We start from the raw sequence: 110,871 nt of genomic DNA on the forward strand, positions 1-110,871 counted from the left end.
CAACACCGAAGATGTTTTTCTTTTCCGCTTCCACCGCCTCGGTCAACTTCCGTCAAACCAAACGCCGTGTCAGCGAAGCCTTCGATTATGACACGGGGATTTCCAACATGTCAACAAAGAAGTTTTTCAACATTGAAGAGCTGTGAACAGCTTTCGAGAAAATCGCACAGCGCTTTTCCTGCCGAGCCGTTGAGTATACGCATTCGTTGGTGTCGTGCAAGCGAATGGATGAAAAAGATGTCCGCCATCCGCCCTTCCTTGGGATCTGGTTGCCATCGACCTGCATCTCTCGGTAAGGCACGCACACTGACGCCCCGTCTGATAATTCGTGCCACATGGCACTCATCACACTCCTCGACGCGCAACTCGCGTTCGGTCACGTTCCGCTGCTCGATCATGCGGATTTCTCTCTTCTCGAATCGGAACGCATCGGACTCATCGGTCGTAACGGCACCGGCAAGTCGTCGATGCTCAAGATCCTTGCGGGCATGGAGAAGGCCGACGACGGCACGCTCCAGTTCCAGCAGAACGTCCGCGTCGCCTATGTCGCGCAGGAGCCGTCGCTGGATCCCGATGCCGATGTGTTCACCGCCGCCAGCGCCGGCCTGGGCCCGGTCATCGCCATTCGCGATCAGTACCTCTCCGGCGCGCCGGGCCTCGATCTCGATGCGCTGCAGTCCCAGATCGAAGCTTACGACGCCTGGAACTGGGAGCAGCGCGTGGAGGAGACGCTGCAGCGCCTGCATCTGGACGGCTCGGTGCGCGTGGGCTCCCTGTCGGGTGGCACGCGCAAGCGGGTGGCTCTGGCGCAGGCGCTCGTCGCGGCGCCCGACGTGCTGCTGCTCGACGAGCCGACCAACCACCTGGATCTGGACTCGATCGAATGGCTCGAACAACTCCTGATCGACTTCAAGGGCAGCGTCGTCACCATCACGCACGACCGCTCCTTCCTCGATCGGGTGGCGACGCGGATCATCGAGCTCGACCGCGGCAAGCTGCGCTCCTACCCAGGCAACTTCGCTCAGTACCTCATACAGAAGGAGGAGCAGCTGGCCCAGGAGGCGGTCATCAACGCCAAGGCCGACAAGCTGCTCGCCCAGGAGGAGATCTGGGTGCGCAAGGGCGTCGAGGCGCGCCGCACGCGCAGCCAGAGCCGGATCGGACGCCTGGAGGCCCTGCGCGACCAGCGCCAGAACCGCCGCAACACGGTCGGCAGCGTCAACATGGACGTCGCCGTGGGCACGGCCACCGGCAAGATCGTCGCCGAGCTGACCGACGCGTCGAAGTCGTTCGGCGAACGCACCATCGTGCGCGACTTCAGTGCGACCATCCTGCGCGGCGACAAGATCGGCCTGATCGGCCCCAACGGCGCGGGCAAGACGACGCTGCTCAAGCTGATCCTGGGCGACCTGGAAGCCGACAGCGGCAAGATCCGACGCGGCGCCAACCTGGAGGTGGCCTATTTCGACCAGATGCGCGAGACGCTCGACCTTGACGCCACCCTGGAGGACTTCATCAGCCCGGGCAGCGAATGGATCGAGATCGGCAAGCAGCGCAAGCACGTCAAGAGCTACCTGAGCGACTTCCTCTTCTCGCCCGCGCGTGCCAACTCGCCGGTGCGCACGCTCAGCGGCGGGGAGCGCAACCGGCTTCTGCTCGCGCGCCTGTTCGCGCGGCCGGCCAACGTGCTGGTGCTCGACGAGCCGACCAACGACCTCGACATCGACACGCTCGAACTGCTGGAAGACCTGCTGCAGAACTACGACGGCACGGTGTTCCTGGTGAGCCATGACCGCACCTTCCTCGACAACGTGGTCACCAGCACGATCGCCTTCGAAGGCGACGGCCACTGGCGCGAGTACGAGGGCAGCGTGCAGGACTGGCTGCTGCAGTCGAAGCGCGCCAAGGAGCTGGCCGGTCAGCGCGCCGCCGCGACGCCGGCACCCGCATCGGCGGGCAAGGTGGCCACGACCGTCGGCACAACTGCGACACCTTCACCCGCGCCCGTGTCGACCGGCGCGGCGAAGAAGAAGCCCAGCTACAAGGAGCAGCGCGAACTCGACGCCCTGCCGACGCAGATCGCCGCCCTGGAGAAGGAACAGAAGCAGATCGCCGACGTGCTCGCGCTCGATGGCGGCGCCGTCTATGCGACCGACGCGACCCGTGCCGCCGCCCTCGCCGCTCGCCACGCGGCGATCGACGACGAACTCCTGGCGGTGCTGGAGCGGTGGGACGTCCTGAGCGCCGGCCGCTGAGACGCTGCGGCGCTCGCCGAGGACGCTGATCGCACAGCGAGCGGATCACCGTTCGGATCGAACCCGGCATCGAGTCACGCCAGGCACGCTGGACGTCGGGATCGCCCCGCGGTGCCTGACGTCCATCGCTGTCGTTCGGCCGATGCCGATGGCGAGTCGTGACGGATTTCACGCTGCAGGGACGCGCGATGCGCGAAGCCGCAGATCCCTGCACGCCGTGCGACACGACCGGCGCCGCGCCTGACATCCTTTCCCACCTTTTCTCCTGACAGCGCCTCATGTCCCCACGTCCTTCCCCGGATCGATCGATGTTTTTCGTGCGCCGCCTGCTGGCCGCACTGGCGGTCGCCACCGCCCTCGCCGGCTGCGCGCAGCTGCCCGCCAACGTCGCGCGGTCCGTGTCGACGGCGCAGGCGCCAGCGGCCGACACGCCGCTCGCCACGTTCGTGCAGACGAAGCGGCAGGCGGCCGGCACGCGTGCCCAATCGGGCTTCCTGCTGCTGGGCACGCCCCAGAGCGGCTACGGCAGCCGGCTGGCATTGGTCGACGAGGCGCGGCGCACGCTCGACCTGCAGTACTACGCGATCCACGCCGACGCCAGTTCCGCACGGCTGCTCGGGGCCGTGCGCGGCGCGGCGCGGCGCGGAGTCCGCGTGCGCATCCTGCTCGACGATTTCCACAGCACGGGCCGCAACGCGCTGGTCATGGGCCTGGCCTTCGAGCCGAACATCGAGATGCGGATGTTCAATCCGCTGGCCGGAGCGCGCGGCTCGGCCCTGGGGCGCCTGTTCAACTCGGTCAGCGATTTCGACCGCGTGCAGCAGCGCATGCACAACAAGCTGTTCATCGCCGACAACACGATGGCCGTGACCGGCGGCCGCAACCTCGGCGACGCCTACTTCGGCATCGCCCAATCGAGCAACTTCATCGACCTGGACGTGCTCGCCGCCGGGCCGGTGGTGCGCGACCTGTCGGCCAGCTTCGACACCTATTGGAACGACGAACGCGCCTACCCCGTGCAGTCCCTGGTCTCGCAGGCGGAACTGCGCGAGATCCGCGAGCGCACGGTGGCCGCCGACGTCGAGCGGCGCGCGGACGCGCCCCGGGTGGCCGCGGGCGACGCCGATGCCGTGCCGGCGAGGCAGGAGCCCTCCGGCGGCGCGCCCAAGCTGCCCGACGGCGAGCCACGCCCGAGCGACGCCGGACCGACCGACGCCCAGTTCGCCGCCGCCTGGGACCAGCAGCCGATGGACCTGGCGAACGCCTCGTTCACCTGGGCGCCGGCCATCGTGCTGGCCGACAAGCCGGCGAAGATCGCCGCCGATCCGGGCAGGGGCGACGGCGGCGCGACGACAGGCCCCGTGACCACGCTGTCCGCCTCGGCGGCTGCCGGTGGAGCCGACACAGCCGACACAGCCGGCACAGCCGGCACGAGCACGAGCTCCAGCACCAGCACCGGTCCGTCGTCGGACGATGTCGGCGAAACCGTCGTCGACGGCCTGCTGCAGCTCATCGGCCAGGCGAAGCGCGACCTGTTGATCATCTCGCCCTATTTCGTGCCCGGCCCCGACATGAAGGCCGCGTTCTCGGCGGCGCGTGCGCGTGGCGTGCGGGTGCGCGTGCTGACCAATTCGCTGGCGTCCAACGACGCGCCGATCGCGCACGTGGGCTATGCGCGTCACCGCGAGGCGCTGCTGGCGATGGGCATCGAGCTCTACGAGATGCGCAGCAAGCAGGCCGGGCTCGGCAGCGTGCTGGGCTCGTCGGGCAGCATCGCCGCTGGGAGCGGGGCCGGCGACGCATCGCGCGCCATGCTGCACTCCAAGGCGCTGGTGCTCGACGGCCGGCTGTTCGTCATCGGCTCGATGAACCTCGACCTGCGCTCGCAGTTGCAGAACACCGAGATCGCGCTGCTGATCCGCAGCACCGACCTGTCGACCCTCGTCACCGACCGTATCGGCACGGTGCTGCGCGAGGGCGCCTGGCACGTCGAGCGCGAACAGGACGGCGGCCTCGTCTGGCGCGCGCCGCAGGGCAGCGGCCTGCCCGACGCGCGCACCGAACCCGACACGAGCGCCGGCCTGCGCCTGCTGCTCAAGGTCTTCGGCCCGCTGGCGCCCGACGAACTGCTGTAGCGCCTCGCCTTGCCAGACATCCCCATCGCAGGGGAGAAAAGAGTCAAGCCACCAGGCGCGTCACGGTGTGGATGAGCAGGCCCACCAGCCCCCCCACCAGCGTGCCGTTGATGCGGATGAACTGGAGGTCGCGTCCGATGTTGCGTTCCAGCTCGCGCGTCATCTCGTCGGCGTTCCACTGGCCGACGCGCTCGACGATGTAGCGGCGGATGTCCTCGCGGTAGCGCTCGATGGCGCGCGGCGCGGCGTCCATAATCTGCTCGTTGATCCAGCGGCGCATCGGCTCGTCCTGCTGCAGGCGTCCGCCCAGGGCACCGGCCATGTCGACGATGCTTCCGCGCACGCTCGAATCGGCGCGCGCGAGGTCGTCGTCGAGCCAGTCGCGCAGCTGGCCCCAGAGGCCGTGGAGGTACTCGCCGAGCGCCGGATGCGCTTGCAGGTCGGCGCGCAGGCGTTCGCCGCGCTCGCGGAAGGCCGGATCGTGCTTGAGCTTGTGGACGAACTCGTCGACGAAGACGTCGAAGCGCTGGCGCAGCGGGTGGCCGGGCTCGTCGGCCAGCTCGCCGATGGTGCGCGCCACGGCGGCGACGATCTTGCGCGTCGCCGCGCGCGCGGCGACCTGGTCGAGGCCGACGTAGCGCAGCGTCCTGACCTCGCGGGCGATGGCCTCGGTGATGCGCGCCTGCACCTCCTCGCCCTCGACGACGTGCGCGACCTGCGCCAGCACGTCGTCGAGCAGCGCCTGGTGGCGGCCGTCGGCCGTGAGCGCGTCGAGCGCCTGGCCGAGCAGGCGCGAGAGGTCGATCTGCGCCAGCCCGGCGGTCGCGGTGCGCGCCAGGAAGGCCCGCACGCGCTCGTCGTCGAAGGCCGCGAGCCCGTGGCGCGCCACCGCCACCGCGTGGTCGCCCAACGTGGCCGCGTGCGCCGGCTCGGCCAGCCAGCGCGCGAGCCGCGCCGCCGGATCGAACTGCGCCAGCTTGGCGAGCACCTGCTGCGTGCTCAGGAAGTTGTCGACGATGAAGCCGGCGAGCTTGGCGCCGATGCGGTCCTTGTTGGCCGGGATGATCGCCGTGTGCGGGATCGGCAGGCCGAGCGGATGGCGGAACAGCGCCGTCACGGCGAACCAGTCGGCGATGGCGCCGACCATCGCCGCCTCGGCGAAGGCGGCCGCGTAGCCCCAGGCCGGGTGGCGCGCCTCCAGCGCGCTCGCCACGCCGTAGAGCAGCGCCGCGGCACCGAGCAGGCCGAGCGCGATGCGCTTCATGGCGGTCAGCGAGCGGGCCTGGGACGCGGCGGCAGTGGAGGATTCGGGCGGTGCGGACATGGGGCCGCATTGTCCGGGAAGCCCCGCCGGCGCGGCCCCGGGCCTAGACTGTCCGCATGAAACTCATCGATTCGATCCTCACCCAGGCCGCGGGCATCGCATCCATCCGTCGCGATCTGCATGCCCATCCCGAACTCTGCTTCCAGGAGGTGCGCACGGCCGACGTGGTCGCGGCGCGGCTGGCCGAGTGGGGCATCCCGGTCCATCGGGGGCTGGCGACGACGGGCGTGATCGGCATCGTGAAGAACGGCACGAGCGAACGCGCCATCGGCCTGCGCGCCGACATGGACGCATTGCCCGTGACCGAGCTCAACACCTTCCCCCACGCCAGCACGCACCCCGGGAAGATGCACGCCTGCGGCCACGACGGCCATACGGCGATGCTGCTGGCCGCGGCCCAGCACCTGGCCCAACACCGCAACTTCGACGGCACGGTCTACCTGATCTTCCAGCCGGCCGAGGAAGGCGGCGGCGGCGCGCGCGAGATGGTCAAGGAAGGCCTGTTCGAGCAATTCCCGATGGACGCGGTCTTCGGCATGCACAACTGGCCCGGCATGAAGGCCGGACAATTCGCCGTCAGCCCCGGCCCGGCGATGGCGTCGAGCAACGAATTCAGGCTCACGGTGCGCGGCAAGGGCGGCCACGCCGCGCTGCCCCACACCGGCATCGATCCGGTGCCGATCGCCTGCGAGATGGTGCAGGCCTTCCAGACCATCCTCACGCGCAGCAAGAAGCCGACCGACGCGGGCGTCGTCTCGGTGACGATGATCCACGCGGGCGAGGCCGTGAACGTCATCCCCGACAAGTGCGAGCTGCGTGGCACGGTGCGCACCTTCTCCCTGGAAGTGCTCGACCTGATCGAGTCGCGCATGGCGACGATCGCCGAGCACGTGGCGGCCGCGCACGGCGCCGAGTGCGACTTCCAGTTCATCCGCAACTACCCGCCGACCATCAACAGCGCCGCCGAGGCGAACTTCGCGCGCCGCGTGATGGCCGGCATCGTGGGCGAGGAGAATGTGCTGCCGCAGGAAGCGGCCATGACGGCCGAGGACTTCTCCTTCATGCTGCTGGAGCGGCCCGGCGCCTACGCCTTCATCGGCAACGGCGACGGCGCCCACCGCGCGCCGCTGCACGGCGGCGGCCCGTGCACGCTGCACAACGCGAGCTACGACTTCAACGACGACCTGATTCCGCTCGGCGCGACCTGCTGGGTGCGGCTGGCCGAGGAGTTCCTCGAACCCGGGGCCGGCGACCCGGCCTGAGTCCGGACCGGCACTGGCAGCGCCGGCGCCTCAGCCCAGCGCCGTGCCGGCGCGCGCCGCGGCGATCACCAGCAGGCCGTCCATGATGAGTCCGTCGACCAGTTCGAACGGGCTGACCATCGACGGCGCCATCTTCCAGCCCGCACCGCCGGTCATGTAGCAGGCCGGCTCGGCACCGCAGTGGCGCATCACATGCTGGCGCATGCGCTCGACCGCGCCGGCGATGGCGTAGGTGCCGCCGCTGGTGAGCGCGTCGCTCGTGTTGGTCGGGAAATCGCAGACCTCGCCCGTGGGCACGTGCAGGCCGGCGGTGCCCGACTCCAGCGCGCGCAGCATGATGCCGTGACCCGGCAGGATCAGTCCGCCCAGGAACCGGCCGTCGCTGTCGATGGCCTCCACCGTGACGGCCGTGCCGATCATCACCACCACCATCGGCCGTGCCGGCCCCTGCGACAGCATGCGATGGCGCGCGCCGATCATCGCCACCCAGCGGTCCGATCCCAGGCGCGTCGGATGGTCGTAGCCGTTGACCAGCCCCGCCTCCGCCGCGCTCGGCACAACCCAGCGCGGCGTGCAGTCGAAGCATTCGTCGATCTGTTCCTCGGCACGGCGGCGCACCGCGTCGCCGGCGACCGCGCAGCCCAGCATGGAGGTCGGCGCCGGGAATTCGGCCAGTTCGGCCCACGGGCCTTCGGCGAGGCGCTCGATGTGGTCGAGGAATTCGGCGCCGTGCGCGAGCAGCGCGGCCTCCGGTCCCGGCAGGTCGTAGAGCGCCCATTTGAGGCGAGTGTTGCCGATGTCGATGGCCAGGAAAGTCATCGCCGGATTATTGCGACGTTGACGATACTTTCGACCTATTCCGACGATCGGCGTGCCACATCCCTCACGTTTCGTCCTGACGCCCACACAGACATACGCGCCCACAACCTACGTCGGTCGCCGCAAGCCGACCTTAGAACTTTCCACACCGACCCGGACCGTTCCAGAGGTCCTTCGGTCCTTACCAACCATCATCGAAGGAGTGAATCATGGGATTGCTGAGTTTCATCAAGGAAGCGGGCGAAAAGCTGTTCGGCGGCTCGTCGGCCCACGCGGCCGAGGCGGCGCCGGGTGCCGCCACCGACCCCAACGCGGCCAACACCGCCGCGGCCAACGCCATCAAGACGTACATCGAGACCCAGAACCTGGGCCTGACCAACCTGCAGGTGGGCTATGTCGCCTCGACCGGCGTGGTCACGCTCTCGGGCAGCGCGCCGTCCCAGGAAGCCAGCGAGAAGGCCAGCCTGGCCGCCGGCAACGTGGCCAACGTGACGAGCGTCGACAACAACCTGGAGGCGCCCGCCGCCGCCGCCGCCCAGTACCACGACGTGGTCAGCGGCGACACGCTGTCGGCCATCTCCAAGAAGTACTACGGCGACGCCAACAAGTACAACGCGATCTTCGAGGCCAACAAGCCCATGCTCACGAGCCCCGACAAGATCTATCCGGGCCAGAAGCTGCGCATCCCGGCGCTCTGAGTCCTCCAGGGAGTTCGCAGCCGGGACACGCCTTCAGGCCTGTTGCGCCCGCGGATCCCCTTCTTTCCGGTCAGCCCTGCATCCAGGGCAGACCGCGGAAGCGCCATCCACCGGTCCGGTTGCGGTGGCCTTCCGCATCGGGGTTCCCTTCGAAGCCTTCGAGGATGTTGTAGGCCTCGATCCCCAGTTCCGTCGCCCGCTTCGCCGCCGCGACCGAACGCACGCCGCTGCGGCACAGCAGCACCGCGCGACCGCCCTCGGGCACCGCCGCCTTCAATTGATCGTCGAACGCCGGATTGACCTCCATGCCCGGCCATTGCTTCCAGGCCACCGGCACCGCGCCCGGCACACGGCCCACCCATTCGCGTTCGGCGTCCGTCCGGACGTCCACCAACACCGCCTTGCCTTCCTCGAACCACCGGTTCGCCTGCTCGGGCGTGACGTCGCCTGCGTAGCCAATGTCCGGAGGCGAAGCGTCGGCGGCCGGCACGGGGGTATGAGCGTTCTGAGGCATGGCTGATTCCTGGTGAAGTCTTAGGAAGCGGATTCTGGCGTCAACCTGGGATGCAAAGCCCCTACCGTTTGAAAACCATCCCAAAAACATCCTCACACCATCCATATGGATGGTGGTACGATGCGGACATGGAAACGAAAACCGCCACGCCCCTTGCACGGATCAAGCCGTCGGACGCCGAGAAGATCACCATCAACCTCGGCTACGTCGACCTCGGGCAGATCGATCTGCTGGTCACCGAGAGCTTCTATTCGAACCGCACCGACTTCATCCGCACCGCCATCCGCAACCAGCTCGCCATCCATGGCGAGGTGGTCAAGCAGGCGGTGGCTCGCAAGATGCTGGTGCTCGGCCTGCAGCAGTTCACCGCCGCCGATCTCGAGGCCGTGCGCCGCGCCGGCGACCTCCTGGAGATCCGCGTGCTGGGGCTCGCCGCCATCGCGGCCGACGTGAGCGCCGAACTCGCCCTGGCGACGATCGGCTCGATCACCGTGCTGGGCGCCCTGCATGCCAGCCCGGCGGTCAAGACCGCGCTGGCTTCGCGCATCCGGTAGGCCCCGGTTTGCTCCACGCACCGCCGCAGCCCGCGCATCGCTCTTTTTCCAGTCCTTTTCCTTGTCCCTGCCCTCGATTCCTTCCTCCACGTCACGACGCCCCACTTCACTTCCGACTCACCGAAAGACCCTCATGAACTCCCTCCTCCAACGCCTGATGACCGATGCCTCCCGGATGACCCAGGACGGCCAGCTGCAGGCCGCGACCGAGGCGATCCAGCGTGCGCTTCGCGCGGCCCACCTCGACGGCCCGGACGTCGCCGCGCCCTCGGCGATGTCGGGCTCGTTCGACCCGATGGCCCAGTTCGAATCGTTCATGCAGCGCGCCACCAGCGCGGCGGGTCCGGCGGGCTTCACGCCCGGCGCCTTTCCGGGCGGTTTTCCGGCCGGCTTCCCGACGGGCTTCGCGACAGGTGCTCCGGAGGCCTCCCCCGCGCCCTCCCCGGTCGTGCTCGACGGCTGCGTGCGCGTGATCGACGAGGAGCGCGCCACGCCCCAGCCTCAGACGACGCCGACCGGGCCGGCCACGTCCCGCGCGGCCGACGGCGCCAGCCCCGAGCGCTGGACCGACGGCAGCTTCACCCACCAGGGGCGCACGCTGGCCTACAAGCTCTTCGTGCCAGCCCGCGCGGCCGACGCCGCACCCGCCTCGATGCCCCTGGTGCTCATGCTCCACGGCTGCACCCAGAACCCGGACGATTTCGCCATGGGCACGCGCATGAACGAACTCGCGCGCCAGGCCGGCGTGGTGGTCGTCTACCCGGCGCAGACGCAGCACGCCAACTCGCAGAAGTGCTGGAACTGGTTCAAGTCGCAGCACCAGCAGCGCGGCCGTGGCGAGCCGGCCCTGCTGGCGGCCCTCGCGCAGTCGATCGTCGCGGCCGAGCAGGTCGATCCGGCACGCGTCTACGCGGCGGGCCTGTCGGCCGGCGGCGCGATGGCCGACATCCTCGGCCAGCTCTACCCGGACGTCTTCGCGGCAGTCGGCGTGCACTCGGGCCTGCCCGCCGGCGCGGCCACCGACCTGGTGTCGGCCCTGGCGGCGATGCGCGGCGCGCCCACGGCGGCACCGGTCGCCGTGCGCGCCGCGGGCGCGCGCCGCGCGCCGGTGGTCGTGTTCCACGGCGATGCCGACGCCACGGTGAATCCGTCCAACGCGATCGGCGTGGTCAAGGCCGCGCTCGACGGTTCCGGCGCGGCGCCGAAGGCCGTCGAGGGCCGCTCGCCCCAGGGCCAGTCGTTCACGCGCACCGAGCATGCCGGCGCCGACGGCCGGATCGCGGTCGAATCCTGGACCCTGCGCGGCGCCGGCCACGCCTGGTCGGGCGGCAGCGCGAGCGGCACCTACACCGATCCGCGCGGCGTCGACGCCAGCGCCGAGATGTTGCGCTTCTTCCTGACGCATTCCCGCGCCCTGTAACCGGCATGGGACAAAGCTTGGCTGCCATCGAATGAAACGAGCGTTCCATCCATTCCTTCTTCCAGGTGACCCATGGCGACGACCTACGACTTCGACCTCTTCGTGATCGGCGGCGGCAGCGGCGGCGTGCGCGCCGCGCGCATGGCGGCCCAGCGCGGCGTGCGCGTGGCGCTGGCCGAGGCGGCCGAGCTCGGCGGCACCTGCGTCAACGTCGGCTGCATCCCCAAGAAGCTCTACAGCTACGCGGCCGGTTATGCCGAGGCCTTCGAGGAGTCGCACGGCTACGGCTGGGACCTCCCGGCGGCGCCGAGTTTCGACTGGGAACGCCTGAAATCCCGGCGCGCGCACGAGATCCAGCGCCTCAACGGCGTCTACAAGGGCCTGCTCGACGCCACCGGCGTGACGCTGATCCGCGGCTGGGCGCAGGTGGCCGACGCGCACACGGTGACCGTGGGCGACCGGCGCCACACCGCGCGCCACATCCTGGTGGCCACGGGCGGCATGCCCTTCGTGCCCGACGTGAAGGGGCGCGACCTCGTGGCGGTGTCGGACGACATGTTCGACCTGCCGACGTTCCCGAAGCGCCTGGTGGTGGTGGGCGGCGGCTACATCGCCTGCGAATTCGCCTCCATCTTCAACGGCCTGGGCACGCAGGTGACCTTGCTGCAGCGCCAAGCGCACATCCTCAGCAGCTTCGACGAGAACGTGCGCGAGTTCCTGGCGCGCGAGATGGGCAAGGCGGGCATCGACATCCGGCTCAACGCGCGGGTGGCGTCTGTGGTGGCGGCGTCGAAGGCCGCCGACGCCGCGCCGTTCGAGGTCGTGCTGGAGAGCGGCGCGCGCATCCCGGCCGACACGGTGCTCTACGCCACCGGGCGCCGTCCCTGCACGCAGGGCCTGGGGCTGGAGGCGGCCGGCGTCGAACTCGACGAGCACGGCGCGGTGGTGGTCGACGCGCACTACCGCAGCTCGGTGCCGTCGATCCACGCGCTGGGGGACGTCTCCACCCGCGTGCAGCTCACGCCCGTGGCGCTGGCCGAGGCCATGGCGCTGGTCGACCGGCTGTTCGGCGACGGCCGGCGCGAGGTCGACTACGAATTCATCCCGACGGCCGTCTTCACCCACCCGAACGTCGGCACCTGCGGTCTGACCGAAGCGGCCGCGCGCAGGAAGTTCGACGACGACGTGACCGTCTTCGCCAGCGAGTTCAAGACCCTGCGCCACACCCTCTCCGGCCGCGACGAGCGCACTTTCCTGAAACTGCTGGTCCACACGTCGAGCGACCGCGTGGTCGGCCTCCACATGGTCGGGCCGGACGCGGGCGAGGTGGTGCAGGGCTTCGCGGTGGCGATGCGCGCGGGCGCGACCAAGGCGCAGTTCGACACCACCATCGGCGTGCATCCGACCGTGGCCGAGGAGTTCGTGACGATGCGCGAATCGCGCTCGGACTGAAAACGCGACGCCGGGCGCCGGCACGCGTCGGGGCGTCGAGACGCGTTGGCACAATGGCCGCATGCCCTACATGCCGCCTTTCGTCGCCCCCGCCCGCTTCAACGACGCCGCCGCAGCGCTCGAGCAGGTCCAGAAGATCTACCAGGAGGCGATCGCCCACCTGCGCGAATCGATGCTGCGCTTCGTCGCTGGCGACACCCTGCCCGGACGCGTGCGGGCCTGCTATCCGTTCGTGCGCGTGCATACGCACACCGTCTCGCTCTCGCGCCCGACTGCGCCCACCACCGCCGGCTTGAGCTACGGCTTCGTCGCCGGTCCGGGCCGCTACGAGACCACGCTCACGCGGCCCGACCTGTTCGGCCGCTACTACCTGGAGCAGTTCCGCCTGCTGCTGGAGAACCACGGCGTCGAGCTGGAGGTCGGCATCGCCAGCCAGCCGATCCCGATCCACTTCTCCTTCGCCGAGAACGACCACATCGAAGGCACCATGAGCGCCGAGCGCCGCGCCCTGATGCGCGACGTGTTCGACCTGCCCGACCTGGCCGCCATGGACGACGGCATCGCCAACGGCACCCACGTGCCGCGCCCTGGCGACGCCGAACCGCTGGCGCTGTTCACCGCCGCGCGCGTGGACTATTCGCTGCACCGCCTGCGCCACTACACCGGCACGGCGCCGGAGTGGTTCCAGAACTTCGTGCTGTTCACCAACTACCAGTTCTACATCGACGAGTTCATCGCGCTCGGCCGCGAGGCCATGGCCGACCCCGACAGTCCCTACGTCGCCTTCATCGAGCCGGGCAACGTGACCCACTACCGCGTCGGCTACGACGGCCCCGAGGGCGGCGTCGCGCCGCCGCGCCTGCCGCAGATGCCGGCCTATCACCTGGTGCGCGCCGACCGCACCGGCATCACGATGGTCAACATCGGCGTCGGTCCGTCCAACGCCAAGACCATCACCGACCACATCGCCGTGCTGCGTCCGCACGCCTGGATGATGCTGGGCCACTGCGCCGGCCTGCGCAACAGCCAGCAGCTCGGCGACTACGTGCTGGCCCACGCCTACGTGCGGGAGGACCACGTGCTCGACGAGGAGCTGCCGCTGTGGGTGCCCATCCCGGCGCTGGCCGAGATCCAGCTGGCGCTGGAGAAAGCGGTGGCCGACGTCACCCGCCTCGACGGCCCCGAGCTCAAGACCATCATGCGCACCGGCACGGTGGCCAGCACCGACAACCGCAACTGGGAGCTGCTGCCGCAGAACGAGCCCCAGCGCCGCTTCAGCCAGAGCCGCGCCGTGGCGCTGGACATGGAGAGCGCCACCATCGCGGCCAACGGCTTCCGCTTCCGGGTGCCCTACGGCACGCTGCTGTGCGTCTCCGACAAGCCATTGCACGGCGAGATCAAGCTGCCCGGCATGGCCAACCACTTCTACCGCGAGCGCGTCGAGCAGCACCTGCGCATCGGCATGCGCGCCATCGAGATCCTGCGCGCCGAGGGTTCCAGCCGCCTGCACAGCCGCAAGCTGCGCAGCTTCGCGGAAGTGGCCTTCCAGTGAGCCGCGGCAGACCGTCAGCTGAATACGTCGGCATTCGTTCCGACAGCCGCAGAGGATGAATGCCGAAGACCTGCAGCGCCTGGTCACGCTGGAGATGCCCTTCGGCAAGTACCAGGGCACGCCGATCGCCGACCTGCCCGGCGCCTACCTGACGTGGTTCGCCCGCAAGGGCTTCCCCAAGGGCGAGATCGGCCGGCTGCTGCAGCTGATGCACGAGATCGACCACAACGGGCTCAAGGGCCTGCTGGAGCCGTTGCGCCAGTCCTGAGCGCGCCGGCAGGAGGACACGGGAATCGAGCGCCCCGAAGCGCCGCACGGTCGATCGGCAGGCGTGGGAAGCGGCTGACGCATCGAAGTGACATCCGCCGAGCATCCGGCGCGAAGACCGTCACGTATCCATCGTTCCAGTCAACTCTCCAAGCAACGAAGGATCTCATCCATGCCAAGCAGCCTCCATTCCAACAAGCCCCTGTTCTCGCTGCGTACGTTGGCCGTCGCCACGGCCGTCTCCGTGCTCGCCCTGTCGGCCCAGGCCCAGACGCAGGCCGCCGACCCGAACGCCGGCAAGCCCAACCCCGTGACCAACGCCATCTCGAAGGCGCTGGGCAAGCTGCGCGCCGACGCCGACATGATGACCCTGCTCGAAGCGCACGCCAGCCTGAACCCCAAGGCGATCGAGAAGCTCGGCGTGCCGGCCGCGCGCGCGCAGCCCACCATCGCCGACGCCGTCAACGTCGTGCTCAAGCAGCAGGGCAAGAGCACCAAGCCGGAAGACCTCGTGCCCGGCGTGACCAGCATGGACACCACCATCCAGGGCGCCGTCGGCAAGCTGCCGGCGCGCATCTACACGCCCGACGGTCCGGGCCCCTTCCCGGTCGTCGTGTACTTCCACGGCGGTGGCTGGGTCATCGCCGACAAGCAGGTCTACGACGGCGGCGCCCGCGGCATCGCCAAGGAAGCCAACGCGGTCGTGATCTCGGTCGACTACCGCCGTGCGCCGGAAGCCAAGTTCCCGGCCGCCTGGGACGACGCCCTGGCCTCGTACAAGTGGGCGCTCGAAAACGCCGCCCAGCACAAGGGCGACCCCAAGCGCGTGGCGCTGGCCGGCGAGAGCGCGGGCGGCAACCTGGCCGTCGCCACAGCCATCGCGGCGCGCGACGCGGGCCTGCAGGCGCCGGTCCACGTGCTGTCGGTCTATCCCGTCGCCCAGAACAGCCTGAACACCGAGTCGTACATCGAGAACGCCATCGCCAAGCCGCTCAACCGCGCCATGGTGAAGTGGTTCGTCGACAAGGTCACGCGCACCCCGGCCGACCTGAAGGACCCGCGCATCCAGCTGATCGACGCCAAGCTGCAGGGTCTGGCGCCGGTGACGATCATCAACGCCCGCATCGACCCGTTGCGCAGCGACGGCGCCAAGCTCGAGGACGCGCTGAAGAACGCCAGCGTGCCGGTCGAGCGTCGCGAGTACGAAGGCGTGACGCACGAGTTCTTCGGTGCTGCCGCCGTCGTGGCCAAGGCCAAGGAAGCGCAGGCCTACGCCGGCCAGCGCCTGAAGGCAGCCTTCGGTTCCTGATGCTCCTGGCCGTTCGCCCGCGAAGGCGGATGGCCCGACGAAAGAAAGCCGGCTTCGCAGTCGGCTTTTTCCATGGGCGACGGTCTGGCACCCGGCGTTCCTGCTCGCCGCCTTCCGCCGAGGTCGTGCAGCGGGCCCGACACGCCGGCCCGGAATCCGTCAGCCGCCCTGCTGCTTCTGCGCCGCGCGCAGCTTGTCCTTCTTGCTCGGGCGCCGGCCCTTGACGCCGCCCGTGCCGCCCAGCCCCGCCGGGGCATCGGTGCGCGCGGCACCGTCGGCCGGGCCGCCGCCGGCGAGCACCCCGGCCGGCTCCGACGGCTCGAAGCCCGCGATCCGCTCGCGCGGCACCACCTGCCCCTGGCGCTTCTCGATCAACCGGAAATGCGCTTCTGTCGAGGCATCGACGAAGCTCACGGCCAGCCCGCGCTCGCCCGCGCGCCCGGTGCGTCCGATGCGATGCACGTGGTCGACCGCCGAGCGCGGCAGGTCGTAGTTCACCACCACCGGCAGCGCGACGACGTCGATGCCGCGCGCCGCCAGGTCGGTCGCCACCACCACCTGCACGCGCGACGCCTTCAGATCGGCCAGCACCTGGCTGCGCTTGCCCTGGCTGAGCACGCCGTGGAACGGCTCGGCCGCGAGGCCGGTCTTGCGCAGCTTGTCGGCCACGATCTCGGCGGCATGCTTGGTCGCGACGAAGACCAGCACGCGCGTCCAGCCCTCGTCGCGCACCAGCCGCGCGAGCAGCTGCGTGCGTCGCGGCGGGTCGACCTCGATGGCGCGCTGCACGATGTCGGGCGCCGTGGCGGGGACGCTCTCCACGTCGATGCGCAACGCATCGCGCAGCACGCGGCCGGAGAGCTTCTCGATGGCGGGCGGAAAGGTCGCCGAGAACAGCAGGGTCTGCCGCCGCCCGGGCACCAGCGCCAGGATGCGCTGCAGTTCCTCGTCGAAGCCCAGGTCGAGCAGACGGTCGGCCTCGTCGAGCACCAGAGTCGACAGGCCGCCGAGGTCGATCGCGTGGTGATCGACCAGGTCGAGCAGCCGGCCGGGCGTGGCGACCATGACGTCGGTGCCGCCGCGCAGCGACATCAGCTGCGGATTGATCGACACCCCGCCGAAGGCCACGGCGACGCGCACGGGCACCGGCAGCGCGCGCGCGATCTCGCGCATCGCCTCGCCGACCTGCGCGGCGAGTTCGCGCGTGGGCACCAGCACCAGGGCCTGCAGCGGCCGTCGACCGGACCCGGGACGGCGTTCCGACAGCCGCTGCAGCAGCGGCAGTGCGAAGGCGGCCGTCTTGCCGGAGCCGGTCTGCGCCGTCGCCAGCACGTCGCGGCCGGCGAGCACGGCGGGGATGGCCTCGCGTTGGACCGCGGTGGGCGTGGCGTAGCCGAGGCCGGCGAGCGCTTGCGCGAGAGAGGGGATGAGACCCAGGCGGGTGAATGGCATGCGACGTTCGCTGACGAAGGTGGAGCCGGGCACCGCGACGTCGCGAGGATGCGAAGACGACGGCACGTCGGCGTGGGAGAAGCGAACCGAGGATAGCCACGGCAGGACCGCAGCCGTCGATTCTTGGGAAAAACCCTGAATCGAAGCGATTTCGGTACGAAAGGTCAAAGCATTTGCCCCAAAACCGCTGGAGTGGACGACAATGCGGAAGTGTTTCGGTGATCTTTCACCCGACACGAATCGGTGATCCGGTAGTTTCGCGCCACAGCGCTCTTCAAGTCAGTTGTGATTCTGGGACTCCATCGCTTTGTTATTTTGGTTTGAATTAGGAGTCCCTCCATGGGCAAGAAACTCTACGTAGGCAACCTGTCCTACTCCATCCGTGACAACGACCTCGAGCAAGCCTTCGGCGAGTTCGGCGCCGTGGCCAGCGCCAAGGTCATGATGGAACGTGAAACCGGCCGCTCCAAGGGCTTCGGTTTCGTCGAAATGGGCACCGACGCTGAAGCGCAGGCTGCCATCGAAGGCCTGAACGGCCACACCCTCGACGGCCGCGCTCTGACGGTCAACGAAGCCCGCCCGATGGAACCCCGTCCGGCCGGCGGCGGCTACGGCGGCGGCGGTGGTCGCAGCGGTGGCGGTGGCGGCTACGGTGGTGGCGGCAACGGCGGTGGCGGTGGCTACGGCGGTGGTGGCGGCGGTTACGGCGGTGGTGGCGGTGGCCGCAGCGGCGGTGGCGGCGGTTACGGCGGCGGCGGCGGTGGCCGCGGCGGCTACTAAGCCCTCGCTTCCCTCGCATCCGATGCGTTTCGCCGGGGCCTCGACAGCCACGGCGGAATGAAAGAAAAGCTCCTTCGGGAGCTTTTTTCGTTTCTGCGTTCGTCGCCCTGGAATGTGCGAGCGCCTTCGACTCCCATGCCGACAGACCGAACGACTCCGCGCGATGGCGGTTTGAATCGTTTCAACCGGTCGTCGAATCGATCGATCAGCCGCGCGGCACGCTCAGCGCACGCCGCAGTTCGACCGCGCACAGCGCCACCGCGGTGTGCGCCTCGTCCAGCATCCGCCCCATCGTGATGAAGCCGTGGATCTGCCGTTCGAAGCAGACGTAGCTCACGCGGTTGCCGGCGTCGGAGAGCCGCCGCGCATAGTCCGCGCCCTCGTCGACCAGCGGATCGTGGCCGGCCGTGATCACGAGTGCCGGCGGCAGACCGGAGAAATCGCTCGCCAGCAATGGCGAGGCGCGCCAGTCGAGGTCGTGCCGCATGTCGTCGATGTAATGGTCGTGGTAGTAGGCGATCGACTCGCGGGTCAGCAGGTAGCCCCGGCCGTTGCGCTCATGCGAAGGATGGCCGCGGCGCATGTCGGTGGCCGGATAGATCAGCAGCTGGAAGGCGATCGGCAGGTCGCCGGCGTCGCGCCCGGCCAGCGCCACCACGGCGGCGAGATTGCCGCCGGCGCTGTCGCCGCCGACGGCCAGGCGGTCCGCGTCGACGCCGAGCGCGGTGGCCTCGCGTCGCACCCAGCGCGTGGCGGCCAGCGCGTCGTCGATGGCGGCGGGAAAGCGGTGTTCCGGCCCCATCCGGTAGTCGACCGAGACGACGGCGCAGCCCGCGCCGTTGGCCAGTTCGCGGCACAGCGTGTCGTGCGTGTCCAGATCGCCGATGGTCCAGCCGCCGCCGTGGAAGTACACCAGCACCGGCGTCACGGCCGCGCCGCTGCCCAGCGGCCGATAGAGGCGCAGAGGGATGGCGCCGTGCGGCCCCTCGGCCTGGAGCTCGCGCACCGCGTCGACCTCGGGCGCGTCGGGCTGGGTGAAATGGCGCCGGTCGCGGTAGACGCTGCGCGCCTCGGCCGGGGTCAGCGTGTGGGTGGCGGGCAGGCCGCGTTCCTCGATCAGGTCGAGCAGGGCACGGGCTTGGGGATGCAGCATGGGTCGTCCTTCGTCGTGGAGAGAAATGCGAGATGCGGAAGCCGGGTGCGTCCGGGTCGTCAGACCCGGCGCGGCTTCACGCGCGAGGCGGCTTCCTTGGCGTTGCGGCGCGCGGTGTCGACATCCGCCGCGTGGGCCAGCGCAACGCCCATGCGGCGCTTCTCGAAGCTCTCGGGCTTGCCGAACAGGCGCACGTCGGTGCCCGGCACCGCCAGCGCCTCGGCCACGCCCTCGAAGACGATGCCGGTGGCGTCGACGCCGCCGTAGATCACGGCGCTCGCGCCGGCGCTCCGAAGTGTGGTGTCCACCGGCAGGCCCAGGATGGCGCGCGCGTGCAGCTCGAACTCGTTCTGACCTTGCGTGGCCATCGTGACCATGCCGGTGTCGTGCGGCCGCGGGCTGACCTCGCTGAACCAGACCGCGTCGCCCTTGACGAACAGCTCGACGCCGAAGAGCCCCTGCCCGCCGAGGTCGTCGGTGACGGCGCGGGCGATCCGGCGCGCCCGCTCCAGCGCGAGCGGCGCCATGGGCTGCGGCTGCCAGCTCTCCACGTAGTCGCCGCCGACCTGCACGTGGCCGATGGGCTCGCAGAACGAAGTCTCGATCGCGCCGGCGGCGTCGCGCGCGCGCACGGTCAGCAGCGTGATCTCGTAGTCGAAGTCGACGAAGCCCTCGACGATGACCCGCCCGTGGCTCACGCGGCCGCCGGCCATGGCGTGGTCCCAGGCGGCCTGGACGTCGCCGGGGCCGTCGATGCGGCTCTGGCCCTTGCCGGAGCTGCTCATCACCGGCTTGACGATGCACGGATAGCCGATGCCGCCCGTGTCGATGGCGGCCTGCAGCTCGGCGAGCGAGTCGCAGAAGACGTAGGGGCTGGTCGGCAGGCCCAGGGTCTCGGCCGCGAGACGGCGGATGCCCTCGCGGTCCATCGTCAGCCGGGCGGCGCGCGCGGTGGGAACGACGCGCACCCGGCCGGCGTCCTCCAGCGCCTGCAGCACGCCGGTGGCGATGGCCTCGATCTCGGGCACCACGAGGTCCGGCCGCTCGGCCTCGATCAGCGCGCGCAGCTGCACCGGGTCGCTCATGGCGATGGTGCGGGCGTGGTGCGCGACCTGCTGGCCGGGGGCGTTCTCGTAGCGGTCGACGGCGAGGGTCTCCACGCCCAGGCGCTGCAGGGCGATCAGTACCTCCTTGCCGAGTTCGCCCGAGCCCAGGAGCATCACGCGGGTGGCATTCGGAGACAGCGGCGTGCCGAGGACGGTGGTCATGGGAAGCGTTCTTTCAGGACGGGGGAAACGGTCACTTTAATTCACGCCGATCCGTGCCGAGACGCCGCCCCGGCACCTCGGCGACCCGGCGTTGCCGGCCTTCGCCGGGCACGGATGGCGGGCGCGAAGGCCTGGACCGCGGCCGGCTTTCGCGACACCGGCGCACGGCGCGCTGCGCCACAATCTTCGCGATGCGCGGTCGGCGGCTCACGCCTTCCGCGCTGCCGGCCTCCCCTTCCCCCTTCCCCCATTCCTTTCCCCCTTCAAGGAGCATTTCCATGAGCATCCAGACCGTCGGCATCATTGGCGCCGGCACCATGGGCAACGGCATCGCCCAGGCCTGCGCGGTCGTCGGCGTGAACGTCGTGATGGTCGACGTCTCGCAGGCGGCCGTCGACAAGGGCCTCGGTGCCGTCGGCGCCAGCCTCGACCGGCTGATCAAGAAGGAGAAGCTGACCGCGCAGCAGAAGGACGCGGCGCTCGCGCTGATCCAGGGCTCGACGAACTACGACGACCTCAAGGGCGCGCAACTCGTCATCGAGGCGGCCACCGAGAACCATGCGCTCAAGGTCAAGATCCTCCAGCAGCTCGACGCCATCCTGCCGCCGGAGGTCATCGTGGCGTCGAACACCTCCTCGATCTCCATCACCCAGCTCGCCGCGGCCACCTCGCGCCCCGACCGCTTCATCGGCATGCACTTCTTCAACCCGGTGCCGATGATGGCGCTGGTGGAGATCATCCGCGGCTACCTCACGAGCGACGCCACGCACGACGCCGTGAAGGCGCTGTCCGGGACCCTGGGCAAGTCGCCCATCACGGTGAAGAACGCGCCCGGTTTCGTGGTCAACCGCATCCTGGTGCCGATGATCAACGAGGCCTTCTTCGTGCTGTCGGAGGGCATCGCCACGGCCGAGGACATCGACGCGGGCATGAAGCTCGGCTGCAACCAGCCCATCGGCCCGCTGGCCTTGGCCGACATGATCGGGCTGGACGTGTGCCTGGCGGTGATGGAGGTCTACCTGCACGAGTTCGGCGACTCCAAATACCGGCCCTGCCCGCTGCTGCGCGAGATGGTCGCGGCCGGCCAGCTCGGGCGCAAGACGAAGCGCGGCGTCTACGCCTATTGAAGCGGGCCCGGGAGACGACCGGCGGGCAGGGCCGAAGGCGAGGCGGGTCCGCCCGGTCGCGCCTTTCGGACGCCTGGAGGACGGCTGCCGAAACCCTGCTTCGCCAAAGGCCATCGCCCAATTCAATTGTGTGCAATCCAATTGGACGCTACATTCATGCCCATGCCTTCCGCGACCGTCACCGACACCCTGCTCAAGCTGGACAACCAGTTGTGCTTCGCGGTCTATTCGACCTCGCTGGCGATGACGCGGCTCTACAAGCCCCTGCTCGACGAGCTCGGCGTCACCTACCCGCAGTACCTCGTCATGCTCGCCCTCTGGGAGCGCGACGGCGCCACGGTGTCCGAGCTGGGCGAGCGGCTCTCGCTGGACTCCGGCACGCTCACGCCGCTGCTCAAGCGGCTGGAGGCGAGCGCCTTCGTCACGCGCCTGCGCGACGCGACCGACGAGCGCCGGGTGCGCATCACCCTGACGCCGGCCGGCCGCAAGCTGCGCCAGCGCGCGATCCACGTGCCCGCCTGCATGCTGGCGGCCAGCGACTGCTCGATCGACGAACTGGTCGGGCTCACGCGGCAGCTGCAGGGCCTGCGCGACCGGCTCAAGCGGGCCGCCTGATCCGGGCCGCACCGACGACGACGCATCCCTTTCCTCCGCCTTCCCGACCGGCAGGCGTTCCATTCACCCCACCCCCTCACCCACTCCAAGGAAGAACCATGGCCCACACCCTCGACAAAGTCCTCTACACCGCCGAAACCACCGCCGTCGGCGGTCGCGAAGGCACCGGCAAGAGCAACGACGGCGCCCTCGACGTCAAGCTGAGCGCCCCGGGTTCCAACAAGCCGGGCACCAACCCCGAGCAGCTGTTCGGCGTCGGCTACGCCGCCTGCTTCATCGGCGCCCTGAAGGCCGTCAGCCCGAAGGTCGGCGTCAAGGTGCCCGACGACGTGTCGATCGACTCCAAGGTCCTGCTCGGCCCGATCAAGGGCGGCGCCGCCTACGGCATCGCCGTCAAGCTGGCCGTGAGCCTGCCGGGCCTGGACGACGCGCAGAAGAAGCAGCTGGTCGACGCCGCCCACGAGGTGTGCCCGTACTCGAACGCCACGCGCGGCAACATCGACGTCGACCTGTCGATCGTCTGATCGGCCGGCACGCCCCGCGCGTGCCCGGGCATGAAACAGGGCGCGACGGGAGGAGGGATGGCGACAATGGTCCGCATGACCTCCTCCTCCAGCGCGCCGCCCGACACCCATCCCTACGAGCGCCTCACTCCCGACGTGGTGCTCGATGCATTGGCCACCTTGGGCCTGCACGGCGACGGTCGCCTGACCGCGCTCAACTCCTATGAAAACCGCGTCTACCAGGTCTTCCTGGAAGACGCGCATCCGCATCCGGCGGTGGTCGTCAAGTTCTACCGGCCCGGCCGCTGGAGCGATGCCGAGATCCTGGAAGAGCACGATTTCGCCCTCGAACTCGCCGCCGCCGAAGTGCCGGCGGTGCCGCCCCTGGAACTGGACGGCCGGACGCTGCACCACCACGACGGCTTCGCCTTCAGCGTGAGCCCCTACCGCGGCGGTCGCGGCCCGGAGCTGGAGGATTTCGAGGTGCTCGAATGGGTCGGTCGCTTCCTGGCCCGCATCCACGCCATCGGCGCCGCGCGGCCGTTCGCGCAGCGCCCGATGCTCGACCTGCAGACCTTCGGCATCGCCTCGCGCGACTGGCTGCTGTCCAACGACAAGATCCCGCTCGACGTCCAGCGCGACTGGGAGGCGGCCTGCAACGCCGCCCTCGATCGCATCGCCGCGACACCGCTCGATCCCGCCATGTCGCGCGACTCGCCCCTGCGGCACCTGCGCCTGCACGGCGACGTGCATCCCGGCAACATCCTGTGGACGCCCACCGACCGGCCGCTTGGCGGTCCGCACTTCGTCGACCTCGACGACGCGCGCACCGGCTTCGCGGTGCAGGACCTGTGGATGCTGTTGTCGGGCGAGCGCGCCCAGCGCACCGCGCAGCTGAGCGGCCTGCTCGAAGGCTACGAGCAGTTCCGCGAATTCGACCGCCGCGAGCTGGCGCTCGTCGAGCCGCTGCGCACCCTGCGCCTGATCCACTACAGCGCCTGGCTGGCACGCCGCTTCGAGGACCCGATCTTCCCCATCAACTTCCCGTGGTTCGGATCGAGCGACTACTGGAAGGGACAGATCCTGGTGCTGCAGGACCAGTGCGAGCGGATGGAGGAAGAGCCGCTGTATGCGTGAGCGTCAGCTCGTCGGGACGGCAGGCGCGGAACGCGGCATCCTGTCGTGTCGGCCGGGCGCCCCGGGATCCCCCGAATAGCTGAAACGCTCTCCCGCCCAGAAACAGAACAAGGCGAGCGCCAGCGTGCCGAGGACGACATGCCGCAGGAAACGGCGCTCGGCAGGCCGCTTTCGCACGATGAGCCAGCACACGAGGTTGACGATCTGAGCGCCGACGATGGTCGGCATTGCATAGGCCACATGGCCCATGGACGGACCCACATTGCGGTCCTTGTACTCAGCAAACCAGATCATGAAGATGGCGAAGCGAACGCACATGCCGATGACCAGCAGGCTGTTGGCGAGGATCACGATGCGCATGAATCGGGCCATCGGCGCAGTCCCTGATCGACGAGTTCGCTCGCCAGGGACTTCCAGCACAAAGCGCTGTCTCTCACGACATGCGCGTAATAGGAATGACCTTCACCCCACCTGCGATCATGTTGGCGCTTCGGTTCGGGTGCAGCGAGGATCAGTTCGTGCCGCGACAAACCGGCGTGGATCGGATCGCCGAACTGCCGCAGATCCTTACCCTGCCGGGACGGATCAGTAGGGACTGTCGGACTGCGCCGGCCCGCCGGACGGGCGCGCGGGCGGCGGACGAGGGCTCGTCGGGTACGCCGAGGACGGCACCACGACCCCCTGCTCCACCCCGCGGTTCGACAGGGACGGCGGCGGCGCCGACGACGACCGCGGCGCGTTCGGGTCGTACAGCACGGTGCCCGTGCCCACGCCGGCGCCCAGCCGCGCGCCGCCCCCGATGCCCGTGGAAGCCCCGACACCGGCACCGCCGTAGACCTGCCCACCGCCGTTGACGCCGACCCCCACGCCCAGCGGCCCGATCCCGGTGCCCAGACCGATGCTCGGCCCGCCCGAGCCCACGCCCACGCCCAGCGAGACGCCCGGCACCAGCGGGATGCCGATGCCCACGCCCGCCGCGCAGCCGGCGAGACCCGCCGCGACGGCCAGGGCCGCGACACGCAGTGCGCGCAGGCCGAGGGTGCGCATGATGATCAGACGAGCAGCGCGTTCACGCGCCGCACGTAGGCCGCCGGATCGGCCGGCAGGCCACCTTCGGCCAGCAGCGCCTGGTCGAACAGGATGTTCGCCAGGTCGTCGAAGTGGCCGGTCTCGCCTTCGAGCTTGCGCACCAGCGGATGCTCCGCATTGACCTCCAGCACCGGCTTCAGGTCGGGCGCGGGCTGGCCGGCCTGGCGCAGCATGCGGGCGAGCTGGGTGCTCATGCCACCGTCCTTGACCACCAGGCAGGCCGGCGAGTCGACCAGGCGCGTGGTCACGCGCACGTCCTCGGCCTTGTCCTTGAGGGCCGCCTTGAGGCGCTCCAGCACGGGCTTGAAGCTCTCGGCCGCGTCTTCCGCCGCTTTCTTCTCGGCCTCGTCCTGCAAGCCACCCAGGTCGACCGCGCCCTTGGCCACGCTCTGCAGCGGCGTGCCGTCGAACTCGTGGAGGTAGTTCAGCGCCCACTCGTCGACGCGGTCGGTCATCAGCAGCACCTCGATGCCCTTCTTGCGGAAGAGTTCGAGCTGCGGGCTGTTCTTGGCGGCGGCCAGCGTGTCGGCGGTGATGTAGTAGATGGCCTCCTGGCCCTCCTTCATGCGCGCCTTGTAGTCGGCGAAGCTCACCGCGACGGCGTCGCTGGTGGTGGAGGCGAAGCGCAGCAGCTTGGCGATGCGCGCGCTGTTGGCCATGTCCTCGCCCAGGCCTTCCTTGAGGACGGCGCCGAACTCGGCGTAGAAGGTCGCGTACTTGCCGGCATTGGCGTCGCCGGCGAACTCGGCGGCCGTCTCGGCGGCGGGCACGGCCTCCTTCTTGTCGGCCACGTCCGTGACGCCGTCGATCGGCTCGGTCGGCTCCGGCGCGGGCACGGATTCACCCGAGCCGACGTCGATCTTGGCGGCGGCGCTCTCCACGGCGGCCTTCTGCTTCTTCGCCAGGTCCTCCAGCATCGACAGCACGCGCTTGGTGCTGCCCTCGCGGATGGCCTTGACGTCGCGGCTCTCCTGCAGCAGTTCGCGGCTGACGTTGAGCGGCAGGTCGGCCGAGTCGATCACGCCCTTGACGAAGCGCAGGTAGCTGGGCATCAGCGCCTCGGCGTCGTCCATGATGAAGACGCGTTTGACGTAGAGCTTCACGCCGGCGGTCTTGTCGCGGTTGAACAGGTCCATCGGCGCCTTCGACGGGATGAACAGCAGCTGCGTGTACTCGGTGCTGCCCTCGACGCGGTTGTGGCTCCAGGTCAGCGGGTCGGCGTGGTCGTGCGAGACGTTCTTGTAGAACTCGGCGTACTGCTCGTCGGTGATGTCCTTCTTCGGACGCGTCCACAGGGCGCTGGCCTTGTTGACGGGCTCCCACTCGCCGGTCTTGACCATGTCGCCGGGCTGGTCGTTCTCGCCCTCCTTCCACTCCTCCTTCTCCATCAGGATGGGCAGGGAGATGTGGTCGGAGTACTTGCCGATGACGGACTTGAGCTTCCAGGCGTTGAGGTATTCCTCGGCGTCCTCGCGCAGGTGCAGCGTGACGCTGGTGCCGCGCTGGGGACGCTCGATGTCGTCGACCTCGAAGTCGCCCGCGCCGGTGCTGGCCCAGCGCACGCCCTGGTCGGTGGGCAGGCCCGCGCGGCGCGACTCGACCACGATGCGGTCGGCCACGATGAAGCCCGAGTAGAAGCCCACGCCGAACTGGCCGATGAGCTGGGCGTCGGACTTCTGGTCGCCCGAGAGCTTGCTCATGAAGTCCTTGGTGCCGCTCTTGGCGATGGTGCCGAGGTTGTCGATCGCCTCCTGGCGCGACAGGCCGATGCCGTTGTCGGTGAAGGTCAGGGTGCGGGCGGCCTTGTCGAAGGACACGCGCACCTCGAGGTTGGGCGCGTCCTCGTAGAGCGCGGCGTCGTTGATGGCCTCGAAGCGCAGCTTGTCGCAGGCGTCCGACGCGTTCGAGATCAGTTCGCGCAGGAAGATTTCCTTGTTCGAATAGAGCGAGTGCGTGACGAGGTGCAGCAGCTGGGCGACTTCGGCCTGGAAGGGGAGTTTGGTCGATGCGGTGGTGGTCATGGTGTTCGTCTGTTCGTTCGTTCTTCGGAATCGGGGCGGGGACGCCGGGGCCCGGAGGCCCGCCGGCACGGTCGCGGGGCACATGGTGGCGTCCGGACGGTTTTCAATGGTCGTCGATCTTCCTCGACGGCGCGCCGGGAGTGTCCGGCGCGCGCTGCGCCGCCGCCGCCGCCGCATCGCGCAGGTGCCCGGCCAGCAGCACCGCCGCCGGCGAGGGCCGCGCGCCGCGCCGCGTGACGATGCCGAAGCCCTCGTGGCGCGCGCCGATCGCCAGCGGCAGGCGGCAGGCGATGCCGTGGCGCTCGCAGAAGTCCATCGTGCCCGACGACATCAGCGCCACCAGTTGCGGGTCCTCCTGCAGCATCAGCATGGTCGCGAAGGTCGAGGCCGTCTCGCTCGGATAGGCCGGCAGGGGCAGCCCGGCCTCGCGGAACTCGCGCTCGAGCAGGTGGCGCAGCGGCATGTGGGCCGGATAGCACAGCCACCGGTAGCCCGCGAGCTGCGCGAGCGTGACGGCGGCCGCGCCGGCCAGCGGATGGCGCGGCCCGACGGCGATGGCCACCTGCTCGTCCATCAGCGGCTCGTAGTCGAAGCGCTCGGGCCGGGCGGCGACGGTGGTGCGGCAGACCGCGAGGTCGAGCCGGCCCTCGTCGACCAGGGTCAGCAGCTCGATGCTGGTGGCCTCGCGCACCTCGACCGACAGCGCCGGCTGCTGCGCGCGCAGCCGCCCCAGCGCGCCCACCAGCACCGGGTGCAGCGCCCCGGCGATGGCGCCCACCGCCAGCCGCCCACCGGTGCCGCGCAGCACGCCGTCGATCTCCTCGCGCAGGTGCGCCAGGTCGGCGTCGATCAGCCGGGCGTAGCGCACCACGCAGCGCCCCAGCTCGTTGGCGTGCACGCCCTGCGGCGAGCGGGTGAACAGCTCGGCGCCGAAGGTGGTCTCGATCTCGCGCAGGGCCTTGGTCAGGCCCGGCTGCGTCATGCCCGTGCGCTCGGCGGCGCGGTGCAGCGAGCCGTGGTCGTCGAGCGCCACCAGCAGCGACAGCTGGCGGAAGCGCAGGCGCGAGGCGATGGAAGACGAGCTCGGCAGCATGGCGACAGGGGCGATGGGGACGAAGGGAAGGTTCAGGGGATACCCGGAGAGTCCGGGAAGTTATCGGCGGATCAGCAGTTCTCACTATGCAGCAACCCGCGACGGCTCCCACAATGCCGCCGCGACCCGGCGCCGCCCGGCATCCGACCCCAGAGACACCCTTCAGGAGACACACCCATGAAATTGCTGCGCTACGGCCCCGCGGGCCAGGAGAAACCGGGCCTGCTCGACGCCGACGGCACCCTGCGCGACCTGTCGGCCCACGTCGCCGACATCGACGGTGCGGCGCTGTCGGCCGAGTCGCTGGCCACCCTGCGCGCGCTCGACCCCGCCACGCTGCCCGCCGTCGAGGGCGCGCCGCGCCTGGGCGCCTGCGTCGGGCGCATCGGCAAGTTCATCTGCATCGGCCTGAACTACGCCGACCACGCCGCCGAATCGGGCCTGGCCGTGCCGGCCGAGCCGGTGGTGTTCAACAAGTGGCTCTCGGCCGTGGTCGGCCCCAACGACGACGTGCGCATCCCGCGCGGCTCGAAGAAGACCGACTGGGAGGTCGAGCTGGGCGTGGTGATCGGCAAGGCCGCCAGCTACATCGAGGAGGCCGACGCCCTGGACCACGTGGCGGGCTACTGCGTCATCAACGACGTGAGCGAGCGCGAATACCAGATCGAGCGCGGCGGCACCTGGGACAAGGGCAAGGGCTGCGACACCTTCGGCCCCCTCGGCCCCTGGCTGGTGACCGCCGACGAGGTGCCCGACCCGCAGGCGCTGCGCCTGTGGCTGGAGGTCGACGGCCACCGCTACCAGGACGGCAACACCCGCACGATGGTCTTCGGCGTGGCGCACCTGGTGGCCTACCTCAGCCGGTTCATGACGCTGCATCCGGGCGACGTGATCTCCACCGGCACGCCGCCGGGCGTGGGCATGGGCTGCAAGCCCGAACCCGTCTACCTGCGCCCCGGGCAGACCATGCGACTGGGCATCGACGGCCTGGGCGAACAATGCCAGCGCACGGTCGCGGCCTGAGGACACCGAAACCATGATCAAGTACGACTTCGAGGGCCGCGTGGCGGTCGTCACCGGCGGTGCCCAGGGCATCGGTTTCGCGGTGGTCCGCCGGCTCCTGGCCGGCGGCGCCCGCGTCGCCATCTGGGACGCCAACACCGGGGCCCTGGACGCGGCCCGCGCCGAGCTGGCCAGCGACGCCGTGCAGACCGTGCGCGTCGACATCACCTCGCTCGCCGAGGTCGAGGCCGCCGTGCGGGAGACCGAGGGCGCGAGCGGCCCGATCGCCATGCTGGTCCACAGCGCCGGCATCGCGGGCGCCAACGCGCCGGTGGCCGACTATTCGCAGGCCGAATGGCAGAAGGTGCTCGACGTCAACCTCACCGGCGCCTTCCACGTCAACCGCGCGGTGGTCGCGGGCATGGTGGCGCGCGACTACGGGCGCATCGTCAACGTGGCCTCGATCGCCGGCAAGGAAGGCAACCCCAATGCCGCCGCCTACAGCGCCTCCAAGGCCGGCGTCATCGCGCTGACCAAGAGCCTGGGCAAGGAGACGGCCGGGCGCAACGTGGCCGTCAACGCCATCACGCCGGCGGCGGCGCGCACCAAGATCTTCGAGCAGATGTCGCAGCAGCACATCGACTACATGCTCTCGAAGATCCCGCGCGGGCGCTTCGTCGAGGTCGACGAGATCGCGGCGATGGTGACCTGGCTGGTGTCCGAGGAGAACTCGTTCACCACCGGCGCCGTGTTCGATCTCTCCGGCGGCCGGGCCACGTACTAGCTCGCCCCAGGCTTCGCGCACTTCGTGTCGCTTCGCCAACCCCCTGCCGGGGGTGCCATCGACGACCCGACATCACAACGACAACGAGACATCTTCAGGAGACCTTCCCATGCATCCCAACCGCCGCCACGTCATCGCCGCCGCCTGCGCCTTCGCGCTCGCGGGCACCTCGCTCGCCAGCAGTGCGTCCGACTACCCCAACCGGCCGATCGAGATCATCGTGCCGGTGGCGGCGGGGGGCGGCACCGACATGGTGGGGCGCGCCTTCGCCGAGGCGGCGAAGAAGTACCTGCCGCAGCAGCCGATGATCGTCAACAACAAGCCCGGGGCGAGCGGCGCCATCGGCATGGGCGAGCTGGTCGCGGCCAAGCCCGACGGCTACAAGATCGGCATCATCATCGTGGAGCTGACGATCATCCCCAACCTGGGCATCGCCAAGTTCACCGCCGCCGACCTGCGCCCCGTGGCGCGCCTCAACGCCGACCCCTCCGCCATCACCGTGCGCGCCGACGCGCCGTGGAAGACCGTCGAGGAGTTCATGGCCGATTCCAAGGCGCGCAAGGAGCCCGTCTCCATCGGCAACGCGGGCATCGGCTCGATCTGGCACATGGCCGCCGCCGCGTTCTCCGACAAGACCGGCATCGCCTACAACCACGTGCCCTTCCTGGGCGCGGCGCCGGCCGTGGTGGCGCTGCTCGGCGGCCACGTCGACGCGGTCACCGTGAGCCCCGGCGAGGTGGCGCAGCACGTGGCGGCCGGCAAGCTGCGCACGCTCGCCGTCATGGCCGACCAGCGCGTGACCGGCCCGATCTTCGAGAAGGTGCCGACGCTCAAGGAGCGCGGCGTCGACCTGTCGGTGGCCGTGTGGCGCGGCCTGGCGGTGCCCAAGGCGACGCCGCAGGACGTCGTCGACACCCTGTCCGACGTGGCGAGGAAGGCGGCCGACGACGCCTTCTTCCGCGAGGCGCTGGCCAAGGCGAACCTGGGCTGGGCGTACGCCGACGCGCCGACCTTCCAGGCCGTGATCGACAAGGACCGCGCGTTCTACAAGGCGCTGATCCCCAAGCTGGACATGGCGGCCAAGTAGGGCTCCTCCGGGTGCCGACGTCCGGTCCGCGCACGGCGCCGCCGGCCGGGGTGGCGGGACGGTGCCGCTCCCCTCAGAAGCGCTCGTTCGCCCCCAGGTAGCGCCACTGCCCGGCCGGCAGGGCGCCCAGCACCACGCGGCCGATGCGGATGCGCTTCAGGCCCACCACCTTCAGCCCGACCTGCTCGCACATGCGGCGGATCTGGCGCTTCTTGCCCTCGGTGAGCACGAAGCGCAGCTGCTCGGGGTTCTGCCAGTCGACCCGGGCCGGCTTGAGCGGCTGGCCGTCCAGGCTCAGGCCGTGGCGCAGGCGCGCGAGCATAGCCGGCGGGAAGACTGCCTGCACGTTGGTCGTGACGGGATCGTCGTCGTCGATGCGCACCAGCTGCCCCGTGGGCGCCGGCCGGCCCGGGCCGTGATAGGCCACCCGCACCAGGTACTCCTTCTCGATGCCCGAGTCCTCGCCGATGAGCTGGCGCGCCACGCGGCCGTCCTGCGTCAGCACCAGCAGGCCGACCGAGTCGATGTCGAGCCGGCCGGCCGGCGCCAGGCCGCGCAGCTGCGGCGGCGAGAAACGGTGCGTGCTGGTGTCCTCGCGCCAGTGCGTGCGCGGGTTGACGAGCATCACGGCGGGTTCGTGGCCGTCTTCGGCCTGCCCGCTCACGTAGCCCATCGGCTTGTGCAGGAGGATGGTGACCTGGGTCGCCTGTTGACCCTGCGCCGCCTTGTCGATCTCGACGCGGTCGGCCGGCGTGACCTTGACGCCCATCGGTGCCACCTCGCCGTTGACTTTCACCCAGCCGCGATCGATCCAGTCGTCGGCCTCGCGGCGCGAGCACAGGCCGAGTTCGGCCATGCGCTTGTTGAGCCGCACCGGCGCGTTCGGCGACGACGGCGTCGATGCTGCGGCCGGACGGGGGCCGCCGGATCGGGGCGCGGCCGGCGATGCGGCGAAGGCGTCGTCGGGACGCGGGCGGGAGAAGCGGGGCGGCGGCTGGGTCATCGTGGGTCGATTGTCCCCTCGCGGGACCTCCACGGATCGGGCGTCGCCCGGCCGATCAGGCCTGCTGCCGCTGGACCTGCGCGGTGCGCGGAGCGGACGACCAGGGGCCGGACGCCGGATCGGCCGCAGCCGTGTCGCCGCACAGGTACTGGCGCACCGCCGGAGCGGCGTCGCCCGCCGCGCTGACGGCGGAACGCAGCCGGGCTTCGCTGACGTGGAGAGCCTGCGTCCAGTACCGGACCTCCTTCGGCTCCTCCAGGTTGATGCGGCCTTGGTCGCGAGGGGCGTGGATGAACGAAACGTCGGTCATGGCGGGTCTCCGATGGTGCGATGCGCGCGGCCGAATCTGGAGAAACCACATGTACCCGGAAGCCAGTCGTGGCCGATGGGCCGTGCAGGACCGGTCCTGCAATGGTGTGACGTTTTTCAGACTTGCCTTGAAGAAGTCAGGCCCGATCAGCTTCGATGCCAGGCATTCAACCACCCGGATCGATTCGACTTGGAACTCTCAGACGAATCGAAATGGGCGATATGATTTCGACCTGCATCGCCTCCCCCTCATTGAAATTGGCCTGAATCCAACGCTGCAAAGCTACTCCCCCCATGATCCGGGGATTGTTGCCACGATTGCAGCGCCTGTTGATTGTGCCAAGAATGGTAGGCATCTCTTCGCTCAGATCGATTTCGACTTTTTCACTGTCTGAGCCGAAAAGCTTCTGGGCTCTTGCAGGAACATTGAAGAACCCCTGATTGCGGTATGTAGGACCGATAACAATGTCAAAATTCGGCGGAGTTTTTTGTACCGCTTCCGCTGTCGCAAGGGCATCATTTGCCTCGAGCAATGCTGACTCTTTTCTACCTCCATTCCACAGAGGATCCAATTGACGGATGATATCGTCTTCGAGAGCAGCAGCCAGATTTAGATGAAAGACACCGTAATGCATGAGACCGCTGTCCGGTAATGCAAGAATATCGACTGCCTGACCTGCCTGCATGACAGCCCGTATTTTTTCGTTGACGCGCATGTTGGTAATCTGTGCTGGCACTGGTCTTGAATATCCACTCATTCTCCTTGCCAATGTTTGTACGGTCTTTCCAACATACATGACAGCACCATCGCACACGAATGCATAAAGGATATTTATTTGTCTCGCATGCTTGATTATTTCCGGTTGAATGCGATCGACGCCTTCTTCCCATCTCCAATGACCGGCAACCTCAAATCCGATTTTTAATAGACGATCCATTTTGGCCTCATTGATTTTTCTGACGAAGCACGAGCGATCTTAAAGACATCAGATGAATTTCAGCGAGTCAAACTGCTGACGAAGGCACGCACTGCGCAGCTTCATTGCGATTCAGATCAAGGCAGCGAACACACGCTCACCACCGCCCGGCACGGCTCGGTGGGCAGGTGGGCGTCGCACTGGGCGACGGCGGCCTTCGTGGCGGCGGACTTGTCGGCGCCGACGGCGGCGCCCCATTCGCCGAAGTTGCCCGTCGCCAGCGCGCCGCAGCTGCGTTCGAACCAGACGCGCACCTCGCACGCGCCGTCGGCCGGCATTCCCACGGGTGGCGACGACGATCCCGGCGCGCGCGCGGTGCCGGGCGTCGCCGGGGGTCCGGCCGGGCGTTCGCACTGGGCGCGCGCCGCCTGCTCGGCGGCAGCGCGCGAGGGCTGGTTGAACGCGTAGCCGTAGCCGCCCGGCCGGGCGGCGATCGCGCCCCAGAGGGCGTCCGCGTGGCGCGGTGCGGACGCGGCGGTCGATGTGGTCACCGACGTGGACGTCGGCATCGCCGCCGACGTGCCGGCCGATGCGGCCGCCGGCGAGCCGGTCGACGGTGCGGCGAAGCTCGCCACCGCGACGGCGCCCAGCAGGAGGGCCGTCGCCGCGGCACGGGCGGTGGACCGGCGCGACAGGGGGTTTTCTGACGGCGACGCCATGTCGGCGGAGGGCGCGGAGGGCGCGGCGGATTCGTTCATCTCGAAGAAGCAAGGGTTCAGGCAGGCGACGTTCAGGGAAAGGCGACACCCGGCCCGTCGGCCGCCCGCCACGGCGCATGGCGGCGCATGACGGTGGCGAAGGCCTCGGAATCCTGCCAGGCGGCCAGCGTGGCGCGCAGCCGGGGCCAGGGCCGGGTCGCGAACCAGGCGGGATCGACGCCGGCGAACTGCCGCACGAAGGGCAGGATGGCGGCGTCGGCCAGTGTGGCGTGGTCGCCGGCCAGGTGCGGATGGCGCGCGAGTCGGTCTTCGAGCCGCAGCAGGAATACGGCGCCCCGGTCCCGGTGGACGTGCGCCACCGTGCGGGCGTCGCCGTCGCCGTCGCCGTCGCCGGCATCCGCAGCCGTGGATTCGTCCACCTCGCGATCCGGCGTCGCCGGGTATCGGTCGGGATACTTGTAGCGGTCGAGATCGGCCTTGAAGCCGGCGTCGCAGTCGGCGACGAGCGCCAGCAGGTCGGCCAGCGTGCCGGCGCCGGGGGTCAGCCAGCCGAGCGGGTCGTGGCGGCGCAGGGTCCACCGCATGATGTCCAGGCTGTGGACGATCACCCGGTCCCCGGCGGCGGCGACCGCGACACCCCCGGACGCGCCGGGCAGCACCAGTACCGGCACGGTCGCCGTGGGGGAGACGGCCAGCAGCTCGGGCGGCTTGTCGCGCAGCACCACCTCGCGCAGCTCGCAGCGCTGGCCGCTCGCGAGCAGCGCCAGCCGCGCCCGCATCGCATAGGGACAGCGGCGGAACGAATAGAGGACCGGCAGCGGTTCGGACATGCGCTCGGACCGCCTCAGTCCGGCACGAACTTCGACTGGAACTTCGCCTCGTCGGCGGCGTCCTCGAATGTCGCGAGCTGGCCGGCCTTGTTGTCGGCCAGGCGATGCGCGGCGAACAGGCTGTAGCGGCCCTTGAGGTGATAGCTCTCCATGTCGATGAGCATGTACGGATGAGGCACGAAGACCTGGTGCTCGAAGACGACGCGGTGGACGTTGCGCGGCGACGGGAAGAGCTTGTAGTCGGGCGTGGTGAGGGCTTGGGCGAGGGCCATGGGGATGGGATTCCGGGTGGGATGGAAGGTGCGGGAGAAGGCGGGAGGCGGCGCGGTGCAGCGGGCAGGCGGAGCGGTGGAGGGACGGGTGGACGGTCGACGCGCGTTCAGACCGTGGCCCGGTCGGCCGCGAGTCCCGCGACGGCCGAGCTGCGCAGCGCCGCCGGGTCGAGCACGCGCAGGCCGCCGTACTCGACGCGGATCGTGCCGGCCGCCTGCAGCCGCAGCAGCGCCTGGTTCACGCGCTGGCGCGACAGGCCCACGAGGTAGGCCAGCTCCTGCTGCGTGATGCGCAGCAGGTCGCCCACACCGGGGAACAGCACCGGGTTGAACAGCGCGGCCAGGTTGCGCGCCACGCGCACGTCGGGGTCGTTGAGGCGGTCGGCCTCGCGCGCGGCGATGAACTGCGCCAGGCGCTCGTTGAGCTGGTCCATGACGAAGCGGTTGAAGCCGATCGAGTGGTCGAGCAGCCAGTGGAATTCCTCGGTCGGCAAGCCGGCGACGACGCTGCGCCGCAGGGCCTGGATGTTGTAGCGGTAGGGCTCGCGCTTGAGCACCGTGCCCTCGCCGAACCAGCCGCCCGGGGGCAGGCCGCTGTAGGTCATGGAGGTGCCGTCGGCGTTGTCCTTGCTCATCTTGAGCAGCCCCTGGACGACGCCGAACCAGTAGGTGGGCGCGCGGCCGACCCGGCAGACCAGGTCGCCGGGCTCGGCCTCGCCGACGACCACCACCGCCTCGGCGCGGCGGCGCTCGGGCGGCTGCAGGGCGTCGAGCCAGGGGATGTTGCGCAGCTCCTCGGACGTGGCGGGACGCACGCGGTCGCGGATCGACAGAGGGCGCGGGGCGGAAGTCATGGCTTGCAGGAAGCGCGGGCGGGGCGTGGATGGATCGCGTCCGGCGGGCAGCACGTGGACGATGCGCATCCGCGGGGCCGGGAAAGTCCGGGGAGTGGTGTCCCTAGGATTGTCGTTGGAACGACAGATGGGCGTCAAAGCCGGTCCTACAGTCATCGCACCGTGACCCCCGACACCGACCGCCCTCCTCCCCGCCGCGCCGCCGCCGCCATCGGCGACGCGCTGCCGCCGGCCCTGCGCGAGGCCACCTTCCCGCGCCTGCTGCAGGGCCACGCCGCCACGCGCCCCGACGCGCCGGCCGTGCGCGAGAAGGACCTGGGCATCTGGCAGACCTGGACCTGGCGCGACGCGGCGCGGGAGGTGCGCGAGATCGCCTGCGGGCTGGCGAGCCTGGGTTTCGCGGCCGGCGACCACCTGGCCATCGTCGGCGCCAACCGGCCGCGCCTGTATTTCGCCGTGCTGGCGGCGCAGAGCCTGGGCGGCGTGCCGGTGCCGCTCTACCAGGACGCGGTGGCCGCCGAGATGGTCTTCATGCTCGACGACGCGCGCATCGGCTTCGTGATCGCCGAGGACCAGGAACAGGTCGACAAGCTGCTCGAATGCCGCGAGCTGCAGCGCGCGCAGTCCGACGGCGCCTCCGCCATCCGCCACATCGTCTACGACGACCCGCGCGGCCTGCGCCACTACGACGCGCCGGGCCTGCAGGGCTGCGACGCGCTGCGCGAGCTCGGCCGGGCCTGGGACGCGGCGCACCCGGGCGCCTTCGACGCGGCCGTCGCGGCGGGCCGGCCGGAGGACGTCGGCGTGATCCTCTACACCTCCGGCACCACCGGGCGGCCCAAGGGCGTGTGCCAGACGCACGCGAGCTTCGTCGCCTCGGCCCACGGCGGCGTGGCGACCGACCGGCTCGGCCCGGGCGACGACATCATGAGCTACCTGCCGATGGCCTGGGTCGGCGACCACCTGTTCTCGGTGGCGCAGTGGCTGGTGGGCGGCTTCACGCTCAACTGCCCGGAGTCGGCCGCGACGGTGATGAACGACATGCGCGAGATCGGGCCGAGCTACTACTTCGGCCCGCCGCGCACCTTCGAGGGCCTGCTGACGGCCGTGTCGATCCGCATGGAGGACGCGGCCCGCCCGAAGCGCTGGATGTACGCGCGCTGCATGGCGCTGGCGCGCCGCGTGGGCGCGGACATCCTCAATGGCGCGCCGGTGGGCGCGCTCGACCGGCTCGCCTACCGCATCGGCGACCTGCTGGTTTACGGACCGCTGCGCAACGTGCTGGGCATGAGCCGCATCCGCGTGGCCTACACGGCGGGCGCGGCGATCGGGCCGGACTTGTTCCGCTTCTACCGCTCCATCGGCGTCAACCTCAAGCAGTTCTACGGCCAGACCGAGACCTGCGCGTACGTCTGCCTGCAGCGCGACGGCCAGGTCCGGCTGCAGACGGTGGGCACCGCCGCGCCGGGCATCGAGCTGAAGATCGCCGCCGACGGCGAGGTGCTGGTGCGCGGCGTGTCGGTGCTTCAGGGCTATCACAACCGGCCCGACGCGACCGCCGAGGTGCTCGACGCCGAGGGCTACTTCCACACCGGCGACGCCGGCGTGCTCGACGCCGAGGGCCACCTGCGCATCATCGACCGCGCCAAGGACGTCGGGCGCATGGCCGGCGGCGCGATGTTCGCGCCCAACTACATCGAGAACAAGCTGAAGTTCTTCCCGCAGATCAAGGAGGCGGTGTGCTTCGGCGACGCGCGCGACGAGGTCTGCGCCTTCGTCAACATCGACTTCGAGGCCGTGGGCAACTGGGCCGAGCGGCGCGGCCTGGCCTACGGCGGCTACGTCGACCTGGCCGGCAAGCCCGAGGTGCTGGCGCTGGTGGCCGAGTGCATCGGCCAGGTCAACGCCGACCTCGCCGCCGAGCCCGGCATGGCCGACACGCAGATCGCGCGCTTCGTCGTGCTGCACAAGGAACTCGACCCCGACGACGACGAGCTCACCCGCACGCGCAAGGTGCGCCGCGGCTTCATCGCGCAGAAGTACGCGGTGCTGGTCGACGCCCTCTACGGCGGGCGCACCGAGCAGTTCGTCGAGACGCAGGTGAAGTTCGAGGACGGCCGCACGGGCACGGTCAGCGCGACGCTGGGCGTGGTCGAGGCGAAGCGTTTCCCGGCCGCGGCGGAGGTGGCGGCATGAGCGCGCGCCGCACCGGCGACGTCATCCTCGACGTGCGCAACATCTCGCTGGGCTTCGGCGGCGTCAAGGCGCTAACCGACATCAGCTTCGACGTGCGCGAGCACGAGGTGCGCGCCATCATCGGCCCCAACGGCGCCGGCAAGAGCTCGATGCTCAACTGCATCAACGGCGTCTACGCGCCCCAGCAGGGCGCGATCACCTTCCGCGGCCAGACCTTCAGGCACATGAACTCGCGTCAGGTCGCGGAGATGGGCGTGGCGCGCACCTTCCAGAACCTGGCCCTGTTCAAGGGCATGAGCGTGCTCGACAACCTGATGGCCGGGCGCAACCTGAAGATGAGGAGCGGCATCCTGGCGCAGGCTTTCCGCAACCCCTTCGGCTGGGGCGGCGCCGAGCGCGAGGAGATCGCGCAGCGCGAGGTGGTCGAGCGCATCATCGATTTCCTGGAGATCCAGCCGCAGCGCAAGACGCCCGTGGGCCAGCTGCCCTACGGCCTGCAGAAGCGCGTGGACCTCGGCCGCGCCCTGGCGATGGAGCCGCAGGTGCTGCTGCTCGACGAGCCCATGGCCGGCATGAACGTCGAGGAGAAGCAGGACATGAGCCGCTTCATCCTGGACGTCAACGACGAGTTCGGCACCACCATCGTGCTCATCGAGCACGACATGGGCGTGGTGATGGACATCTCCGACCGCATCGTCGTGCTCGACTACGGCAAGAAGATCGGCGACGGCACGCCCGACGAGGTGCGCAACAACGAGGACGTGATCCGGGCCTACCTCGGGGCGGAACACTGAATGGCCACCCACGCACGCGTCCTGTCTTGCACCCTCTCCCTCCGGGAGAGGGTGGGGGTGAGGGCCGACGGCCTCATCGACCGCCACGGCATCGCCAGGGCCGCCGGCCCCCACCCCTGCCCTCCCCCGATGGGGGAGGGAGAAAGACAGAGACGCTGACCATGGGCTTCTTCCTCGAAACCGTCTTCGGCGGCCTCATGGCCGGGATGCTCTACGCGCTGGTGGCGCTGGGCTTCGTGCTGATCTTCAAGGCCTCGGGCGTCTTCAACTTCGCGCAGGGGGCGATGGTGCTGTTCGCGGCGCTGGCGATGGCGCGGTTCTCCGAATGGATCCCGCGCTGGCTGGGCTTCGACAGCCTGCTGCTGGCCAACCTGCTGGCCTTCGTCGCGGCCGGCGCGTGCATGGTGGCGGTGGCGTGGCTGGTCGAGCGCCTCGCGTTGCGCCACCTGGTCAACCAGGAGGGGATCACGCTGCTGATGGCGACGCTGGGCATCGCCCACGTGCTCGACGGCGCCGGGCAGCTGCTCTTCGGCAGCGCGACCTACAAGATCGACGTCGGCATGCCCAAGGACCCGTTCATCGTGCTGGAGGACACCTTCCCGGGCGGCCTGCTGCTGAGCAAGGAGGACCTCTACGCCGCCGTCGCCGCCGGGGCGCTGGTCGCCCTGCTGACCCTGTTCTTCCAGAAGACGCGCACCGGCCGGGCCCTGCGCGCGGTGGCCGACGACCACCAGGCGGCGCAGTCGATCGGCATCCCGCTCGGGCGCATCTGGGTCGTGGTGTGGTCGGTCGGCGGGCTGGTGGCGCTGGTCGCGGGCGTGATCTGGGGCAGCAAGCTGGGCGTGCAGTTCTCGATCTCGCTGGTCGCGCTCAAGGCCTTCCCGGTGGTGATCCTGGGCGGCCTGACGTCGGTGCCCGGCGCCATCCTGGGCGGCCTGATCATCGGCGTGGGCGAGAAGCTCTCGGAGATCTACCTGGGGCCCTTCCTCGGCGGCGGCATCGAGAACTGGTTCGCCTACGCGCTGGCGCTGGCCGTGCTGCTCATCAGGCCCCAAGGCCTGTTCGGCGACAAGATCATCGACCGGGTCTGACGGAGCCGACACCATGTTCTATCGCGAAAACGGTCAGTTCAAGAGCAGCTACCGCGCCGACCTCGGGCTGTTCCCGGTCGCGCAGGACCGCTGGGCGATGGCGGCGCTGGCGGTGGTCGCCTTCGTCGCGGTGCCGCTGCTGGCGAGCGACTACGCCTTCCGCGCGGTGCTCATCCCGTTCCTGATCCTGTCGCTGGCGGCCATCGGGCTGAACATCCTGGTGGGCTACTGCGGGCAGATCTCGCTGGGCACGGGCGCCTTCATGGCCATCGGCGCCTATGCGGCCTACAACCTGCAGGTGCGCGTCGAGGGCATGCCGCTGCTGCTGTCGATCCTCGGCGGCGGGCTGGCGGCGACGGTGCTGGGCGTGCTGTTCGGCATCCCGAGCCTGCGCATCCGCGGCCTCTACCTGGCCGTGGCGACATTGGCGGCGCAGTTCTTCACCGACTGGTTCACCAACCGCGTGAAGTGGGTGACCAACGATTCGTCCTCGGGCTCGGTGAGCGTGAATTCGCTGCAGATCCTGGGCTACACCTTCGCCTCGCCGGCCGAGCGCTACCTGCTGTGCCTGGCGCTGGTGGTGATCTTCGGCCTGCTGGCCAAGAACCTGGTGCGCGGGGCCATCGGCCGCGAGTGGATGGCGATCCGCGACATGGACGTCGCCGCCGCCGTGATCGGCATCCGCCCGGTCTACGCCAAGCTCACGGCCTTCGCGGTCAGCAGCTTCATCGTCGGCATCGCCGGGGCGCTGTGGGGTTTCGTGCACCTGGGCGCCTGGGAGCCGGCGGCCTTCGGCATCGACAAGTCGCTGCAGCTGCTGTTCATGATCATCATCGGCGGGCTGGGCTCGATCGCCGGCGCGTTCTTCGGCGCCGCCTTCATCGTGCTGCTGCCGCTGCTGCTCAACCACGTGCCGCACTGGCTGGGCCTGCCGCTGTCGACCGCCACCGCGTCGCACCTGGAGCACATGATCTTCGGCGCGCTGATCGTGTTCTTCCTGATCGTCGAGCCGCACGGCCTGGCCAAGCTGTGGTCGACCGCGCGCCAGAAGCTGCGCCTCTGGCCCTTCCCGCACTAGACATGGCTCGCCCCCAGTCTTCGCGCACTTCGTGTCGCTGCGCCAACCCCCTGCCGGGGGCAACACTGGCGGACTGGCGGAGCCAGTTCCGCGGTGTTCCCGGCAAAGGCGATCACGTCGTCGACCTGCCATTGACTTTCTGTTTTCCGTGATCCGATCAACCGAAGGAGACAAGAGAATGAAATTCCAGATGCAATGCGCCGCCATGGCGATGGCCGTGGCTTCCGTCGTCGGGGGCGCGTCGGTCGCGACGGCCCAGACGGCCGAGCAGTTCGTGCCGCTGCTGGTCTACCGCACCGGCCAGTTCGCGCCGCTGGGCATTCCGTGGGCCGACGGCAAGCAGGACTACCTCAAGCTGGTGAACGCGCGCGACGGCGGCGTCAACGGCGTCAAGCTGACCTACGAGGAATGCGAGACGGCCTACGACGCGGCCAAGGGCGTGGAGTGCTACGAGCGCCTCAAGGGCAAGGGCTCGGGCGCCTCGGGCTTCGACACGCAGTCCACCGGCATCACCTTCGCCGTGACCGACAAGGCCTTCGTCGACAAGGTGGTGGTGGAGACGCCCGGCTACGGCCTGTCGCAGTCGGTCGACGGCACGGTGTTCGAGTGGAACTTCCCGCTGCTGGGCACCTACTGGACCGCCGCCGACGTGATGATCCAGGACATCGCGAAGAAGGAGAAGGGCAGCCTCAAGGGCAAGAAGATCGCGCTGGTCTATCACGACTCGCCCTACGGCAAGGAGCCGATCCCGCTGCTGCAGAAGCGCGCGGCGGCCGACGGCTTCGAGCTGTCGCTGTTTCCCGTCACGCCCCCGGGCGTCGAGCAGAAGTCGACCTGGCTGCAGATCCGCCAGCAGAAGCCCGACTACGTGCTGTTCTGGTCGGCCGGCGTGATGACGCCCGCGGGCATCCGCGAGGCGCAGGCCAGCGGCTATCCGCGCGAGAAGCTCTACGCGATCTGGTGGGCCGGCTCGGACCACGACGTCAAGGACATCGGCGCCGGCGCCAAGGGCTACAACGCCATCACCATCCACAACAGCGCCGCCAAGGACCGGGTCCACGACGACCTGCGGAAGTTCGTCTACGACAAGGGCCAGGGCACCGGCGCGCCGACCGGCATCGGCTCGCTCGCGCACACGCGCGGGATGATGATCTCGATGCTGCAGGTCGAGGCCATCCGCGCCGCGCAGGACAAGTACGGCAAGGGCAAGGCGCTCACGCCCGAGCAGGTGCGCTGGGGCTTCGAGAACCTCGACCTGAGCGCCGACAAGCTCAAGGCGCTGGGCTTCGGCGAGGTCATGCGGCCGGTGAAGACCTCCTGCGCCAACCACATGGGCGACGACTGGGCGCGCATCGTGCAGTGGGACGGCGGCAAGTGGGAGGTGAAGTCGGACTGGTACCAGTCGGACAAGAAGTTCATCGATCCGCTGGTCAAGGAGTACGCGGCGAAGTACGCGAAGGACAAGAACATCAAGACGAGAAATTGTTGAACTCCCCCCGTCTTCGCGCACTTCGTGTCGCTTCGCCAACCCCCCTCGCCGGGGGCAACACCAGCGGCCCGGCGAAGCCGGTGCCGCGGTGTTTCCCGAAGGCGAGTGACAGCCACCGTTTCATGAATACGTCCAAAATCCTTCTCGACGTCAACGGCATCGAGGTCATCTACAACCACGTGATCCTGGTGCTCAAGGGCGTGTCGCTGTCGGTGCCCGAGGGCGGCATCGTGGCGCTGCTGGGCGGCAATGGCGCGGGCAAGACGACCACGCTGCGCGCGATCAGCAACCTGCTCGCGGGCGAGCGCGGCGCGGTCACCAAGGGAACGATCGAGCTGCGCGGCGAACGCATCGAGGCGCTCACGCCCTCGGCGCTGGTGCGGCGCGGGCTGGTGCAGGTGATGGAGGGCCGCCACTGCTTCGCTCACCTGAGCATCGAGGACAACCTCATGACCGGCGCCTACACCCGCACCGACGGCAAGGCCGCCATCGCCCGCACGCTGGAGAAGGTCTACGCCTATTTCCCGCGCCTGAAGACGCGGCGCACCTCGCAGGCCGCCTACACCTCCGGCGGCGAGCAGCAGATGTGCGCCATCGGCCGCGCCCTGATGGCCGAGCCGACGATGGTGCTGCTCGACGAGCCCTCGATGGGCCTGGCGCCGCAGATCGTCGAGGAGGTCTTCGCCATCGTGAAGGACCTCAACGAGAAGGAGCGCGTCACCTTCCTGCTCGCCGAGCAGAACACCGCCATGGCGCTGCGCTTCGCCGACCACGGCTACATCCTGGAGAGCGGCCGCGTGGTGCTCGACGGCCCGGCCGCCGGCCTGCGCGAGAACGAGGACGTCAAGGAGTTCTACCTCGGCATGGGCGGCGCCGACCGCAAGAGCTTCCGCGACGTCAAGAGCTACAAGCGCAGGAAGCGGTGGCTGGCATGAGCGATTTCTACGACGCCCTCGAGACGCGCGATCCCGCCGCGCGCGAGGCCGCCCTGCTCGACGCCCTGCCCGCGCAGCTGGCGCATGCGCGGTCGGCCACGTCGGCCTTCGCGGAGATCCTGGCCGGCGTCGACGCCGCCGCCGTCACCACGCGCGCGGCGCTCGCCGCCGTGCCGGTCACGCGCAAGTCCGACCTGCTGGCGCGGCAGCAGCGGCTGCGCGCGAGCGACCCCTTCGGCGGCTTCGCCGCCGTCGCGCGCGGCCCGTCGATGCCGCGCGTGTTCGCCAGTCCCGGCACGATCTACGAGCCCGAGGGCGCCGGTCGCGACCCCTGGCGCACCGCCCGCGCGCTGCACGCGGCGGGCTTCCGCGCCGGCGACCTGATCCACAACGGCTTCAGCTACCACCTCACGCCCGCCGGCTCGATCATGGAGAGCGGCGCCCACGCCCTGGGCTGCAGCGTCTTTCCCGGCGGCACCGGTCAGACCGAGCAGCAGCTTGAGGCCATGGCCGACCTCCATCCGGCCGGCTACATGGGCACGCCGAGCCTGCTGCGCATCCTGATCGAGAAGGCCGCCGCCGCGCACCTCGCGCTGTCGGGCCTGACCAAGGCGCTGGTGTCGGGCGAGGCCTTCCCGCCGAGCCTGCGCGACTGGCTCGCCGGGCACGGCGTGACGGCCCTGCAGTGCTACGCCACGGCCGACCTGGGCCTCGTCGCCTACGAGACCCTCGCGCGCGAGGGCTTGGTGCTCGACGAGGGCGTGCTGCTGGAGATCGTGCGCCCTGGCACCGGCGACCCGGTGCCCGACGGCGAGGTCGGCGAGGTCGTCGTCACCACCTTCGGCCGCGCCTATCCGCTGGTGCGCTTCGGCACCGGCGACCTGTCGGCCGTGCTGCCCGGCCCCTGCCCCACGGGACGGACCAACACACGCATCCGCGGCTGGCTCGGTCGCGCCGACCAGACCACCAAGGTGCGCGGCATGTTCGTGCACCCGGGCCAGGTCGCCGCCGTGCTGCGGCGCTTCCCGGAACTGGTGACGGCCCGGGCACGCCTAGTGGTCGAGGGCGAGATGGCCGACGACCGCATGACGCTGAAGGTCGAGGCGATGGACGATCCGGCATTGGCCGGGCGCATCGCCGACGCCGTGCGCGACGTCACGCGCCTGCGCTGCGCGGTCGAATGCGTCGCGCCGGGCAGCCTGCCCAACGACGGCCGGGTGATCGAGGACGCGCGCAGCTACCAGTGAAACGGCCCTCGCGCCCTGCGTGACGGAGCACCGGGCGCTTCGCCTGCCGGCCGATCCTCAGATCGCGCCGATGTCGCCCGTCACCGGCAGCACGATGCCGGTGATGTAGCTGGCGCAGGCCGGCGAGGCCAGGAACACGTAGGCCGGGGACAGCTCCTCCGGCTGCGCGACGCGCTTGAACGCGGTCTCGCGACCGAACTTCTTCACGTCGGCGGGCTTCTTGTCGGCCGGGTTCAGCGGCGTCCAGACCGGTCCCGGTGCCACGGCGTTCACGCGGATGCCCTGGTCGATCAGGTTGATCGCCAAGGCCTTGGTGAACGCATGGATCGCGCCCTTGGTGGCCGAGTAGTCCAGCAAATTCCTGCTGCCGCTCAGGCCGGTGCGCGAGCCGGTGTTGATGATCGAGCTGCCGCGCTTCAGGTGCGGCACGGCGGCCTGGGCCATGCGGATGTAGCCGCCGACGTTGGTCTGCAGCGTGAGGTCGATGCGCTCGTCGGTCAGGTCCTCGATCGAATCCGCATGCATCTGGAACGCCGCGTTGTTGACCAGGATGTCGAGCTTGCCGAAGGCCTTCACCGTGCGCTCGACGGCCTTCCTGCAGAACGCCGAGCGGCGCACGTCGCCGGGAATCAGCAGGCAGCGCCGGCCTTCGGCCTCGACCGCGGCGCGGGTGTCTTCGGCATCGGCCTTCTCGTTCAGGTAGACGATGGCGACGTCGGCGCCCTCGCGCGCGAACAGCACCGCGACCGCGCGGCCGATGCCCGAATCGCCGCCGGTGACGATGGCGCTCATGCCCTGCAGCTTCTGGCTCCCTTGGTAGCCGGGCGCCGTGAAACGGGGACGCAATGCCATGTCGCGCTCGTCGCCGGGCTTGGTCTGGTGCTCGGGTGGCAGCTCGACCGGCTGGACGCGCGCGCCGGTTTGTACGGCGCGTTTGCTCTTCTTCGCAGGCGCGGCGGCGCGGTCCTTGGCGTCCTGGCGGCGCTGGATGGCGGTCTGCTTCTCGACGAGGGCCTTCGTGTCGCCGTCCTTCGAGGCCGGCGTGATGGGGCGCTTGGAAGCGGTGGAGGAGGATCGGGCCATTCAGGGGCTCCTTGGAGAGATGTCGTCGGCAAGCCGCGCGCTTCTCTGGCCCAGGCGGGCAAGACACGGCGGAAAGAGCACATCACACTAGGCGGAACGAGATCCTCGCCCTGTCGTCCGGGACCGATGAAGGACCGTCGGATCGGATGCCAGACCCCACGGCGCCGGGGGTCTTCATAGGGGCTTATCAGGAGCTTCGCGGATCGGATCGACCTCTAAGATCGCGGCCTTTTGACCTCCGGGAATGCCATGAAGAAACTGTTCGCCCTCGCCGCCATCGCTGCCGCTGCCGCTGCCGTCGGCGCCCATGCCCAGGATTTCCCGGGCAAGGACAAGATCATCACCATCGTCGTGCCCTTCGCTGCCGGCGGCCCCACCGACCGTGTGGCGCGTGATCTGGCCGAGGCGATCCGCAAGCCGCTCGGCGGCATCAGCATCGTGGTCGACAACGCGGCCGGCGCCGGCAGCACGATCGGCAATGCCAAGGTCGCTCGCGCGCGCAACGACGGCTACACGCTGCTGCTCACGCACGTCGGCATGGCCACCACGCCCGTGCTGTTCCGCAAGCTGCCCTACAACTACGAGACGGACTTCGAATACCTCGGCATGATCAACGACGTGCCGATGACGCTCATCGGCAAACCGACGCTCGAAGCGAAGAACATGACCGAGCTGCGCGACTGGATCGGCAAGAACGGCTCCAAGGTGAACCTTGGCAACGCCGGCGTGGGCTCGGCATCGCACCTGTGCGGTCTGCTGTTCCAGAGCGAACTCAAGACCGAGATGACGACGGTGCCGTACAAGGGCACCGCACCGGCCATCGCCGACCTGCTCGGCGGTCAGATCGACCTGCTGTGCGATCAGACCACCAATACCACCAGCCAGATCGAGGGCAAGAAGGTCAAGCCCTACGCGGTCACGACCCTCAAGCGCCTGACGACGCCGGCACTCAAGGACATCCCGACGCTGGACGAGTCGGGCATGAAGAACTTCCAGGTCACCATCTGGCACGGTCTGTACGCGCCCAAGGGAACGCCGCCGGCCGTGCTCAAGACCCTCAACGACGCGCTCAAGGTGGCCCTCAAGGATCCGGAATTCATCAAGAAGGAAGAAGCGCTCGGCGCGGTCGTCGTGACCGACAAGCGCATGGAACCGGCCGAGCACAAGAAGTTCGTGCAGGCCGAGGTCGCCCGCTTCGGTCCGGTGGTGAAGGCCGCCGGCGCCTACGCCGATTGACACGGCGCCCCACGCGGCGGTGCCGGCCTCCAGGCCGGGGGAGACGGGAGACCGTTTCCCCCGGCTTTTGTTCGAGCGCCCGGTTCAGACGCCCCAGACCACGTCCCGCCCTTCGGCATGCGAGCGCTTGAGCATGTCGAGGAACGGCGCGGCGCGTTGGTGCAGGCCCACGTGCTCGCGCTCGGCGACCTCGTCGTGGTCCTCGGCGGCCAGGGCGTCGTGGTTGTGCTTGCCGTTGTCGAGTTCCCGGCGGATGGCGGTCTCGAGCGCGGAAATGGCGGCCGGCATCTGGTCCACCGTGACGATGCCCTGGGCCCCAGGGGTCTTGCCGATCACGTCGAGCAACTGGCGGGCATTGGGTTCGAGCATGACCACGTCGGCGGTCGCCTGGGATTTGAATCGGTAGAGCATGTCTGATGGTTCTTCGAGAAAAGATCGAAAACCGAGCGTACACGCATTGAGCGTCGGTCCATGCAGGCACAGACCGGGTCTTGCTGACCTGCCGCAGAGACAGACATCGACGGAAAAACAACCGCCCTCGCCCATCGGCGTATCGGGCGTCGCGGATGCAGGCGATGCATCGGCTCGAATGGCTCGAGGAACGACCAAAGAAAAAGGGCCCTGTCAAAAACAGGGCCCTTCGATTGGTTGCGCGAGCAAGATTTGAACTTGCGACCTTTGGGTTATGAGCCCAACGAGCTACCAGGCTGCTCCATCGCGCGGCAAGATGGAATTATATCTTATTCTGCAGCGTCTTGCTGATTATTTTCTTCTTCCGACACTTCAGGGCGATCCACCAGTTCGACGAGCGCCATCGGGGCGTTGTCGCCCACGCGGAAACCCATCTTCAGGATGCGGGTGTAGCCACCTGGACGCGCCTGGTAGCGCGGGCCGAGTTCGCCGAAGAGCTTGACGACGCTGTCGCGGCTGCGCAGGCGGTCGAACGCGAGACGCTTGTTCGCGAGCGTCGGGTTCTTGGCCAACGTGATCATCGGTTCGATGACGCGGCGCAGTTCCTTGGCCTTGGGAACGGTGGTCTTGATGACTTCGTGCTCGATGAGCGAGTTCATCATGTTCTGCAGCATCGCGAGACGGTGCGAGCTGGTGCGGTTGAGTTTGCGGAGTCCGTGTCCGTGACGCATGGTGCTTTCCTTTACTTTATAAAAACAGGCAGCCGTGTCAGGTACTGCCCGGTGCACTGCGGCTCCTGCGAGCCGCCGAAAAAATCAACGCTTGTCGAGGCCGGCCGGCGGCCAGCTTTCGAGCTTCATGCCCAGGGTCAGGCCGCGCGAGGCGAGCACTTCCTTGATCTCGTTGAGCGACTTGCGACCCAGGTTGGGGGTCTTGAGCAGCTCGTTCTCGGTACGCTGGATCAGATCGCCGATGTAGTAGATGTTCTCGGCCTTCAGGCAGTTCGCAGAGCGGACCGTGAGTTCGAGTTCGTCGACCGGACGCAGCAGGATCGGATCGAACTGCTGGGCGCTGCGCGGTGCCGGTGCATCGAACGCGGCGAGTTCGCCACCCTCGAGCTGCGCGAACACGGCGAGCTGTTCCACCAGGATCTTGGCCGAGGCACGGACCGCGTCTTCCGCGGTGATGGCGCCGTTGGTCTCGATCTCGATGAGCAGCTTGTCCAGGTCGGTGCGCTGCTCGACGCGGGCGCTCTCGACCGTGTAGCTCACGCGCTTGACCGGCGAGAACGAGGCATCGAGGACGATGCGGCCGATCGACTTGGTCGGTTCGTCCGCATAGCGACGCATCGTGCCCGGCACGTAGCCACGGCCCTTCTCGACCTTGATCTGCATGTCGAGCTTGCCGCCTTGCGACAGGTGCGCGATCACGTGGTCGGGATTGATGATCTCGACGTCGTGCGGCGTCTGGATGTCGGATGCCGTGACGGCGCCTTCACCGTCCTTGCGCAGGCTCAACGTCACTTCGTCGCGGTTGTGGAGCTTGAACACCACGCCCTTGAGGTTCAGCAGGATGTTGACGACGTCTTCCTGGACACCGTCGATCGACGAGTACTCGTGGAGCACGCCGGCGATGGTCACTTCGGTGGCGGAATAACCCACCATCGACGACAGCAGCACGCGACGCAGCGCGTTGCCGAGCGTGTGGCCGTAACCGCGCTCGAACGGTTCCAGCGTCACCTTGGCCTTGTTGGCGGCAAGTTGCTCGACCTGGATGGTCTTGGGTTTCAGCAGGGTGGTTTGCATGCGGACTTCCTCTCAATACCCCCGGTTCGTTACACCGGTAAGGCTGGCGAAGCGCCCGGCGCACGGCTCGCATGCGCCAGGAACGAAACAGAAACAAAAACATGACGCACCGGGAGGTGCGTGCTGCAGCAAATCAACGCGAATACAGTTCGACGATCAGCGATTCGTTGATGTCGGCGCCGAATTCGTCGCGATCCGGGACCTTCTTGAAGGTGCCTTCGCCCTTGTCGGCGTTGACTTCGACCCAGGCCGGAATGCCGACCTGCTGTGCCAGCTGGAGCGCTTCGACGATGCGGTTCTGCTTCTTCGACTTGTCGCGCACGGCGACGACGTCACCGGTCTTGACCAGGTAAGAAGGAATGTTCACCGACTGGCCGTTGACCGTGATGGCCTTGTGCGAGACGAGCTGGCGCGCTTCGGCGCGGGTGGAACCGAAGCCCATGCGGAAGACGACGTTGTCCAGGCGCGATTCCAGCAGGAACAGCAGGTTGGCGCCGGTGTTGCCACGACGACGATCGGCTTCCTCGAAGTAACGACGGAACTGCTTCTCGAGCACGCCGTACATGCGCTTGACCTTCTGCTTCTCGCGCAGCTGCAGGCCGTAGTCGGACGTGCGCTGACCGGAGGTGCGGCCGTGCTGGCCGGGCTTCGAGTCGAACTTGGCCTTGTCCTGGATGGAGCGGCGGGCGCTCTTCAGGAACAGGTCGGTGCCTTCGCGGCGGGAGAGTTTGGCCTTGGGGCCGAGATAGCGTGCCACTTGATCTTCCTTTTATGTCATCTGCCGCGGGAGGGCCGCGGGAGCCATCCGGCGCGTTGCCGATGGCGGTGGGCTTGTTGTTGAAAACAAAATGCGCAGCCGCGATGAAGCGGACTGCGCGTTGCGTCCGACGCCTTAGATGCGGCGGCGCTTCTGCGGGCGGCAACCGTTGTGCGGCACGGGCGTCACGTCGGCGATCGAATTGATCCGGATGCCGAGCGCGGCCAGGGCGCGCACCGACGATTCGCGACCCGGGCCGGGGCCCTTGATCTCGACGTCGAGGTTCTTGATGCCCTGTTCAACAGCGGCACGACCTGCCACTTCCGAAGCGACCTGGGCTGCGAAAGGCGTCGACTTGCGCGAGCCCTTGAAACCCTGGCCACCCGACGACGCCCACGACAGCGCATTGCCCTGACGGTCCGTGATCGTGATGATCGTGTTGTTGAACGAGGCATGCACGTGGGCGATGCCGTCCGCGACGTTCTTGCGAACCTTCTTGCGGACGCGCTGTGCGGCGTTGTTGGCAGGAGCTTTAGCCATGCTGTTTCAATCCTTATTTCTTCAGGGACTGCGCAGCCTTGCGCGGACCCTTGCGGGTGCGGGCGTTGGTGCGCGTGCGCTGGCCGCGCATCGGCAGGCCACGGCGATGACGGAAACCACGATAGCAGCCGATGTCCATCAAGCGCTTGATGTTCATCGTCGTCTCGCGGCGCAGGTCGCCTTCGATCGTGAAGAGAGCGATCTGGTCGCGGATCTTCTCGAGATCGGCGTCCGTCAGATCCTTGATCTTCTTGGAATATTCGATGCCGCTCGCTTCGCAGATCTGACGGGCGCGGGTGCGACCGATGCCGAAGATGGCCGTCAGGCCGATCTCAGCGTGCTTGTGCGGCGGGATGTTGATGCCAGCAATACGTGCCATGTTCGTCCTCTAATACTCTCAATCAACCCTGGCGCTGCTTATGGCGCGGGTCGGTGCAAATCACACGCACCACGCCCTTACGACGGATGACCTTGCAATTACGGCAGATGGGTTTGACCGAAGCCGAAACTCTCATTTCATTCTCCTAAAACTGTTTAATGTGGCCGCCTGTCCGCAGCCTCGGAATCGATACCGACAATCGGTCCTACGATGACTTGAAGTTCGCCTTCTTGAGCAGCGATTCATATTGCTGCGACATCATGTAGTTCTGCACTTGGGCCATGAAATCCATCGTGACGACCACGATGATCAACAAGGACGTTCCACCGAAATAGAACGGCACGTTGTATTTCAGGATCAGGAACTCGGGCAGCAGGCAGACGAAGGTGATGTACACCGCACCCGCCAGCGTCAGCCGGACCAGGATCTTGTCGATGTAGCGCGCGGTCTGGTCACCCGGACGGATGCCCGGAATGAACGCACCGCTCTTCTTCAGGTTGTCCGCCGTCTCCTTGCTGTTAAACACGAGCGCCGTGTAGAAGAAGCAGAAGAAGACGATGGCTGCCGCGTAGAGGAGCACGTAGATCGGTTGTCCCGGCGTCAGGGCACTGGCGATGTCCTTGATCCAGCGCATGCTCTCGCCGGCGCTGAACCAGCCCACCACCGTCGCCGGCAGCAGGATGATCGACGACGCGAAGATCGGCGGGATCACGCCAGCCATGTTCAGCTTCAGCGGCAGGTGCGACGACTGGCCGCCGTACACCTTGTTGCCCACTTGGCGACGCGCATAGTTCACGAGGATCTTGCGCTGGCCACGTTCGACGAACACCACGAAGTACGTCACCAGAACGACCACCGCCACGATGAACATCGCCACGAGCACGTTCATCGCACCCGTGCGGACCAGCTCCAGCAATCCACCGATGGCATTGGGAAGGCCGGCGGCGATGCCCGAGAAGATCAGGATCGAAATGCCGTTGCCCAAGCCACGCTCGGTGATCTGCTCACCCAGCCACATCAGGAAGATGGAACCGGCCGTCAGGCTGATCATCGCGGTGATGCGGAAACCGAAGCCCGGAGCGATCACCAGTCCGGCCGACGACTCCAATGCCACGGCGATGCTGAACGACTGGAACAAGGCCAGACCCAGTGCACCGTAACGCGTGTATTGCGTGATCTTGCGCCGTCCGGACTCGCCTTCCTTCTTCAATTGCTCGAAGGTGGGAAGCACATAGGTCATCAATTGCATGATGATCGATGCGGAGATGTACGGCATGATGCCCAACGCGAACACCGTGAAGCGCGACAGCGCGCCACCGGAGAACATGTTGAACAGGCTCAGGATGCCGCCCTGCTGGCCCTGGAACAACTGAGCGAGCTGGTCCGGATTGATGCCGGGCACGGGAATGTGCGCACCGATCCGATAGACCACGAGCGCGAGCAGCAAGAAGACCAGCCGGCGACGGAGGTCACCGAACTTGCCTGTCTTTGCGAGCGTTGCTGCGTTGGTTGCCACAGAAGCCTTCTTTCAGTCCGGGTTCAGGCGACGCTGCCGCCGGCAGCTTCGATCACGGCCTTGGCGCCGGCGGTGGCGCCGATGCCCGTCAGCTTGACGGCCTTGGTCAGCTCGCCCGTCTTGATGATCTTGACGACCTTGGCCATCTGGCCGACCAGACCGGCCTGCTTCAGCGCCAGCATGTCGACTTCGGCCAGGCCGAGGTTTTCCAGCGACGTCAGCGTGACTTCGGCGTTGTACTTGAGCGTCTGCGACTTGAAACCGCGCTTGGGCAGGCGGCGCTGCAGCGGCATCTGACCGCCTTCGAAGCCGACCTTGTGGAAGCCGCCCGAACGCGACTTCTGACCCTTGTGACCGCGACCGGCGGTCTTGCCCAGACCCGAACCGATGCCGCGGCCGACGCGGCGCTTGGCGTGCTTGGCGCCGGCTGCCGGCTTGATGCCATTGAGTTCCATATGCGTCTTTCCGGTGACTCTTGTCAGAGCACTTTGACCAGGTAACTGATCTTGTTGATCATGCCGCGCACGGCGGGGGTGTCCTGCAGTTCGCTCACGCTGTTGAGCTTGCGCAGACCCAGGCCGCGCACCGTCGCGCGATGCGATTCCTTAGTGCCGATCGGGCTCTTCACGAGCTGCACCTTGAGGGTTTGTTCTTGCGTCGTCATTTCGATGCTTCCGTGTACGTGATCGCCGATCAGGCGAAGATCTCTTCGACGGTGAGGCCGCGCTTGGCAGCGACTTCGGAGGCCGTCGTGGAGTTCTTCAAGCCGTCGAGCGTGGCGCGAACCATGTTGTAGGGATTCGACGAACCATGGCTCTTGGCCACGATGTCGGTGATGCCCATGACTTCGAACACGGCGCGCATCGGGCCGCCGGCGATGATGCCGGTGCCCTTGGGAGCCGGGATCATGACGACCGAAGCGGCGCCATGATGGCCCGTCACGCGATGGTGCAGCGTGCCGTTCTTGATGGAGATCTTCGCCAAGTTGCGGCGGGCCTCTTCCATCGCCTTCTGCACGGCGGCGGGCACCTCCTTGGACTTGCCCTTGCCCATGCCGACGCGGCCGTCGCCGTCGCCGACGACCGTCAGCGCCGCGAAACCGAGGATACGACCACCCTTCACCACCTTGGTGACGCGGTTGATCGCGATCATCTTCTCGCGAAGACCGTCTTCGGGGCCTTCGTTCTGCGTTCTTGCCTGAATCTTTGCCATTTTGTATCTCGTGTCCGGTTAGAACTGCAGGCCGGCTTCGCGAGCCGCTTCGGCCAGGGCCTTGACACGGCCGTGGTAGGCGAAACCTGCGCGGTCGAACGCCACCTTCTCGACGCCGGCGGCCTTGGCCTTCTCGGCGATGCGCTTGCCCACCGCAGTGGCGGCAGCGGCGTTGCCGCCCTTGCCCGAACCACCCAGCGACGTACGCAGTTCGGCTTCGGCCGTCGATGCCGTGGCGATCACCTTGGTGCCGTCGTCGGAGATGACGGTGGCGTAGATGTGCAGGTTGGTACGGTTCACCGTGAGACGGGCCACGCCCTGCGTCGCGATGCGGATGCGGGTCTGACGCGAGCGGCGCAGACGCTGTGCTTTTTTGGTCAACGTTGTCATGGCTGCCCTTACTTCTTCTTGGTCTCTTTGATCACGATCTTCTCGTCCGAATACCGGATGCCCTTGCCCTTGTAGGGCTCGGGCGGACGGACGGCGCGAATCTCGGCGGCGATCTGACCGACACGTTGACGGTCCGCACCCTTGATCACGACTTCGGTCGCGGTCGGCGTGGTCACCGTGATGCCTTGCGGCATGTCGATGTTGACCGGGTGGGAGTAACCCACTTGCAGGTTCAGCTTGGTGCCTTGCGCAGCAGCCTTGTAGCCGACGCCCACGAGGTTGAGCTTCTTCTCGAAGCCCTTCGTGACACCGACCACCATGTTGTTGACCAGCTGGCGCAGGGTACCGCTCATCGCATTCGCTTCACGCGAATCGTTGGCGGGCTCGAAGCTCAGCTTGCCGTCGTTGCTGACGACCTTGACCAGGGCATTGCGGGCCAGGTTGAGCGTGCCGCCCGTACCCTTGACGCTGATCTGGTCGTCCTTGACCGACACATCCACGCCTGCGGGGATGGCGACCGGCATTTTTCCTACTCGGGACATTTCAGTTTCTCCTCGATGTCTCGGTCAGGCGACGTAGCACAGGACTTCGCCGCCGACGCCGTTGGCGCGGGCCTTGCGATCCGTCATCACGCCTTGCGGGGTCGTGACGATAGCGACGCCGAGTCCGTTCTGGACCTGCGGGATCGTCGTGCTGGACTTGTAGACGCGCAGGCCGGGACGGCTCACGCGTTCGATGCGTTCGATGACGGGGCGGCCGGCGTAGTACTTCAGTTCGATGACGAGTTCGGACTTGCCGTCTTCGGTCTTGACCTGGAATCCGTCGATGTAACCTTCGTCCTTCAACACCTGTGCGATCGCGACCTTCACCTTGGAAGACGGGATCGACACCGTGGGCTTCGCCACCATCTGCGCATTGCGGATGCGCGTCAGCAGGTCGGCAATGGGATCACTCATGCTCATGTTGTTTGCTCCTGCCTGGCTTACCAGCTGGCCTTGGTGACACCGGGGATGTCGCCGTTGAAAGCCAGTTCGCGGATCTTGGCGCGGGCCAGACCGAATTGACGGAACGTGCCGCGCGGGCGACCGGTGATCTCGCAGCGGTTGCGCTGACGGGTCGGGTTCGCGTTGCGGGGCAGCTTCTGCAGGCCGAGGCGGGCCTGGGCACGCTCTTCGTCGCTCTTGCTCATGTCGTTGGAAGCGGCCTTGAGCTCGGCGTGCTTGGCGGCGTACTTGGCGACGAGCTTGTCGCGCTTGAGTTCGCGCTGGATCAGGGATTGTTTAGCCACGGTTCGCCTCAGTTCTTGAACGGAAAACGGAAGCCGGCGAGAAGCGCCTTGGCTTCCTCGTCGTTCTTGGCCGTCGTCGTGATGCTGATGTTGAGACCGCGCAGGGCATCGACCTTGTCGTATTCGATCTCGGGGAAAATGATCTGCTCTTTGACGCCGATGTTGTAGTTGCCACGGCCGTCGAAGGCGCGGCCGGAGATGCCGCGGAAGTCGCGCACGCGCGGCAGGGCCACGGTCACGAAGCGATCGAGGAACTCGTACATCTGGACGCCGCGCAGCGTGACCATGCAGCCGATGGGCTGGTTCTCGCGGATCTTGAAACCGGCGATGGCCTTCTTCGACTTGGTGACCACGGGCTTCTGACCGGCGATCTTCGTGAGGTCGGCGACGGCGTTGTCGAGGACCTTCTTGTCGGCGACCGCTTCGCCCACACCCATGTTGAGCGTGATCTTGGTCAGGCGCGGGACCTGCATCGGCGAGGTGTAGCCGAACTTTTCGGTCAGGTCTTTCGCGATCTTCTCGCGGTAGATTTGTTGGAGACGTGCCATGTGAATCTTTCCTTAGGCGGTCTTGATTTCGTCGCCGCTGGACTTGAAGACGCGCACGCGCTTGCCGTCCGTGATCTTGATGCCCACGCGATCGGCCTTGCCGGTCGCGGCATTGAAGATCGCCACGTTCGATTGATGGATCGGCATGGTCTTCTCGACGATGCCACCGGTCGTGCCCTTGAGGGGGTTCGGCTTGGTGTGCTTCTTGACGGTGTTGATGCCGTCGACGATCAGGTGCGAATCGTCCTTGCGCAGCGAGACGGTGCCGCGCTTGCCCTTGTCGCGGCCGGTCAACACGATGACCTGGTCGCCCTTGCGAATCTTGTTCATGACGATGTTGTCCTTACAGAACTTCGGGTGCCAGCGACACGATCTTCATGAACTTCTCGGTGCGCAGTTCGCGCGTGACCGGTCCGAAGATGCGGGTGCCGATCGGCTCCAGCTTGGCGTTGAGCAGGACGGCGGCGTTGCCGTCGAACTTGACGAGCGAACCGTCGGCGCGACGGATGCCCTTGGCGGTGCGGACCACCACTGCGCTGTAGATCTCGCCCTTCTTGACGCGACCCCGCGGAGCGGCTTCCTTGATGCTCACCTTGATGACGTCGCCCACGCTGGCGTAGCGCCGCTTGGAACCGCCGAGCACCTTGATGCACAGGACGGATTTCGCGCCTGTGTTGTCGGCCACTTCGAGCCTGGATTCAGTTTGGATCATTTCGATTGGTTCCCAACTTGTACCGGGCGGCGCCTGCTGGACAGCAAGCGAGAACCCCGATCAGTCTTGGGCCCGTCGTCCGCACCCCGAACCACTCGGGGCGCTTCCGCTGGGCAGAAGCTTCGCCTTTTTGAAGCGAAGCCCGCGATTGTGGCAGACCCTTCTACGCTTGTCAACCTCGGTCTTGGGGCCGACGCCGACGCCGCGGCGGCGAAGCGACAATCGCGCGACGTCCTTTCCGCCTTCGTCGCCCTCCCAGGAGCCCTGTCATGCCGTCCATCCCGTCGTCCGTCTCGTCCGGAACCTCCGTGTCGCCCGCCGCCTCGCTGCCGCCGATCGCCTTCATCGGCGGCGGCAACATGGCCGGCGCGATCCTCGGCGGACTGATCCGCCAGGGCCTGCCCGCCGGGGCGGTCGAGGTCGTCGAGCCGTTCGAGGAAGCCCGGGCGCGGCTGGCCCAGCAGTTCGGCGTCACCGCGCAGGCCGCCGCCGGCGCGGCGCTCGGGCGCTGCGCGCTGGTGGTGTGGGCCGTGAAGCCGCAGACCTTCGCCGAGGCCGCCGCCGCCGTGGGATCGCATGCGCGCGATGCGCTGCACCTGAGCGTGGCGGCGGGCATTCCGTCGGCGAGCATCGCGCGCTGGCTGGGCACCGAGGCCGTCGTGCGCGCCATGCCCAACACGCCGGCGCTGGTCGGCCAGGGCATGACCGGTCTGTTCGCTCGTGCCGGCGTGCCGGACGAGGGACGGGCGCTGGTCGAGCGCGTGCTGCGCCCCACGGGCGAACTGCTGTGGGTCGATGCCGAAGCGGCGCTCGACGCCGTGACGGCGATGTCGGGTTCGGGCCCGGCCTACGTCTTCTATTTCATCGAGGCCATGACCGAGGCCGGCATCGAGATGGGCCTGCCGCCCGAGCAGGCGCAGCGCCTGGCCATCGGCACGTTCACCGGCGCCTCGGCGCTGGCGCGCTCGGCCGACGAGCCGCCCTCGGTGCTGCGCGCGCGCGTGACGTCCAAGGGCGGGACGACCCACGCGGCACTGCAGTCGATGGAGGCGGCCGACGTCAAGGCGCGCTTCAAGACGGCGATCCGCGCCGCCGAACGGCGGGCCGGGGAACTGGCCGACGAGTTCGGCCGCGCCTGAGTCGGTGGGAACGAGGACCGGCGCCACGCCATCCGACGGCGTGGCCGCGTGTCCAGGCCGGCCGGTCCGTCGGGACGACGGTTCCCGTGGTCAGCGCAGCGCGAAGCCGGCCACGACGCCCGCGAAGACCGCGAATCCCAGCCAGTGGTTGAGGCGGAAGGCCTTGAAGCAGCCCTCGCGCGTGCGGTCGCGGATCAGCCGCCAGTGCCAGATCGCCTGGAACGCCGCGACGCCGATCCCGATCAGCAGCGGCACGCCCAGCCCGGCGCGCAGCCCGCAAACGCCCCAGAGCAGCAGGAACGCGGCGTAGCACAGCATCACCGCCGCCACGTCGAAACGGCCGAAGGTGATGGCCGAGGTCTTCATGCCGATCCGCAGGTCGTCGTCGCGGTCGACCATCGCGTACTCGGTGTCGTAGGCCAGCACCCAGGCCAGGTTGCCGACCAAGAGGGCCCAGCCGTACGCCGGCACCCGCGCCAGGGCCTCGCGCATCGGCACGTCCGGCCCGCCCGCGGCGCAGAAGGCCATCGGGATGCCGATCGAGAACGCCACCCCCAGCACCGCCTGCGGCAGCGACACGAACCGCTTGGCGAAGGGATAGGCCAGCGTCACCGCCAGCCCGGCGAAGGACCAGGCGATCACCGCCGCGTTCGTCGTCAGCGCGAGGCCGAAGGCCGCCAGCGCGAGCACGGCGCCCAGTCCCAGCGCCTCGCGGGTGGAGACGGCGCCGCTCGTCACCGGCCGCTGCGCCGTGCGCTTGACGTGCCGGTCGAAGTCGCGGTCGGCGACGTCGTTGACGCAGCACCCGGCGCTGCGCATCAGGATCGTGCCGAGCACGAACACCGCCAGCAGGTGCCAGCCCGGCCACCCGCCCGCCGCGAACCACAGCGCCCCCAGCGTCGGCCACAGCAGCAGCAGCCACCCGGCCGGCCGGTTCCAGCGGATCAGATCGAGGTACAGCGCGACGCGACCGCGGGCCATGGTCGAAGCTCCAAACGAAAAGAGCGGCATTGTGCCGCTCGGTGTGGAAGTCGCACCGGAGGTCATCGGCTGCTCCGCCGGAGCATCGATGCAAGCACCCGACCCACCTTCAGCGACGCGAAGCGAGCCACCCCGCGCCAGGGACACCGTGGAACCGGCTCCGCCGGGCCACCGGTGTCGCCCCCTGCAAGGGGGTTGGCGAAGCGACACGCAGTGCGCGAAGACTGGGGGTGTGCTTACTCCTCCAGAAGCGAGCGCAGCATCCAGGCCGTCTGGTCGTGCACCGTGCAGCGCGCGGTCAGCATGTCGGCCGTCGGGTCGTCGCCGGCCTCCTCCGCCACGGGGATGAACTCGCGCGCGATGCGCGAGACGGTCTCGTGGCCCTTGACCAGGATGCGCACCATCTCCATCGCCTTGGGCGGGCTCTGGGGGACGTCGGGCACGGTGGCGATCTTGCTGAACTCGGCGTACGAGCCGGGCGCGTAGTGGCCCAGGGCGCGGATGCGCTCGGCGATGACGTCGGTCGAGTTCCACAGCTCGGTGTACTGGTCCATGAACATCGCGTGGAGCGAGTTGAAATGCGGACCGGTGACGTTCCAGTGGAAGTTGTGGGTCGTGAGGTAGAGCGTGTAGGTGTCGGCCAGCACGCGGCTGAGGCCCTCGGCGATGGCGGCGCGGTCCTGGCGCTCGATGCCGATGTTGATGATGGGCGAGTTGCGGCCGCCGGACTCCTGCGAGACCGGCACCTCGCCCTTGGTGGGCACGGTGCCTTCGCCGGCGCTGGGCGCCTCGAAGGTCGACTTGATTTTCTTCACGGATTTACCGTTTTCCTTGGCCATGACGAGGAGTCCTTCAGACAGGGGTTGATGAGGTTGAACGGGGAGGATCGGGGATCGGCGCCGCACCACGCGGGCGAGCGATCCCGGGGATCGGACGCTGGATGGTGGCAGCTTCGGCGCGCGATGCGTGTCGGCCAATCACGAAAGCCGCAGCACGCCCGGCAGCTCGCAGGCATAGATCGCGTTGCGCAGGGCCGCGATGGCCTCGTAGCGGGTGAAACTGCGGCGCCAGGCCAGCACGACGCGCCGGGTCGGTGGCGCGCGCCCCTGGCCGTCGTCGACGGGGAGGTAACGCACCATCGCCGGCTCGGCCTCGCCGCGCCCCTTGGCCCGGGGCTTCATGGCCTCGGGCGGCACCGACAGCCGCGGCACCAGCGTCACGCCCATGCCCGAGGCGACCATGTGCTTGATGGTCTCCAGCGACGAGCCCTCGAAGCTCTTGCGGATGCCCTCGGCGTTGCTGGAGAAGCGCGCGAACTCGGGGCACACCTCGAGCACGTGGTCGCGGAAGCAGTGGCCGGTGCCCAGCAGCAGCATGGTCTCGCTCTTGAGCTCGTCGGACGTGATGGACTCGCGCGCCGCCAGCGGATGGTTCGCGGGCACCACGGCGATGAAGGGCTCGTCGTAGAGCGGGGCGAGCGCCAGATTGGTGTCGGGGAAGGGCTCGGCCATGATGGCGCAGTCGATCTCGCCGGCGCGCAGCATCTCCAGCAGCTTGGCGGTGAAGTGCTCCTGCAGCATCAAGGGCATCTGCGGCGTGCGCGCGATGTTCTGGCGCACCAGGTCGGGCAGCAGGTACGGACCGATGGTGTAGATGATCCCGAGGTTCAGGGCGCCCGAGAGCGGGTCCTTGCCGCGCTTGGCGATCTCCTTGATGCTGGCCGCCTGTTCGAGCACGCTCTGGGCCTGCTGCACGATCTGGCCCCCCAGCGGCGTGACCGTGACCTCGGTGGCGCTGCGCTCGAACAGCTTCACCTCCAGCTCGTCCTCCAGCTTCTTGATCGCCACCGACAGCGTCGGCTGCGAGACGTGGCAGGCTTCCGCCGCCTTGCCGAAATGCCGCTCCCGGGCGACCGCGACGATGTATTTGAGTTCGGTGAGGGTCATGTCTCGGCAGAATTATGCGCAGTCCGGGATCGCCCCTTCGCGCTTTCCGTCTCTTCCGTGAACGGCTTCGCCGCCCATCCCGCCATGACCCTGTCCGCCTACCTGCTCTACCTGCCGGCCTGCTTCGCGCTGAACATGGCCTTCGGCCCCAACAACCTGCTGTCCGTCACCAACTGCGCGCGCCACGGCGTGGGCGTCGCGGTGCTGGCGGCGAGCGGCCGCCTGGCGGCCTTCGCGCTGATGATCGCCATCGCCGGGCTGGGCATGGGCGCCGTGCTGGCGGCCTCCGAGATCGCGTTCAACGCCCTCAAGTGGTTGGGCGCGGCCTATCTGGTGTGGATCGGCGTGCGGCTGCTGCGCGCGCCGGCCCCGGCGATGGGGGCCGCCGCCACGGCCGGCGCGGCGCCGCCCTCGCCCCGGACGCTGGCCCGGCAGGAGTTCACCGTGGCCATCGGCAACCCCAAGGCGATCCTGATCTTCACCGCCTTCCTGCCGCAGTTCGTCGCACCCGGGGCCTATGCCGCGAGCTACCTGCTGCTGGGCGCGACCTTCCTCGTGCTGGAGACGGTCGCGATCGCGCTGTACGCGCTGCTCGGCGCGCGCATGCGCACGCTGGCGCGGGGCGGCCGCGCGATGCGCTGGTTCAACCGCGCGAGCGGCGGCACGATGATCGGCTTCGGCCTGCTCCTGGCTTTCGCCCGCCGGCCGGCCTGAGGTTTTCAGGCCTTGAGGTACTGCGCCTTGCCGCCGAGCCAGCGCTCGACGTGGCGCTGCGCCAGCTCGGGGTCGCGGTCGAGCATCCTCGGCGCGAGTTCGCGTGCCCAGTCGAGCAGCAGCGCGTCGTCGTCGAGATCGGCGAAGCGCAGCAGCGGCGCGCCGGACTGCTTGGCGCCGAGGAATTCGCCGGGGCCGCGGATCTCCAGGTCGCGCCGGGCGATCTCGAAGCCGTCGCCGGTCTCGGCCATCGCCTTGAGGCGCGCGCGCGCCGTCTCGCCGACGCGGCCGGCCTCGTTGGGCGCGTAGAGCAGCACGCAGGCCGACGCCGCCGCGCCGCGCCCGACGCGCCCGCGCAGCTGGTGGAGCTGCGACAGGCCGAAGCGCTCGGCATGCTCGATCACCATCAGCGAGGCGTTGGGCACGTCCACGCCGACCTCGATCACGGTGGTGCTCACCAGCACCTGGACCGCGTTGACGGTGAAGCGCGCCATCACCTCCTGCTTCTCGGGCGTGGGCATGCGCGAGTGCAGCAGGCCGACCTCGACGCCCTCCCCCAGCATCCCGGCGAGTTCGTCGCGCGTCTCGGTGGCGTTACGCAGGTCGACGGCCTCGCTCTCCTCGATCAGCGGACAGACCCAGTAGACCTGTCGGCCCTGCGCGAGCTGCGAGCGGATGCGCCCGACGACCTCGTCGCGCCGGTGCTCGGCCACCAGCTTGGTGACGATGGGCGTGCGCCCGGGCGGCAGCTCGTCGAGCGTGGAGACGTCGAGGTCGGCGTAGTAGCTCATCGCCAGGGTGCGCGGGATGGGCGTGGCGCTCATCATCAGCAGGTGCGGCTCCAGCGCGACGGCGGCGGCCCCCGGGGTGGCACCGGGCGCGGGTTCGAGCGCCGCCTTGCCGCGCAAGGCCAGGCGCTGCGCGACGCCGAAGCGGTGCTGCTCGTCGATGATCGCCAGCCCCAGGCGGGCGAAGCGCGTCTTCTCCGAGATGACGGCGTGCGTGCCGATCACCAGGGCCGCCTCGCCGCTCTCGACGGCGGCCGACATGTGGTCGCGCTCCTTCTTCTTCTGGCTGCCGGTGAGCCAGGCCACGCGCCGGCCGCGCGCGGCCAGCAGCGGGTCGAGCCAGCCGACGAGCTTGCCGAAGTGCTGGGCCGCGAGGATCTCGGTGGGCGCCATCAGCGCGCACTGGAAGCCGGCGTCGATGGCGCGCGCCGCCGCCAGCGCCGCCACCACCGTCTTGCCGGAGCCGACGTCGCCCTGCAGCAGGCGGTGCATCGGCACCTCGCGCGCCAGGTCGGCCGTGATCTCCGCGCCGACGCGCCGCTGCGCGCCCGTCAGGCCGAACGGCAGCACGGCCAGCAGCTGCGCATGCAGCGAATCGCCGGCCGCCGACGGCGCCAGTGCCGGCGCGCGCTGCGCGGCCCGCTCGCGCCGGGCCTGCCACTGCGACAGCTGCTGGGCCAGCAGTTCCTCGGCCTTCAGTCGCTGCCAGGCCGGATGGCTGCGGTCCTCCAGCGCGGCGATGGAGACGTCGGGCGCCGGATAGTGCAGGAAGTGCAGGGCCTGACTCAGGTCCCAGGCGTTCTCCAGCGCGGCCCAGGACGGCACGGTCTCGTCGAGCCGCGCGCGCGCCAGACCGGCGCGCACCTCGCGCCGGAGCATCGGCTGGGCGAGGCCGGCGACCGTCGGATAGACCGGCGTGAGCGCCTCGGGCAGCGCGGTGCCGGCGGCCTTGACGGCCGGATGCATCATCTGCCGCCCGAGGAAGCCGCCGCGCACCTCGCCGCGCACCCGCACCCGGGCGCCGACGGCAAGCTGGGCCTGCAGCGACGGGTAGAAGTTGAAGAAGCGCAACTGGCAGGTGTCGCTGCCGTCGTCGACCATCACGATCAGCTGCCGGCGCGGCCGCCAGCTGACCTCGCTGTGGGTCACCACGGCCTCGATCTGGGCCACGTCGCCGTCGTGCACGTCGGCCAGGCGGACGATGCGCGTCTCGTCCTCGTAGCGCATCGGCAGGTAGAGGGCGAAGTCGATGTCGCGCACCAGGCCGAGCTTGCGCAGCGCGCGCTGGGCCGGGCTCGGTCCGGTACCGGGCGGTGTCGGGCGCGCGGCGGGCGCCGGAGCACCTGGCGGAGCGACGGCCGGGCCGGTGGCCGGCGCCGAGGCCCGGGGGGGAGAGGAAGCGGACGCGGGCGGCACGTTCAGCAGAGGTCCTGCAGGGCGCTGCGCGCATCGGGGAAGCGGAAGCGGAAGCCGGTGGCCAGCAGATGCGCCGGCGCGACGCGCTGGCCTTCGAGCAGGATGTCGGCCTGCTCGCCGAGCGCCAGGCGCACCGGCGCGGCCGGCGTCGGCAGCCAGAACGGCCGGTGCAGCACGGCCGCGGCGGTGCGCATGAAATCCTCCTGCGACAGCGCTCCCGGGGCCGTGAAGTTGTAGACCTGCGGCGACGCCGCGCCGCCCGCCGGCACGGCGGCGAGGTTCCACACGTGCGCCATGCCGCGCACGACGTCCCGCACGTGCACCCACGACAGCGTCTGCCGGCCGGTGCCCAGGCGCCCGCCCACGCCCAGGCGCACCGGCAGCAGCAATCTGGGCAGCGAGCCCCCGTGGCCCATGACGAAGCCGAAGCGCGTGAGCGCCACGCGCACGCCCAGCCGGGCGGCGGTGCCGGCGGCGGCCTCCCAGCGCTGGCACAGCCGCGACATGAAGATCGTCTGCGGCGGACTCGCCTCGGTCAGCACCGCCGGATCGTCCTGCCGCTGCACGCCGTAGTAGCCGATGGCCGAGCCGGAGATCAGCAGCCACGGCCGCTTCGGCAGCGTCTCGATCCACGCCACCAGCGTGGTCGTCAGGCCCTCGCGGCTGCGCAGCAGTTCGGCCTTGCGGCGCTCGCTCCAGCGCGGCCCGACGATCGGCGCGCCGGCCAGGTTGACCACCACGTCGACGGCCGGCGCGGCGCCCAGTTCCTCCAGCCGCGCCACGCGGCGCACGGCCGGATCGAAACGCGCGGCGGCGGGGTCGCGCGTCCACACGCTCACCAGGTGGCCGTCGGCGCGCAGTGCGGCGATGAGTTCGCGGCCGATGAAGCCGGTGCCGCCGGTCACCAGCACGTGCTGCGCCCGGGTGCCGAAGCGCGGCGGCGCGTCCGGGTCCTGCGGCGAAAAGGCCGGCGCGGCGGCCGGACGGGGGTCGGAGGGCGGAGGCATGGACCGATTCTGCCGCCATGGGAGAATCCCGAGCGCTTTTCCATCGCTTCCGGCCCTTGCCGGAACCCTCCTTTTCCCGTCCTTCCCATGCCTCCTTGGCACGGGCCCGTCCGGCCCTCAAGCACCATGCGCGCCTTCACGCTCTCCGATTTCGACTTCGCCCTGCCGCCCGACCTGGTGGCGCAGCATCCCGCCGCCGAACGCACGTCGTCCCGCCTGCTCGACGGCACGCGCGACGCGCCGGTCGACCGCGTCTTCCGCGACCTGCCCGACCTGCTGCGCGCGGGCGACCTGCTGGTCTTCAACGACACCCGCGTGGTCAAGGCGCGGCTCTTCGGCGAGAAGCCCACCGGCGGCCGGCTCGAGCTGCTGGTCGAGCGCGTGCTCGCCGACGGCGAGGTCGTCGCCCACATGAAGGTCAGCAAGAAGCCGCCCGTGGGCACCGTGCTGCGCATGGTCGGCGGCTTCACGGCCACGCTGCTCGGGCGCTGGCCGACGGACGACGGCGCCCTGTTCCGCTTCGCCTTCGCGAGCGATGCCGGCGAGGACGCCTACGCGCTCATGGCGCGCTGCGGCCACGTGCCGCTGCCGCCCTACATCGCGCACACCGACTCGGCCGACGACGAGCGCCGCTACCAGACCGTGTTCGCCCGCGTGCCCGGCGCCGTGGCGGCGCCCACCGCCGCCCTGCACTTCGACGAGGCCCTGCTGGCGCGGCTCGAGGCCGGCGGCGTGCGGCGCGCCAGCGTCACGCTGCACGTGGGCGCGGGCACCTTCCAGCCGGTGAAGACCGAGAACATCGCCGAGCACACCATGCACGCCGAGCGCTACGACGTGCCCGAGGCCACGCAGCGCGCCATCGCCGAGTGCCGGGCGCGCGGCGGCCGCGTCGTCGCCGTCGGCACGACCACCGTGCGCACCCTGGAGTCGTGGGCCGCGAGCGGCGAGGCCGCCGGCGACACGCGCATCTTCATCACCCCGGGCTTCGCGTTCCGCCACGTCGACCTGCTGCTGACCAACTTCCACCTGCCCAAGAGCACCTTGATGATGCTGGTCAGCGCCCTGGCGGGGTACGAGCGCGTGATGGCGCTCTACGCCCACGCCATCGCCCACCGCTACCGGTTCTTCAGCTATGGCGATGCCATGCTGCTGGAACGCACCTCCCGAGACGCCACATGCTGAATTTCGACCTCCTCGCCACCGACCCCACGAGCCACGCCCGGCGCGGCACGCTCACGCTCAACCACGGCGTGGTGCAGACGCCGATCTTCATGCCCGTGGGCACCTACGGCACCGTCAAGGGCGTGATGCCGCGCAGCCTCGAGGAGATGGGCGCGCAGATCATCCTGGGCAACACCTTCCACCTCTGGATGCGCCCCGGCCTCGACGTCATGGCGGGCTTCGGCGGGCTGCACGCGTTCGAGAAATGGGACAAGCCCATCCTCACCGACTCGGGCGGCTTCCAAGTCTGGTCGCTCGGGGCGATGCGCAAGATCAGCGAGGAAGGCGTGAAGTTCGCCTCGCCGGTCAACGGCGACAAGCTCTTCCTCACGCCCGAGGTCTCGATGCAGATCCAGACCATCCTCGACAGCGACATCGTCATGCAGTTCGACGAATGCACGCCCTACGACACCGCCGGCCACATCACCACCGAGGCCGAGGCGCGCACGTCGATGGAACTCAGCCTGCGCTGGGCGAAGCGCTGCCGCACGGAGTTCGCGCGCCTCGCGAACCGCAACGCGCTCTTCGGCATCGTGCAGGGCGGCATGTTCGAGGGCCTGCGCGAGGAGTCGCTGGCCGCGCTGGTCGAGATGGACTTCCCCGGCTACGCCATCGGCGGCGTCAGCGTGGGCGAGCCCAAGGACGAGATGCTGCGCATCATGGCCCACACGCCGCACCGGCTGCCGGCGCACAAGCCGCGCTACCTGATGGGCGTGGGCACGCCCGAGGACCTGGTGCAGGGCGTGGCCGACGGCGTCGACATGTTCGACTGCGTGATGCCGACCCGCAACGCGCGCAACGGCACGATGTTCACGCGCTTCGGCGACCTGAAGATGCGCAACGCCCGCCACAAGACCGACCCGCGGCCGGTCGACCCCAGCTGCACCTGCCACGCCTGCGCGGGCACCTCCGGCACGAGCTGGGACGACGGCGGCCGCGAGGGCTTCAGCCGCGCCTACCTGCACCACCTCGACCGCTGCGGCGAGATGCTCGGGCCGATGCTGTGCACCATCCACAACCTGCACTACTACCTCAACCTGATGCGCGAGGTCCGCGAGGCGCTCGACGCCGGGCGCTTCGCCGAGTTCCGGCTGCGCTTCAGACAGGACCGGGCGCGCGGGGTCTGACGCCGGCCGCGGCCTCGTCGTCCTCGCGCGGCACGGCCTGGGCGGCGGTGCCGCAGGCGTGGCAGAACTTCGAGAACGCGCTCTTGCGCGTGCCGCACACGCCGCAGCGGTCGTGCAGGCCGATACCGCAGTGCGGGCAGAAGTCGATCGCCGGGTTCTTCAGGTCGACCGGCCGTTCGCAGCCCGGGCACATGCCCTGGCCCAGCCGCACCAGCGCGGTGTCGTAGCTCAGTTCCTCGCGCCGGACGACGTCGGGCCGGGTCTCGGCCAGCTTCTGGCGCTCCAGGTAGCGGTTGAGCGCCACGATGGCGTAGCGCCCGACCAGCACCGTGACCACGATGCCGACGGCGTAGCGCACGTAGCCGCCGTAGCTCGGCAGGTAGGGCACCAGCTCGACGAAGAAGGCGAACAATGCGAAGAAGACGAAGCCCCAGACGAAGGGCCAGTACGTGCTCCGGCGGTGGCGGGCGAACAGCCAGCCGGCGACGACCAGCAACGGCAGCGTCAGCGCGAGCCGGTAGCCGAACACGCGCAGCTCGGCGCGGCGCTGGGCGTCGTCGAGCTGTTTCTGCGCCGCCTGCTCCAGCACGTCGAGACGTTGCCGGGCGTCCTCCTGCGCCTGCCGGGCGTCGAGCGCGGCTTGGCGCGGCGCGGCGACGCGCTGCTGGGCGGCCTCCTCGGCGTCCTTCAGCGCATCGAGCGCGCGGGTGCGCTCGATCAGCTCCGCGTCCTGCGCGGGCAGCGCGGTGGCGCGCCGCGTCGCGAGCCAGTTGCCGAAGGTCTCGCGCGCGTTGGCGCTGGCCCGCGCGGCGGCGTCGTGGGCGAGCTGCGCCTGTTCCTCCTCGCGCGCCGCGCGGCGCTCGACGGCCTCGGCCCGCTGGATCGCGGCGCGCAGCGGCACGGCGGCGGCGCGATCGACGAAGTCGTCGAGCTGCAGCGTGCGCTCGACCTGCGGCAGGTCGCCCACCACGGTGCCGCCCAGGCCGATCAGGAAACCGGCGAACACCACCGCCACCGCCCACAGGCCGCGGCGGAACCATTTCTCCGACAGTCGCAAGGACTTGCTCATCGGTCGTCACCTCCCCTTTCGAATGTCCGGCCGGCTCGACGTCGTCCGGCTTCAGCCGCCAGGCAGCGCCGGGACGCGTGGCGGTCCCGCGCGGGGCGCGTCGACGCTGCCGCGCGTGCCGCCGCGCTCGGGGCCGAACAGGTCCATGCGCTTGAACGGCCGGTCGATGCCGGCCAGGCGCATCGCGATGCGTTCGAGCAGCTGGTGCGTGGGCGCCGGCGCGTCCGGCCCGAAGAAGGCCAGCGGCACCAGCAGGACCAGCAACAGCGCCGGATGCGCGCGCGGCGGCCGCGTCCGGCGCCAGACGAGGGCCAGGAACACCGTGCTCGCGACGAGGCCGACCAGGAAGCCGGTCGCCACTTCCGAGATCGAATGCGCGCGCAGCGCCAGGCGCGAGATGCCGATGGCGCCGCCCAGCGCCCAGCCGGCCAGCACGGCGACACGGCGCAGCCGCTCTTCGCCCCGGTCCGCGACGGTGCCGCCGACACCGGGCTGCGCGCCCCCTGGCACCGCACCGACCGGCCGCGGATGACGCCGCTGCCAGGCCGTCGCCATCAGCCACAGCGCGACCGGCCACAGCGCGGTGCCGATCGCGGTGTGGCCGCTGAAGCCCGTGAAGTTGAAGCGCGCGCTGCCGATGCCCCACCCCATGAAGGCCAGCTTCGAGGCCATCACCGCCAGCCCGCACGCCCCGAACACCACGCACCACGTCAGCGCCGGCCGGCGCAGGCCGTGGCCCACGCGCAGCAGCACCAGCGCGACGAACACCGCCACCGGCAGCAGCAGGCCGCTGTCGCCCAGCCACGTGAGCATCCGCCAGGCCTCCAGCGGCACCCGACCCCATACACCCTGCAAAGCATTGCCCAAACTCATCCGTCCTTTTCCGTCATGTCGCGAGCAGGCGGCTCACGCGATCGCGCAGCGATTCCGGCCGCACGTCCTGGGCGCGCACGGGCGCACCGACGTGGAGCCCGACGCGGTTGAAGAGGCCGCGCCGGAACGGCCGGGCCATGGCGACGTGCCGGCCGTCGCGCACCTCGATGCGGCTGAAATACGAGCCCCACAGGTCGGTGAGCGCCATCGGCACCACCGGCACGTCCAGGCCGTCGGCGCGCGCCGCGGCCAGGATCTTCATCACGCCGCCCTTGAAAGGCTGCAGCGTGCCGTCGGAGGTGATGGCGCCCTCGGGGAAGATGGCCAGCAGATCGCCCGCGCGCAGCACCTGGGCGGCCTGGACGAAGGCGCGCTCGTAGGCCGCGGCGTCCTCGTGCCGGGAGGCCACCGGGATGGCCTTGGCCAGCCGGAACAGTGCGCCCAGCACCGGCACGTTGAAGATGCGGTGGTCCATGACGAAGCGGATCGGCCGCGGGCTCGCCGCCATCAGCAGCACGGCGTCGACGAAACTCACGTGGTTGCACACCAGCACCGCCGGGCCCTCGGCCGGGATGTGCTGAGCGCCGCGGATGCGGAAGCGGTAGACCCCGCGCGAGGCCACCCACGAGACGAAGCGCAGCAGGTATTCCGGCACCAGCAGGAAGATGTAGAGCGCCACCGCCGCGTTGGCGATGCCGGTGAACAGGAACACCTGCGTGATGCCGAAGCCCGCCGCGAGCAGCGCGCCGGCGATGAGCGCGCTGGCGATCATGAACAGCGCGTTGAGGATGTTGTTGGCCGCGATGACGCGCGCGCGGTGCGTCGGCGGGCTGCGCAGCTGGATCAGCGCGTACATCGGCACGCTGTAGAGCCCGGCGAACAGCGACAGCAGCGACAGGTCGGCCATCACGCGCCAATGCGCCGGCCGGGCGACGAAGTCGAGCAGGCCGAAGGTGCCGTGCGGCGGCAGGCCGCGCGCGGCGAAGTAGAGGTCGATGGCGAACACGCTCATGCCGATGGCGCCCAGCGGCACCAGGCCGATCTCCACCTGCCTGCGGCCCAGGACCTCGCACAGCAGGGCGCCGGTGCCGATGCCCACCGAGAACAGCACCAGCAGCAGCGAGGCGACCCGCTCGTCGCCGTGCAGGACGTCCTTGGCGAAGCTGGGGAACTGGGCGAGGAAGACGGCGCCGAAGAACCACATCCAGGAGATGCCCAGCAGAGAGCGGAACACCACCACGTTGCGCCGCGCGAGCGCCAGGTTGCGCCAGGTCTCGACGAACGGATTCCAGTTGACCACCAGCCCGGGATCGGTCGCCGTCGATCGCGGGATGCGTTGCGCCACCGCGCGGCCGGCCAGCGCCAGCAGCACGCAGGCCGCCGCCACGGCGCCGTGGCCGATCTGCGGCAGCGCCACCAGCAGGCCGCCGGCGACCTGGCCGAGCAGGATGGCGACGAAGGTGCCCATCTCCACCATGCCGTTGCCGCCGGTGAGTTCGCGCGCGTCGAGCACCTGCGGCAGGTAGGCGAACTTGACCGGGCCGAACAATGTCGAGTGCAGCCCCATCAGGAACACGCAGCCCAGCAGCACGGCCGCGTCGGCGCGCAGGAAGCCCCAGGCGGCCAGGGCCATCACGGCGATCTCCAGGTCCTTCACGCGCCGCATCAGGCGGGTCTTGTCGTGCTTGTCGGCGAGCTGGCCGGCGGTGGCCGAGAACAGCAAGAACGGCAGGATGAACACGGCACCGATGGCCAGCCCCGCCATCGCCGGCGGCATCCAGGACAGCCGGAGCTGGTAGGTCACCATCACGGTGAAGGCGAACTTGAACAGGTTGTCGTTGGCCGCGCCGGCGAACTGGGTCCAGAAGAACGGGGCGAAGCGCCGCTCGCGCAGGAGCGCGAACTGGCCGGCGTGCGGCACGGGGTCGACGGACGCCGAGAGGCCCGGCGCCGCATGGGAAGGCACGCGTTCGGAACGGTCGGCGGAAGCCAGGCGGGAGGAGTCGGGCGGCATCATGGCAATGTCGTTCCGGAGCGGGGAAGGCGGAGGGGAAGCGCCGGCAGCGGCGCCGACGGCCGCTGGATTCTGCCGGTCGCCGGAACGCCTCAATCGCCGACGAACACCGTCAGAACGCCCGTGTAGCCATAAATGTGGTGGCGCGCGATCTCGCCGGCGGCGAAGAAGCCCACCAGCGGCACGTCGCCCAGGGCGTGGCGCACGATCTGCATCTCGGCGTTGGGCGCGCCGAAATGCGGCCCGCCGCGCCCGGAGCAGCTCACGTAGACCGCGCCGGCGATGCGCCGCGCCGGGTGGGGCGCCGCCTCGGCCTCGCCGGCGGCGACGGCGCGCGCCGTCGCCAGGGTCTGCTCCTCGGGCTCGAGTTCCTCGCGGATCTCGGCGCAGATGCGCATCAGGTCGGCGCGCGCGGCCTGCGCGCTGCGGCGCACGAAGCTCAGGCGCATGCCGGCCTCCGCGACGTTGGCGATAGCCACGCCGTGGCGGTTCGGGTCCAGGCCGATGATGTGGCGCACCAGCACGTCGGCGCCCAGGTCGCCCGTGCGGCGGATGCCGTCGCTGCCGGCGTCGACCAGGCCCACCAGCGTCGCGCGCACGGCGTCGACCGCCTGCTGCGGCTCGTCGAGGCTGACGCCCAGGTCGGCCAGCAGCACGTCGAGCGCGGGTTCGCCGTCGAGCCCGAGCAGCAGGTTGCCGTCGGCCTCGGTGATGGTGCGCTCGCGCGAGACCGGCTGGCAGCCCTGCGTGACGCGCGAGACCAGCCGCACCCCCTCGCCGAAGACCACGCCCGACAGGCCGCCGGAGAACACCCCGCCGGCCGCGCCGTGGCCGCGGATGTTGCCGTTGCCGCCGACGGCGAACTGCAACGTCCGGCCCCGGCTGGAGGACAGGCCGCCGAACAGGTAGCCGGTGTCGGTGCGCGCGGCCATCTCGCCGACCAGCTCGGCCAGCTCGGGCGTGGCCGGGTCGGCGTGGACCAGCGCGGTGTGCGACTCGAAGCCCGTCATCTCGGAATTGCCCAGCGGCGCGACGCCGGAGAACACGCGGTACTGGTCGCTCGGCAGCGCGCACAGCATCAGGGTCAGGGCCGGCTCGTCGAAGTACTCGGCGTTGTTGGCCGCCACGCCGACGCCGACGGTGCCCGACCAGTCGGTGATCTCGGGCAGCTCGGCGCCCAGGTGGTCGAGGATCTCCTGCGCGTCGGCGGCGTAGTGGTCGGTGATGTAGAGCAGGCCCAGCGTGGGCGCGTGGGCGTAGTCGGCCAGCGCCATCTGCGCGCGCAGCTGCGCGAGGACGAGGCCGGCGGCCATGCGCCATTGCGGATGGGTGGCGTGGCCGGTGGGGAAAAGCTTCATGCGCGGGCGGGTCCGTGGAGGGCGAGGGAGGCGGTGGAAGGAAGGGATCGGCCGGGCGGCGGATGCGGCGTCCGGCGTATCGGCCCCGGGTCAGCCGCGCGACCGGCGCCCGGACGCGGGCGCGGCGGCGGACTTGCGTGGTGCCGTCTTGGCCGCGGGGCTCGCGGATCGGGCGCTCGCCGATGCCGGGGCCGCCTTGGCGCGCGAAGTGCCCGCACCGCTCGCGGAGGCGGTCTTCTTCGCGGCCGGGGACGGGCTTGCGGACGCCGCGGCCTTCGCCGTCTTGGCGGTCCCCGTCGACCCGCCGGACTTCGCGGCTCTCGGGGTCTTCGCCGGGCCGGGAGCGCTCGGCATCTGCGGCATGGCCGGCATCTGGATCTGGGCCGCGTCCCTCATGGCGGACTCGGCGATCTGCTGGAACTGCTGCGTGAGCGAACCCCACCACTGCAGCGGATCGATCACGCCGGCCATCGCGCCTGCTGCGGCGTCCTGCGCGCCGCGCGATTCCTCGGACGGCGCACCGTCGGCGCGGTCGCCGGCCGGGGCCGCGCGAGCATCGACGACGGGCTCGGCGGGTTCGGGCTCGGGCGCCTCCTCCTCGGCCTCGGCGGCGGGCGGCTGCATGGCCTCGGCCATGCGGTTGAAGAACGACGTCATGGGCGTCGCGGGCGCGGGTGCGGGCGCCTCGGGCGGCGGCGCGACCGGCGGCGTCGGCGCCGACGGCATCACGGCGGCGGTGGCCGCGTTGGCATTGCGCGTGAAGGCGTTGGCCAGGTCCTCCATGCGCACGTTCATCCCGCGCAGCGTGGACAGCGTCATCTTCTGCACCTCCAGCGCCTGGATGGTGGCCTTGAGCGCGTGGCCGTTCTGCTCGAGCCAGTACTGCACGGTCTTGAGTTCCTGGATGCGCTTGTCGACCTCCTCGACGCTGAGCGTCGGCGCCACCCAGTTCGACAGGCTCGGCAGGCCGGACACCGGACCCGCGCCCTGGCCCGGCGCGGCGGCGCCGGCCGCGAGGTTCTTCAGGAAATCGAAGCCAGGCACGAACTGGCTGAAGTCGAAGGCGGGGGTGGCGTCGCTCATGGGCATATCTCCATCGGAATTGTGTCGCCAGCTTACTCCAGGGATCGCCGCGCCGAGGATGCGGCGCCCCTGCCGGCGAGGCAGATAATCCGGCGCCATGCACAGCCTCTTCCACCTCGCCATCCACGTCCCCGACCTCGACGTCGCCCGCCGCTTCTACGGCGGCACGCTCGGCTGCGCCGAAGGGCGCAGCACCGACACCTGGGTCGACTTCGACTTCTTCGGCCACCAGATCTCGCTGCACCTGGGAGAGCCCTTCCCGACCGCGCGCACCGGCCGCGTGGACGACGTCATGGTGCCGATGCCGCACTTCGGCGTGGTGCTCGAACTGCCCGACTGGCAGGCCCTGGCCGAGCGCCTGCGCGCGGCCGGCACCGAGTTCCTGCTGGCGCCGCAGGTGCGCTTCGAGGGCCGTCCCGGCGAGCAGTGGACGATGTTCTTCCTCGACCCGTTCGGCAACCCGATCGAGGTCAAGGGCCTGCGCTCCTTCGACGCCGCCTACGCGAAGCAGGACTGAGCGACACGGCGCGGCGGCGCGCCCGCCCGCCCGTCTCCCCTCCCCGTCCCGTTCCTCCCTTTCCCGCCGTGACCTACACCTTCGCCTCGGCGACCATCCTGCTGCTGCTCATCTGCGATCCGCTGGGCAACATCCCGATCTTCGCCAACGCCCTGCGCCACGTGGCGCCCGAGCGGCGCGCGCGGGTGATCCTGCGCGAGGTGTCGATCGCCTTCGGCCTGCTGCTGGCCTTCATGTTCGTGGGCGACCGCTTCCTGCGCGTGATGGGGCTCTCGGGGCTGTCGCTGCAGATCGCCGGCGCGGTGGTGCTGTTCCTGATCGCGCTGCGGATGATCTTCCCGAACCGCGCGGCCTATCAGAACGACGACGAGCGCGAGCCATTGATCGTGCCGCTGGCGATCCCCGCGCTGGCCGGCCCGTCGGCATTGGCGACCGTGATGCTGCTGGTCTCGCAGGCCCCCGAGCGCCGCCTCGAATGGATCGCCGCCCTGAGCGTGACGATGGCCGTCTGCGCCCTGGTGCTGGTGCTCGCCGACCGCATCCAGCGCGTGATCGGCGACCGCGTGGTGCTGGCGCTGGAGCGCCTGATGGGGCTGATCCTGGTGGCGGTGTCGGTGGAGATGATGATCCGGGGGGTCAAGTCGCTCGTGATCGACCTGGGGCGCTGACGGCCCCGCCCGTCAGGCCTCCGGCAGCGGCACCTGGCCCGGGCCGGGCGCCGCGTCCGTGCCCACCACCTCCTGCTCGATCGCCCCGAACACCGAGCGCCCGTCCGGCCCCTTCGCCTCGATGCGGACGGTGTCGCCGAAGCGCATGAATTCGGTCGTCGGCCGGCCGTCGCGCAGGGTCTCGGCGGCGCGGCGCTCGGCGATGCCGGCGTGGCCGCGCGGCCAGTCGGTGCGGCCGTCCTTGCGCACGACGCCGGGGTGGCCGACCGTGCCGCCGCCCACCAGCGTGCCCGCGCGCACGGGACGCGTCGCCGCCAGCTGCGCGACGAGTTCGCCGAAGTGCCGGCGCATGTCCTCGCCGGTGTCGCACTGGCCGACCTTGCGGCCGTTCCAGACCGTCTGCAGCGTCAGGTGCGCGCGGCCGTCGCGCCAGGCGCCGCCCAGTTCGTCGGGCGTGACGGCGACCGGGCCGAAGGCCGTGGCCGGACGGCCCTGCAGTTGCAGCGCCGCGCCCCGGTCGCTCCCGGCGGCCAGCACGCGATGCAGGCGGAGGTCGTTGACCAGCAGGACGAGACGGACGCCCTCGAGCGCCTGGGCGGGCGTCGCGCCGCGCCGCACGTCGCCGGTGACGACCGCGAGCCCGGCGCCGAAATCGATGCCCATGGCCTCGCTCGCGACCTCGATCGGATGGCACGGGCCGAGCAGTTCGCCGGCGCGGGCATGCAGCATCGGCACGGCACCGTCCACGGCGCCTGTGACGTCGCCGGGCGACGGCCAGGCGCGGCCGTCGACCCGCTCGAAGGCGCGTGGCAGCGGCGCCAGGCACTGCGCGGGATCGAAGGCGAAGGCGTGGCGCGCGCGGCCGGCGTCGAGCCGGTCGGCCAGGTCCTGGAGCTGCGGGGCCATGAAGCCCCAGTCGTCGAGCACCTGCTGCAACCGGTGGGCGATGCCGGTGGCGTAGTGCGCGGTGGCGAGGTCGCGCGAGACGACGACCAGCTGGCCGTCGCGCGAGCCGTCCTGGAGGGTGGCGAGTTTCATGCGGGATGGGAAAGGGAAGCGGGAGGCGGCGACCGGGCCGGACGGACCGTGTCGGGCCAGGCGATGTCGTCGAAGCCGACCCGGGTGGCGGAGCGCCGCTGACTAAACTGGCAGCGCCGGGGAACGGGCGGCAGTGTAGCGAGATCGATCGCCATGACCGCGTCCCTCGTCGAACCGCCCATGCCACCGACCGCCCCACCCCCTTCCGACTTGGACCCGCCCGTCGACCCGGCGTCCGCCGCGACATCGGAGCGTGCGCGGCGGCGGGCCTCGTGGGGGGCGCTCGCGGCGCTGACGGCGGCGGTGGGCGCCGCGCACCTGGTGCTGCTCGGCGCGGTGCCGCTCAACGGTGGCACGGCACCGTCGCCGGTGACCGCGCGCTTCGTCGTGCGGACGATCGAGGCGCCACCCGCACCGGATGCGGTGCCGGCAGCGGCGCCCGTGGCCGAAGTGCCGCGTCCGGCCGCCGCTGCGCCGTCGCGCGAGCCGGCGCGCAAGGCGCCGACACCACCGCCCCGGGTCCGGACGCCCGCGCCGGCCGCACCGGCCCCAGCGCCGCCTCCCACGCCGTCCGTCGCCATACCCGCGTCGTCCGCCCCGGCCCCCGAGGCCACACCGTCGCCCGACGCGCCGGTCGCCGTGATCGCGGCCGCTCCCGTGCCTGGAGCGACATCGCCGGACGATGCCGCCCCGATCGCGCCGGACGCCGCCATGCCACCGAGCGCATCGGACGTCCCGGTCGATGCGTCGGCGACCCCGGCAACGACGACAGCGCCCGCGCCGGCCCTCGCGGCACCCACAGGCACGCCCGCCTCGGGCCCGCCGCCGCCCGCCGCGCCCGCCGCCTCGTCCGGGCCGACACCGGAGACCGTGCCGCTGCGCGTGCCGGCCTCCGTGCGCCTGAAGTTCGCGGTCACCGGCCAGCAGGGCGCGGTGCCGCTGCAGGGGGTGTTCGGCGAACTCGCGTGGACGCAGGAGGGCGGCGCCTACGACGCCCACCTCACGCTGCGCTTCCTGTTCAAGACCCTGCGCACGCAGCACAGCAGCGGCGTCATCGGGCCGACGGGCATCGAGCCGCTGCGCTTCTCCGACACCCGCAAGACCGAAATGGCCTCGCACTTCGTGCGCGATCGCGGCGAGGTGGTGTTCAGCAACAACGCGCCGAGCGTCGCACTGCTGCCCGGCGCGCAGGATCGCCTGAGCGTGATGCTGCAGCTCGGCGCCCTGCTCGCGGGCGACCCGGCGCGCTATCCGCAGGACGGCGCCATCGCCGTGCAGACCGTGGGATCGCGCGACGCCGACATCTGGCTCTTCAAGGTCGGTCCCGAGGAGACGCTGGTCCTGCCGATGGGCGAGATCGCGGCGCGCCGGCTGACGCGCAACGCCCGCCAGCCCTTCGACGACACCGTCGAGCTCTGGCTGGCCCCGGCCCTGGGCCACCTGCCGGTACGGATCAAGTTGACACAGCCCAACGGCGACTTCGCCGACATGCAGTTGCGCGAAGCGCCGCCAAGCGCCCTCGCGCGCTGAGGCGCACGGTGAATCTGTGTCGTTTCCTGCGCGATATCCATTGCGCGATGGCACGGCGCCTTGAAACCGGCGCATCGACAGCCACCTACATCGTCATGAACGCCATCGACATCCTCACCGGTCCCGCCATGAACATGCTCTACGACTCCGATTCGTACGTCGTCGTGCATGTGCAGCCCACCGAGGGCGAAGCGCCGATCGCGCCGCACCTGCCGGTGCTCGCGCGCCACGGCTTCGAGATCGTGGACAAGCGCTCCGGCAAGGAGGTCTACCTCGACGGCTCCTGGGCCGAACTGTTCCAGCAGCAGATCGTCGCCTGGCAGCTCAACACACCGACGCAGGAAGAGGTCGAGGACACGCTCGAGGGTTATGCCGAGTTGGCCCAGAACCCGGTGCGGGTCCACTGACCGTCGCCCGGTGCGGTCCGTCGCGCGTCCGGCCGGAGCCGGTCGGCTCCTCGCCCTGGCGATCGCGCTGGGCGGTTGCGCTTCTTCCGGTCCCGCGCCATCCGCCTTCGACGGTACGGGCGACGTCGCGCAGTTCGCACGCAGCCTGCCGGCCCTGCTGCCCACCGACATCCTGCTGATCGGCGAGCAGCACGACGCGCCGCAGCACCACGGGCTCGAACTCGCCGCCGTCGAGTCGTTGGTCGCGCGCTCGCGGCTCGCCGCCCTGGCCGTCGAGATGGCGGAGGAAGGCCATGACACCGCCGGACTCCCGCCCGCCGCGACCGAGGCGCAGGTGCGCGTCGCGCTGCGCTGGGACGAGGCCGCCTGGCCCTGGAGCGACTACGCGGCGACCGTGATGGCCGCCGTCCGCGCGGGCGTGCCGGTCGTCGGCGCCAACCTGCCGCGCTCGCGCATGAAGGACGCCATGGCCGACGTCTCGCTCGACGCGCAGCTGCCCGATGCCGCGCTCCGCGCCCAGCAGGACGCCGTGCGCGACGGCCACTGCGGTCTGCTGCCGGAGGCGCGGATCGTGCCCATGACGCGCATCCAGGTCGCGCGCGACCGCGCCATGGCGCAGGCCGCCGCCAAGGCACGCCGCCCCGGCCGCACGGTGCTGCTGATCGCCGGCGCCGCGCACGTCGACCGGCGCCAGGGCGTGCCGCAGCACCTGCCAGTCGACGTCACGGTGCGCAGCCTGCGCCTGCTCGCCGCGGCGGCCGGCGACGAAGGCGCCGCCGCGTCGACGGACCGCCACGACGCCACCTGGCGGACCCCGCCGCTGCCGGCGAAGGACTACTGCGCCGGGGTCCGGCGGCCGGGCTGACGGCGCCGCGTCTCGGAATCCGGGATCAGGCGAACTTCCGGATGGCGTCGGCCAGCGTGCCCACCAGCGTGTCGATGTGCGACTTCTCGACGATGTAGGGCGGCGCGAGGACGATCACGTCGCCGGCCGGGCGCACCAGGGCGCCGCGATGGAAGCAGTCCACGAAGATGTCGTAGGCGCGCTTGCCCGGTGCCCCGGGAATCGGCGCCAGCTCCACCGCCGCCGCCAGGCCCAGGCTGCGGATGCCGATGACGTTGGGCAGGCCGGTGAGGGCGCCGTGGAAGGCGTCGCCCAGCACCGGGCCCATCTCGCCGGCACGGGCGAACAGCTGTTCCTTCTCGAACAGGTCGAGCGTGGCGACGGCCGCCGCGCACGCCACCGGATGGCCCGAGTAGGTGTAGCCGTGGAAGAACTCCACCACGTGCTCGGGCGCGTCGGTCTTCATCATCGCGTCGTAGAGCTTGTCGCGGCAGATCACGCCGCCCAGCGGGATCACGCCGTTGGTCACGCACTTGGCGAAGTTCAGCATGTCGGGCACGACGCCGTAGAAGTCGGCGGCGAAGTTGGTGCCCATGCGGCCGAAGCCGGTGATGACCTCGTCGAAGATCAGCAGGATGCCGTGCTTGTCGCAGATCTCGCGCAGGCGCTGGAGATAGCCCTGCGGCGGCAGGTACCAGCCGGCCGAGCCGGCGATGGGCTCGACGATGATCGCGGCCACGTTGCTCGGGTCGTGCAGCGGCAGGATGCGGCTCTCCAGCTCGACCAGCGGGTCCTCGGCCCAGACCGGCTCCCGGTTGTGGATGTAGGCGTGATTCACCGGATCGTGGATGAAACGCATGTGGTCCACGCGCGGCAGGAAGGCCGAGCCGAAGGCCTTGCGGTTGCCCGGGATGCCCCCCACCGACATGCCGCCGAAGCCCACGCCGTGGTAGCCGCGCTCGCGGCCGATGAAGACGTTGCGGTGGCCCTCGCCGCGCGCGCGGTGGTAGGCCAGCGCCACCTTCAGCGAGGTGTCCGCGGCCTCGCTGCCGGAGTTGCAGAACAGCACCTTGTTGAGGTCGCCCGGCGCCAGCGCGGCGATGCGCGCGGCGGCCTCGAAGGCGCGGTCGTTGCTGACCTGGAAGGCGGTGGCGTAGTCGAGCGTGTCGAGCTGGGTCTTGATCGCGTCGTTGATCGAGCGCCGGTTGTGGCCCGCGCCCACGCACCACAGGGACGAGATGCCGTCGACGACCGTGCGGCCGTCGTGGGTGGTGAACTCCATGCCGTCGGCGGCGACGAAGACGCGCGGGTCCTTGCGGAAGGCGCGGTTGGGCGTGAAGGGCAACCACTGGTTGTCCAGGTTAAAGTCGTGGGCCATGGCGGCGTTCCTCTGCGGATGATGGGGTCGGGAAGGTCGGGCGAACGGTCATTCTGGCATCCGCGACAATCGGCCGCGCCATGACATCCGCCTACATCCTGACCCTCTCCTGCCCCGACCGCACCGGCATCGTGCACGCCGTCTCGGGCTTCCTGCTCGAACGCGGCGGCAACATCGAGGAGGCCGCGCAGTACAACGACCACGGCACCGGCCTGTTCTTCATGCGCGTGCGCTTCGCCTGCGACGCCCACGACCACGCGCAGCTGAGCGCCCAGATGGCCGAGCTCGGCCGCACCTTCGGCATGGACTGGAAGCTGCACGACGCCGCCCAGCCGATGAAGACGGTGATCCTGGTGAGCCGCGACGGCCATTGCCTGAACGACCTGCTGTTCCGCTGGAAGAGCGGCCTGCTGGCCATCGACGTGCGCGCCATCGTGTCGAACCACCGCGACTTCTACCAGCTCGCCGCCAGCTACAACGTGCCCTTCCACCACATCCCGGTGACGGCGCAGACCAAGCCCCAGGCCGAGGCCAGGCAGCTGGAGATCGTCGAGGCCGAGGGTGCCGAGCTGGTCGTGCTGGCGCGTTACATGCAGGTGCTGAGCAACGACCTGTGCGCGAAGCTGGCCGGCCGCGCCATCAACATCCACCATTCGTTCCTGCCCAGCTTCAAGGGCGCCAAGCCCTACTATCAGGCGCACGACCGCGGCGTGAAGCTGATCGGCGCCACGGCGCACTACGTGACGGCCGACCTCGACGAGGGCCCGATCATCGAGCAGGACGTGGCGCGCGCCGACCACACCGACACGGTCGAGGACCTCACCGCCCGCGGCCGCGACACCGAGAGCCAGGTGCTCGCCCGCGCCGTCAAGTGGCACAGCGAACGCCGCGTGCTGATGAACGGCCACAAGACGGTGATCTTCAAATAACACCACCGATGGCGGAGCGGCGCGCCGGGGCTTAAAGTGCGTCCACCATGAACGCCCCCGCCCTGCCCGATCAGTACGCGCTGCTGCAGCGCTCCGAACGCCAGTCGCAGATCGTCGCCGCCTTGCGATCGCACCTGCCCGCGCATGCGCTGATCTGGCACGAGGAGGACACCACGCCCTACGAGTGCGACGGCCTCACGGCCTACCGCGCGCGGCCGCTGGTGGTCGCCCTGCCCGAGACCGAGGCGCAGGTCGCCGCCGTGCTGGCGACCTGCCACGGCCTGGGCGTGCCGGTGGTGGCGCGCGGTGCCGGCACGGGCCTCTCCGGCGGCGCGATGCCCGACCCGACGGGCGTGACCATGTCGCTGGCCAAGTTCAACAAGATCCTAAAGGTCGACCCCGTCAGCCGCACGGCGGTGGTCCAGTGCGGCGTGCGCAACCTCGCCATCAGCGAGGCGGCGGCGCCCTTCAACCTCTACTACGCGCCCGACCCGTCGAGCCAGATCGCCTGCACCATCGGCGGCAACGTGGCGGAGAACTCCGGCGGCGTGCACTGCCTGAAGTACGGCCTGACGCTGCACAACGTGATGCGCGTGCGCGGCTTCACGGCCGAGGGCGAGCCGATCGAGTTCGGCGGCGAGGCGCTCGACGGCCCCGGGCTCGACCTGCTGGCGCTGGTGGTGGGCAGCGAGGGCATGCTGGCCGTCACGCTGGAGGTCACGGTCAAGCTGGTGCCCAAGCCGCAGCTCGCGCGCTGCATCATGGCCAGCTTCGACGACGTGCGGAAGGCCGGCGACGCGGTCGCCGCCGTGATCGCCGCGGGCATCATTCCGGCCGGCCTGGAGATGATGGACAAGCCCATGACGGCCGCCGTCGAAGACTTCGTGCGCGCCGGCTACGACCTCACCGCCGCGGCCATCCTGCTGTGCGAATCCGACGGCACGCCCGAGGAGGTCGAGGAGGAGATCGGCCGCATGACCGCCGTGCTGCGCGGCTGCGGCGCCACCGCCATCGCGGTCAGCCGGAACGAGGACGAGCGCCTGAAGTTCTGGAGCGGGCGCAAGAACGCGTTTCCCGCCTCGGGCCGCATCAGCCCCGACTACATGTGCCTGGACTCAACCATCCCCCGGAAGCGCCTGGCCGACATCCTGCTGGCCATCCAGCAGATGGAGATCAAGTACGACCTGCGCTGCTGCAACGTCTTCCACGCCGGCGACGGCAACCTGCACCCGCTGGTGCTGTTCGACGCCAACGACCCCGACGAGCTGCATCGCTGCGAACTCTTCGGCGCCGACATCCTGGAGACCAGCGTCGCGATGGGCGGCACCGTCTCGGGCGAGCACGGCGTGGGCGTGGAGAAGCTCAACAGCATGTGCGTGCAGTTCACGGCGGCCGAGAACGAGCTGATGTTCGGCGTCAAGCGCGCCTTCGATCCGGCCGGGATGCTCAACCCCGGCAAGGTGATCCCGACCCTGCAGCGCTGCGCCGAATACGGCCGGCAGGTCTTCCGCGCCGGCGCGCCGCAGCCCTTCGCCGACCTCCCGCGCTTCTGAACCGGCGACGCAGGCGATGAAGGGACTGCGCGGGCTGGCCTGGCTGTTGATCTTCCAGTCGATCGGCGAGCTGCTCTCGCGCGGCTTCTCGTTGCCGCTGCCCGGGCCGGTGCTGGGGCTGGTGCTGCTGCTGGTGGCGCTGCGCTTTCCGGTCGTGCGCGACCCGGTGGGCGAATGCGCGCAGTTTCTGCTCGCGCACCTGTCGCTGCTGTTCATCCCGGTGGGCGTGGGCGTGATGACGCACCTGACGCTGCTGGGCCGGTACGGCGGCCGCATGCTGCTGGTGATCGTGCTGTCGACCTGGATCGGGCTGGGCGTGACGGCGCTGGTGCTCTACGGCACGGCACGCGGCCGCGCCGGCTCCGACGACGGCGCCTGACCCCATGCCGCGCTTCGTCGAACTCTGGGTCTACCTCTCCGCCACGCCGCTGTTCGGCCTGACGGCGACCTTGGTGGTCTACATCGTCGCGCAGGCGCTCTACGCGCGGCTGGGCAACGCGCCGTGGGCCAATCCGGTGATGTGGTCGGTGATCGCCATCGCGGGCGGGCTGCTGGCCACCGGCGTCGACTACCCGACCTACTTCGCCGGAGCGCAGTTCATCCACTTCCTGCTCGGGCCGGCGGTGGTGGCGCTGGCCTGGCCGCTGTGGCTGCGCCGCGCGGAACTGCGCCGGCGCCTGGGGCGGGTGCTGCTGGCCTCGCTGCTGGGCGGGGCGGCGGCGTCGCTCTCGGCATTGGGGCTGGCCTGGGCGCTCGGGCTGCCGCACGACGTGGTGCTGTCGCTCGCGCCCAAGTCGGTGACGGCGCCGGTGGCGATGGGCATCGCCGAGAAGATCGGCGGCATCCCGGCACTGTCGGCCGTGTTCGCGGTGCTCACCGGCATGGTCGGCGCGCTGTCGGGCAAGTACCTGTTCGACCTGCTGCGCATCGGCACCACGCCCGGGGGCTGGGCCGCGCGCGGTTTCGCGCTGGGCACGGCCGCGCACGGCATCGGCGCGGCGCGCGCCCTGCACGTGAACGCCGACGCCGGCGCCTACGCCGGTCTGGCGCTGGGCCTGCAGGTGGTGCTGGCGGCATTGCTGATGCCGCTGGTCTTCCGGCTGTTCTGAGGCTCGACGCGGGCGCCGATCCGACCCGCCGTGTCGCGACCGGCTGTTAGGCTCGCCGCATGACGACACCGCCCTCGCCCCCGCCCGCCGTGACCGCGATGCCCGCCACCCTCGAACTCATCGGCGCGCCGACCGACATCGGCGCCAGCGTGCGCGGCGCCGGCATGGGCCCCGACGCGCTGCGCGTGGCCGACATCGCCGGCACCCTGGCCCGGCTGGGTTTCGGCGTCGTCGACGCGGGCAACCTCGCCGGTCCGGCCACGCCGTGGGCCAAGCCGGCCGCCGGCCTGCGCCACCTCGAGGAGACCGTGGCCTGGAACCGCGCGGTGTACGACGCGGTCGACGCCGCGCTGGGCGCCGGGCATCTGCCGGTCATGATGGGCGGCGACCACTGCCTGGCCGTGGGCTCGATCAGCGCGGTGGCCTGGCACGCGCGCCAGCGCGGCCAGAAGCTGCGCGTGCTCTGGCTCGACGCCCACACCGACGTCAACACCGAGACCACCAGCCCCAGCGGCAACCTGCACGGCATGCCGGTGGCCTGCCTGCTGGGCCACGGCCCGGCCGCGCTCACCGGCTGGAGCGGCCCGCGCGCCGCGCTGGCGCCCGAGGACATCCGCTTCATCGGCATCCGCAGCGTCGACGCCGAGGAGAAGCTGGCCATCCGCCGGCTCGGCCTAACGGTCTTCGACATGCGCCACATCGACGAGCACGGCATGCGCAACACCCTGACCGAGGCCCTGCAGGACATCGACGAGGACACCCACCTGCACGTGAGCTTCGACGTCGACTGCCTCGACCCGGCCGACGCCCCCGGCGTGGGCACCGGCGTGCGCGGCGGGCCGACCTACCGCGAGATGCAGCTATGCATGGAGATGATCGCCGACACCGGGCGGCTGCGCTCGCTCGACGTGGTGGAGGTCAACCCGGCGCTCGACGTGCGCAACCGCACCGGCGAGGTGGCGGTGGAGCTGATCGAGAGCATGCTGGGCAAGTCGACGCTGCAGCGGTGAAGGGGCGCTTCCTACGCCCGGAGTTGACCGGGCGGACAACGCACCCCGTCCATGGCGAGTAGATTCCGGACCATGGCAACCACGACCCTCCCCCTTCCGGAAGAACACGAGGACTCCTCGGCCCAGGCGCTGCGCGTGCTGGTCGTCGAGGACGATCCGGCCGTGCTCGCCGCCACGGTGGACATGCTGCAGGTCCTCGGCCACTGGGCCGCCGGCGTCAAGAGCGCCGAGGTGGCGCGCGACCGCTTCATCGACGGCGCCTTCGACGTGCTCATGACCGACATCGGCCTGCCCGCCCTCTCGGGCATCGACCTGGTGGAGATCCTGCAGGCCCGGCGCAAGCTGCGCGTGATCTTCGCCACCGGCCGGCCGCGCCCCGCCGAACCGATGCCCGGCACGTTCTGGCTGCAGAAGCCCTTCGGCATCGACGAGCTCAGCGACGCGCTCCAGGGCGTCGAGCGCCAGGACACCTGATCCCTCGCCGACGGCCTACGGCGCCACGGGGCCGGTGGGCGCGACCGGCGCGGCGGGCACGGCCGGCGTGGCGATCGGGCCGGCGCCCTCCGATGACGACGGGGCCGAAGGCGAGGCCGCCGAGGTCTCGAGCGGCCGGGTCACGGGCTCGACGGGCGCCGCGACGGGCGCCGTCACCGCCAGGCCCGAGGCCGGCGCCACCACCGGCGCCTCGCGCTGCGGCTCGACGGCCTCGACCGCGTCGGTGCCGACGCCGGCGCCGCGCACCAGGAAGCGGTCGAGCAGCGCGAAGAAGCGGTCGTAGAAGCGCTCGTCGGTCAATGTTTCGCTCGCCAGCTTGACCATCGCGTCGTCGCTCGAGGAGAACGGCAGCGACACCGAGCCCAGCACGCCGACGCCCAGCGTGGCCGAGTTGTTGGTCTTCTTGATGCCGTAGCGGTCCTGCAGGGCGGTGACGAAGGCGATCGAACGCGGTGCCACGCCCTTGCCGCGCGCGCCCGATGCCGACTTCGCCGTGCCGTCTGAGGCGCCCTCGTGCGCGCAGACCACGCGGAACTCGACCTCGACGTGGACTTCGGGCGTGGGCTGGAAGCTCTTGCGCCCGGTCACGAGGTCGGCGTTGGCCGCGCTGATGAGGTAGCCCTGGCTGAGCAGCGCCCGGCGCGCGGCCTCGCAGGTCTGCGCCTCGGTGGCCGGGTAGCTGCGCGCGTGGGTGGTGGTGGAGTCGAACTCCTCCGGGTCGTAGTTCACGCGCTTGGCCGTGGCGCCGCAGCCGGCCAGGACGAGGGCGGCGGCGATGGCGACGGCGGCCCCGCGCCGCGGCATCGGCGAGCGGATCGCGCGCGAGGGAACGAGAGAAGGGCGAAGGGGAAGGAGGAAAGCCATCGACGGTGAATGCGGTCCAGGTGCGACGTTGGGAAGGCCCGGCGGAATCCGGACCTCTCTGCAGAGCCGGCCGCCGCGCCAATGTTCCCATGCACGACGTGCCGCCCGTGCCGTCCCCACCGGCCGCCCGTCCCTTCCGGTGCCGGAAGGGACCCGGCGCCTCAGGGGTAGAGGCCGCGCTCGGCCCGCGCCGTCAGGATGCGTTCGCAGGCGACCGCGTAGGTGGCCGTGCGCAGGCTGATCCTGTGCTTGTCGGCGGTGTCCCAGATCTGGTTGAGGGCGTTCATCATGATGCGGTCGAGCCGCACGTTGATCTCGTCCTCGTCCCAGAAGAAGGACGAGAAGTCCTGCACCCATTCGAAGTAGCTCACCGTCACGCCGCCGGCGTTGCAGATCACGTCGGGCACCACCAGCACGCCGCGCTCGGCGAGGATGTCGTCGGCCGTGGGCACGGTCGGGCCGTTGGCGCCCTCGAGCACCAGGCGCGCCGTCGTGCGCCGGGCACGCTCGGCGGTGAGCTGGCCCTCGAGCGCGGCCGGGATCAGGATGTCGCAGGCGACGTCCCAGAAGTCCTCGTTGTCGATCACCTCGCCGTCGCTGAAGCCGACCACGCCGTCGGTGCGCGACAGCGGGATCAGGGTCTCCAGGTTCAGGCCGTTCTCGTTGACGATGGTGCCGGTGTGGTCCTGCACGGCGACGATCTTCGCACCCGCCTCGGCGAACAGCTCGGCCGCCACCGAGCCGACGTTGCCGAAGCCCTGCACTGCCACCCGCGCGCCGCGCAGGTCGAGCCCCAGGCGGCGCGCCGCCTCGCGGCCGGTGACGAACACGCCGCGCCCGGTGGCCTTCACGCGCCCGAGCGAGCCGCCCAGGTGCAGCGGCTTGCCGGTGACGACGCCGGTGGCGGTGCCGCCGACGTTCATCGAGTAGGTGTCCATCATCCAGGCCATGATCTGGCCGTTGGTGTTGACGTCGGGCGCCGGGATGTCCTGCTGCGGGCCGATGATGATGCCGATCTCGCTGGTGTAGCGGCGCGTGATCTTCTCCAGCTCCTTCTGCGAGAGCTGCTTGGGGTCGACGCGGATGCCGCCCTTGGCGCCGCCGTAGGGCAGGTTCACCGCCGCGCACTTGACGGTCATCCAGGCCGACAGCGCCATCACCTCCTCCAGCGTCACGTCCGGGTGGAAGCGCACGCCGCCCTTGCCGGGACCGCGCGAGAGGTTGTGCTGCACGCGGTAGCCCTCGTAGTGGGCGATGCGGCCGTCGTCCATCTCGATGGGCACGTCGACGATCAGCGCGCGCTTGGGGCGCTTGAGGGTCTCGGCCCAGCGCGCCAGGTTGCCCAGGTAGGGGATCACCCGGTCGACCTGCGACAGGTAGGTGCCCCAGGGGCTGTCGGCGGTGGGGTGGACGAAGGACAGCTTCTCGCTCATGACGGTGTTCCCGTGTTGGTGGTGGGACCGACGATAGTCCCGGGCGCCGACCGGCGCCACCCGTCATGCGCGCCGCGGCGCAGGTTATGCGCTCGCGGCAACGTCCGATCTGGGCGGCCGGCCGCCGAAGAGCGCCGTGCCCACGCGCACCATCGTGCTGCCCGCCGCGATGGCCGCCTCCAGGTCGGCGCTCATGCCCATCGACAGCGTGTCGAGCGCGAGCCCCTCGGCGCGCAGCGACTCGTACACCGCCGTCGCGCGCAGGAAGAGCGCGCGCTGGGCCTCGAAGTCCGGCGCCGGCTCGGGGATCGCCATGATCCCGCGCAGCACGAGCCGGGGCAGCGCCGCCACCGCGCGCGCCAGCGCCGGCGCCTCCGCCACGCCGACGCCCGACTTATTGGCCCCGCCGTCGACGTCGACCTGCAGGCACACCTGCAGGGGCGGCAGGTGCGCCGGGCGCTGCTCGGACAGCCGCTGGGCGATCTTGAGGCGGTCGATGCCGTGGACCCAGTCGAAATGCTCGGCCACGGGGCGCGTCTTGTTGCTCTGCAGCGGGCCGATGCAGTGCCACTCGATGCGCTCGCGCAGGTCGGCCAGCGCCTCGATCTTGGCCACGCCCTCCTGCACGTAGTTCTCGCCGAAGGCCCCGAGGCCGGCTTCGAAAGCCGCGCGCACCGCCGGGGCGTCGAAAGTCTTGGACACTGCCAGCAGGCGCACGCTGTCGTCGGGCCGGCCGGCCCGACGGGTCGCCGTGGCGATGCGAGCGCGCACTTGGTGGAGGTGATCGGCAATCATCGTCATAATCTGTCAACTCGTATCAAAACGTCACAAGGAATCTCGTGGACATCACCCAGCTGCTGGCTTTCAGCGTGAAGAACAAGGCCTCCGACCTGCACCTGTCAGCCGGCCTGCCGCCGATGATCCGGGTCCACGGCGACGTCCGGCGCATCAACGTGGAGCCGCTGGACCACAAGCAGGTGCACGCCATGGTGTACGACATCATGAGCGACACCCACCGCAAGCATTACGAGGAATTCCTGGAGGTCGACTTCTCCTTCGAGATCGACGGCCTGGCGCGCTTCCGCGTCAACGCCTTCAACCAGGGACGCGGCGCGGCGGCGGTGTTCCGCACCATCCCCTCGAAGATCCTGACGCTGGAGCAGCTCGGCGCGCCGCGCATCTTCGCCGACCTCGCCCTGCGCCCGCGCGGGCTGGTGCTGGTGACCGGGCCGACCGGCTCGGGCAAGTCGACCACGCTGGCGGCGATGGTCAACTACCTCAACGAGACCGAGTACGGCCACATCCTGACGGTGGAGGACCCGATCGAGTTCGTCCACGAATCCAAGAAGTGCCTCATCAACCAGCGCGAGGTCGGGCCGATGACGCTGTCCTTCGCCGCCGCGCTGCGCTCGGCCCTGCGCGAGGACCCCGACGCCATCCTGGTGGGCGAGATGCGCGACCTGGAGACCATCCGCCTGGCCATGACGGCGGCCGAGACCGGCCACCTGGTCTTCGGCACCCTGCACACCTCCTCGGCCGCCAAGACCATCGACCGGATCATCGACGTGTTCCCGGGCGAGGAAAAGGACATGATCCGGGCCATGCTGTCCGAATCGCTGCAGGCCGTGATCTCCCAGACGCTGTGCAAGACCAAGGACGGCCAGGGCCGCGTGGCGGCGCACGAGATCATGCTGGGCACCGCCGCCATCCGCAACCTGATCCGCGAGGGCAAGGTCGCGCAGATGTACTCGACGATCCAGACCGGCCAGGGCCAGGGCATGCAGACGCTCGACCAGAACCTCGCCGACCTCGTGCGCCGCGGCCTGATCACCGCGGCCGAGGCGCGCGGCAAGGCCAAGACGCCGGAAAACTTCCCCGGCTGAAGTCCCGCCCACCCCACCACCCCCTGCCCCGACACCCCCGGAGACCCGCATGGAACGCGATCAAGCCAGCCAGTTCATCAACGACCTGCTGCGCCTCATGGTGAGCCGCAAGGGCAGCGACATGTTCATCACCGCCGACTTCCCGCCGGCGATCAAGGTCGACGGCCGCATCGTGAAGGTGTCGGCGCAGTCGCTGGGGGCCAACCACACGCTGGCCCTGACGCGGGCGATCATGAACGACCGCCAGATGGCCGAGTTCGAGCGCACCAAGGAGTGCAACTTCGCCATCTCGCCCACGGGCATCGGGCGCTTCCGCGTCAACGCCTTCGTGCAGCAGGGCCGCGTGGGCATGGTGCTGCGGACCATCCCGGGCACCATCCCGACGGTCGACGACATGGGCATGCCGCAGGTGTTGAAGGACGTCGCGATGACCAAGCGCGGTCTGGTGATCCTGGCCGGCGCCACCGGCTCGGGCAAGTCGACCACGCTGGCGGCGATGGTCGACTGGCGCAACCAGAACTCCTACGGCCACATCGTGACGGTCGAGGACCCGATCGAGTTCGTGCACCCGCACAAGAACTGCGTGGTGACCCAGCGCGAGGTCGGCATCGACACCGACAGCTGGGAGGCGGCGCTGAAGAACACGCTGCGCCAGGCGCCCGACGTGATCCTGATGGGCGAGATCCGCGACCGCGAGACCATGGAGCACGCCGTCGCCTTCGCCGAGACCGGCCACCTGTGCATGGCCACGCTGCACGCCAACAGCGCCAACCAGGCGCTCGACCGCATCATCAACTTCTTCCCCGAGGAACGCCGCACGCAGCTGCTGATGGACCTGTCGCTCAACCTGCGCTCGATGGTCTCGCAGCGCCTGATCCCCACCGAGGACGGCCTGGGCCGGGTGGCGGCGTACGAGGTGCTGCTCAACACGCCGCTGATCTCCGACCTGGTCATGAAGGCCGAGGTCGGCGAGATCAAGGAGATCATGAAGAAGAGCCGCAACCTGGGCATGCAGACCTTCGACCAGGCGCTGTTCGACCTGTTCGAGGCCGAGTCGATCTCGCTCGACGAGGCGATCCGCAACGCCGACTCCGCCAACGACCTGCGCCTGCAGGTCAAGCTCAACAGCCGCCGCGCGCGCTCCAAGGACCTGTGCGCGGGCACCGAGCATTTCTCGATCGTCTAGTGCCGCCGTCGCCGACCCTCTCCCCCGCCTCCGACCGCATCGTGGCGGCCCCGCGCGCCTGCCGCGCCGAATGGGCCGGCGAGGCCGTCGAGCTGCTGCCCGAGCGCGCCCTGTGGTGGCCCGCGCACGGCCTGCTGTTCGTGGCCGACCTGCACATCGGCAAGGCCGCGACGTACCGCGCGCTCGGCCAGCCCGTGCCGGGCGGCACCACGCAGGAGAACCTGGCGCGCCTGGACGCCCTGATCGCGCGCCACGCGCCCGCGGGCATCGTCTTCCTGGGCGACTTCCTGCACGCCGCGCAGGCGCGCACGCCGCAGGTGCTGGCGGCGCTGGACGCCTGGCGGGCGCGCCACGCGGCGCTGGCCCTGACGCTGGTGCGCGGCAACCACGACGACCGCGCGGGCGACCCGCCGGCGTCGCTGGACATCGAGGTGGTCGACGAGCCGCACCGCATCGGCCCCTTCGCCTGCTGCCACCATCCGCAGACGCGCCCGGGCCTGTTCGTGCTGGCCGGCCACGTGCATCCGGTGTGCAGCCTGAACGGCCCGGGCCGCGACCGGTTGCGGCTGCCGTGCTTCGTGCAGGACGGCGACCAAGCCATCCTGCCGGCCTTCGGCGAGTTCACCGGCGGCTGGCACGTGCCGCCGGGCGGCGGGCGGCGCTTCCACGCCGTGGGCGGCGACGCGGTCTGGCGGTTGCCGCCGGGCTGAGAAGGTGAGTCCGGCGGCCCGGCCGTCGTCTACTTCGCTACGTGCCCGTAGCAGGTCTTGAGGGCCGCGTAGTCGTAGAAGGAGCGTGTGCCCGCCGCCCGGGCGCCGTCGCAGGCGGCCTTGAAGTCGGTCTCCTTCTCGTTGTAGAGCATCTTCACCAGCAGCCGGCCGCTGCCGTCGCGGTAGACGTCCCACTGCATGTTGGCCGCCATCGGCGAGACGTACTCGCCGCGCCAGGGATTGCCGTCGTAGCCGAAGGCGGCGGCGCGGGGCACCTGCTGCGTCACGCCCTTGAGGCCCATGCGCACGGCGAAGGGCATCAGGATCTCGGCATGCGCGAAGCGCAGCTTGGCCGCGTGCGAGAGGTCGCCGCGCGCGATGGCGTCGACCTCGCCGAACAGGTCGTCGACCAGCACCTGCGCCATGCGGGAGGTGACGTCGCCCTTCTCCGTCATGCCCGGGCCCTTGTCGTAGAAGTCCGAGCCGTCGTTGAGCGCGGCGAAGAAGCGCGCCTGCGCCGCCGGCACGTAGGGCGTGAAGTCGACGCCCGCCTCGGCCCGCAGGGCCGGCGCGATCGCGTAGAGCTCGTAGAGCAGCGAGCCCGCATCGCCCAACCCCTTGATGGTGGTCTTGCCGTCGCCGCTCAGGGTGGGCGCGAACCGGCCGTCGTCGCTGGCGAAGGAGAGCGTGCCGGTGTTGGCGAAGGCGTAGGTGCCGTCGGCCACCTTGTCGACGAAGGCGGGGGTGAACAGCCGCTCGAGAAGCACGCGGCCGGCGGCCGTGGCCTCGGGGGTGAGCGTGAGACCGCCCTGCCTGGCCAGCACGTCGGCGTCGGCGGCCTTGTAGGCCTGGTAGGCCTGGCTGTCCTGGTAGGTGACCAGGAGCGGATCGCCGGCCTTGGTCACTCCGTCGGTCGCCTTCACCAGCTTGTGGAAGTACAGCAGGAAGCGGTTGGTGCCCGCCGGCTGCGCCACCGCCGCGCCGGTGTCCGGGTACGGCCCGGGCGCGGCGGGCTGGACCACCAGCGGCGCCAGCGCGGGCTGCGCGCGCTGGAGCGACTGCACGAAGAAGCTGCCGCTGTCGACCGCGCGGTCGACGCCCGAGGTCACCGTCACGATCCGGCGCGGCGCGCTGCCGGCGGTGGCCGCCACGCCCTGCCAGTACGCCGGCAGGCGCTGCAGCAGGCGCGCGGCGAGCTGCGTGTGCTCGGCGATGCCGACCTGGGTCTCGTTGCCGTAGCCCGGCGTCGAGATGCCGGGCACGCCGTAGCCCAGCAGGAAGTTGGCCTTCATCAGCTTCAGCACGTCGGGGCCGAGGCGCGCGCCCAGCGGCGTGAGCGCGCCTTCGTCCTGCGCCTTCTTCCACAGGTTGTGGATCGCCAGGTCGTACTTGAGGCTGGAGAGCCCGCGCGAGCCGTGACGCGCCACCAGCTGGGTGAAGACCGGCGCGAAGCCGGCCGGCGCCGCCTCGTAGGTGGCGGGGTCCTGCTGCGCGCGGTAGGGCGCCTTGGTCTGGTAGTGGCGGTCGGTCAGCGCGGCGGCGGCGAGCAGCGCGCGCACGTCGGCGCCGCCGTCCACGGCGGCCAGGACGGTACGGATGCGCTGCAGGCCGTCGTCGGAAGCGGCCTTCAGCGCGGCTTTGGCGGTGGCGTCGGCCTCGGTGTTGAAGTCGCCCAGCAGCTTCGCCGCCGGCACGCCGACCGCGATCGCGACCTTGCGCAGCGCGGCGTCGAAGGCGAGGCCGCCGGCCTCCATCTCCTGCGCCACCGAGGTCGAGTGGAAGCCGACGACGCCCGGCGCCTCCTTCGGCGCGCGCAGCACCAGGCGCTGCGTCACCGCGCGGCTGGCGCGGGTGTCGGCGTCAAGCTCCAGCGCGTCGGTGCCGATCTCCGCGACCAGCGGCGCGCCGGTGCCCTGCAGGGTGAAGCGGCCCTGCGCGTCGGTGCGCGTGGCGGTCTCGCCGGCGTCGCAGCGGGCGTTGGCGTCGATGTCCAGGCAGACCCGGGCATTGACGAAGTAGCTGCCCACCACCCGGCCGCTGGTGGTCGCGGTCGTGATGGACGTGCCGGCGGAGGTCGTGGCGACGGAGGTGCCCGCCGGTGCCGCCGGCGTGGCGGCGGCGGGTGCCGCGTCGTCGGACGATCCGCCGCAACCGGCGAGGACGAGGGTGCCGGCGCACAGCGCGAGGAACGAGCGGGCGCGGACGCCGCCGGGGCGCGACGGGGCGCCGAAGGAAGTTGTCATGGACGGGAGAGCGAAGGAAAAGCGAGGGACGACGGCGGCCCCGGACAGGAGCGCGGACGTGGGACGCGCAGTGTCCCGGCACCGCGTGACAGGCCCGTGAAACGCTCCGGCGCCGTGCCGCGTTCCCGCCCCTCGGACCCTGTGCCCCGCCCCCGCCCGCTCAGGCCTAGACGACCACGGGCGCGTCGGGCAGTTCGTTGCGCTCGGGCTCGCCCTCGGCGCGCGGGAAGTGCGCCACCAGCAGGGCCGACACCTCCTCCAGCGCCTGGGTCAGCCCGTCCTCGAAGCGCCCTTCCCTGAAGGCCGACGCCATGCGCGCGGCCATCGCGGCCCATTCGGCGGCGTCGACGTGGCGGTCGATGCCGCGGTCGGCCACGATCTCGATGGCGTGTTCGGCCAGCAGCAGGTAGACCAGCACGCCGTTGTTGTGCTCGGTGTCCCAGACGCGCAGCTTGCCGAACATCGACAGCGCCCGTTCGCGCACCGGAGCGCCGCGCCACAGGTAGCTCGACGGCAATGCGGCCTCCACGCAGATGCGGACCTCGCCGTGGTGGCGCCGCTCGCTGGCGCCGACGCGGCGTCCGAGCCGCTCCAGCGCGTCGTCGCTCAGCACGCGGCGCACCGCCGCCTCGTCGGTCCAGCGATGGCGCCACAGGCGCGCGAGGCGGGCGAACAATCCGGATCGATCCTGCATCGCTACCACCCTCCCGAGGCGCCGCCGCCGCCGAAATTCCCGCCGCCGCCGGAGCTGAATCCTCCGCCGCCGCCGCCCGACGAGCCGCCCCGCCAGCCACCGCCGCCGAAGCCGCCACCGAGCGCGCCGCCCAGGCCACCGCCCAGCCCGCCGCCGAAGCCACCGCCCCGGCCGCCGCGACCGCCACCACCCCCGCCTCCGAAGCCGCCCAGTCCCCCCAGCAGGGTCACCACCAGCGCCACCACGCCCGCCAGCACGGCGATCAGCAGCGTCGCCGTGACCGCCATGGCGATCGCGCCGGCACCCACCCCCATCACCACCGGTGCCAGCTTGGCGCCGAAGATGCGGCGCGCGACGGGCGCGCCCACCAGCACGCCGAAGAACAGGAAGATCGCCAGGCTCTCCCAGTCGAAACCGAAGCCGCCCTGGGCGCCCCGCGTCGGGCGCGGCGCCTCGACCACCGGCAGCGCCTCGCCATCGATGCGCGCGATCAGCTGGTCGGCCGCGCCGTCGAGCCCGCCGGCGAAGTCGTTCTCGCGGAAGCGCGGCTTCATGACGTCGTCGACGATGCGCGCCGCCGCCAGGTCGGGCACCGCGCCCTCGAGCGTCTTGGCGACCTCGATGCGCATGCGCCGGTCGTCCTTGGCGACGATCACCAGCACGCCGTCGCCCACCGCCCTGCGCCCGATCTTCCATTCGTTGGCGACGCGGTTGGCATAGCCCTCGATGTCCTCGGGCTGGGTCGTGGGCACCATCAGCACGACGATCTGGCTGCCCTTCTTCTGCTCGAAGGCGGCCAGCTTGGCCTCCAGCGCCTGGCGCCGCGCGGCGTCGAGCGTGCCGGTGGTGTCGATCACGCGGGCGCTCAGGGGCGGCACGGGCAGCAGGCCCTGGGCCTGCGCGCTGAACGCCAGCCAGGCCAGACCCATGAACAGCCACATCGCCAGCCGGGCGGCGATGCCGCGCGGCCGCCACGGGGCATTCATGGCGAAACGGCCCGGTCGGCCGCGTCCGGTCCGCGCGAGCAGGAGGAGGCGGTCATTTCTTGTTGAAGTCGACCGCCGGCGGCGTCGAGATCTGCGCTTCGTTCTGCACGCTGAAGTTGGACTTGGCCGGGTAGCCGAAGACCTTCGCGGTCAGGTTGGTCGGGAAGCTGCGGGCGAGCACGTTGTACTCCTGCACCGTCTGGATGTAGCGGTTGCGCGCCACGGTGATGCGGTTCTCAGTGCCCTCGAGCGTCACACGCAGGTCGCGGAAGCCCTGGTTGGCCTGCAGGTTCGGGTAGCGCTCGGACACCACCAGCAGCCGCGACAGCGCGCTCGAGAGCTCGCCCTGGGCCTGCTGGAACTTGGCGAAGGCCTCGGGGTTGTTGAGCGTCTCGGGCGTGACCTGGATCGACGTCGCCTTGGCGCGCGCCTCAACCACGCGGGTCAGCGTGTCCTGCTCGAAGGCGGCCTCGCCCTTGACCGTGGCCACGATGTTGGGCACCAGGTCGGCGCGGCGCTGGTACTGGTTGAGCACCTCGCTCCAGGCCGACTTGCTACTCTCGTCGAGACGCTGGAAGTCGTTGTAGCCGCAGCCGGTCAGCGAGACCAGGGAGAAAGCGGTGAGGAGCGAGAGGAGCCAGCGTTTCATGGTGAGGAGTTTCCCTGGGGTTGCACAGTGACAAAGGGCAGCATAGTCCCCGCGCCGCCGGCATGGAGAGGCAGAATCCGATTTCCGTGCCGGACATGCCCTTGCCTTTCACCCGCCCCGGCGATCCCCCGGACGCCTTTCCCGACCTGCGCTACGCCGCGCCGCGCTGGCTGCCCGGCGGCCACCTGCAGACGATCTGGCCGGCCCTCTTCTCGCGCCGCACCGCCGGCGCGCCGGTCGCCTTCCGGCGCGAACGCTGGAACGCGCCGGACGGCGATTTCATCGACGTGGACTTCCTGGCGCGTGCCGACGACAGTCCCGCCGCCTCTTGCGCCACGAGTACCGCCGCCGCCGATGCCGATGCCGCCGGCGACCCACGGCCGCTGCTGGTGCTGTTCCACGGCCTGGAGGGCTCGTCGGCCAGCCACTACGCGCAGGCGATGGCCGAATGGGCCGCGGCGCGCGGCTGGGACTTCGCGGTGCCGCACTTCCGCGGCTGCAGCGGCGAGATCAACCTGGCGCCGCGCGCCTACCACTCGGGCGACCACGAGGAGATCGGCTGGATCCTGGAACGCTTCGCCGCGCGGCTGCCCCGCCCCGACGGCGGCTCGGCGCCGCCCCTGCGGGCGCTGGGCGTGTCCCTGGGCGGCAACGCGCTGCTGCGCTGGGCCGAGGAGGCCGGCGCCACGGCGCGTCGCACGGTGCGCGCGCTGGCCGCCGTCTCGGCGCCGCTGGACCTGCTGGCCGGCGGCGCGGCGATGGGGCGCGGCTTCAACCGGCAGGTCTACACGCGCATGTTCCTCGCCACCATGAAGCCCAAGGCGCTGGCCAAGCTGGCCCAGCACCCCGGGCTGTTCGACCGCGACCGCCTGCTGGCCGCGCGCGACCTGCGCGACTTCGACAACGTCTTCACCGCGCCCCTGCACGGCTTCCGCGACACCGACGACTACTGGTCGCGGGGCTCGGCCGGGCCGCGCCTGCACGCCATCCGCGTGCCGACGCTGGTGGTCAACGCGGCCAATGACCCCTTCGTGCCGGCGGCGAGCCTGCCGCGCGCGGACGCGGTCGGCCCGTGCGTCACGCTGTGGCAGCCGCGCCAGGGCGGCCACGTCGGCTTTCCGCTGGGCCCGCCGCCGGGCCACGTGAGAGGCCTGCCCGAGCGCGTGGGCGACTGGCTCGCCCGGCAGGGCGCGCCATCGGGCGGCGCGCACAATGGCCGCCATGGATGACATCGTCAAGCAGGCCCTCGCGAAGTGGCCCAACGTCCCGCACTGCCACGGCTGGCTCGGCCTCGACGCGCGCGGCAACTGGTTCCTGCGCGACGACCGCACCCAGGCCGCCGGCCCCTTCCCGGCCGAGAAGGGCTCGATGCTGCGGCACGACAAGCTGATCGACTTCATCCACCGCAACTACGCGCCCGACGACGAGGGCCGGTGGTTCTTCCAGAACGGACCGCAGCGCGTCTACGTCGAGCTGGAGGCCGCGCCCTGGATCTGGCGCGTGGACGAGGACTTCCGGATCGTCTCGCACACCGGCGTGGCGGTGGCGGGGCCGGCGGTGGCCGGCGCGGCCGGCGACGCGGAGAAGGCCGGCGCGATCGGCGCGTCCGGAACGGACGAGGCGCCCGCCCCCGCCGTCACGGTCCTGCTCGACGAGGCCGGCCGGCTCTACGTGGCCACTTCGATCGGCCTGGGGCTGGTGCACAGCCAGGACGTCGGCCTGGCCGCCGACGCCATCGAGCAGGGCCGCTGGCCCGCGCCCGAGGAGGTGAAGGCGGCCGACCTGCCGATGCGCTTCGGCCACGTCCTGAGTCCGGCCGCGCATCACGCCGCCACGCGGGCCTGAAACGACGAAGCCGGCGCGAGGCCGGCTTTCGGGGGTCGGTTCCGGGCGGTCCCGGAGGAAGGAGCGATTGCGCGAAGGTCCCGGGTGACTTCGCCCTACTTCGCCGGGGCAGTGGACGCAGCGGGCGTCGCGGCCGTGGTGGGTACGGACGAAGTCGACGCCGCCGTCGGCGCCGTCCCGGCCGCCGCGGGCACGGGGGCCGCCGCGCCCGGTGCCGCCGCGGCCGCGGCGTCCGGAGCCGCGCCCTGCGCCGGCGCCATGGCGCCGTCGGCCGGGGCGGCACCGGCGGCCGGGCGCTCGGGCACCGCGAACTTGGCGCCGCCCGCGTTGGCCAGGTAGACCACCGCGCGGCCGATCTCCAGGTCCTCGTAGTCGCCGCCGCCCTGGGGCGGCATCGCGCCCTTGCCCTTGAGCGCGTGTTCGAGCAGCGTCGCGTAGCCCTGGCCGATGCGCGGGCTCCAGGCGGCGGCGTCGTTCAGGTGCGGCGCGCCGGGAATGCCGGGGCTGCCGTGGCAGGCGATGCACTGGCCCTTGAAGACGGTCTCGCCGGTGGCCAGGGCGCGGTTGGCGTCGCGGATCTCGATGCTGCCGACGCGCTGGAGGCGCCCGGCGAGTTCGCGGTCGCGCGCGTCCTGCGACACGCCGTAGAGCGCCATGCCGTCGCCCGTGGCCGAGCCGGCGGGCTTGTTGCCGGAAGTCACGTAGGCGACCAGGGCGACGATGACGAGGATGGGAACGATGAACGAGACGCCGACGGCGAGCAGGAGCTGCTTCGGGTTCTTGATCGGGCCGGTGTGGGCTTCTTGTGCGGCCTGGTAGTGCGGTTCTGCGCTCATGGCGTCCTCAAATCAAGCGTGGGGGCTGCTGGGGCTGTGCCGGGACCAGACGCCTGGGCCGGAAGCACCGTCGAATCGACCGGCGATTATAGGGAGCCCCCCGCCGCCTGCGGTCGCGCGAGCGCAGGCGCGGAGACCCTCAACGGCCGGTCCAGCCGCCGCCCAGCGCCTGGTAGAGCGCGACCTGGTTCTGCAGCTCCAGCAGCCGCGCCTGCACCGCCAGTTGCTGCGCCGAGAACAGCGAGCGCTGCGCGTCGAGCAGGTCGAGCGCGCTGGAGATGCCGTTGCGGTAGCGCAGGTCCTGCAGCCGGAAGCGCGCGGCCTCGGCCTCGGACTGCGCCCGCTGCGCGCGCACCTGCTCGCCCAGCGTCTGGCGCCCGGCCAGCGCGTTGGCGACGTCGCGGAAGGCCGACTGGATCGACTTCTCGTACTGCGCCACGGCGATGTCGCGGCCGGCGACGGCCGAGTCGAGCCCGGCCCGGTTGGCGCCGGCGTTGAAGATCGGCAGCACCAGCTGCGGCGCGAAGGTGAAGGCGTTGGTGCCCGACTTGAACAGTCCGGAGAGCTCGTTGCTCACCGTGCCCGCCGTCGCGGTCAGCGAGATGCGCGGGAAGAAGGCCGCGCGCGCCGCGCCGATGTTGGCGTTGGCCGCGATCAGCTGCTGCTCGGCGGCGCGGATGTCGGGGCGCTCGGCGAGCAGGTCCGAGGGCAGGCCCACGGGCAGGTCGGGCAGCGCGCGGGCGTTGTCCAGGCGCCCCAGGCCCTGCGGCGCGGCCAGCGCCGAGGCCGGCACCGGCGCGCCCAGCAGCAGCGCCAGCGCGTTCTCGTCCTGCAGCCGCGTGCGCTGCTGCTGGGCGTACGACGCCCGCGCGGTCTCGGCCAGCGAGTTGGCGAGCTGGAAATCGATCTCCGAGGAGACGCCGTTCTCCAGCCGCAGCTTGGTCAGGCGCACCGAGTCGTCGCGCGTGGCGAGCGTCTGGCGCGTGATCTCCAGCAGCTCGTCGTCGGCCAGCAGCGTGTACCAGCCGGAGGCGACGGCGCCGATCAGGCTGATCTGCGCGCTGCGCCGGGCCTCCTCGGTGGCGAGGTAGCGCGCCAGGGCGGTCTGCTTGAGGCTGTCGAGGCGGCCGAAGAAGTCGATCTCCCAGGCCGAGACGCCCAGGCCGACCTGGAAGCTGTTGTAGAGCTCGCCGTTGAGCACCGACGGCTGGCGCGTGCCTGTCACGATGCCGTTGAGCGCCGGGAACTGGGCCGCGCGGCTGATCTGGAACTGGGCGCGCGCCTGCTCGATGTTGAGCGCGGTGACGCGCAGGTCCCGGTTGTTGGCCAGCGCCGTCGACAGCAGGTCCTGCAGCCGCGGGTCGCCGAAGAAGTCCTGCCACGGCACCGTCGCCGCCGCCGGCCCGGCGGGCTGCGCCGGGTCGCCGGGGAAGGTGGTGGGCACGGGCGCGGCGGGGCGCTCGTAGGTCGGGATCAGCGAGCATCCGGCCAGCGCGAGGCTGGCGGCCAGCGCGCCGAGCGTGGCGCGCAGCGGATCGACGAACGTCATCGGTGACTTATTTGTCATGGTTTTCCTCGATCCCGGCCGCCTCGGCATGGCGGCGGTTGACTTCCTGCTGACGCGCGCTGCCCTTGAAGAGGCCGCGCACGACGACGAAGAACACCGGCACGAAGAACACGGCCAGCACGGTGCCTGTCACCATGCCGCCGAGCACGCCGGTGCCGATGGCGCGCTGGCTGGCCGAGCCCGCGCCCGAGGCGAGCACCAGCGGCAGCACGCCCAGGCCGAAGGCCAGCGAGGTCATGATGATCGGGCGGAAGCGCAGGTGGGCCGCCTCGAGGGCCGCCTGGACGACGCCCTTGCCCTGGGCCTGCAGGTCCTTGGCGAACTCGATGATCAGGATCGCGTTCTTCGCCGAGAGGCCGATGATGGTGATCAGCCCGACCTGGAAGTACACGTCGTTGGAGTAGGAGCGCAGCATCGTCGCCAGCAGCACGCCCAGCACCCCGCAGGGCACCACCAGGATCACCGCCAGCGGGATCGACCAGCTCTCGTAGAGCGCGGCCAGGCACAGGAACACCGCCAGGATGGCGAAGCCGTACAGGATGATGGCCTGCGAGCCGGCGAGCTTCTCCTCGCGCGACTGGCCGGTCCACTCGAAGCCGAAGCCCGCGGGCAGCTGCGAGGCCAGCTTCTCCATCTCGGCCATCGCGGCGCCCGAGCTGGAGCCCGGCGCGGCCGAGCCGGAGATGCGCACCGCGCCGTAGCCGTTGTAGCGCACCGTCTGCTGCGCGCCGGTGATCCAGCGCGTCGACGCGAAGGTCGACAGCGGCACCGGCACGCCCTGCGTGTTCGTGGCGTTGAGCTTGAGCAGGTCCTGCGGCTGCATGCGCGCGGGCGCGTCGGCCTGCACCACCACTCGCTGCAGGCGACCTTGGTTGGGGAAGTCGTTGATGTAGCTCGAACCCAGCGCCGTCGACAGCGTCGTGTTGATGGCGTCGAAGGTCACGCCCAGGGCGCTGGCCTTCTCGCGGTCGATGTCGATGCGCAGCTGCGGCGCGTCCTCCAGACCGTCGGGGCGCACCTGCGCGAGCAGCGGGCTCTTGGACGCCAGCCCCAGGAGCTGGTTGCGCGCGGCGATGAGCGCCTCGTGCCCGGCGCCGGCGCGGTCCTGCAGGCGGAAGGTGAAGCCGCTGGCGTTGCCCAGCTCGGGGATCGGCGGCGGGCTCAGCGGATAGATGAAGGCGTCGCGCACGCCCGAGAGCGCGCCGAAGGCCCGGCCGGCCAGCCCCTCGGCGTTGCTGCCGGGTTCCTTGCGCTCGTCCCAGTCCTTGAGCGTGACGAAGGCGAGGCCCGCGTTCTGGCCCTGGCCGGAGAAGCTGAAGCCCAGCACGCCGACCATGCTCTGCACCTCGGGCTGCTTCAGGATGAAGCCCTCGACCTGCTGCATGACCGACAGCGTGCGCTCCTGCGTCGCGCCCGGGGGCAGCTGCACGTTGACGATGATGTTGCCCTGGTCCTCCTGCGGCAGGAAGGAGGTCGGCAGGCCGCGGAACAGCACCACCACCGCGGCGCAGATCGCCACGTAGATGATCAGCCAGCGCGCGGCGCGCTTGAGCATGCGCGAGACGAAGCTCTCGTAGCCCTTGGCGGTGCGCGTGAAGCGGCGGTTGAACCAGCCGAAGAAGCCGCGCTTCTCGTGGTGGCCCTCGTCCACCGGCTTGAGCAGCGTCGCGCACAGCGCCGGCGTGAGCGACAGCGCCAGGAAGGCCGAGAAGGCGATCGACGACACCATCACGGCGGAGAACTGGCGGTAGATGTTGCCGGTCGAGCCGGCGAAGAACGCGAGCGGCACGAACACCGAGATCAGCACCACGGTCACGCCGATGATGGCGCCCGAGATCTGCTTCATCGCCTTGCGCGTGGCGTCCAGCGGCGAGAGCTTCTCCTCGACCATGATGCGCTCGACGTTCTCCACCACCACGATGGCGTCGTCCACCACGATGCCGATCACCAGCACCATGCCGAACATGGTGAGCACGTTGATCGAGAAGCCGAGCGCCGACAGCACGGCGAAGGTGCCCAGCAGCGCGATGGGCACCACGATGGTCGGGATGACCGTGTAGCGCCAGTTCTGCAGGAACACGAACATCACGATGAACACCAGCGCCACCGCCTCGAACAGCGTCTTGACCACCTCGGTGATGGAGATCTTCACGAAGCGCGAGCTGTCGTACGGGATGTCCCACTTCACGCCCTGCGGGAAGTACTTCGCGAGGTCGGTCATCTTGGCGCGCACGGCCTGGGCCGCCTGCAGCGCGTTGCCCGAGGGCGAGAGCTGGACGCCGATGCCCACGGCCGGCTGGCCGTTCAGGCGCGCCGAGGTCGCATAGGACTGGCCGCCGAGCTCGATGCGCGCGACGTCCTTCAGGCGCACGGTGGAGCCGTCGACGTTGGCGCGCAGCACGATGTTGCCGAACTGCTCGACGCTGCTGAGCTGGCCCGTGACGACCACCGTGGCGGCGATGCTCTGGCCCGTGATGTTGGGCAGGTCGCCGATCGAGCCGGAGGAGACCTGGGCGTTCTGCGCCCGGATGGCCGCGCTGACCTCGGCCGGCGACAGGTTGTAGCCCTGCAGCTTGGTCGGGTCGATCCAGATGCGCATCGCGCTCTCGGTGCCGAAGAGCTGCGCCTGGCCGATGCCGGGCACGCGCTGGAGTTCGGGCAGCACGTTGCGCGAAGCGTAGTCGCCGAGCTTGACGGTGCTGATCGACGGGTCGTCCGAGGACAGGATCGCGAACAGCAGGAAGTTGTTGCGCGACTTGTCCACGCGCACGCCCTGCTGCGTCACCGCCGCGGGCAGGCGCGGGGTGGCGCGCGAGAGCCGGTTCTGCACGTCGACCTGGGCCAGGTCGGGGTTGGTGCCGGTCTCGAAGGTCACCGTGATGGTGCCGGTGCCGTCGGCCTGCGCGACCGACTCGACGTAGATGAGGCCGGGCGAGCCGTTCATCTCGCGCTCGATCACGGACAGCACGCTGTCCTCCAGCGTCTGGGCCGAGGCGCCGGGGTAGGCGGTGTTGATGACGATGGCGGGCGGCGCCACCGGCGGGTACTGCGCGATGGGCAGCTGCGTGATCGCCAGCCCTCCCATCACGATGATGAACAGCGCGATCACCCACGCGAAGATGGGTCGATCGATGAAGAACTTGGCCATGCGGGGGCGCTCCTTACTTGGCGGCCGACGCGGCGGGTGCGGCGGCCGTCGCCGGCGCGGGGGCCGCCGGCGCCGAGGCGGCAGCGGCGGGGGCCGCGGGCGCGGTGACCGGCTTGGTCCACGGCACGGCCTTCACCGGGCTGCCCGGGGGCATCATCTGCAGCTTCTGGAAGCCGTCGACCATCACCTGCTCGCCGGCCTTGAGGCCCTCGAGCACCACCCACTGGTTGTCCTTGGCGGTGCCGACCTTGACGTTGCGCTTGCTCAGCTTGCCGTCGGCGCCGACCACCGTGACGGTGTCGCCCTGCTGGGTGCGCGTGACCGCCTGCTGCGGCAGCGCGATGGCGTTGTCGACCTGGGCCTGCTCGATGCGCACCCGCACGTACAGGCCCGGCAGCAGTTCGCCCCTGGGGTTGGGCACCTCGGCGCGCAGGGTGACCTGGCCGGTGGTCGGATCGACCGTGAGGTCGGTGAACAGCAGCTTGCCCGGCAGGGCGTATTCGCTGCCGCCCTCGAGCACCACGCGCACGCTGGCCGCGCCGGCGCCGTCGGCGCGCTTGAGCTTGCCCTCGGCCATCGCGCGGCGCAGCGCCAATGCGTCGTTGGCCGACTGGGTGAAGTTGACGTAGAGCGGGTTGATCTGCTGGATGACCGCCAGCTGCGTGACGTCGCCCTGCCCCACCAGGGCGCCTTCGGTCACCAGCGAGCGGCCGATGCGTCCGGAGATCGGCGCCGTCACGGTGGCGTAGCCGAGGTTGATCCGCGAGGTCGCGACCGAGGCGCGGCCCACGGCCACGTCGGCCTCGGCCGCCTTCTGCGCGGCCACCGCGTTGGCGTACTCCTGCTTGCTCACCGCGTTGGCCTCGACCAGCGGCTTGTAGCGCTCGGCCAGGGCCTTGGCCTGGGCGGCGTTGGCCTCGGCGCGCGCCAGGCCGGCCTGGGCGCTCTGCGCGGCGGCGGTGTAGGGAGCGGCGTCGATGCGGTAGAGCGCCTGGCCGGCCTTGACGTCGCTGCCCTCGCGGAACAGGCGCTCCTGCAGGATGCCGGCGGCGCGGGCGCGCACCTGGGCGATGCGCGAGGCCTCCAGCCGGCCGGGCAGCTCGGTCACCAGGCCGACGTCGCCGGGCGTGGCGACCACCACGCCGACTTCGGGCGGCGGCGGCGCGGCGCCCGCCGGGGCGGCGGCGGCCTTCTCCTGGCCCTTGCCGCAACCCGCGAGGATGACGGCCGCCATCACGGCGGCGAGAACGGCGCTGCCGGCGACGCGGCGGGAAGCCGGCGAACGGCCACGAGAAGAGACATGCGATTGCGGCATGTGATTCCTTAGAAAACGACGAACTCGGAAGGCCGAAGGTGCGACACGGGGCACCGCCGGAGCGGCACGGTCGCAAAGGCCATGCAAAGGCGGCTAGTTTACATACATTCGTGAATGTATGGGGGTATATTCGGATTCTCACGAATTCATAACCGCCGTAGACACCGACACCGGCAGGAGACCCGCACAGTGGCCCGTTCCACGAAACAGGAAGCGCTCGCGACACGCAACCGGCTGCTCGACGCGGCCGAGGTGCTGTTCCAGGCGCAGGGCGTCTCGCAGACCTCGCTGCAGCAGATCGCCCAGCAGGCCGGCGCGACGCGCGGCGCCATCTACTGGCACTTCAAGGACAAGGCCGACCTCTTCAACGCCATGATGGAGCGCGTCAAGCTCCCGCTGGAGGCCGCCGGCCAGGCCGCCGTCGCCACGCCGGGCGACCCGATCGGCGAGATCGTGCATCGCCTGGTGGCGGCGCTCGACCTCATGACCTCCGACGCGCAGGTCCGGCGCGTGCTGGAGGTGGCGACTCACCAGGTCGAGTACACGTCGGAGATGGCGTCGGTGCGGCAGCGCCACCTGAGCGTGCGCAACGAGTGCATCCACGATTTCCAGAAGGCCTTCCGGCTCGCCGCGCGGCGCGAGCGCGTGCGCCTGCCGGTGCCCGCGAGCGTGGCGGCGCAGGGCCTGCACGCCCTCATCACCGGCGTGATCCAGAACTGGCTGCTCGACCCGACGGCCTTCGACCTGGTGCGCACCGGGCGGCAGGCCTTCGAGGTCTACGTGGCGGGGCTGGGCTTCCGGATCGCCGACGCGGCATCGGCCGGGACGGCGGCCGCCGGCGCGAACGCGGGCACGTCCGGGACCGCCGACGCCGCGTCCGCGGCGGCCATCGCGGCGGTCACGTCCTGAACGCGGCCGGATGGGTGATAATCGCGGGCTGCCGGCGTCCCCGGCACCCCCTCCCTCGCTGTATTTCAACGGATAGAATTCGGCCCTCCGAAGGCTGAGATCCAGGTTCGATTCCTGGCGGCGGGACCAGACACCGTTCCCGGGCAGGCCCGGAACTCCCCCCAGAACCCGCACGCCGCAAGGCATGGCGGGTTTTTTGTCGCCCCGTCCACGCCCCACACCCACCCCCCGTCGCCCGCCATGTCCACCTCCCAGCATCCGTGGGCCACCCCGTGGAAGGCCATCCGGCGCGCCGTCCTGGCCGCCCCCGTCCTGCGCGTCCTGGCGCCGGCCATCCGCAACTACGTCCTCCACCAGAGCGCCAACCAGGCCGGCAGCCTGGCGTTCTCGTCGGTGCTGGCCATGTTCCCGCTGCTGCTCCTGCTGTCGGCCGTGGCGGGCTACGTCGGCAGTCCGGGCGACGTCGCGGCGCTCGTCGCCCGGGTGCTGGCGTACGCGCCGCAGGTGGTGCGCGACGCGATGCAGCCGGTCGTCGACGAGGTGCTGGCGCGGCGCAGCCAGGCCCTGCTCACGATCGGCCTGCTGACCACGCTCTGGACCTCGTCCTCCGGCCTGCAGGCGGTGCGTTCGGCGCTCAATCGCGCCTACGGCATCGAGCGCGGCCTGCCGTTCTGGAAGGCGCGCATCAAGGTGACGCTGTTCACCGTGGTCGTCGGCGTCGGCGTGATGGCGGTCTTCGGCTCGGTCATCGTCCTGCCGCACCTGTGGCGTTTCCTGGAGGTCCACTTCGACCTGGACCGCGACGCCTTCTGGCTGCGCAACAGCGTGCGCTACGGCCTGGCGTTCACCGTGCTCTTCGCGCTCTACGCCCTGATGTACGGCTGGCTGCCCGACGTCCGCCAGCGCCTGTCGACGGTGCTGCCGGGCGCGCTGGTGGGGGCCGCGTTCTGGGTCGGCGCCGCCGCCACGCTGTCGTACACGTTGCGCACCGTCGGCAAGCTGGCCCTGCTCTACGGGAGCTTCGCGGGGGTCGTGGCGACGCTGGTCTTCCTCTACGTCAGCGCCACGACGCTGATCTTCGGCGCCGAGGTCAACGGGGTGCTGCGCGCCGGCGACGGGCGGTCGGACGCCGAGGCGCGCTGACCCGCCATGGCGAAGACATCGGCCGGTGGGCCTGGGCCGACCGGCCGCGTGCCTCGACGAGGCCGGACCGGGGAGGCGGTTTTCTCGATTGGCAGCGTCGCCGTGTCTGCCTAGACTCGTTCCTGCGCCGCCGGGCCTTCCGGTCGCCTTGCCTTCCACCGCCCCCACGCCCCCTCCATCCCTTCGCCACGCCCATGACCACCACCCCCGCCGCCATCCCCCACTTCATCGCCGGCCGCCGCGCCGACGGCGCCTCCGACCGCACGCAGGACGTGACCAACCCCGCCACCGGCGCGGTCACGGGCCGGGTGCACCTGGCAGGCGCGGCCGACGTCGACGCCGCCGTGGCCGCCGCCCAGGCCGCCTTCCCGGCCTGGGCCGACACGCCGCCGATCCGCCGCGCGCGGGTGATGTTCAGGTTCCTCGAACTGCTCAACCGCCACAAGGACGAGCTCGCCCACCTCATCACCGCCGAGCACGGCAAGGTCTTCACCGACGCCCAGGGCGAGGTCAGCCGGGGCATCGACATCGTGGAGTTCGCCTGCGGCATCCCGCAGCTGCTCAAGGGCGACTTCACCGACCAGGTCTCCACCGGCATCGACAACTGGACCCTGCGCCAGCCGCTGGGCGTGGTCGCGGGCATCACGCCGTTCAACTTCCCCGTCATGGTGCCGATGTGGATGTTCCCGGTGGCCATCGCCGCGGGCAACGCCTTCGTCCTCAAGCCCAGCCCGACCGACCCGAGCCCGTCGCTGCGCATCGCCGAACTGCTCAGGGAAGCCGGCCTGCCCGACGGCGTCTTCAGCGTCGTCCAGGGCGACAAGGTCGCCGTCGACGCCCTGCTGGAGCACCCGGACGTCAAGGCGATCAGCTTCGTCGGCTCGACGCCGATCGCCAACTACATCTACGAGACGGGCGCGCGCCACGGCAAGCGCGTGCAGGCCCTCGGCGGCGCCAAGAACCACATGGTGGTGATGCCCGACGCCGACATCGACCAGGCGGTGGACGCGCTCATCGGCGCGGGCTACGGCTCGGCCGGCGAGCGCTGCATGGCGATCTCGGTGGCGGTGCTGGTGGGCGACGCGGCCGACCGGCTGATCCCGAAGCTGGTCGAGCGCGCGAGGACGCTCAAGGTGCTCGACGGCGAGAACCTCGACGCCGAGATGGGCCCGATCGTCACGCGCGCGGCGCACGAGCGCATCACCGGCTACATCGCGCTGGGCGAGCAGGAGGGCGCGCAGCTGCTGGTCGACGGCCGGGGCTTCGACGGCGCGACGGCGGGCAAGGCCAACGGCACCGACACCGCCGGCGGCTTCTGGATGGGCGGCACGCTGTTCGACCACGTCACGCCGGAGATGCGCATCTACAAGGAGGAGATCTTCGGCCCGGTGCTCGGCTGCGTGCGGGTGCCGGACCTGGCGGCGGCGGTCGACCTGATCAACGCGCACGAGTTCGGCAACGGCGTGAGCTGCTTCACGCGCGACGGCCACGTGGCGCGCGAGTTCGGCCGGCGCGTCGAGGTCGGCATGGTGGGCATCAACGTGCCGATCCCGGTGCCCATGGCCTGGCACGGCTTCGGCGGCTGGAAGCGCTCGCTGTTCGGCGACATGCACGCCTACGGCGAGGAGGGCGTGCGCTTCTACACCAAGCAGAAGTCGATCATGCAGCGCTGGCCCGAGAGCATCGGCAAGGGCGCCGAGTTCGTCATGCCGACCGCGAAGTGAGGCGGCGGGTCGCGGCCCGACCGATGGCCGCCGGAGCGGCCCGGCGGGGCTCCCATCCACATCGATCATCGAGGACTTCCGCATGACGACCTACCAGCTCCACTACTGGCCCACGATCCAGGGCCGCGGCGAGTTCGTCCGCCTCGCGCTGGAGGCGGCCGGCGCCGACTACGTCGACGTCGCGCGCCAGCCACCGGACCGGGGCGGCGGCGAGGCGGCGCTCGGCCAGCGATTGCACGACGCGCGCGACCCGCGCCCGCCCTTCGCGCCGCCGTTCCTGGTCGACGGCGACCTCGTCGTCGGCCAGACGGCGGCGATCCTGCTGCACCTCGGCGCGCGCCTGGGCCTGGCGGGCGCCGGCGAGGCCGACGCGCTGTGGACGCACCAGCTCCAGCTGACCGTCGCCGACGCCGTCGCCGAGGCGCACGACACGCACCACCCGATTTCCGTCGGCCTCGCCTACGAGGACCAGCGCGAGCCGGCCCTGCGGCGCGCCGAGGCGTTCCGCGACGAGCGCATCCCGAAGTTCCTCGGCTGGTTCGAGACGGTGCTGCGACGCAACCCGGCCGGCGACACGCACCTGGTGGGCGACGCGCTCACCTATGCCGACCTGTCGCTGTTCCAGCTGGTCGCCGGCCTGCGCCATGCCTTTCCCAAGGCCACGGCCCGCGCCCTGACCGACACGCCGGCGGTGGTCCGGCTGCACGCCGACGTCGCGCGCCGCCAGCGCATCCACGACTACCTCCACAGCCCCCGCCGCATCGCCTTCAACGAGGAGGGCATCTTCCGCCACTACCCCGAGCTCGACGCCTGAGGGCGCCGGGCGGGCTCAGGCGTTCCGGATGGCGAGGGCGGCGTCGTAGAGCGCGTTGCGCGAGGCGCCGGTGATCTCGGCGGCCAGGCGCACGGCGCCCTTCACCGGCAGTCCCTCGGCCAGCAGCAGGCGCAGCACGCGGTCGGACTCGGCGCCGTCGTCGCCGGCCGCGGCGACCGGATGCAGCGCCAAGGCGAACTCGCCGCGCGTGCGGTCGCGCCCGGCGGCGAACCACTCGGACAGCGCGCGAGCCTCGACGGTGGCGATCTCCTCGAACTGCTTGGTGAGCTCGCGCCCGACGGTCACGCGGCGCCCGCCCAGCACCGCCAGGGCGCGCGCCAGGGCCTCGATGCGGTGCGGCGCCTCCAGCAGCACCACGCTGCGCGGCTCCGCCGCCAGGGCCTGCACGGCGATGTCGCGCTCGCCGGCCTTGCTCGGCAGGAAGCCGGCGAAGACGAAGGCGCTGCCCTCGTCGCCCGGCGCGGCCACCAGCCCGGCCGCGCCCAGCAGCGTGGTGACGCTGCTCGCGCCCGGCAGGGGCAGCACGCGGTGGCCGGCCTCGCGCACCGCCGCCACCAGCCGCGCGCCGGGGTCGCTCACGCCGGGCGTGCCGGCGTCGCTCACGTAGGCCACGCGCTGGCCCTGCGCGAGCCGCGCGACCACCGCCTGCGCCGCCTCGGCCTCGTTGTGCTGGTGCACCGCCATCAGCTGCGCGCCGGGGCGGTCGATGCCGTAGGCGCGCAGCAGGCCCTGCGTGTGGCGCGTGTCCTCGCAGGCGACGACGTCGGCCAGCTGCAGCACGTGCAGGGCGCGCAGGGTGATGTCGGCCAGATTGCCGATGGGCGTGGCGACGACGTAGAGGGTGGCCTGCGGATAATGCTGCGCGCCCGCGGCATCGCGCGCGGCCGACAGGGCGGCGCCGAAAGCGGCCGGGGCGAGGGAATTGGACAAGCGGGTTCTCCAGTGCGACGGACACACAGACCAAGGGACGGGACGGGGCGACGGTGACGACGACGACCATCACCACCAGGACGACCAAGCAGCGCGGCGACGCGGCCGAGGACGCGGCGCTGGCGCACCTGGAGGCGGCCGGCCTGCGGCTGGTGACGCGCAATTATCGGACGCCCGGTCGCGGCGGCGGCGAGATCGACCTGATCGTGAGCGACCCGCGCGATCCGCGCGAGTCCACGCTGGTCTTCGTCGAGGTGCGCCAGCGCGCGAGCGACACGCACGGCGGCGCCGGCGGCAGCATCACCCACGGCAAGCGGCGGCGCATCGTGTTCGCCGCCCGCCACTACCTGTCGGGCCTGCGCGCGCCGCCGCCGTGCCGCTTCGACGTCGTGCTGGTCGAGGCCGGCGGCATCGAATGGCTCCAGGGCGCCTTCGACGCCGGCTGAGACGCGGTGGGCGGGGCGCCGAAGCCCTTGCGGCGCGCTGGCGCCGGAAGCCGGGGCCGTATCATCGCCAGCCCATGCTCGAGCAACGAATCCAGCAGCACTTCATCGACAGTGCCGACCTCAAGTACCAGGCCGGCCCGGCGCTGAGCAAACCGATCTCCCAGGCCATGCAGGCGCTGCTGGCCTGCGTGACCAGCGGCGGCAAGATCCTGGCCTGCGGCGCCGGCGTCTCCGGCCTGCTGGCGCAGCAGTTCGCGGCGCAGTTCGTCGGCCGCTTCGAGCGCGAGCGCCCCGGCCTCGCCGCGCTGGCGCTCGCGGGCGGCGACGCCAGCGATCCGGCCGCCGACACGCCCGAGGCCACCGACGCCGGCCACTTCGCGCGCCAGGTGCACGCCCTCGGCCAGGCCGGCGACGTGCTGCTGGCGCTGAGCGCGAGCGGCCAGTCGGCCGGCGTGCTCGCCGCCATCGAGGCCGCCCATGCGCGCGAGATGACCGTCGTCGCGCTGCTGGGCGCCAGCGGCGGGGCCGCCGGCCGCGCGCTGCGCGAGACCGACGTCCAGGTCCGCGTGCCGCACGAGCGCGCCGCCCGCATCCATGAAGTCCACCTCGTCGCGCTGCACTGCCTGTGCGACGGCGTGGACACCCAGCTACTCGGAGAACAGGAAGCCTTCACATGACGACCCCCACCCATCCCCTCGCCGTCCTGCGCCGCTTCGCGCTGGCCCTCACCGCGGGCGCCGCGCTGGCGGCCTCGCTCACGGCCTGCGTGCCGCTGGTGGTCGGCGGCGCGGCCGCCGGCGCCGGCCTGGTCGCGACCGACCGCCGTACCTCGGGCGCGCAGCTCGACGACCAGGGCATCGAGCTGCGCGGCGCCGCCCGCATCCGCGACATCGCCAACGACCAGATGTACGTCAGCATCACCAGCTTCAACCGCCAGGTGCTGCTGACCGGCACGGTGGGCGCCGAGGCCGACCGCCGGCGCGTCGAGGAGATCGCGCGCGGCCTGGACAACGTGCGTGGCGTCGTCA

Annotated in this window: 113 protein-coding genes and 2 tRNA genes (1 of these 115 only partly in view); 54 read left to right on the forward strand and 61 right to left on the reverse strand. The window is 70.3% G+C overall.

All coding sequences use genetic code 11. From position 1 onward, the window contains the following. Positions 1-335: 335 nt before the first annotated feature. Both ABID77_RS18550 and ABID77_RS18555 read left to right on the forward strand, forming a co-directional pair. Positions 336-2,255, forward strand: a complete 1,920-nt coding sequence (locus ABID77_RS18550; protein ID WP_429598952.1) for an ATP-binding cassette domain-containing protein — start codon at positions 336-338, stop codon at positions 2,253-2,255. A 308-nt stretch (positions 2,256-2,563) separates the two neighbouring features. Further along, on the forward strand, positions 2,564-4,390 hold the full coding sequence (locus tag ABID77_RS18555; protein ID WP_429598954.1) for a phospholipase D family protein: 1,827 nt from the start codon (positions 2,564-2,566) through the stop codon (positions 4,388-4,390). A 43-nt stretch (positions 4,391-4,433) separates the two neighbouring features. Here ABID77_RS18555 and ABID77_RS18560 read toward each other — a convergent pair whose 3' ends face one another. Then, on the reverse strand, positions 4,434-5,714 hold the full coding sequence (locus ABID77_RS18560) for a DUF445 domain-containing protein (protein WP_429598956.1): 1,281 nt from the start codon (positions 5,712-5,714) through the stop codon (positions 4,434-4,436). Positions 5,715-5,770: 56 nt separating this feature from the next. Between ABID77_RS18560 and ABID77_RS18565 the strand changes: the two genes are divergently transcribed. Then, positions 5,771-6,976 (forward strand): M20 aminoacylase family protein, encoded by a 1,206-nt coding sequence (locus ABID77_RS18565; protein ID WP_429598959.1) that lies wholly within the window; start codon positions 5,771-5,773, stop codon positions 6,974-6,976. Positions 6,977-7,006: 30 nt separating this feature from the next. Here ABID77_RS18565 and ABID77_RS18570 read toward each other — a convergent pair whose 3' ends face one another. Then, positions 7,007-7,795 carry a type III pantothenate kinase gene (locus ABID77_RS18570; protein ID WP_429598962.1) on the reverse strand — a complete coding sequence of 263 codons (789 nt, stop codon included), beginning with the start codon at positions 7,793-7,795 and terminating at the stop codon, positions 7,007-7,009. A 209-nt stretch (positions 7,796-8,004) separates the two neighbouring features. On the opposite strand from ABID77_RS18570, the gene lysM reads away from it, so the two are divergent. Beyond that, the gene (lysM, locus tag ABID77_RS18575; RefSeq protein WP_429598965.1) at positions 8,005-8,493 is read left to right on the forward strand and encodes a peptidoglycan-binding protein LysM; all 489 of its coding nucleotides are present in this window, start codon (positions 8,005-8,007) and stop codon (positions 8,491-8,493) included. 70 nt (positions 8,494-8,563) lie between these two features. Here the strand turns inward: lysM and ABID77_RS18580 are convergent, their stop codons facing one another. After that, positions 8,564-9,007, reverse strand: a complete 444-nt coding sequence (locus ABID77_RS18580; RefSeq protein ID WP_429598968.1) for a rhodanese-like domain-containing protein — start codon at positions 9,005-9,007, stop codon at positions 8,564-8,566. A gap of 128 nt (positions 9,008-9,135) precedes the next feature. Between ABID77_RS18580 and ABID77_RS18585 the strand changes: the two genes are divergently transcribed. From ABID77_RS18585 to ABID77_RS18610, 6 genes are all read left to right on the forward strand, one after another. Further along, complete coding sequence (locus ABID77_RS18585) at positions 9,136-9,561, forward strand: CopG family transcriptional regulator (protein WP_429598970.1); 426 nt, start codon at positions 9,136-9,138, stop codon at positions 9,559-9,561. A gap of 133 nt (positions 9,562-9,694) precedes the next feature. Next, positions 9,695-10,981 carry an extracellular catalytic domain type 1 short-chain-length polyhydroxyalkanoate depolymerase gene (locus ABID77_RS18590; RefSeq protein ID WP_429598973.1) on the forward strand — a complete coding sequence of 429 codons (1,287 nt, stop codon included), beginning with the start codon at positions 9,695-9,697 and terminating at the stop codon, positions 10,979-10,981. A 72-nt stretch (positions 10,982-11,053) separates the two neighbouring features. Continuing rightward, positions 11,054-12,433, forward strand: coding sequence for a glutathione-disulfide reductase (gene gorA, locus ABID77_RS18595; protein ID WP_429598976.1), 1,380 nt, complete (start codon positions 11,054-11,056; stop codon positions 12,431-12,433). Between the two features lie 61 nt (positions 12,434-12,494). After that, entirely contained in the window at positions 12,495-13,985 is a 1,491-nt protein-coding gene (locus ABID77_RS18600; RefSeq protein ID WP_429598979.1) for an AMP nucleosidase, read from the forward strand. 55 nt (positions 13,986-14,040) lie between these two features. Then, positions 14,041-14,253: a DUF3820 family protein gene (locus ABID77_RS18605; RefSeq protein ID WP_429598982.1), complete on the forward strand. Its 213-nt coding sequence runs from the start codon at positions 14,041-14,043 to the stop codon at positions 14,251-14,253. Between the two features lie 171 nt (positions 14,254-14,424). Continuing rightward, a complete protein-coding gene (locus tag ABID77_RS18610) occupies positions 14,425-15,561 on the forward strand; it encodes an alpha/beta hydrolase (protein WP_429598985.1) in 1,137 nt (378 codons plus the stop codon). 159 nt (positions 15,562-15,720) lie between these two features. Here ABID77_RS18610 and ABID77_RS18615 read toward each other — a convergent pair whose 3' ends face one another. Next, positions 15,721-17,013, reverse strand: a complete 1,293-nt coding sequence (locus ABID77_RS18615; RefSeq protein WP_429598988.1) for a DEAD/DEAH box helicase — start codon at positions 17,011-17,013, stop codon at positions 15,721-15,723. A 339-nt stretch (positions 17,014-17,352) separates the two neighbouring features. Between ABID77_RS18615 and ABID77_RS18620 the strand changes: the two genes are divergently transcribed. Continuing rightward, the gene (locus ABID77_RS18620; RefSeq protein WP_429598991.1) at positions 17,353-17,793 is read left to right on the forward strand and encodes an RNA recognition motif domain-containing protein; all 441 of its coding nucleotides are present in this window, start codon (positions 17,353-17,355) and stop codon (positions 17,791-17,793) included. A 205-nt stretch (positions 17,794-17,998) separates the two neighbouring features. On the opposite strand, the gene ABID77_RS18625 is transcribed toward ABID77_RS18620, so the two are convergent. Both ABID77_RS18625 and purT read right to left on the reverse strand, forming a co-directional pair. Beyond that, the gene (locus ABID77_RS18625) at positions 17,999-18,946 is read right to left on the reverse strand and encodes an alpha/beta hydrolase (RefSeq protein WP_429598994.1); all 948 of its coding nucleotides are present in this window, start codon (positions 18,944-18,946) and stop codon (positions 17,999-18,001) included. A gap of 59 nt (positions 18,947-19,005) precedes the next feature. Continuing rightward, a complete protein-coding gene (purT, locus tag ABID77_RS18630) occupies positions 19,006-20,214 on the reverse strand; it encodes a formate-dependent phosphoribosylglycinamide formyltransferase (RefSeq protein WP_429598997.1) in 1,209 nt (402 codons plus the stop codon). 278 nt (positions 20,215-20,492) lie between these two features. Here purT and ABID77_RS18635 point away from each other — a divergent pair, with 278 nt between their 5' ends. The 4 genes from ABID77_RS18635 to ABID77_RS18650 all read left to right on the forward strand — a co-directional run bounded on the left by ABID77_RS18635 (position 20,493) and on the right by ABID77_RS18650 (position 23,596). Beyond that, positions 20,493-21,341, forward strand: coding sequence for a 3-hydroxybutyryl-CoA dehydrogenase (locus ABID77_RS18635; protein WP_429598999.1), 849 nt, complete (start codon positions 20,493-20,495; stop codon positions 21,339-21,341). A gap of 162 nt (positions 21,342-21,503) precedes the next feature. Further along, a complete protein-coding gene (locus ABID77_RS18640; protein ID WP_429599283.1) occupies positions 21,504-21,956 on the forward strand; it encodes a MarR family winged helix-turn-helix transcriptional regulator in 453 nt (150 codons plus the stop codon). A gap of 98 nt (positions 21,957-22,054) precedes the next feature. After that, complete coding sequence (locus ABID77_RS18645) at positions 22,055-22,480, forward strand: organic hydroperoxide resistance protein (RefSeq protein WP_429599002.1); 426 nt, start codon at positions 22,055-22,057, stop codon at positions 22,478-22,480. 75 nt (positions 22,481-22,555) lie between these two features. After that, positions 22,556-23,596: a serine/threonine protein kinase gene (locus tag ABID77_RS18650; protein WP_429599005.1), complete on the forward strand. Its 1,041-nt coding sequence runs from the start codon at positions 22,556-22,558 to the stop codon at positions 23,594-23,596. Positions 23,597-23,599: 3 nt separating this feature from the next. Here ABID77_RS18650 and ABID77_RS18655 read toward each other — a convergent pair whose 3' ends face one another. From ABID77_RS18655 to ABID77_RS18670, 4 genes are all read right to left on the reverse strand, one after another. Then, positions 23,600-23,968, reverse strand: a complete 369-nt coding sequence (locus ABID77_RS18655; protein WP_429599007.1) for a hypothetical protein — start codon at positions 23,966-23,968, stop codon at positions 23,600-23,602. A 213-nt stretch (positions 23,969-24,181) separates the two neighbouring features. After that, positions 24,182-24,643: a hypothetical protein gene (locus tag ABID77_RS18660; protein ID WP_429599010.1), complete on the reverse strand. Its 462-nt coding sequence runs from the start codon at positions 24,641-24,643 to the stop codon at positions 24,182-24,184. A 5-nt stretch (positions 24,644-24,648) separates the two neighbouring features. Beyond that, positions 24,649-26,706 carry a molecular chaperone HtpG gene (gene htpG, locus ABID77_RS18665; RefSeq protein ID WP_429599012.1) on the reverse strand — a complete coding sequence of 686 codons (2,058 nt, stop codon included), beginning with the start codon at positions 26,704-26,706 and terminating at the stop codon, positions 24,649-24,651. A gap of 103 nt (positions 26,707-26,809) precedes the next feature. Next, entirely contained in the window at positions 26,810-27,799 is a 990-nt protein-coding gene (locus ABID77_RS18670; protein WP_429599014.1) for a LysR family transcriptional regulator, read from the reverse strand. Between the two features lie 177 nt (positions 27,800-27,976). Here ABID77_RS18670 and ABID77_RS18675 point away from each other — a divergent pair, with 177 nt between their 5' ends. The 3 genes from ABID77_RS18675 to ABID77_RS18685 all read left to right on the forward strand — a co-directional run bounded on the left by ABID77_RS18675 (position 27,977) and on the right by ABID77_RS18685 (position 30,672). Further along, positions 27,977-28,822 (forward strand): ureidoglycolate lyase, encoded by an 846-nt coding sequence (locus tag ABID77_RS18675; protein WP_429599017.1) that lies wholly within the window; start codon positions 27,977-27,979, stop codon positions 28,820-28,822. Positions 28,823-28,835: 13 nt separating this feature from the next. Further along, entirely contained in the window at positions 28,836-29,585 is a 750-nt protein-coding gene (locus ABID77_RS18680; RefSeq protein WP_429599020.1) for an SDR family NAD(P)-dependent oxidoreductase, read from the forward strand. A gap of 109 nt (positions 29,586-29,694) precedes the next feature. Next, complete coding sequence (locus tag ABID77_RS18685; protein WP_429599023.1) at positions 29,695-30,672, forward strand: tripartite tricarboxylate transporter substrate binding protein; 978 nt, start codon at positions 29,695-29,697, stop codon at positions 30,670-30,672. Positions 30,673-30,745: 73 nt separating this feature from the next. Here the strand turns inward: ABID77_RS18685 and ABID77_RS18690 are convergent, their stop codons facing one another. From ABID77_RS18690 to ABID77_RS18720, 7 genes are all read right to left on the reverse strand, one after another. Then, the gene (locus ABID77_RS18690; protein WP_429599026.1) at positions 30,746-31,675 is read right to left on the reverse strand and encodes a pseudouridine synthase; all 930 of its coding nucleotides are present in this window, start codon (positions 31,673-31,675) and stop codon (positions 30,746-30,748) included. Positions 31,676-31,730: 55 nt separating this feature from the next. Next, complete coding sequence (locus ABID77_RS18695) at positions 31,731-31,985, reverse strand: DUF3606 domain-containing protein (RefSeq protein WP_429599029.1); 255 nt, start codon at positions 31,983-31,985, stop codon at positions 31,731-31,733. A 166-nt stretch (positions 31,986-32,151) separates the two neighbouring features. Next, positions 32,152-32,922 (reverse strand): GIY-YIG nuclease family protein, encoded by a 771-nt coding sequence (locus ABID77_RS18700; protein ID WP_429599032.1) that lies wholly within the window; start codon positions 32,920-32,922, stop codon positions 32,152-32,154. A 116-nt stretch (positions 32,923-33,038) separates the two neighbouring features. Beyond that, a complete protein-coding gene (locus ABID77_RS18705) occupies positions 33,039-33,659 on the reverse strand; it encodes a DUF4189 domain-containing protein (protein ID WP_429599035.1) in 621 nt (206 codons plus the stop codon). Between the two features lie 32 nt (positions 33,660-33,691). Continuing rightward, positions 33,692-34,450 (reverse strand): glutathione S-transferase, encoded by a 759-nt coding sequence (locus ABID77_RS18710; RefSeq protein ID WP_429599038.1) that lies wholly within the window; start codon positions 34,448-34,450, stop codon positions 33,692-33,694. Between the two features lie 14 nt (positions 34,451-34,464). Continuing rightward, positions 34,465-34,722, reverse strand: a complete 258-nt coding sequence (locus tag ABID77_RS18715; RefSeq protein WP_429599041.1) for a hypothetical protein — start codon at positions 34,720-34,722, stop codon at positions 34,465-34,467. Positions 34,723-34,829: 107 nt separating this feature from the next. Then, the gene (locus tag ABID77_RS18720; protein ID WP_429599286.1) at positions 34,830-35,576 is read right to left on the reverse strand and encodes a Crp/Fnr family transcriptional regulator; all 747 of its coding nucleotides are present in this window, start codon (positions 35,574-35,576) and stop codon (positions 34,830-34,832) included. Positions 35,577-35,810: 234 nt separating this feature from the next. On the opposite strand from ABID77_RS18720, the gene ABID77_RS18725 reads away from it, so the two are divergent. From ABID77_RS18725 to ABID77_RS18755, 7 genes are all read left to right on the forward strand, one after another. Continuing rightward, positions 35,811-37,772 carry an AMP-dependent synthetase/ligase gene (locus ABID77_RS18725; protein ID WP_429599289.1) on the forward strand — a complete coding sequence of 654 codons (1,962 nt, stop codon included), beginning with the start codon at positions 35,811-35,813 and terminating at the stop codon, positions 37,770-37,772. Continuing rightward, a complete protein-coding gene (locus ABID77_RS18730; protein ID WP_429599044.1) occupies positions 37,769-38,566 on the forward strand; it encodes an ABC transporter ATP-binding protein in 798 nt (265 codons plus the stop codon). The genes ABID77_RS18725 and ABID77_RS18730 overlap by 4 nt, the downstream gene beginning before the upstream one ends. 161 nt (positions 38,567-38,727) lie before the next feature. Continuing rightward, the gene (locus tag ABID77_RS18735) at positions 38,728-39,657 is read left to right on the forward strand and encodes a branched-chain amino acid ABC transporter permease (protein WP_429599047.1); all 930 of its coding nucleotides are present in this window, start codon (positions 38,728-38,730) and stop codon (positions 39,655-39,657) included. A gap of 13 nt (positions 39,658-39,670) precedes the next feature. Further along, the gene (locus ABID77_RS18740) at positions 39,671-40,735 is read left to right on the forward strand and encodes a branched-chain amino acid ABC transporter permease (protein ID WP_429599050.1); all 1,065 of its coding nucleotides are present in this window, start codon (positions 39,671-39,673) and stop codon (positions 40,733-40,735) included. Between the two features lie 205 nt (positions 40,736-40,940). Continuing rightward, positions 40,941-42,224 (forward strand): ABC transporter substrate-binding protein, encoded by a 1,284-nt coding sequence (locus ABID77_RS18745; RefSeq protein ID WP_429599291.1) that lies wholly within the window; start codon positions 40,941-40,943, stop codon positions 42,222-42,224. 122 nt (positions 42,225-42,346) lie between these two features. Further along, positions 42,347-43,159, forward strand: coding sequence for an ABC transporter ATP-binding protein (locus tag ABID77_RS18750; RefSeq protein WP_429599052.1), 813 nt, complete (start codon positions 42,347-42,349; stop codon positions 43,157-43,159). Next, the gene (locus ABID77_RS18755) at positions 43,156-44,406 is read left to right on the forward strand and encodes a phenylacetate--CoA ligase family protein (protein ID WP_429599054.1); all 1,251 of its coding nucleotides are present in this window, start codon (positions 43,156-43,158) and stop codon (positions 44,404-44,406) included. Before ABID77_RS18750 ends, ABID77_RS18755 begins: the two co-directional genes overlap by 4 nt. A 57-nt stretch (positions 44,407-44,463) precedes the next feature. Here ABID77_RS18755 and ABID77_RS18760 read toward each other — a convergent pair whose 3' ends face one another. Further along, positions 44,464-45,489 carry an SDR family oxidoreductase gene (locus tag ABID77_RS18760; protein WP_429599056.1) on the reverse strand — a complete coding sequence of 342 codons (1,026 nt, stop codon included), beginning with the start codon at positions 45,487-45,489 and terminating at the stop codon, positions 44,464-44,466. A 249-nt stretch (positions 45,490-45,738) separates the two neighbouring features. Here ABID77_RS18760 and ABID77_RS18765 point away from each other — a divergent pair, with 249 nt between their 5' ends. Beyond that, positions 45,739-46,725, forward strand: a complete 987-nt coding sequence (locus ABID77_RS18765) for a tripartite tricarboxylate transporter substrate-binding protein (protein ID WP_429599058.1) — start codon at positions 45,739-45,741, stop codon at positions 46,723-46,725. Between the two features lie 84 nt (positions 46,726-46,809). Here the strand turns inward: ABID77_RS18765 and ABID77_RS18770 are convergent, their stop codons facing one another. The 19 genes from ABID77_RS18770 to rplN all read right to left on the reverse strand — a co-directional run bounded on the left by ABID77_RS18770 (position 46,810) and on the right by rplN (position 56,283). Beyond that, on the reverse strand, positions 46,810-47,136 hold the full coding sequence (locus ABID77_RS18770) for a DUF1840 domain-containing protein (protein ID WP_429599061.1): 327 nt from the start codon (positions 47,134-47,136) through the stop codon (positions 46,810-46,812). 234 nt (positions 47,137-47,370) lie between these two features. Continuing rightward, positions 47,371-47,447, reverse strand: a tRNA-Met gene (locus ABID77_RS18775). A gap of 18 nt (positions 47,448-47,465) precedes the next feature. Then, positions 47,466-47,867, reverse strand: coding sequence for a 50S ribosomal protein L17 (gene rplQ, locus ABID77_RS18780; protein WP_333507728.1), 402 nt, complete (start codon positions 47,865-47,867; stop codon positions 47,466-47,468). 84 nt (positions 47,868-47,951) lie between these two features. Further along, a complete protein-coding gene (locus ABID77_RS18785; protein WP_296312465.1) occupies positions 47,952-48,941 on the reverse strand; it encodes a DNA-directed RNA polymerase subunit alpha in 990 nt (329 codons plus the stop codon). Positions 48,942-49,074: 133 nt separating this feature from the next. Then, positions 49,075-49,698, reverse strand: a complete 624-nt coding sequence (gene rpsD / locus ABID77_RS18790) for a 30S ribosomal protein S4 (RefSeq protein ID WP_333507729.1) — start codon at positions 49,696-49,698, stop codon at positions 49,075-49,077. A gap of 135 nt (positions 49,699-49,833) precedes the next feature. Then, entirely contained in the window at positions 49,834-50,238 is a 405-nt protein-coding gene (rpsK, locus tag ABID77_RS18795; RefSeq protein ID WP_009124825.1) for a 30S ribosomal protein S11, read from the reverse strand. A gap of 13 nt (positions 50,239-50,251) precedes the next feature. Continuing rightward, a complete protein-coding gene (gene rpsM / locus ABID77_RS18800) occupies positions 50,252-50,617 on the reverse strand; it encodes a 30S ribosomal protein S13 (RefSeq protein WP_013544105.1) in 366 nt (121 codons plus the stop codon). A 22-nt stretch (positions 50,618-50,639) separates the two neighbouring features. Further along, positions 50,640-50,753 (reverse strand): 50S ribosomal protein L36, encoded by a 114-nt coding sequence (rpmJ, locus tag ABID77_RS18805; protein ID WP_017760906.1) that lies wholly within the window; start codon positions 50,751-50,753, stop codon positions 50,640-50,642. Positions 50,754-50,822: 69 nt separating this feature from the next. Then, positions 50,823-52,133 (reverse strand): preprotein translocase subunit SecY, encoded by a 1,311-nt coding sequence (gene secY / locus ABID77_RS18810; protein WP_296313552.1) that lies wholly within the window; start codon positions 52,131-52,133, stop codon positions 50,823-50,825. A 23-nt stretch (positions 52,134-52,156) separates the two neighbouring features. Further along, entirely contained in the window at positions 52,157-52,588 is a 432-nt protein-coding gene (gene rplO, locus ABID77_RS18815; protein WP_296313550.1) for a 50S ribosomal protein L15, read from the reverse strand. 23 nt (positions 52,589-52,611) lie between these two features. Continuing rightward, on the reverse strand, positions 52,612-52,797 hold the full coding sequence (rpmD, locus tag ABID77_RS18820) for a 50S ribosomal protein L30 (protein ID WP_296312453.1): 186 nt from the start codon (positions 52,795-52,797) through the stop codon (positions 52,612-52,614). Positions 52,798-52,826: 29 nt separating this feature from the next. Then, the gene (gene rpsE / locus ABID77_RS18825; protein WP_124959016.1) at positions 52,827-53,345 is read right to left on the reverse strand and encodes a 30S ribosomal protein S5; all 519 of its coding nucleotides are present in this window, start codon (positions 53,343-53,345) and stop codon (positions 52,827-52,829) included. 18 nt (positions 53,346-53,363) lie between these two features. Next, positions 53,364-53,735 (reverse strand): 50S ribosomal protein L18, encoded by a 372-nt coding sequence (gene rplR / locus ABID77_RS18830; RefSeq protein ID WP_429599063.1) that lies wholly within the window; start codon positions 53,733-53,735, stop codon positions 53,364-53,366. An 8-nt stretch (positions 53,736-53,743) separates the two neighbouring features. Continuing rightward, entirely contained in the window at positions 53,744-54,277 is a 534-nt protein-coding gene (rplF, locus tag ABID77_RS18835) for a 50S ribosomal protein L6 (RefSeq protein WP_296313548.1), read from the reverse strand. A 24-nt stretch (positions 54,278-54,301) separates the two neighbouring features. Beyond that, positions 54,302-54,697, reverse strand: coding sequence for a 30S ribosomal protein S8 (gene rpsH / locus ABID77_RS18840; protein WP_429599066.1), 396 nt, complete (start codon positions 54,695-54,697; stop codon positions 54,302-54,304). Between the two features lie 20 nt (positions 54,698-54,717). Then, positions 54,718-55,023, reverse strand: a complete 306-nt coding sequence (gene rpsN, locus ABID77_RS18845; protein ID WP_296313545.1) for a 30S ribosomal protein S14 — start codon at positions 55,021-55,023, stop codon at positions 54,718-54,720. A gap of 8 nt (positions 55,024-55,031) precedes the next feature. Continuing rightward, the gene (rplE, locus tag ABID77_RS18850) at positions 55,032-55,571 is read right to left on the reverse strand and encodes a 50S ribosomal protein L5 (protein WP_296316319.1); all 540 of its coding nucleotides are present in this window, start codon (positions 55,569-55,571) and stop codon (positions 55,032-55,034) included. A gap of 12 nt (positions 55,572-55,583) precedes the next feature. Continuing rightward, positions 55,584-55,901: a 50S ribosomal protein L24 gene (gene rplX / locus ABID77_RS18855; RefSeq protein ID WP_429599068.1), complete on the reverse strand. Its 318-nt coding sequence runs from the start codon at positions 55,899-55,901 to the stop codon at positions 55,584-55,586. A 13-nt stretch (positions 55,902-55,914) separates the two neighbouring features. Beyond that, entirely contained in the window at positions 55,915-56,283 is a 369-nt protein-coding gene (rplN, locus tag ABID77_RS18860; RefSeq protein WP_009124801.1) for a 50S ribosomal protein L14, read from the reverse strand. A gap of 269 nt (positions 56,284-56,552) precedes the next feature. On the opposite strand from rplN, the gene proC reads away from it, so the two are divergent. Next, entirely contained in the window at positions 56,553-57,422 is an 870-nt protein-coding gene (proC, locus tag ABID77_RS18865; protein ID WP_429599071.1) for a pyrroline-5-carboxylate reductase, read from the forward strand. A gap of 90 nt (positions 57,423-57,512) precedes the next feature. Here the strand turns inward: proC and ubiA are convergent, their stop codons facing one another. The 3 genes from ubiA to ABID77_RS18880 all read right to left on the reverse strand — a co-directional run bounded on the left by ubiA (position 57,513) and on the right by ABID77_RS18880 (position 60,349). After that, positions 57,513-58,403 (reverse strand): 4-hydroxybenzoate octaprenyltransferase, encoded by an 891-nt coding sequence (gene ubiA, locus ABID77_RS18870; RefSeq protein WP_429599075.1) that lies wholly within the window; start codon positions 58,401-58,403, stop codon positions 57,513-57,515. A 236-nt stretch (positions 58,404-58,639) separates the two neighbouring features. Beyond that, the gene (locus tag ABID77_RS18875; protein ID WP_429599078.1) at positions 58,640-59,242 is read right to left on the reverse strand and encodes a Dps family protein; all 603 of its coding nucleotides are present in this window, start codon (positions 59,240-59,242) and stop codon (positions 58,640-58,642) included. A 138-nt stretch (positions 59,243-59,380) separates the two neighbouring features. Continuing rightward, a complete protein-coding gene (locus ABID77_RS18880; protein WP_429599081.1) occupies positions 59,381-60,349 on the reverse strand; it encodes a LysR substrate-binding domain-containing protein in 969 nt (322 codons plus the stop codon). Positions 60,350-60,433: 84 nt separating this feature from the next. Here ABID77_RS18880 and ABID77_RS18885 point away from each other — a divergent pair, with 84 nt between their 5' ends. Continuing rightward, complete coding sequence (locus ABID77_RS18885; protein WP_429599084.1) at positions 60,434-61,063, forward strand: LysE family translocator; 630 nt, start codon at positions 60,434-60,436, stop codon at positions 61,061-61,063. 5 nt (positions 61,064-61,068) lie between these two features. Here the strand turns inward: ABID77_RS18885 and recG are convergent, their stop codons facing one another. Continuing rightward, the gene (gene recG, locus ABID77_RS18890) at positions 61,069-63,276 is read right to left on the reverse strand and encodes an ATP-dependent DNA helicase RecG (RefSeq protein WP_429599294.1); all 2,208 of its coding nucleotides are present in this window, start codon (positions 63,274-63,276) and stop codon (positions 61,069-61,071) included. After that, the gene (locus ABID77_RS18895; RefSeq protein ID WP_429599088.1) at positions 63,270-64,274 is read right to left on the reverse strand and encodes a TIGR01777 family oxidoreductase; all 1,005 of its coding nucleotides are present in this window, start codon (positions 64,272-64,274) and stop codon (positions 63,270-63,272) included. Before ABID77_RS18895 ends, recG begins: the two co-directional genes overlap by 7 nt. Positions 64,275-64,400: 126 nt before the next feature. Between ABID77_RS18895 and queA the strand changes: the two genes are divergently transcribed. Both queA and tgt read left to right on the forward strand, forming a co-directional pair. Next, positions 64,401-65,456: a tRNA preQ1(34) S-adenosylmethionine ribosyltransferase-isomerase QueA gene (queA, locus tag ABID77_RS18900; protein WP_429599091.1), complete on the forward strand. Its 1,056-nt coding sequence runs from the start codon at positions 64,401-64,403 to the stop codon at positions 65,454-65,456. Then, positions 65,450-66,622, forward strand: a complete 1,173-nt coding sequence (gene tgt / locus ABID77_RS18905; protein WP_429599094.1) for a tRNA guanosine(34) transglycosylase Tgt — start codon at positions 65,450-65,452, stop codon at positions 66,620-66,622. Before queA ends, tgt begins: the two co-directional genes overlap by 7 nt. Here tgt and ABID77_RS18910 read toward each other — a convergent pair. The 5 genes from ABID77_RS18910 to ABID77_RS18930 form a co-directional block, all read right to left on the reverse strand. Next, the gene (locus tag ABID77_RS18910) at positions 66,594-67,691 is read right to left on the reverse strand and encodes a serine endopeptidase (protein ID WP_429599097.1); all 1,098 of its coding nucleotides are present in this window, start codon (positions 67,689-67,691) and stop codon (positions 66,594-66,596) included. The two genes, tgt and ABID77_RS18910, sit on opposite strands and share 29 nt — an antisense overlap. A 51-nt stretch (positions 67,692-67,742) precedes the next feature. Beyond that, the gene (locus tag ABID77_RS18915; RefSeq protein WP_429599100.1) at positions 67,743-68,564 is read right to left on the reverse strand and encodes a phosphatase PAP2 family protein; all 822 of its coding nucleotides are present in this window, start codon (positions 68,562-68,564) and stop codon (positions 67,743-67,745) included. Positions 68,565-68,577: 13 nt separating this feature from the next. Continuing rightward, entirely contained in the window at positions 68,578-70,530 is a 1,953-nt protein-coding gene (locus ABID77_RS18920) for an MFS transporter (protein ID WP_429599296.1), read from the reverse strand. A gap of 140 nt (positions 70,531-70,670) precedes the next feature. After that, on the reverse strand, positions 70,671-71,936 hold the full coding sequence (locus ABID77_RS18925) for an FIST signal transduction protein (protein WP_429599102.1): 1,266 nt from the start codon (positions 71,934-71,936) through the stop codon (positions 70,671-70,673). A 90-nt stretch (positions 71,937-72,026) separates the two neighbouring features. Beyond that, positions 72,027-73,019: a PhaM family polyhydroxyalkanoate granule multifunctional regulatory protein gene (locus ABID77_RS18930; RefSeq protein ID WP_429599105.1), complete on the reverse strand. Its 993-nt coding sequence runs from the start codon at positions 73,017-73,019 to the stop codon at positions 72,027-72,029. Between the two features lie 97 nt (positions 73,020-73,116). Between ABID77_RS18930 and ABID77_RS18935 the strand changes: the two genes are divergently transcribed. Next, a complete protein-coding gene (locus ABID77_RS18935) occupies positions 73,117-73,536 on the forward strand; it encodes a VOC family protein (RefSeq protein ID WP_429599108.1) in 420 nt (139 codons plus the stop codon). Between the two features lie 68 nt (positions 73,537-73,604). Next, entirely contained in the window at positions 73,605-74,204 is a 600-nt protein-coding gene (locus ABID77_RS18940) for a MarC family protein (protein WP_429599110.1), read from the forward strand. Positions 74,205-74,216: 12 nt separating this feature from the next. Here ABID77_RS18940 and ABID77_RS18945 read toward each other — a convergent pair whose 3' ends face one another. Next, the gene (locus ABID77_RS18945) at positions 74,217-75,242 is read right to left on the reverse strand and encodes a fumarylacetoacetate hydrolase family protein (protein WP_429599113.1); all 1,026 of its coding nucleotides are present in this window, start codon (positions 75,240-75,242) and stop codon (positions 74,217-74,219) included. A 210-nt stretch (positions 75,243-75,452) separates the two neighbouring features. Here ABID77_RS18945 and ABID77_RS18950 point away from each other — a divergent pair, with 210 nt between their 5' ends. The 3 genes from ABID77_RS18950 (at position 75,453) to ABID77_RS18960 (ending at position 78,044) form a co-directional block, all read left to right on the forward strand. Next, the gene (locus ABID77_RS18950) at positions 75,453-76,772 is read left to right on the forward strand and encodes a DUF3108 domain-containing protein (RefSeq protein WP_429599116.1); all 1,320 of its coding nucleotides are present in this window, start codon (positions 75,453-75,455) and stop codon (positions 76,770-76,772) included. 128 nt (positions 76,773-76,900) lie between these two features. Beyond that, positions 76,901-77,179 (forward strand): BTH_I0359 family protein, encoded by a 279-nt coding sequence (locus ABID77_RS18955; RefSeq protein ID WP_429599298.1) that lies wholly within the window; start codon positions 76,901-76,903, stop codon positions 77,177-77,179. A gap of 10 nt (positions 77,180-77,189) precedes the next feature. Beyond that, positions 77,190-78,044 (forward strand): ChaN family lipoprotein, encoded by an 855-nt coding sequence (locus ABID77_RS18960; protein WP_429599119.1) that lies wholly within the window; start codon positions 77,190-77,192, stop codon positions 78,042-78,044. A gap of 25 nt (positions 78,045-78,069) precedes the next feature. Here ABID77_RS18960 and ABID77_RS18965 read toward each other — a convergent pair whose 3' ends face one another. Then, on the reverse strand, positions 78,070-79,401 hold the full coding sequence (locus tag ABID77_RS18965; protein WP_429599122.1) for an aminotransferase class III-fold pyridoxal phosphate-dependent enzyme: 1,332 nt from the start codon (positions 79,399-79,401) through the stop codon (positions 78,070-78,072). Positions 79,402-79,481: 80 nt separating this feature from the next. Here ABID77_RS18965 and purU point away from each other — a divergent pair, with 80 nt between their 5' ends. From purU to ABID77_RS18995, 6 genes are all read left to right on the forward strand, one after another. Next, the gene (purU, locus tag ABID77_RS18970; protein ID WP_429599125.1) at positions 79,482-80,330 is read left to right on the forward strand and encodes a formyltetrahydrofolate deformylase; all 849 of its coding nucleotides are present in this window, start codon (positions 79,482-79,484) and stop codon (positions 80,328-80,330) included. A gap of 47 nt (positions 80,331-80,377) precedes the next feature. Continuing rightward, positions 80,378-81,883: an FAD-linked oxidase C-terminal domain-containing protein gene (locus ABID77_RS18975; RefSeq protein WP_429599128.1), complete on the forward strand. Its 1,506-nt coding sequence runs from the start codon at positions 80,378-80,380 to the stop codon at positions 81,881-81,883. Between the two features lie 16 nt (positions 81,884-81,899). Beyond that, complete coding sequence (locus tag ABID77_RS18980) at positions 81,900-82,262, forward strand: CidA/LrgA family protein (protein ID WP_429599130.1); 363 nt, start codon at positions 81,900-81,902, stop codon at positions 82,260-82,262. Between the two features lie 4 nt (positions 82,263-82,266). After that, positions 82,267-82,992, forward strand: a complete 726-nt coding sequence (locus ABID77_RS18985) for an LrgB family protein (RefSeq protein ID WP_429599133.1) — start codon at positions 82,267-82,269, stop codon at positions 82,990-82,992. A gap of 59 nt (positions 82,993-83,051) precedes the next feature. Beyond that, positions 83,052-84,002 carry an arginase gene (rocF, locus tag ABID77_RS18990; RefSeq protein WP_429599135.1) on the forward strand — a complete coding sequence of 317 codons (951 nt, stop codon included), beginning with the start codon at positions 83,052-83,054 and terminating at the stop codon, positions 84,000-84,002. A 72-nt stretch (positions 84,003-84,074) separates the two neighbouring features. Continuing rightward, complete coding sequence (locus ABID77_RS18995; protein WP_429599138.1) at positions 84,075-84,476, forward strand: response regulator; 402 nt, start codon at positions 84,075-84,077, stop codon at positions 84,474-84,476. Positions 84,477-84,491: 15 nt separating this feature from the next. On the opposite strand, the gene ABID77_RS19000 is transcribed toward ABID77_RS18995, so the two are convergent. From ABID77_RS19000 to ABID77_RS19010, 3 genes are all read right to left on the reverse strand, one after another. Continuing rightward, a complete protein-coding gene (locus ABID77_RS19000) occupies positions 84,492-85,361 on the reverse strand; it encodes a DUF2242 domain-containing protein (protein ID WP_429599141.1) in 870 nt (289 codons plus the stop codon). 161 nt (positions 85,362-85,522) lie between these two features. After that, entirely contained in the window at positions 85,523-86,794 is a 1,272-nt protein-coding gene (locus ABID77_RS19005; protein ID WP_429599143.1) for a Glu/Leu/Phe/Val family dehydrogenase, read from the reverse strand. 84 nt (positions 86,795-86,878) lie between these two features. Then, positions 86,879-87,595: a YggS family pyridoxal phosphate-dependent enzyme gene (locus tag ABID77_RS19010; RefSeq protein ID WP_429599146.1), complete on the reverse strand. Its 717-nt coding sequence runs from the start codon at positions 87,593-87,595 to the stop codon at positions 86,879-86,881. Positions 87,596-87,633: 38 nt separating this feature from the next. On the opposite strand from ABID77_RS19010, the gene ABID77_RS19015 reads away from it, so the two are divergent. Genes ABID77_RS19015 through pdeM form a run of 3 tightly spaced genes read left to right on the forward strand, consistent with a single transcriptional unit; the run spans position 87,634 to position 90,573 of the window. Then, entirely contained in the window at positions 87,634-88,677 is a 1,044-nt protein-coding gene (locus ABID77_RS19015) for a type IV pilus twitching motility protein PilT (protein WP_429599149.1), read from the forward strand. Between the two features lie 49 nt (positions 88,678-88,726). Then, positions 88,727-89,863 (forward strand): PilT/PilU family type 4a pilus ATPase, encoded by a 1,137-nt coding sequence (locus ABID77_RS19020; protein WP_429599152.1) that lies wholly within the window; start codon positions 88,727-88,729, stop codon positions 89,861-89,863. A 38-nt stretch (positions 89,864-89,901) separates the two neighbouring features. Then, positions 89,902-90,573, forward strand: coding sequence for a ligase-associated DNA damage response endonuclease PdeM (pdeM, locus tag ABID77_RS19025; RefSeq protein ID WP_429599301.1), 672 nt, complete (start codon positions 89,902-89,904; stop codon positions 90,571-90,573). A 29-nt stretch (positions 90,574-90,602) separates the two neighbouring features. Here pdeM and ABID77_RS19030 read toward each other — a convergent pair whose 3' ends face one another. From ABID77_RS19030 to ABID77_RS19045, 4 genes are all read right to left on the reverse strand, one after another. Then, on the reverse strand, positions 90,603-92,816 hold the full coding sequence (locus ABID77_RS19030) for a hypothetical protein (RefSeq protein ID WP_429599155.1): 2,214 nt from the start codon (positions 92,814-92,816) through the stop codon (positions 90,603-90,605). 166 nt (positions 92,817-92,982) lie between these two features. Continuing rightward, the gene (locus ABID77_RS19035; RefSeq protein WP_429599158.1) at positions 92,983-93,510 is read right to left on the reverse strand and encodes a TPM domain-containing protein; all 528 of its coding nucleotides are present in this window, start codon (positions 93,508-93,510) and stop codon (positions 92,983-92,985) included. Positions 93,511-93,512: 2 nt separating this feature from the next. Further along, a complete protein-coding gene (locus tag ABID77_RS19040) occupies positions 93,513-94,496 on the reverse strand; it encodes a TPM domain-containing protein (protein ID WP_429599160.1) in 984 nt (327 codons plus the stop codon). Between the two features lie 52 nt (positions 94,497-94,548). Then, entirely contained in the window at positions 94,549-95,145 is a 597-nt protein-coding gene (locus ABID77_RS19045; protein WP_429599164.1) for a LemA family protein, read from the reverse strand. A gap of 146 nt (positions 95,146-95,291) precedes the next feature. On the opposite strand from ABID77_RS19045, the gene ABID77_RS19050 reads away from it, so the two are divergent. Together ABID77_RS19050 and ABID77_RS19055 are read left to right on the forward strand one after the other, a co-directional pair. Beyond that, positions 95,292-96,374, forward strand: a complete 1,083-nt coding sequence (locus ABID77_RS19050) for a YheT family hydrolase (RefSeq protein WP_429599304.1) — start codon at positions 95,292-95,294, stop codon at positions 96,372-96,374. Next, positions 96,367-96,990: a DUF2946 family protein gene (locus ABID77_RS19055; protein WP_429599167.1), complete on the forward strand. Its 624-nt coding sequence runs from the start codon at positions 96,367-96,369 to the stop codon at positions 96,988-96,990. The genes ABID77_RS19050 and ABID77_RS19055 overlap by 8 nt, the downstream gene beginning before the upstream one ends. A gap of 95 nt (positions 96,991-97,085) precedes the next feature. On the opposite strand, the gene ABID77_RS19060 is transcribed toward ABID77_RS19055, so the two are convergent. The 4 genes from ABID77_RS19060 to ABID77_RS19075 form a co-directional block, all read right to left on the reverse strand. Then, positions 97,086-97,826 (reverse strand): c-type cytochrome, encoded by a 741-nt coding sequence (locus ABID77_RS19060; protein ID WP_429599170.1) that lies wholly within the window; start codon positions 97,824-97,826, stop codon positions 97,086-97,088. Positions 97,827-97,965: 139 nt separating this feature from the next. Continuing rightward, positions 97,966-99,375 (reverse strand): efflux transporter outer membrane subunit, encoded by a 1,410-nt coding sequence (locus tag ABID77_RS19065; protein WP_429599172.1) that lies wholly within the window; start codon positions 99,373-99,375, stop codon positions 97,966-97,968. A 7-nt stretch (positions 99,376-99,382) separates the two neighbouring features. Beyond that, a complete protein-coding gene (locus ABID77_RS19070; RefSeq protein WP_429599175.1) occupies positions 99,383-102,541 on the reverse strand; it encodes an efflux RND transporter permease subunit in 3,159 nt (1,052 codons plus the stop codon). A gap of 13 nt (positions 102,542-102,554) precedes the next feature. Further along, entirely contained in the window at positions 102,555-103,856 is a 1,302-nt protein-coding gene (locus tag ABID77_RS19075; protein WP_429599177.1) for an efflux RND transporter periplasmic adaptor subunit, read from the reverse strand. Positions 103,857-104,045: 189 nt separating this feature from the next. Here ABID77_RS19075 and ABID77_RS19080 point away from each other — a divergent pair, with 189 nt between their 5' ends. The 5 genes from ABID77_RS19080 to ABID77_RS19100 all read left to right on the forward strand — a co-directional run bounded on the left by ABID77_RS19080 (position 104,046) and on the right by ABID77_RS19100 (position 108,446). Continuing rightward, on the forward strand, positions 104,046-104,765 hold the full coding sequence (locus tag ABID77_RS19080; RefSeq protein ID WP_429599180.1) for a TetR family transcriptional regulator: 720 nt from the start codon (positions 104,046-104,048) through the stop codon (positions 104,763-104,765). Between the two features lie 54 nt (positions 104,766-104,819). Further along, positions 104,820-104,894 (forward strand) — tRNA-Arg (locus tag ABID77_RS19085). 111 nt (positions 104,895-105,005) lie between these two features. Further along, positions 105,006-105,908 carry a YihY/virulence factor BrkB family protein gene (locus ABID77_RS19090; protein WP_429599183.1) on the forward strand — a complete coding sequence of 301 codons (903 nt, stop codon included), beginning with the start codon at positions 105,006-105,008 and terminating at the stop codon, positions 105,906-105,908. A gap of 194 nt (positions 105,909-106,102) precedes the next feature. Further along, positions 106,103-107,632 carry a CoA-acylating methylmalonate-semialdehyde dehydrogenase gene (locus ABID77_RS19095; protein WP_429599186.1) on the forward strand — a complete coding sequence of 510 codons (1,530 nt, stop codon included), beginning with the start codon at positions 106,103-106,105 and terminating at the stop codon, positions 107,630-107,632. Positions 107,633-107,714: 82 nt separating this feature from the next. After that, complete coding sequence (locus ABID77_RS19100) at positions 107,715-108,446, forward strand: glutathione S-transferase (RefSeq protein ID WP_429599190.1); 732 nt, start codon at positions 107,715-107,717, stop codon at positions 108,444-108,446. Positions 108,447-108,461: 15 nt separating this feature from the next. On the opposite strand, the gene rsmI is transcribed toward ABID77_RS19100, so the two are convergent. Continuing rightward, a complete protein-coding gene (gene rsmI, locus ABID77_RS19105; RefSeq protein ID WP_429599193.1) occupies positions 108,462-109,397 on the reverse strand; it encodes a 16S rRNA (cytidine(1402)-2'-O)-methyltransferase in 936 nt (311 codons plus the stop codon). Between the two features lie 53 nt (positions 109,398-109,450). Here rsmI and ABID77_RS19110 point away from each other — a divergent pair, with 53 nt between their 5' ends. The 3 genes from ABID77_RS19110 to ABID77_RS19120 all read left to right on the forward strand — a co-directional run. Next, complete coding sequence (locus tag ABID77_RS19110; protein ID WP_429599196.1) at positions 109,451-109,843, forward strand: YraN family protein; 393 nt, start codon at positions 109,451-109,453, stop codon at positions 109,841-109,843. Between the two features lie 74 nt (positions 109,844-109,917). Beyond that, positions 109,918-110,520 carry an SIS domain-containing protein gene (locus ABID77_RS19115; protein ID WP_429599198.1) on the forward strand — a complete coding sequence of 201 codons (603 nt, stop codon included), beginning with the start codon at positions 109,918-109,920 and terminating at the stop codon, positions 110,518-110,520. Then, on the forward strand, positions 110,517-110,871 hold the start of the coding sequence (locus ABID77_RS19120; protein WP_429599201.1) for a BON domain-containing protein. It continues 404 nt past the right edge of the window; the window shows 355 of its 759 coding nt (coding positions 1-355); its start codon is at positions 110,517-110,519; its stop codon lies off the right edge, out of view. Before ABID77_RS19115 ends, ABID77_RS19120 begins: the two co-directional genes overlap by 4 nt.

Source organism: Variovorax sp. PvP013, assembly GCF_050435945.1.
Lineage (GTDB): Bacteria > Pseudomonadota > Gammaproteobacteria > Burkholderiales > Burkholderiaceae_C > Variovorax.

Bases quoted from the DNA above. Each gene is read 5' to 3' on its own strand.
- ABID77_RS18685 (WP_429599023.1), top strand. From the start codon at position 29,695: ATGCATCCCAACCGCCGCCACGTCATCGCCGCCGCCTGCGCCTTCGCG.
- ABID77_RS18710 (WP_429599038.1), bottom strand. From the start codon at position 34,450: ATGTCCGAACCGCTGCCGGTCCTCTATTCGTTCCGCCGCTGTCCCTAT.
- ABID77_RS19045 (WP_429599164.1), bottom strand. From the start codon at position 95,145: ATGAAACGCTGGCTCCTCTCGCTCCTCACCGCTTTCTCCCTGGTCTCG.
- ABID77_RS18730 (WP_429599044.1), top strand. From the start codon at position 37,769: ATGAGCGCGCGCCGCACCGGCGACGTCATCCTCGACGTGCGCAACATC.
- ABID77_RS18975 (WP_429599128.1), top strand. From the start codon at position 80,378: ATGAACGCCCCCGCCCTGCCCGATCAGTACGCGCTGCTGCAGCGCTCC.
- ABID77_RS18880 (WP_429599081.1), bottom strand. From the start codon at position 60,349: ATGACCCTCACCGAACTCAAATACATCGTCGCGGTCGCCCGGGAGCGG.
- ABID77_RS18715 (WP_429599041.1), bottom strand. From the start codon at position 34,722: ATGGCCCTCGCCCAAGCCCTCACCACGCCCGACTACAAGCTCTTCCCG.
- ABID77_RS19010 (WP_429599146.1), bottom strand. From the start codon at position 87,595: ATGACGATGATTGCCGATCACCTCCACCAAGTGCGCGCTCGCATCGCC.
- ABID77_RS18570 (WP_429598962.1), bottom strand. From the start codon at position 7,795: ATGACTTTCCTGGCCATCGACATCGGCAACACTCGCCTCAAATGGGCG.
- rocF (WP_429599135.1), top strand. From the start codon at position 83,052: ATGACGACACCGCCCTCGCCCCCGCCCGCCGTGACCGCGATGCCCGCC.
- purT (WP_429598997.1), bottom strand. From the start codon at position 20,214: ATGACCACCGTCCTCGGCACGCCGCTGTCTCCGAATGCCACCCGCGTG.
- ABID77_RS18610 (WP_429598985.1), top strand. From the start codon at position 14,425: ATGCCAAGCAGCCTCCATTCCAACAAGCCCCTGTTCTCGCTGCGTACG.
- ABID77_RS18655 (WP_429599007.1), bottom strand. From the start codon at position 23,968: ATGGCCCGATTCATGCGCATCGTGATCCTCGCCAACAGCCTGCTGGTC.
- ABID77_RS18720 (WP_429599286.1), bottom strand. From the start codon at position 35,576: ATGACTTCCGCCCCGCGCCCTCTGTCGATCCGCGACCGCGTGCGTCCC.
- ABID77_RS18935 (WP_429599108.1), top strand. From the start codon at position 73,117: ATGCACAGCCTCTTCCACCTCGCCATCCACGTCCCCGACCTCGACGTC.
- rplO (WP_296313550.1), bottom strand. From the start codon at position 52,588: ATGGAACTCAATGGCATCAAGCCGGCAGCCGGCGCCAAGCACGCCAAG.
- ABID77_RS18615 (WP_429598988.1), bottom strand. From the start codon at position 17,013: ATGCCATTCACCCGCCTGGGTCTCATCCCCTCTCTCGCGCAAGCGCTC.
- ABID77_RS18675 (WP_429599017.1), top strand. From the start codon at position 27,977: ATGAAATTGCTGCGCTACGGCCCCGCGGGCCAGGAGAAACCGGGCCTG.
- ABID77_RS18910 (WP_429599097.1), bottom strand. From the start codon at position 67,691: ATGAGCAAGTCCTTGCGACTGTCGGAGAAATGGTTCCGCCGCGGCCTG.
- rplN (WP_009124801.1), bottom strand. From the start codon at position 56,283: ATGATCCAAACTGAATCCAGGCTCGAAGTGGCCGACAACACAGGCGCG.
- rplX (WP_429599068.1), bottom strand. From the start codon at position 55,901: ATGAACAAGATTCGCAAGGGCGACCAGGTCATCGTGTTGACCGGCCGC.
- ABID77_RS18635 (WP_429598999.1), top strand. From the start codon at position 20,493: ATGAGCATCCAGACCGTCGGCATCATTGGCGCCGGCACCATGGGCAAC.
- ABID77_RS18580 (WP_429598968.1), bottom strand. From the start codon at position 9,007: ATGCCTCAGAACGCTCATACCCCCGTGCCGGCCGCCGACGCTTCGCCT.
- ubiA (WP_429599075.1), bottom strand. From the start codon at position 58,403: ATGGCCCGCGGTCGCGTCGCGCTGTACCTCGATCTGATCCGCTGGAAC.
- rpsH (WP_429599066.1), bottom strand. From the start codon at position 54,697: ATGAGCATGAGTGATCCCATTGCCGACCTGCTGACGCGCATCCGCAAT.
- ABID77_RS19055 (WP_429599167.1), top strand. From the start codon at position 96,367: ATGGATGACATCGTCAAGCAGGCCCTCGCGAAGTGGCCCAACGTCCCG.
- ABID77_RS19095 (WP_429599186.1), top strand. From the start codon at position 106,103: ATGACCACCACCCCCGCCGCCATCCCCCACTTCATCGCCGGCCGCCGC.
- ABID77_RS19000 (WP_429599141.1), bottom strand. From the start codon at position 85,361: ATGGCTTTCCTCCTTCCCCTTCGCCCTTCTCTCGTTCCCTCGCGCGCG.
- ABID77_RS19075 (WP_429599177.1), bottom strand. From the start codon at position 103,856: ATGCCGCAATCGCATGTCTCTTCTCGTGGCCGTTCGCCGGCTTCCCGC.
- ABID77_RS18945 (WP_429599113.1), bottom strand. From the start codon at position 75,242: ATGAAACTCGCCACCCTCCAGGACGGCTCGCGCGACGGCCAGCTGGTC.
- proC (WP_429599071.1), top strand. From the start codon at position 56,553: ATGCCGTCCATCCCGTCGTCCGTCTCGTCCGGAACCTCCGTGTCGCCC.
- ABID77_RS18985 (WP_429599133.1), top strand. From the start codon at position 82,267: ATGCCGCGCTTCGTCGAACTCTGGGTCTACCTCTCCGCCACGCCGCTG.
- ABID77_RS18760 (WP_429599056.1), bottom strand. From the start codon at position 45,489: ATGGCCCGATCCTCCTCCACCGCTTCCAAGCGCCCCATCACGCCGGCC.
- purU (WP_429599125.1), top strand. From the start codon at position 79,482: ATGACATCCGCCTACATCCTGACCCTCTCCTGCCCCGACCGCACCGGC.
- ABID77_RS18590 (WP_429598973.1), top strand. From the start codon at position 9,695: ATGAACTCCCTCCTCCAACGCCTGATGACCGATGCCTCCCGGATGACC.
- ABID77_RS19100 (WP_429599190.1), top strand. From the start codon at position 107,715: ATGACGACCTACCAGCTCCACTACTGGCCCACGATCCAGGGCCGCGGC.
- rplF (WP_296313548.1), bottom strand. From the start codon at position 54,277: ATGTCCCGAGTAGGAAAAATGCCGGTCGCCATCCCCGCAGGCGTGGAT.
- ABID77_RS19070 (WP_429599175.1), bottom strand. From the start codon at position 102,541: ATGGCCAAGTTCTTCATCGATCGACCCATCTTCGCGTGGGTGATCGCG.
- ABID77_RS18625 (WP_429598994.1), bottom strand. From the start codon at position 18,946: ATGCTGCATCCCCAAGCCCGTGCCCTGCTCGACCTGATCGAGGAACGC.
- ABID77_RS18660 (WP_429599010.1), bottom strand. From the start codon at position 24,643: ATGCGCACCCTCGGCCTGCGCGCACTGCGTGTCGCGGCCCTGGCCGTC.
- ABID77_RS18600 (WP_429598979.1), top strand. From the start codon at position 12,495: ATGCCCTACATGCCGCCTTTCGTCGCCCCCGCCCGCTTCAACGACGCC.
- rpmD (WP_296312453.1), bottom strand. From the start codon at position 52,797: ATGACGACGCAAGAACAAACCCTCAAGGTGCAGCTCGTGAAGAGCCCG.
- ABID77_RS18955 (WP_429599298.1), top strand. From the start codon at position 76,901: ATGAACATGCTCTACGACTCCGATTCGTACGTCGTCGTGCATGTGCAG.
- ABID77_RS18770 (WP_429599061.1), bottom strand. From the start codon at position 47,136: ATGCTCTACCGATTCAAATCCCAGGCGACCGCCGACGTGGTCATGCTC.
- ABID77_RS18555 (WP_429598954.1), top strand. From the start codon at position 2,564: ATGTTTTTCGTGCGCCGCCTGCTGGCCGCACTGGCGGTCGCCACCGCC.
- ABID77_RS18705 (WP_429599035.1), bottom strand. From the start codon at position 33,659: ATGAACGAATCCGCCGCGCCCTCCGCGCCCTCCGCCGACATGGCGTCG.
- ABID77_RS18605 (WP_429598982.1), top strand. From the start codon at position 14,041: ATGAATGCCGAAGACCTGCAGCGCCTGGTCACGCTGGAGATGCCCTTC.
- ABID77_RS18740 (WP_429599050.1), top strand. From the start codon at position 39,671: ATGTTCTATCGCGAAAACGGTCAGTTCAAGAGCAGCTACCGCGCCGAC.
- ABID77_RS18885 (WP_429599084.1), top strand. From the start codon at position 60,434: ATGACCCTGTCCGCCTACCTGCTCTACCTGCCGGCCTGCTTCGCGCTG.
- rpsE (WP_124959016.1), bottom strand. From the start codon at position 53,345: ATGGCAAAGATTCAGGCAAGAACGCAGAACGAAGGCCCCGAAGACGGT.
- queA (WP_429599091.1), top strand. From the start codon at position 64,401: ATGCGCGCCTTCACGCTCTCCGATTTCGACTTCGCCCTGCCGCCCGAC.
- ABID77_RS19115 (WP_429599198.1), top strand. From the start codon at position 109,918: ATGCTCGAGCAACGAATCCAGCAGCACTTCATCGACAGTGCCGACCTC.
- ABID77_RS19090 (WP_429599183.1), top strand. From the start codon at position 105,006: ATGTCCACCTCCCAGCATCCGTGGGCCACCCCGTGGAAGGCCATCCGG.
- ABID77_RS18745 (WP_429599291.1), top strand. From the start codon at position 40,941: ATGGCGATGGCCGTGGCTTCCGTCGTCGGGGGCGCGTCGGTCGCGACG.
- ABID77_RS18750 (WP_429599052.1), top strand. From the start codon at position 42,347: ATGAATACGTCCAAAATCCTTCTCGACGTCAACGGCATCGAGGTCATC.
- ABID77_RS18895 (WP_429599088.1), bottom strand. From the start codon at position 64,274: ATGCCTCCGCCCTCCGACCCCCGTCCGGCCGCCGCGCCGGCCTTTTCG.
- ABID77_RS19030 (WP_429599155.1), bottom strand. From the start codon at position 92,816: ATGACAACTTCCTTCGGCGCCCCGTCGCGCCCCGGCGGCGTCCGCGCC.
- ABID77_RS19040 (WP_429599160.1), bottom strand. From the start codon at position 94,496: ATGAATGCCCCGTGGCGGCCGCGCGGCATCGCCGCCCGGCTGGCGATG.
- ABID77_RS18755 (WP_429599054.1), top strand. From the start codon at position 43,156: ATGAGCGATTTCTACGACGCCCTCGAGACGCGCGATCCCGCCGCGCGC.
- ABID77_RS19005 (WP_429599143.1), bottom strand. From the start codon at position 86,794: ATGAGCGAGAAGCTGTCCTTCGTCCACCCCACCGCCGACAGCCCCTGG.
- ABID77_RS18995 (WP_429599138.1), top strand. From the start codon at position 84,075: ATGGCAACCACGACCCTCCCCCTTCCGGAAGAACACGAGGACTCCTCG.
- rplE (WP_296316319.1), bottom strand. From the start codon at position 55,571: ATGGCACGTCTCCAACAAATCTACCGCGAGAAGATCGCGAAAGACCTG.
- ABID77_RS18650 (WP_429599005.1), top strand. From the start codon at position 22,556: ATGACCTCCTCCTCCAGCGCGCCGCCCGACACCCATCCCTACGAGCGC.
- gorA (WP_429598976.1), top strand. From the start codon at position 11,054: ATGGCGACGACCTACGACTTCGACCTCTTCGTGATCGGCGGCGGCAGC.
- ABID77_RS19060 (WP_429599170.1), bottom strand. From the start codon at position 97,826: ATGAGCGCAGAACCGCACTACCAGGCCGCACAAGAAGCCCACACCGGC.
- ABID77_RS18690 (WP_429599026.1), bottom strand. From the start codon at position 31,675: ATGACCCAGCCGCCGCCCCGCTTCTCCCGCCCGCGTCCCGACGACGCC.
- ABID77_RS18645 (WP_429599002.1), top strand. From the start codon at position 22,055: ATGGCCCACACCCTCGACAAAGTCCTCTACACCGCCGAAACCACCGCC.
- tgt (WP_429599094.1), top strand. From the start codon at position 65,450: ATGCTGAATTTCGACCTCCTCGCCACCGACCCCACGAGCCACGCCCGG.
- ABID77_RS18560 (WP_429598956.1), bottom strand. From the start codon at position 5,714: ATGTCCGCACCGCCCGAATCCTCCACTGCCGCCGCGTCCCAGGCCCGC.
- ABID77_RS18680 (WP_429599020.1), top strand. From the start codon at position 28,836: ATGATCAAGTACGACTTCGAGGGCCGCGTGGCGGTCGTCACCGGCGGT.
- lysM (WP_429598965.1), top strand. From the start codon at position 8,005: ATGGGATTGCTGAGTTTCATCAAGGAAGCGGGCGAAAAGCTGTTCGGC.
- rplR (WP_429599063.1), bottom strand. From the start codon at position 53,735: ATGACAACGTTGACCAAAAAAGCACAGCGTCTGCGCCGCTCGCGTCAG.
- ABID77_RS18565 (WP_429598959.1), top strand. From the start codon at position 5,771: ATGAAACTCATCGATTCGATCCTCACCCAGGCCGCGGGCATCGCATCC.
- rplQ (WP_333507728.1), bottom strand. From the start codon at position 47,867: ATGCGTCACGGACACGGACTCCGCAAACTCAACCGCACCAGCTCGCAC.
- ABID77_RS18930 (WP_429599105.1), bottom strand. From the start codon at position 73,019: ATGAGCGACGCCACCCCCGCCTTCGACTTCAGCCAGTTCGTGCCTGGC.
- rpsM (WP_013544105.1), bottom strand. From the start codon at position 50,617: ATGGCACGTATTGCTGGCATCAACATCCCGCCGCACAAGCACGCTGAG.
- ABID77_RS18980 (WP_429599130.1), top strand. From the start codon at position 81,900: ATGAAGGGACTGCGCGGGCTGGCCTGGCTGTTGATCTTCCAGTCGATC.
- rpmJ (WP_017760906.1), bottom strand. From the start codon at position 50,753: ATGAGAGTTTCGGCTTCGGTCAAACCCATCTGCCGTAATTGCAAGGTC.
- ABID77_RS18875 (WP_429599078.1), bottom strand. From the start codon at position 59,242: ATGGCCAAGGAAAACGGTAAATCCGTGAAGAAAATCAAGTCGACCTTC.
- ABID77_RS18585 (WP_429598970.1), top strand. From the start codon at position 9,136: ATGGAAACGAAAACCGCCACGCCCCTTGCACGGATCAAGCCGTCGGAC.
- ABID77_RS19020 (WP_429599152.1), top strand. From the start codon at position 88,727: ATGGAACGCGATCAAGCCAGCCAGTTCATCAACGACCTGCTGCGCCTC.
- ABID77_RS18640 (WP_429599283.1), top strand. From the start codon at position 21,504: ATGCCTTCCGCGACCGTCACCGACACCCTGCTCAAGCTGGACAACCAG.
- ABID77_RS18735 (WP_429599047.1), top strand. From the start codon at position 38,728: ATGGGCTTCTTCCTCGAAACCGTCTTCGGCGGCCTCATGGCCGGGATG.
- ABID77_RS18965 (WP_429599122.1), bottom strand. From the start codon at position 79,401: ATGGCCCACGACTTTAACCTGGACAACCAGTGGTTGCCCTTCACGCCC.
- ABID77_RS18700 (WP_429599032.1), bottom strand. From the start codon at position 32,922: ATGGATCGTCTATTAAAAATCGGATTTGAGGTTGCCGGTCATTGGAGA.
- ABID77_RS18765 (WP_429599058.1), top strand. From the start codon at position 45,739: ATGAAGAAACTGTTCGCCCTCGCCGCCATCGCTGCCGCTGCCGCTGCC.
- ABID77_RS18670 (WP_429599014.1), bottom strand. From the start codon at position 27,799: ATGCTGCCGAGCTCGTCTTCCATCGCCTCGCGCCTGCGCTTCCGCCAG.
- ABID77_RS18915 (WP_429599100.1), bottom strand. From the start codon at position 68,564: ATGAGTTTGGGCAATGCTTTGCAGGGTGTATGGGGTCGGGTGCCGCTG.
- htpG (WP_429599012.1), bottom strand. From the start codon at position 26,706: ATGACCACCACCGCATCGACCAAACTCCCCTTCCAGGCCGAAGTCGCC.
- ABID77_RS18785 (WP_296312465.1), bottom strand. From the start codon at position 48,941: ATGCAAACCACCCTGCTGAAACCCAAGACCATCCAGGTCGAGCAACTT.
- ABID77_RS18695 (WP_429599029.1), bottom strand. From the start codon at position 31,985: ATGACCGACGTTTCGTTCATCCACGCCCCTCGCGACCAAGGCCGCATC.
- rpsK (WP_009124825.1), bottom strand. From the start codon at position 50,238: ATGGCTAAAGCTCCTGCCAACAACGCCGCACAGCGCGTCCGCAAGAAG.
- ABID77_RS18925 (WP_429599102.1), bottom strand. From the start codon at position 71,936: ATGAAGCTTTTCCCCACCGGCCACGCCACCCATCCGCAATGGCGCATG.
- ABID77_RS18550 (WP_429598952.1), top strand. From the start codon at position 336: ATGGCACTCATCACACTCCTCGACGCGCAACTCGCGTTCGGTCACGTT.
- ABID77_RS19065 (WP_429599172.1), bottom strand. From the start codon at position 99,375: ATGACGTTCGTCGATCCGCTGCGCGCCACGCTCGGCGCGCTGGCCGCC.
- ABID77_RS18620 (WP_429598991.1), top strand. From the start codon at position 17,353: ATGGGCAAGAAACTCTACGTAGGCAACCTGTCCTACTCCATCCGTGAC.
- ABID77_RS19035 (WP_429599158.1), bottom strand. From the start codon at position 93,510: ATGCAGGATCGATCCGGATTGTTCGCCCGCCTCGCGCGCCTGTGGCGC.